At 72.3% G+C, this 111,284-nt stretch carries 105 protein-coding genes, 1 tRNA gene and 6 pseudogenes (1 of these 112 running past the window's edge); 38 read left to right on the forward strand and 74 right to left on the reverse strand.

Features of this window, described 5'->3' with window-relative positions:
* Window positions 1-204, forward strand: a pseudogene (locus tag ACIG5E_RS18330) (transposase); the annotation flags it as partial.
* On the opposite strand, the gene ACIG5E_RS18335 reads toward ACIG5E_RS18330, so the two are convergent.
* Complete coding sequence (locus ACIG5E_RS18335) at window positions 201-2,324, reverse strand: ISAzo13 family transposase (protein WP_396534458.1); 2,124 nt, start codon at window positions 2,322-2,324, stop codon at window positions 201-203. The pseudogene ACIG5E_RS18330 and the gene ACIG5E_RS18335 overlap by 4 nt on opposite strands.
* Window positions 2,325-2,371: 47 nt before the next feature.
* Between ACIG5E_RS18335 and ACIG5E_RS18340 the strand changes: the two are divergent.
* A pseudogene (locus ACIG5E_RS18340) lies at window positions 2,372-2,833 on the forward strand (transposase); the annotation flags it as partial.
* Between the two features lie 421 nt (window positions 2,834-3,254).
* On the opposite strand, the gene ACIG5E_RS18345 reads toward ACIG5E_RS18340, so the two are convergent.
* The 7 genes from ACIG5E_RS18345 to ACIG5E_RS18375 all read right to left on the reverse strand — a co-directional run bounded on the left by ACIG5E_RS18345 (window position 3,255) and on the right by ACIG5E_RS18375 (window position 7,841).
* Window positions 3,255-3,623, reverse strand: coding sequence for a peptidoglycan-binding protein (locus ACIG5E_RS18345; protein ID WP_396534459.1), 369 nt, complete (start codon window positions 3,621-3,623; stop codon window positions 3,255-3,257).
* Between the two features lie 47 nt (window positions 3,624-3,670).
* Window positions 3,671-4,042 carry a peptidoglycan-binding protein gene (locus tag ACIG5E_RS18350; protein ID WP_396534460.1) on the reverse strand — a complete coding sequence of 124 codons (372 nt, stop codon included), beginning with the start codon at window positions 4,040-4,042 and terminating at the stop codon, window positions 3,671-3,673.
* 126 nt (window positions 4,043-4,168) lie between these two features.
* A complete protein-coding gene (locus ACIG5E_RS18355) occupies window positions 4,169-5,254 on the reverse strand; it encodes a peptidoglycan-binding protein (protein ID WP_396534461.1) in 1,086 nt (361 codons plus the stop codon).
* Window positions 5,255-5,342: 88 nt separating this feature from the next.
* A complete protein-coding gene (locus tag ACIG5E_RS18360) occupies window positions 5,343-5,744 on the reverse strand; it encodes a peptidoglycan-binding protein (protein ID WP_396534462.1) in 402 nt (133 codons plus the stop codon).
* Between the two features lie 25 nt (window positions 5,745-5,769).
* The gene (locus tag ACIG5E_RS18365) at window positions 5,770-6,189 is read right to left on the reverse strand and encodes a peptidoglycan-binding protein (protein WP_396534463.1); all 420 of its coding nucleotides are present in this window, start codon (window positions 6,187-6,189) and stop codon (window positions 5,770-5,772) included.
* Window positions 6,190-6,223: 34 nt separating this feature from the next.
* Window positions 6,224-6,634: a peptidoglycan-binding protein gene (locus ACIG5E_RS18370; protein WP_396534464.1), complete on the reverse strand. Its 411-nt coding sequence runs from the start codon at window positions 6,632-6,634 to the stop codon at window positions 6,224-6,226.
* A 214-nt stretch (window positions 6,635-6,848) separates the two neighbouring features.
* A complete protein-coding gene (locus tag ACIG5E_RS18375; protein WP_396534465.1) occupies window positions 6,849-7,841 on the reverse strand; it encodes an AraC family transcriptional regulator in 993 nt (330 codons plus the stop codon).
* Window positions 7,842-9,097: 1,256 nt separating this feature from the next.
* Here ACIG5E_RS18375 and ACIG5E_RS18380 point away from each other — a divergent pair.
* A complete protein-coding gene (locus tag ACIG5E_RS18380) occupies window positions 9,098-9,526 on the forward strand; it encodes a peptidoglycan-binding protein (RefSeq protein WP_396534466.1) in 429 nt (142 codons plus the stop codon).
* A gap of 176 nt (window positions 9,527-9,702) precedes the next feature.
* Here ACIG5E_RS18380 and ACIG5E_RS18385 read toward each other — a convergent pair.
* The 4 genes and pseudogenes from ACIG5E_RS18385 to ACIG5E_RS18400 all read right to left on the reverse strand — a co-directional run.
* Window positions 9,703-10,161 (reverse strand): annotated as a pseudogene (locus ACIG5E_RS18385) (IS630 family transposase); the annotation flags it as partial.
* Window positions 10,162-10,500: 339 nt separating this feature from the next.
* A pseudogene (locus ACIG5E_RS18390) lies at window positions 10,501-10,671 on the reverse strand (pirin family protein); the annotation flags it as partial.
* A pseudogene (locus tag ACIG5E_RS18395) lies at window positions 10,671-10,879 on the reverse strand (hypothetical protein); the annotation flags it as partial. The pseudogenes ACIG5E_RS18390 and ACIG5E_RS18395, both read right to left, overlap by 1 nt.
* 89 nt (window positions 10,880-10,968) lie before the next feature.
* Entirely contained in the window at window positions 10,969-11,475 is a 507-nt protein-coding gene (locus ACIG5E_RS18400) for a DUF664 domain-containing protein (RefSeq protein WP_396534467.1), read from the reverse strand.
* A gap of 586 nt (window positions 11,476-12,061) precedes the next feature.
* Here ACIG5E_RS18400 and ACIG5E_RS18405 point away from each other — a divergent pair.
* The 4 genes and pseudogenes from ACIG5E_RS18405 (at window position 12,062) to ACIG5E_RS18420 (ending at window position 13,360) form a co-directional block, all read left to right on the forward strand.
* Complete coding sequence (locus ACIG5E_RS18405; RefSeq protein ID WP_396534468.1) at window positions 12,062-12,214, forward strand: hypothetical protein; 153 nt, start codon at window positions 12,062-12,064, stop codon at window positions 12,212-12,214.
* A 103-nt stretch (window positions 12,215-12,317) separates the two neighbouring features.
* Window positions 12,318-12,610 (forward strand): annotated as a pseudogene (locus tag ACIG5E_RS18410) (DUF72 domain-containing protein); the annotation flags it as partial.
* 10 nt (window positions 12,611-12,620) lie between these two features.
* Window positions 12,621-12,905 (forward strand): acylphosphatase, encoded by a 285-nt coding sequence (locus tag ACIG5E_RS18415; RefSeq protein WP_396534469.1) that lies wholly within the window; start codon window positions 12,621-12,623, stop codon window positions 12,903-12,905.
* Window positions 12,906-13,168: 263 nt separating this feature from the next.
* On the forward strand, window positions 13,169-13,360 hold the full coding sequence (locus ACIG5E_RS18420) for a helix-turn-helix transcriptional regulator (protein WP_396534470.1): 192 nt from the start codon (window positions 13,169-13,171) through the stop codon (window positions 13,358-13,360).
* 49 nt (window positions 13,361-13,409) lie between these two features.
* On the opposite strand, the gene ACIG5E_RS18425 is transcribed toward ACIG5E_RS18420, so the two are convergent.
* The 8 genes from ACIG5E_RS18425 to ACIG5E_RS18460 all read right to left on the reverse strand — a co-directional run bounded on the left by ACIG5E_RS18425 (window position 13,410) and on the right by ACIG5E_RS18460 (window position 21,282).
* A complete protein-coding gene (locus tag ACIG5E_RS18425) occupies window positions 13,410-14,429 on the reverse strand; it encodes a tyrosine-type recombinase/integrase (protein WP_396534471.1) in 1,020 nt (339 codons plus the stop codon).
* A gap of 130 nt (window positions 14,430-14,559) precedes the next feature.
* Complete coding sequence (locus ACIG5E_RS18430; RefSeq protein ID WP_396534472.1) at window positions 14,560-16,182, reverse strand: multicopper oxidase family protein; 1,623 nt, start codon at window positions 16,180-16,182, stop codon at window positions 14,560-14,562.
* A 448-nt stretch (window positions 16,183-16,630) separates the two neighbouring features.
* On the reverse strand, window positions 16,631-17,824 hold the full coding sequence (locus ACIG5E_RS18435; protein WP_396534473.1) for an MAB_1171c family putative transporter: 1,194 nt from the start codon (window positions 17,822-17,824) through the stop codon (window positions 16,631-16,633).
* Complete coding sequence (locus tag ACIG5E_RS18440) at window positions 17,824-18,219, reverse strand: hypothetical protein (RefSeq protein WP_396534474.1); 396 nt, start codon at window positions 18,217-18,219, stop codon at window positions 17,824-17,826. Before ACIG5E_RS18440 ends, ACIG5E_RS18435 begins: the two co-directional genes overlap by 1 nt.
* Before the next feature lie 200 nt (window positions 18,220-18,419).
* A complete protein-coding gene (locus tag ACIG5E_RS18445) occupies window positions 18,420-18,998 on the reverse strand; it encodes a hypothetical protein (RefSeq protein ID WP_396534475.1) in 579 nt (192 codons plus the stop codon).
* A gap of 134 nt (window positions 18,999-19,132) precedes the next feature.
* On the reverse strand, window positions 19,133-19,483 hold the full coding sequence (locus tag ACIG5E_RS18450; RefSeq protein WP_396534476.1) for a 5-carboxymethyl-2-hydroxymuconate Delta-isomerase: 351 nt from the start codon (window positions 19,481-19,483) through the stop codon (window positions 19,133-19,135).
* Window positions 19,484-19,640: 157 nt separating this feature from the next.
* The gene (locus tag ACIG5E_RS18455; RefSeq protein ID WP_396534477.1) at window positions 19,641-20,033 is read right to left on the reverse strand and encodes a ribonuclease domain-containing protein; all 393 of its coding nucleotides are present in this window, start codon (window positions 20,031-20,033) and stop codon (window positions 19,641-19,643) included.
* Between the two features lie 133 nt (window positions 20,034-20,166).
* Complete coding sequence (locus ACIG5E_RS18460) at window positions 20,167-21,282, reverse strand: phosphatidylinositol-specific phospholipase C domain-containing protein (RefSeq protein WP_396534478.1); 1,116 nt, start codon at window positions 21,280-21,282, stop codon at window positions 20,167-20,169.
* Between the two features lie 287 nt (window positions 21,283-21,569).
* On the opposite strand from ACIG5E_RS18460, the gene ACIG5E_RS18465 reads away from it, so the two are divergent.
* Complete coding sequence (locus ACIG5E_RS18465) at window positions 21,570-22,223, forward strand: dihydrofolate reductase family protein (protein ID WP_396534479.1); 654 nt, start codon at window positions 21,570-21,572, stop codon at window positions 22,221-22,223.
* 89 nt (window positions 22,224-22,312) lie between these two features.
* On the opposite strand, the gene ACIG5E_RS18470 is transcribed toward ACIG5E_RS18465, so the two are convergent.
* Window positions 22,313-23,191 carry a geranyl diphosphate 2-C-methyltransferase gene (locus ACIG5E_RS18470; RefSeq protein ID WP_396534480.1) on the reverse strand — a complete coding sequence of 293 codons (879 nt, stop codon included), beginning with the start codon at window positions 23,189-23,191 and terminating at the stop codon, window positions 22,313-22,315.
* A 65-nt stretch (window positions 23,192-23,256) separates the two neighbouring features.
* Complete coding sequence (locus ACIG5E_RS18475) at window positions 23,257-24,639, reverse strand: family 2 encapsulin nanocompartment cargo protein terpene cyclase (RefSeq protein WP_396534481.1); 1,383 nt, start codon at window positions 24,637-24,639, stop codon at window positions 23,257-23,259.
* 529 nt (window positions 24,640-25,168) lie between these two features.
* Between ACIG5E_RS18475 and ACIG5E_RS18480 the strand changes: the two genes are divergently transcribed.
* Window positions 25,169-26,494 (forward strand): radical SAM protein, encoded by a 1,326-nt coding sequence (locus tag ACIG5E_RS18480; protein WP_396534482.1) that lies wholly within the window; start codon window positions 25,169-25,171, stop codon window positions 26,492-26,494.
* A 66-nt stretch (window positions 26,495-26,560) separates the two neighbouring features.
* Here ACIG5E_RS18480 and ACIG5E_RS18485 read toward each other — a convergent pair whose 3' ends face one another.
* A complete protein-coding gene (locus tag ACIG5E_RS18485) occupies window positions 26,561-27,364 on the reverse strand; it encodes a thioesterase family protein (protein WP_396534483.1) in 804 nt (267 codons plus the stop codon).
* Between the two features lie 261 nt (window positions 27,365-27,625).
* Between ACIG5E_RS18485 and ACIG5E_RS18490 the strand changes: the two genes are divergently transcribed.
* Complete coding sequence (locus ACIG5E_RS18490; RefSeq protein ID WP_396534484.1) at window positions 27,626-28,339, forward strand: hypothetical protein; 714 nt, start codon at window positions 27,626-27,628, stop codon at window positions 28,337-28,339.
* Between the two features lie 54 nt (window positions 28,340-28,393).
* Here ACIG5E_RS18490 and ACIG5E_RS18495 read toward each other — a convergent pair whose 3' ends face one another.
* The gene (locus ACIG5E_RS18495; RefSeq protein WP_396534485.1) at window positions 28,394-29,278 is read right to left on the reverse strand and encodes a winged helix-turn-helix transcriptional regulator; all 885 of its coding nucleotides are present in this window, start codon (window positions 29,276-29,278) and stop codon (window positions 28,394-28,396) included.
* A gap of 71 nt (window positions 29,279-29,349) precedes the next feature.
* Here ACIG5E_RS18495 and ACIG5E_RS18500 point away from each other — a divergent pair, with 71 nt between their 5' ends.
* The gene (locus ACIG5E_RS18500; protein ID WP_396534486.1) at window positions 29,350-30,624 is read left to right on the forward strand and encodes an MFS transporter; all 1,275 of its coding nucleotides are present in this window, start codon (window positions 29,350-29,352) and stop codon (window positions 30,622-30,624) included.
* 121 nt (window positions 30,625-30,745) lie between these two features.
* Here ACIG5E_RS18500 and ACIG5E_RS18505 read toward each other — a convergent pair whose 3' ends face one another.
* The 6 genes from ACIG5E_RS18505 to ACIG5E_RS18530 all read right to left on the reverse strand — a co-directional run bounded on the left by ACIG5E_RS18505 (window position 30,746) and on the right by ACIG5E_RS18530 (window position 36,513).
* A complete protein-coding gene (locus ACIG5E_RS18505; RefSeq protein WP_396534487.1) occupies window positions 30,746-31,456 on the reverse strand; it encodes a hypothetical protein in 711 nt (236 codons plus the stop codon).
* 183 nt (window positions 31,457-31,639) lie between these two features.
* The gene (locus tag ACIG5E_RS18510) at window positions 31,640-32,398 is read right to left on the reverse strand and encodes a hypothetical protein (RefSeq protein WP_396534488.1); all 759 of its coding nucleotides are present in this window, start codon (window positions 32,396-32,398) and stop codon (window positions 31,640-31,642) included.
* 276 nt (window positions 32,399-32,674) lie between these two features.
* On the reverse strand, window positions 32,675-34,489 hold the full coding sequence (locus tag ACIG5E_RS18515; RefSeq protein WP_396534489.1) for a DUF1003 domain-containing protein: 1,815 nt from the start codon (window positions 34,487-34,489) through the stop codon (window positions 32,675-32,677).
* 77 nt (window positions 34,490-34,566) lie between these two features.
* Window positions 34,567-34,797: a hypothetical protein gene (locus ACIG5E_RS18520; protein ID WP_396534490.1), complete on the reverse strand. Its 231-nt coding sequence runs from the start codon at window positions 34,795-34,797 to the stop codon at window positions 34,567-34,569.
* 275 nt (window positions 34,798-35,072) lie between these two features.
* Entirely contained in the window at window positions 35,073-35,771 is a 699-nt protein-coding gene (locus tag ACIG5E_RS18525) for a ribonuclease H (protein WP_396534491.1), read from the reverse strand.
* 7 nt (window positions 35,772-35,778) lie between these two features.
* Entirely contained in the window at window positions 35,779-36,513 is a 735-nt protein-coding gene (locus ACIG5E_RS18530) for a nucleotide disphospho-sugar-binding domain-containing protein (RefSeq protein WP_396534492.1), read from the reverse strand.
* Window positions 36,514-36,815: 302 nt separating this feature from the next.
* Here ACIG5E_RS18530 and ACIG5E_RS18535 point away from each other — a divergent pair, with 302 nt between their 5' ends.
* Window positions 36,816-37,445 (forward strand): DUF4937 domain-containing protein, encoded by a 630-nt coding sequence (locus ACIG5E_RS18535; protein ID WP_396534493.1) that lies wholly within the window; start codon window positions 36,816-36,818, stop codon window positions 37,443-37,445.
* Window positions 37,446-37,514: 69 nt separating this feature from the next.
* On the opposite strand, the gene ACIG5E_RS18540 is transcribed toward ACIG5E_RS18535, so the two are convergent.
* On the reverse strand, window positions 37,515-38,858 hold the full coding sequence (locus tag ACIG5E_RS18540; RefSeq protein ID WP_396534494.1) for an alpha/beta fold hydrolase: 1,344 nt from the start codon (window positions 38,856-38,858) through the stop codon (window positions 37,515-37,517).
* A 67-nt stretch (window positions 38,859-38,925) separates the two neighbouring features.
* Between ACIG5E_RS18540 and ACIG5E_RS18545 the strand changes: the two genes are divergently transcribed.
* Entirely contained in the window at window positions 38,926-39,531 is a 606-nt protein-coding gene (locus ACIG5E_RS18545) for a TetR/AcrR family transcriptional regulator (RefSeq protein ID WP_396534495.1), read from the forward strand.
* Window positions 39,532-39,559: 28 nt separating this feature from the next.
* Window positions 39,560-39,679 (forward strand): hypothetical protein, encoded by a 120-nt coding sequence (locus ACIG5E_RS18550; protein ID WP_396534496.1) that lies wholly within the window; start codon window positions 39,560-39,562, stop codon window positions 39,677-39,679.
* A 56-nt stretch (window positions 39,680-39,735) separates the two neighbouring features.
* Here the strand turns inward: ACIG5E_RS18550 and ACIG5E_RS18555 are convergent, their stop codons facing one another.
* Window positions 39,736-40,785, reverse strand: a complete 1,050-nt coding sequence (locus ACIG5E_RS18555) for an NAD(P)-dependent oxidoreductase (protein ID WP_396534497.1) — start codon at window positions 40,783-40,785, stop codon at window positions 39,736-39,738.
* A gap of 9 nt (window positions 40,786-40,794) precedes the next feature.
* Window positions 40,795-41,430, reverse strand: a complete 636-nt coding sequence (locus tag ACIG5E_RS18560; protein ID WP_396534498.1) for a hypothetical protein — start codon at window positions 41,428-41,430, stop codon at window positions 40,795-40,797.
* A 461-nt stretch (window positions 41,431-41,891) separates the two neighbouring features.
* On the opposite strand from ACIG5E_RS18560, the gene ACIG5E_RS18565 reads away from it, so the two are divergent.
* The 3 genes from ACIG5E_RS18565 (at window position 41,892) to ACIG5E_RS18575 (ending at window position 44,874) form a co-directional block, all read left to right on the forward strand.
* A complete protein-coding gene (locus ACIG5E_RS18565) occupies window positions 41,892-42,599 on the forward strand; it encodes a hypothetical protein (protein ID WP_396534499.1) in 708 nt (235 codons plus the stop codon).
* Between the two features lie 16 nt (window positions 42,600-42,615).
* The gene (locus tag ACIG5E_RS18570; RefSeq protein WP_396534500.1) at window positions 42,616-43,158 is read left to right on the forward strand and encodes a GNAT family N-acetyltransferase; all 543 of its coding nucleotides are present in this window, start codon (window positions 42,616-42,618) and stop codon (window positions 43,156-43,158) included.
* A 351-nt stretch (window positions 43,159-43,509) separates the two neighbouring features.
* Window positions 43,510-44,874, forward strand: coding sequence for an amidase family protein (locus ACIG5E_RS18575; RefSeq protein WP_396534501.1), 1,365 nt, complete (start codon window positions 43,510-43,512; stop codon window positions 44,872-44,874).
* A 120-nt stretch (window positions 44,875-44,994) separates the two neighbouring features.
* Here the strand turns inward: ACIG5E_RS18575 and ACIG5E_RS18580 are convergent, their stop codons facing one another.
* Window positions 44,995-48,240, reverse strand: a complete 3,246-nt coding sequence (locus ACIG5E_RS18580) for a bifunctional cytochrome P450/NADPH--P450 reductase (protein WP_396534672.1) — start codon at window positions 48,238-48,240, stop codon at window positions 44,995-44,997.
* Between the two features lie 189 nt (window positions 48,241-48,429).
* Here ACIG5E_RS18580 and ACIG5E_RS18585 point away from each other — a divergent pair, with 189 nt between their 5' ends.
* The 3 genes from ACIG5E_RS18585 to ACIG5E_RS18595 all read left to right on the forward strand — a co-directional run bounded on the left by ACIG5E_RS18585 (window position 48,430) and on the right by ACIG5E_RS18595 (window position 50,056).
* Window positions 48,430-49,110 (forward strand): PAS domain-containing protein, encoded by a 681-nt coding sequence (locus tag ACIG5E_RS18585; RefSeq protein WP_396534502.1) that lies wholly within the window; start codon window positions 48,430-48,432, stop codon window positions 49,108-49,110.
* Between the two features lie 68 nt (window positions 49,111-49,178).
* The gene (locus ACIG5E_RS18590; RefSeq protein ID WP_396534503.1) at window positions 49,179-49,394 is read left to right on the forward strand and encodes a hypothetical protein; all 216 of its coding nucleotides are present in this window, start codon (window positions 49,179-49,181) and stop codon (window positions 49,392-49,394) included.
* A 158-nt stretch (window positions 49,395-49,552) separates the two neighbouring features.
* Window positions 49,553-50,056, forward strand: a complete 504-nt coding sequence (locus ACIG5E_RS18595; protein WP_396534504.1) for an LURP-one-related/scramblase family protein — start codon at window positions 49,553-49,555, stop codon at window positions 50,054-50,056.
* A 6-nt stretch (window positions 50,057-50,062) separates the two neighbouring features.
* Here ACIG5E_RS18595 and ACIG5E_RS18600 read toward each other — a convergent pair whose 3' ends face one another.
* Window positions 50,063-51,721: a histidine decarboxylase gene (locus tag ACIG5E_RS18600; protein WP_396534505.1), complete on the reverse strand. Its 1,659-nt coding sequence runs from the start codon at window positions 51,719-51,721 to the stop codon at window positions 50,063-50,065.
* A gap of 187 nt (window positions 51,722-51,908) precedes the next feature.
* Here ACIG5E_RS18600 and ACIG5E_RS18605 point away from each other — a divergent pair, with 187 nt between their 5' ends.
* Window positions 51,909-52,400, forward strand: a complete 492-nt coding sequence (locus ACIG5E_RS18605; RefSeq protein ID WP_360501750.1) for an Lrp/AsnC family transcriptional regulator — start codon at window positions 51,909-51,911, stop codon at window positions 52,398-52,400.
* A gap of 43 nt (window positions 52,401-52,443) precedes the next feature.
* Here the strand turns inward: ACIG5E_RS18605 and ACIG5E_RS18610 are convergent, their stop codons facing one another.
* From ACIG5E_RS18610 to ACIG5E_RS18640, 7 genes are all read right to left on the reverse strand, one after another.
* Window positions 52,444-52,875, reverse strand: a complete 432-nt coding sequence (locus tag ACIG5E_RS18610) for a hypothetical protein (RefSeq protein WP_396534506.1) — start codon at window positions 52,873-52,875, stop codon at window positions 52,444-52,446.
* 56 nt (window positions 52,876-52,931) lie between these two features.
* Window positions 52,932-53,762: a heavy metal-binding domain-containing protein gene (locus ACIG5E_RS18615; protein WP_396534507.1), complete on the reverse strand. Its 831-nt coding sequence runs from the start codon at window positions 53,760-53,762 to the stop codon at window positions 52,932-52,934.
* A gap of 69 nt (window positions 53,763-53,831) precedes the next feature.
* Entirely contained in the window at window positions 53,832-54,773 is a 942-nt protein-coding gene (locus tag ACIG5E_RS18620; RefSeq protein ID WP_396534508.1) for a heavy metal-binding domain-containing protein, read from the reverse strand.
* 148 nt (window positions 54,774-54,921) lie between these two features.
* Window positions 54,922-55,047 (reverse strand): hypothetical protein, encoded by a 126-nt coding sequence (locus tag ACIG5E_RS18625; protein ID WP_396534509.1) that lies wholly within the window; start codon window positions 55,045-55,047, stop codon window positions 54,922-54,924.
* Window positions 55,044-56,099, reverse strand: a complete 1,056-nt coding sequence (locus tag ACIG5E_RS18630; protein ID WP_396534510.1) for a family 2 encapsulin nanocompartment cargo protein terpene cyclase — start codon at window positions 56,097-56,099, stop codon at window positions 55,044-55,046. Before ACIG5E_RS18630 ends, ACIG5E_RS18625 begins: the two co-directional genes overlap by 4 nt.
* A 23-nt stretch (window positions 56,100-56,122) precedes the next feature.
* Window positions 56,123-57,535: a family 2B encapsulin nanocompartment shell protein gene (locus ACIG5E_RS18635; protein WP_396534511.1), complete on the reverse strand. Its 1,413-nt coding sequence runs from the start codon at window positions 57,533-57,535 to the stop codon at window positions 56,123-56,125.
* 308 nt (window positions 57,536-57,843) lie between these two features.
* Window positions 57,844-58,500 carry a TetR/AcrR family transcriptional regulator gene (locus ACIG5E_RS18640; protein ID WP_396534512.1) on the reverse strand — a complete coding sequence of 219 codons (657 nt, stop codon included), beginning with the start codon at window positions 58,498-58,500 and terminating at the stop codon, window positions 57,844-57,846.
* A gap of 97 nt (window positions 58,501-58,597) precedes the next feature.
* On the opposite strand from ACIG5E_RS18640, the gene ACIG5E_RS18645 reads away from it, so the two are divergent.
* The 5 genes from ACIG5E_RS18645 to ACIG5E_RS18665 all read left to right on the forward strand — a co-directional run bounded on the left by ACIG5E_RS18645 (window position 58,598) and on the right by ACIG5E_RS18665 (window position 63,518).
* Entirely contained in the window at window positions 58,598-59,233 is a 636-nt protein-coding gene (locus tag ACIG5E_RS18645) for an NAD(P)-dependent oxidoreductase (protein ID WP_396534513.1), read from the forward strand.
* Window positions 59,234-59,433: 200 nt separating this feature from the next.
* Window positions 59,434-59,601 carry an SflA family class IV lanthipeptide gene (locus ACIG5E_RS18650; RefSeq protein WP_396534514.1) on the forward strand — a complete coding sequence of 56 codons (168 nt, stop codon included), beginning with the start codon at window positions 59,434-59,436 and terminating at the stop codon, window positions 59,599-59,601.
* A gap of 2 nt (window positions 59,602-59,603) precedes the next feature.
* Window positions 59,604-62,120 (forward strand): class IV lanthionine synthetase LanL, encoded by a 2,517-nt coding sequence (lanL, locus tag ACIG5E_RS18655; protein ID WP_396534515.1) that lies wholly within the window; start codon window positions 59,604-59,606, stop codon window positions 62,118-62,120.
* Window positions 62,121-62,181: 61 nt separating this feature from the next.
* The gene (locus ACIG5E_RS18660) at window positions 62,182-62,976 is read left to right on the forward strand and encodes an HAD-IIA family hydrolase (protein WP_396534516.1); all 795 of its coding nucleotides are present in this window, start codon (window positions 62,182-62,184) and stop codon (window positions 62,974-62,976) included.
* A 77-nt stretch (window positions 62,977-63,053) separates the two neighbouring features.
* A complete protein-coding gene (locus ACIG5E_RS18665) occupies window positions 63,054-63,518 on the forward strand; it encodes a hypothetical protein (RefSeq protein WP_396534517.1) in 465 nt (154 codons plus the stop codon).
* A gap of 19 nt (window positions 63,519-63,537) precedes the next feature.
* On the opposite strand, the gene ACIG5E_RS18670 is transcribed toward ACIG5E_RS18665, so the two are convergent.
* Both ACIG5E_RS18670 and ACIG5E_RS18675 read right to left on the reverse strand, forming a co-directional pair.
* Entirely contained in the window at window positions 63,538-68,061 is a 4,524-nt protein-coding gene (locus tag ACIG5E_RS18670) for an HAD-IC family P-type ATPase (RefSeq protein WP_396534518.1), read from the reverse strand.
* Between the two features lie 3 nt (window positions 68,062-68,064).
* A complete protein-coding gene (locus ACIG5E_RS18675) occupies window positions 68,065-68,625 on the reverse strand; it encodes a hypothetical protein (RefSeq protein ID WP_396534519.1) in 561 nt (186 codons plus the stop codon).
* Window positions 68,626-69,028: 403 nt separating this feature from the next.
* Here ACIG5E_RS18675 and ACIG5E_RS18680 point away from each other — a divergent pair, with 403 nt between their 5' ends.
* The 4 genes from ACIG5E_RS18680 (at window position 69,029) to ACIG5E_RS18695 (ending at window position 72,858) form a co-directional block, all read left to right on the forward strand.
* Window positions 69,029-69,448 carry a molybdopterin-binding protein gene (locus ACIG5E_RS18680; protein WP_396534520.1) on the forward strand — a complete coding sequence of 140 codons (420 nt, stop codon included), beginning with the start codon at window positions 69,029-69,031 and terminating at the stop codon, window positions 69,446-69,448.
* A 219-nt stretch (window positions 69,449-69,667) separates the two neighbouring features.
* The gene (locus ACIG5E_RS18685; RefSeq protein WP_396534521.1) at window positions 69,668-70,099 is read left to right on the forward strand and encodes a CBS domain-containing protein; all 432 of its coding nucleotides are present in this window, start codon (window positions 69,668-69,670) and stop codon (window positions 70,097-70,099) included.
* Window positions 70,100-70,154: 55 nt separating this feature from the next.
* A complete protein-coding gene (locus tag ACIG5E_RS18690; protein ID WP_396534522.1) occupies window positions 70,155-72,128 on the forward strand; it encodes an aconitate hydratase in 1,974 nt (657 codons plus the stop codon).
* Window positions 72,129-72,192: 64 nt separating this feature from the next.
* Window positions 72,193-72,858, forward strand: coding sequence for a phosphoribosyltransferase (locus ACIG5E_RS18695; RefSeq protein ID WP_396534523.1), 666 nt, complete (start codon window positions 72,193-72,195; stop codon window positions 72,856-72,858).
* A gap of 116 nt (window positions 72,859-72,974) precedes the next feature.
* On the opposite strand, the gene ACIG5E_RS18700 is transcribed toward ACIG5E_RS18695, so the two are convergent.
* Together ACIG5E_RS18700 and ACIG5E_RS18705 are read right to left on the reverse strand one after the other, a co-directional pair.
* Complete coding sequence (locus ACIG5E_RS18700; RefSeq protein WP_396534524.1) at window positions 72,975-73,334, reverse strand: hypothetical protein; 360 nt, start codon at window positions 73,332-73,334, stop codon at window positions 72,975-72,977.
* A gap of 35 nt (window positions 73,335-73,369) precedes the next feature.
* The gene (locus tag ACIG5E_RS18705; RefSeq protein ID WP_396534525.1) at window positions 73,370-74,098 is read right to left on the reverse strand and encodes a dienelactone hydrolase family protein; all 729 of its coding nucleotides are present in this window, start codon (window positions 74,096-74,098) and stop codon (window positions 73,370-73,372) included.
* 243 nt (window positions 74,099-74,341) lie between these two features.
* Here ACIG5E_RS18705 and ACIG5E_RS18710 point away from each other — a divergent pair, with 243 nt between their 5' ends.
* Entirely contained in the window at window positions 74,342-75,280 is a 939-nt protein-coding gene (locus tag ACIG5E_RS18710; protein ID WP_396534526.1) for a hypothetical protein, read from the forward strand.
* 58 nt (window positions 75,281-75,338) lie between these two features.
* Here the strand turns inward: ACIG5E_RS18710 and ACIG5E_RS18715 are convergent, their stop codons facing one another.
* The 6 genes from ACIG5E_RS18715 to ACIG5E_RS18740 all read right to left on the reverse strand — a co-directional run bounded on the left by ACIG5E_RS18715 (window position 75,339) and on the right by ACIG5E_RS18740 (window position 81,324).
* A complete protein-coding gene (locus tag ACIG5E_RS18715) occupies window positions 75,339-76,253 on the reverse strand; it encodes an alpha/beta fold hydrolase (RefSeq protein ID WP_396534527.1) in 915 nt (304 codons plus the stop codon).
* A gap of 116 nt (window positions 76,254-76,369) precedes the next feature.
* Window positions 76,370-77,566 (reverse strand): ABC transporter ATP-binding protein, encoded by a 1,197-nt coding sequence (locus ACIG5E_RS18720; RefSeq protein WP_396534528.1) that lies wholly within the window; start codon window positions 77,564-77,566, stop codon window positions 76,370-76,372.
* A gap of 34 nt (window positions 77,567-77,600) precedes the next feature.
* On the reverse strand, window positions 77,601-78,434 hold the full coding sequence (locus ACIG5E_RS18725; RefSeq protein ID WP_396534529.1) for a carbohydrate ABC transporter permease: 834 nt from the start codon (window positions 78,432-78,434) through the stop codon (window positions 77,601-77,603).
* On the reverse strand, window positions 78,431-79,363 hold the full coding sequence (locus tag ACIG5E_RS18730) for a carbohydrate ABC transporter permease (RefSeq protein ID WP_396534530.1): 933 nt from the start codon (window positions 79,361-79,363) through the stop codon (window positions 78,431-78,433). The genes ACIG5E_RS18725 and ACIG5E_RS18730 overlap by 4 nt, the downstream gene beginning before the upstream one ends.
* Window positions 79,360-80,637 carry an ABC transporter substrate-binding protein gene (locus tag ACIG5E_RS18735; protein WP_396534531.1) on the reverse strand — a complete coding sequence of 426 codons (1,278 nt, stop codon included), beginning with the start codon at window positions 80,635-80,637 and terminating at the stop codon, window positions 79,360-79,362. Before ACIG5E_RS18735 ends, ACIG5E_RS18730 begins: the two co-directional genes overlap by 4 nt.
* A gap of 219 nt (window positions 80,638-80,856) precedes the next feature.
* A complete protein-coding gene (locus ACIG5E_RS18740; RefSeq protein WP_396534532.1) occupies window positions 80,857-81,324 on the reverse strand; it encodes an Lrp/AsnC family transcriptional regulator in 468 nt (155 codons plus the stop codon).
* A 76-nt stretch (window positions 81,325-81,400) separates the two neighbouring features.
* On the opposite strand from ACIG5E_RS18740, the gene ACIG5E_RS18745 reads away from it, so the two are divergent.
* Window positions 81,401-82,321, forward strand: a complete 921-nt coding sequence (locus tag ACIG5E_RS18745; RefSeq protein ID WP_396534534.1) for an SMP-30/gluconolactonase/LRE family protein — start codon at window positions 81,401-81,403, stop codon at window positions 82,319-82,321.
* Between the two features lie 107 nt (window positions 82,322-82,428).
* Here the strand turns inward: ACIG5E_RS18745 and ACIG5E_RS18750 are convergent, their stop codons facing one another.
* The 20 genes from ACIG5E_RS18750 to ACIG5E_RS18845 form a co-directional block, all read right to left on the reverse strand.
* Window positions 82,429-84,105, reverse strand: coding sequence for a DUF885 domain-containing protein (locus ACIG5E_RS18750; protein ID WP_396534536.1), 1,677 nt, complete (start codon window positions 84,103-84,105; stop codon window positions 82,429-82,431).
* Between the two features lie 181 nt (window positions 84,106-84,286).
* On the reverse strand, window positions 84,287-84,511 hold the full coding sequence (locus tag ACIG5E_RS18755) for a hypothetical protein (RefSeq protein WP_396534538.1): 225 nt from the start codon (window positions 84,509-84,511) through the stop codon (window positions 84,287-84,289).
* Window positions 84,512-84,703: 192 nt separating this feature from the next.
* Window positions 84,704-84,780: transfer RNA gene (locus ACIG5E_RS18760), tRNA-Met, on the reverse strand.
* An 86-nt stretch (window positions 84,781-84,866) separates the two neighbouring features.
* Window positions 84,867-85,949 (reverse strand): hydrogenase expression/formation protein HypE, encoded by a 1,083-nt coding sequence (gene hypE / locus ACIG5E_RS18765; RefSeq protein WP_396534540.1) that lies wholly within the window; start codon window positions 85,947-85,949, stop codon window positions 84,867-84,869.
* Window positions 85,942-87,066: a hydrogenase formation protein HypD gene (hypD, locus tag ACIG5E_RS18770; protein WP_396534542.1), complete on the reverse strand. Its 1,125-nt coding sequence runs from the start codon at window positions 87,064-87,066 to the stop codon at window positions 85,942-85,944. The genes hypE and hypD overlap by 8 nt, the downstream gene beginning before the upstream one ends.
* Entirely contained in the window at window positions 87,063-87,356 is a 294-nt protein-coding gene (locus ACIG5E_RS18775; protein ID WP_396534544.1) for a HypC/HybG/HupF family hydrogenase formation chaperone, read from the reverse strand. Before ACIG5E_RS18775 ends, hypD begins: the two co-directional genes overlap by 4 nt.
* 6 nt (window positions 87,357-87,362) lie before the next feature.
* Window positions 87,363-89,669 (reverse strand): carbamoyltransferase HypF, encoded by a 2,307-nt coding sequence (hypF, locus tag ACIG5E_RS18780; protein WP_396534546.1) that lies wholly within the window; start codon window positions 89,667-89,669, stop codon window positions 87,363-87,365.
* Window positions 89,666-90,445 carry a hydrogenase nickel incorporation protein HypB gene (hypB, locus tag ACIG5E_RS18785; RefSeq protein WP_396534548.1) on the reverse strand — a complete coding sequence of 260 codons (780 nt, stop codon included), beginning with the start codon at window positions 90,443-90,445 and terminating at the stop codon, window positions 89,666-89,668. The genes hypF and hypB overlap by 4 nt, the downstream gene beginning before the upstream one ends.
* Before the next feature lie 5 nt (window positions 90,446-90,450).
* The gene (gene hypA, locus ACIG5E_RS18790; RefSeq protein WP_396534550.1) at window positions 90,451-90,831 is read right to left on the reverse strand and encodes a hydrogenase maturation nickel metallochaperone HypA; all 381 of its coding nucleotides are present in this window, start codon (window positions 90,829-90,831) and stop codon (window positions 90,451-90,453) included.
* Window positions 90,832-90,947: 116 nt separating this feature from the next.
* Window positions 90,948-91,052: a DUF6893 family small protein gene (locus ACIG5E_RS18795; RefSeq protein ID WP_387933688.1), complete on the reverse strand. Its 105-nt coding sequence runs from the start codon at window positions 91,050-91,052 to the stop codon at window positions 90,948-90,950.
* Complete coding sequence (locus ACIG5E_RS18800; RefSeq protein WP_396534553.1) at window positions 91,046-91,552, reverse strand: hydrogenase maturation protease; 507 nt, start codon at window positions 91,550-91,552, stop codon at window positions 91,046-91,048. Before ACIG5E_RS18800 ends, ACIG5E_RS18795 begins: the two co-directional genes overlap by 7 nt.
* Entirely contained in the window at window positions 91,549-92,919 is a 1,371-nt protein-coding gene (locus tag ACIG5E_RS18805; RefSeq protein ID WP_396534555.1) for a hypothetical protein, read from the reverse strand. Before ACIG5E_RS18805 ends, ACIG5E_RS18800 begins: the two co-directional genes overlap by 4 nt.
* Window positions 92,916-93,560 (reverse strand): DUF6084 family protein, encoded by a 645-nt coding sequence (locus ACIG5E_RS18810; RefSeq protein ID WP_396534557.1) that lies wholly within the window; start codon window positions 93,558-93,560, stop codon window positions 92,916-92,918. Before ACIG5E_RS18810 ends, ACIG5E_RS18805 begins: the two co-directional genes overlap by 4 nt.
* A complete protein-coding gene (locus tag ACIG5E_RS18815) occupies window positions 93,557-94,204 on the reverse strand; it encodes a DUF5947 family protein (protein ID WP_396534559.1) in 648 nt (215 codons plus the stop codon). Before ACIG5E_RS18815 ends, ACIG5E_RS18810 begins: the two co-directional genes overlap by 4 nt.
* Entirely contained in the window at window positions 94,201-94,668 is a 468-nt protein-coding gene (locus ACIG5E_RS18820) for a thioredoxin (protein ID WP_396534561.1), read from the reverse strand. Before ACIG5E_RS18820 ends, ACIG5E_RS18815 begins: the two co-directional genes overlap by 4 nt.
* Window positions 94,665-96,452 (reverse strand): nickel-dependent hydrogenase large subunit, encoded by a 1,788-nt coding sequence (locus ACIG5E_RS18825; protein WP_396534563.1) that lies wholly within the window; start codon window positions 96,450-96,452, stop codon window positions 94,665-94,667. Before ACIG5E_RS18825 ends, ACIG5E_RS18820 begins: the two co-directional genes overlap by 4 nt.
* Before the next feature lie 69 nt (window positions 96,453-96,521).
* A complete protein-coding gene (locus ACIG5E_RS18830; RefSeq protein WP_396534565.1) occupies window positions 96,522-97,586 on the reverse strand; it encodes a hydrogenase expression protein HypE in 1,065 nt (354 codons plus the stop codon).
* A 132-nt stretch (window positions 97,587-97,718) separates the two neighbouring features.
* Window positions 97,719-99,410 (reverse strand): hydrogenase maturation protein, encoded by a 1,692-nt coding sequence (locus ACIG5E_RS18835; protein WP_396534567.1) that lies wholly within the window; start codon window positions 99,408-99,410, stop codon window positions 97,719-97,721.
* A gap of 117 nt (window positions 99,411-99,527) precedes the next feature.
* Window positions 99,528-99,953, reverse strand: coding sequence for a hypothetical protein (locus tag ACIG5E_RS18840; protein WP_396534569.1), 426 nt, complete (start codon window positions 99,951-99,953; stop codon window positions 99,528-99,530).
* 6 nt (window positions 99,954-99,959) lie between these two features.
* Window positions 99,960-100,373, reverse strand: coding sequence for a cupredoxin domain-containing protein (locus tag ACIG5E_RS18845; RefSeq protein ID WP_396534571.1), 414 nt, complete (start codon window positions 100,371-100,373; stop codon window positions 99,960-99,962).
* A gap of 289 nt (window positions 100,374-100,662) precedes the next feature.
* On the opposite strand from ACIG5E_RS18845, the gene ACIG5E_RS18850 reads away from it, so the two are divergent.
* Window positions 100,663-101,085, forward strand: a complete 423-nt coding sequence (locus tag ACIG5E_RS18850) for an SsgA family sporulation/cell division regulator (RefSeq protein ID WP_396534573.1) — start codon at window positions 100,663-100,665, stop codon at window positions 101,083-101,085.
* Window positions 101,086-101,162: 77 nt separating this feature from the next.
* Complete coding sequence (locus tag ACIG5E_RS18855; protein ID WP_396534575.1) at window positions 101,163-101,537, forward strand: cupin domain-containing protein; 375 nt, start codon at window positions 101,163-101,165, stop codon at window positions 101,535-101,537.
* Window positions 101,538-101,628: 91 nt separating this feature from the next.
* On the opposite strand, the gene ACIG5E_RS18860 is transcribed toward ACIG5E_RS18855, so the two are convergent.
* The gene (locus ACIG5E_RS18860) at window positions 101,629-103,839 is read right to left on the reverse strand and encodes a germacradienol/geosmin synthase (RefSeq protein WP_396534577.1); all 2,211 of its coding nucleotides are present in this window, start codon (window positions 103,837-103,839) and stop codon (window positions 101,629-101,631) included.
* Window positions 103,840-104,114: 275 nt separating this feature from the next.
* Between ACIG5E_RS18860 and ACIG5E_RS18865 the strand changes: the two genes are divergently transcribed.
* Complete coding sequence (locus tag ACIG5E_RS18865) at window positions 104,115-104,867, forward strand: maleylpyruvate isomerase family mycothiol-dependent enzyme (RefSeq protein ID WP_396534579.1); 753 nt, start codon at window positions 104,115-104,117, stop codon at window positions 104,865-104,867.
* Window positions 104,868-104,885: 18 nt separating this feature from the next.
* Here the strand turns inward: ACIG5E_RS18865 and ACIG5E_RS18870 are convergent, their stop codons facing one another.
* A complete protein-coding gene (locus ACIG5E_RS18870) occupies window positions 104,886-106,055 on the reverse strand; it encodes a TIGR03364 family FAD-dependent oxidoreductase (RefSeq protein WP_396534581.1) in 1,170 nt (389 codons plus the stop codon).
* Window positions 106,056-106,217: 162 nt separating this feature from the next.
* Between ACIG5E_RS18870 and ACIG5E_RS18875 the strand changes: the two genes are divergently transcribed.
* The 3 genes from ACIG5E_RS18875 to dnaE all read left to right on the forward strand — a co-directional run.
* The gene (locus ACIG5E_RS18875) at window positions 106,218-106,988 is read left to right on the forward strand and encodes a GntR family transcriptional regulator (RefSeq protein WP_396534583.1); all 771 of its coding nucleotides are present in this window, start codon (window positions 106,218-106,220) and stop codon (window positions 106,986-106,988) included.
* Window positions 106,985-107,674 (forward strand): phosphonatase-like hydrolase, encoded by a 690-nt coding sequence (locus ACIG5E_RS18880; protein ID WP_396534585.1) that lies wholly within the window; start codon window positions 106,985-106,987, stop codon window positions 107,672-107,674. Before ACIG5E_RS18875 ends, ACIG5E_RS18880 begins: the two co-directional genes overlap by 4 nt.
* 140 nt (window positions 107,675-107,814) lie before the next feature.
* On the forward strand, window positions 107,815-111,284 hold the 5' portion of the coding sequence (dnaE, locus tag ACIG5E_RS18885; protein ID WP_396534587.1) for a DNA polymerase III subunit alpha. 121 nt of this gene lie beyond the right edge of the window; the window shows 3,470 of its 3,591 coding nt (coding positions 1-3,470); it begins with the start codon at window positions 107,815-107,817; its stop codon lies off the right edge, out of view.

The raw sequence follows: 111,284 nt of genomic DNA on the forward strand, positions 1-111,284 counted from the left end.
ATCACCGAGGACGGCGGCCGCGAGGTGCTCGGGCTGATGGTCGGCGACAGCGAGACCGAGGTGTTCTGGGCCGAGTTCCTGCGCTCCCTGCGCGAACGCGGCCTGACCGGGGTCCGCCTGGTCATCGGCGACCACCACAGCGGCCTGGTCAAGGCGATCCGCAAGGTCATGCTCGGTGCCGCCTACCAGCGCTGTCGCGTTCACTGAACCTGTACGGAATTAAGGTGCTGGTTCTGCCGGCGTGTTGGGCCTCGTAGTGGTGCTGGCGAGGAGAGGGCTTCGGCAGTGCGGTGCGTGACAGGCGCCGGCGGGAACGTGATTCCGTCCTCTTCCAACAACGGGCGGACGTCGCGGAAGGCGTTCGTGAGGGTGCCCCTGCTGATCCGGAAGAGCTCGGTGAGGACTTCCCCAGTGCAGACCTTGCGGTCCATGAGGACGGTGGCCAGTACGCGCTCGGCGTCGGTGATCTTCTGTCGGAACACCCCGGCGCGGGTCCCAGGCTGGCGGTGTCCGCCGCGCTGTGTGAAGCGCCGGCGTTCGACCAGTGCGGCCTGCCGCTTCGAGAGCCCGTCGATCAAGGCATGGAGGTCGGTACGGCTCATGCCGGTCAGTGCTGGGTCGGAGAGCTGTTCCGGCAGCGGGGGTCGGACTTCGGTGGGTGGCGTTCCGGCGTGCAGGAACGCCACCAGGTCGTCCGGCTTGGTGAACCGGACTGCGGAGAGCCCGACAGCGGTGCCGGTGTCGTCCAGCAGTCGGCGCGTGTCGCCGATGGCCTTGCTGATGGTGCGGTCGCTGAGGGCGAGCATGTCGTACAGGACCTTCTGGGAACAGACTTGCCGCGTGTAGAGCACGGCGATCAGGACCTTGTCTGGGCCGGTCAGGAGGGGGCGGCCATGGTCGCCGGGTGCCTTGCGCCGTCGCCCGTCGCGCTGCTGGTAGCAGCGTTCTTCCCGCTGTTCGGCCTGCGCAGGAGCCAGCCGGTCGCTCAGCGCGGCCAACTCTTCCCGTGTCATCCCGGTCAGCATCGGGTCGGCCAGCATCTGCAGGAAGTGGGTGCGGGCCGTTTCCCCGGGAATGCGAACCGCCTCGTGCTCGCTGGGGCCCGGGCCGTCGGGGCGGATGGTGTAGTTCCACGTTCCGCGCTCGGGATGCTGCTCGATCGGGAGCGAGTCCAGGTACGCCTTGCTGACCGTGGTGCCCGTTGGATAGGAACCCGGGTCGAGTTCGGCCTCGATCTGTAGCCCGGTACGGGTCCGCGTCGCGGCGATGGTCTTGACGACAACTTCGTGGCTGACCAGCGGGCGGCCGCGCCAGTTCATCGCGATATGGGAGAACAAGCGGTGCTCGACCTTGTTCCATTTTGATGTACCGGGCGGAAAGTGACACACCGTGACGACCAGTCCCGTCTCGGCCGCGAAGGCAGCCAGCTCGGACTTCCAGACCCTGTAGCGGTAGCTGTTCGAGCCACCCGCGTCCGCGGTGATCAACAGACGGGTGGCGCGGGGGTAGTCATGGCGGCCGCGGGCCTGCCACCAGCGGCGGATGGAGGCGACCGCGAAGGTGGAGGTGTCGTGGTCGACGCCGACGTTGACCCAGCCGGTGTCGGCGGTCAGGTCGTAGATGCCGTAGGGGATGGCCGCGTCGCCCTTCGGTCCGGTGAAGAAGCTGTGGTCCTCTACCTGGACCGGGTCGCCCTTCGGCCGCCACTGGCGGCCCACGTTCGGCAGTTGGCCGAGCATCTCCTTCTTCTTCGTGTCCACGCTGATCACTGGTTCGCCGACGGCCTGGTGTTGCTTGACCTGCTCGTTGATGTAGCGGAACTGGGCGTCCCGGTCCGGATGCTGCTTGCCCTCCAGCGTCTTGACCTGGGCCTGCAGGCTGAACCCGTTCTCCTTCAGCAGCCGGCCCACCGTCATCGCCGAGACAGGGTGACCCTGGCGGGTCAGTTCCTGGGCCAGGCTCCGCAGCGATTTCGTCGTCCAGCGAAGCGGCGACATCGGATCGCCTCGCTCGTCCGGCTCGACCAGCGCCATCAGCGCGGGCACTACCCCGGAGTCGACCTCCTCGGCGCGTTTGCGTCCCCCGCCCGGCCTGCGTACCCGTCCTTCGGAAAGCGGCAGTTCACCGGCTTCCAGCTCGAAGACGCCTCGGCGGACCGTCGTCTCGCTCACCTCGGCGGCACGGGCGACGGCTCGGATGCCGCCATGCCCGAGCAGCCGGGCTTCCGTCGCACACATCAACCGTCGCTGCCGCTCGTTCAGATGCGGCAGCAACACCTCGAACCGCACGGCGAGTTGGCCGTGCTCCCCCTCCGGAAGCCTCATACCAGATCAACGACACTGGCAAGTGGAAGCAACATCTTGTTTCTCTACGGCTCCACTTCCTGCGCAATGCCTTCGCGGTGATCCCAAAGCAGGCGGCCGAGATGGTCGCCGCGACGATCCGCACGATCTCCGCCCAGCCGGCGGAAGCCGCGGTCCGGGCTCAGCTGGATACCGTCGCCGAGATGCTCGGCAAGCAGTTTCCCAAGGTCAGGCAGATGCTGCTGGAGGCCAAGGACGACCTGACCGCCTTCGCGGCCTTCCCGGAACGACATTGGAAGAAGATCCAATCGACCAACCCGCTCGAGCGGATCAACCGCGAGATCAAGCGCCGCACCGACGTCGTCCAGGTCTTCCCGAACGACGACGCGCTCCTGCGGCTGGTCACCGCCGTGCTCTTCGAGATGCACGACGAATGGATCGCCTTCCCCCGCCGCTACCTGCCCGAGGGCAGCATGGACCAGCTCTACCCCACCGAGCACACCCACGACGAACTCCCGCCCACCGCATGACCGTTGGCGCACGACCACTACACCAACTCAAGGGACACGACCCTGAGCTCACTGCCTGCGGTGTCGATCTCCCCCCACACACCGACAGCGCGAGCCCAGCGACCCCGGAGTCCGAGGAACCAACCGCTCTTCAGCTGTGAGTGCCACTGCCACAATCCGTTGATCTGGGACGACGGTTTGCCGATAGGCGGCGCTCCGCCCGCCGCATCCGAGATCACTCCCCATCACCCACGCCACGCAGCCCAATGCCACATCAGGTTGCCGTCAGGCGCGAAGTAACGCAGGGCGGTGAACTGAGACTCGACCCTCTTGATGTGCCCGTGCAGGCGACCTTTCGCCGCCACGCACCGATCGGAGCGTCCCCGCCAGACGAGCCACGCTCCCGGCGCTTGGGGCCGCTACGGCGGATCGGCCCGATCGACTACACGCACCAAACGGGGTACTTACCCTGGGTGGTCTGGTAGTCCAGCGCGGCCCAGGTCTTCGGGCCGACGATGCCATCGACCTGGAGGCCCTCGCAGGTCTGGAACTTCTTCACTGCGGCGAGGGTCTGGTCGCCGAACTGCCCGTCGACGGCCGGTCCGTTGTACGCGAGAGAGTTGTATAGCTCGCACTGCAACGCCTTGACCTCGTTACCGCTGTCGCCGTAGCTCAGCTCCGGCTCACTGGTGCTCCACCATCCGCAGAGGTTACTCGGAGACGTCGCGGCCGAAGCGCTGCCAGCGGTGGCCACACCGGATCCGATGGCCAGAAAGGTAGCGACCACGACGGCCGCGAGCTTGTTACGCATGCTTCTTCCTTCGGTACAGGTGGTCGGGAGTACTTGGTCGGGCCGGGTCAGCAGATGTAGTTCGCCGCGGTGTCGATGTCGCTCTGGTAGTCCAGCGCGGCCCAGGTCTTCGGCCCGACGATGCCGTCGACCTGGAGACCGGCGCACCCCTGGAACTTCTTCACGATGGAGAGGGTGTTGTTGCCGAAGATCCCGTCCACCTGCAGGCCGGCGCCGCGCACGCTGTAGTTGAGCTCGCATTGCAGCGCTTTGATCTCCGGGCCGCTGTCGTTGTAGCTCACCTCCGGCTCGTTGTCGCTGCTGAAGCCGTAGGAACTGCACACGGCGGGGGTGCTGGCGGACGCGGTGGTGGCGGTGCCGACTCCGAGACCGGTGAACACGACGGCTCCCGCGGCGATGGCAGCGAGCTTGGTACGCATGGGCGTTCTCCTTCGCAGGGACAGGTGGATGGGGCCCGGGACCGACGGCGAGGCGGCCGATGACGTGTCTGAGCGAACAGTCCTCGGGCGGATGGTGCCAGGTGTCACCCGCGCGACGCCCGGGGGTCAGGCGGAGACGTGGTACCAGTAGCCGCCGGTGCGCAGGCCGACGTAGTGGACGTTGGTGCCCGTCTCCTTCGCCTCGTACATCATGTCCGCGCCGGTGGCCGGGTCGGTGCCGGCGTAGAGCACGACGTGGGTGGTGTTGTGCGCGTCGGCGCCGAAGTACTCGACGTCGCCGGGGCGGCGCTGGGACTCGGTGATCGGGGTGAGGTGGCGGTCCAGGGTCTGCTGGTTGGTGTCGCCGCCGTTGGCGAGGTCGATGCCGGCGCCGAACCAGAAGGCCGCGCGGACCAGGCCCGAACAGTCCAGGCCGGCGGTGGTATTGGCCGGGCAAGGCTGGATCGAGCCGGTGTAGCCGTCGCAGGTGCCGAGCGAGGGGCCGGGACCCTCGCCGCGCAGGGAGTGGCCGCCGCCCCACACATACGGGACGCCCAGATAGTTCTTCGCCGCGTTCAGGACCTTGGCGGGGTCGATCGGGCCGCTGGGCAGCGGGGTGGGGGTACTGGCGTAGAGAGCGTTCTTCGTGTCCGTACCGACGACCCCGTCGATGGTCAGGGCGTGCGAGGCCTGGAAGTTGCGCACGGCGGTGTCGGTGGCCGCGCCGAACTGCCCGTCCGCGGTGAGGCGGCCCGCGTTGAAGGTGTTGAGCATCGTCTGCAGGGTGCTGACGCACGGGCCGCCGGCGCCGGTCTGCAGGTCGCCGCACTGGGTGCGCAGGTCCACGGTGCCGGAGGCGGAACCCGCCGCCGCGTCGAGCGCCGACTTGGTGGCCGGGCCGACGATGCCGTCGGCGGTCAGGCCGTGAGAGGACTGGAAGGTGCGCACGGCGGTGTCGGTGGCCTGGCCGAACTGCCCGTCCACGGTGATCTGGGCACCGGTCAGGTTCAGCTCCAGCTGGAGCTGGGTGACGCAGCCGTCGGCCTCACCCTGCTGCAGGTCGGCCGGGCAAGCCGAGGAGGTGAGCGGTATCGGCGTCGGCGCGGTCGCGGCGGATGCGGCCGAGGCGGTGTACGCGCCGACGCCGGTCAGTACGGCGGCCAGAGACAGGCCCAGCGACAACCGGCGCCGGGCGGGGAGAAGGGTACTCACAGGAGGGTCTCCAGAGCTCGTGATGCTTCGTCAGAGAGGGCGAAGTGCCACACCCCCTTTGCTGCTCGATGTGCTCGACGGGCAGGTGCTACTCGAACAGCCCCGAGTCGCTGGGCACGTAGGTGAAGCAGTAGCCGGACTTCCCGCCGTAGTACTGGTCGCCGTGGTAGAGGACGTTGTCACCGGTGAAGGGACCGACGATGCCGTCCGTCGGCAGGTGGACGAAGTTCTGGAACCACAGAACCTGGTCCTTGGTCTGCGGGCCCCAGACTCCGTCCTCGTCGACGGTCGCCCGGTTGTTCTGCCGGGCGACGTCGTTGATCAGATGCTGGACGCACCAGACGCCGTGGGTGTTGTTGGGCTGGTTGTCGCCGATGGAGGCGGCGGCCTCGGAGGCACTGGCGGCGCCCGCCGAGATACCGACGGACAGCATCGCGGTGCCGGCCATGGCCACCGCCACCATGGCGCGGCCGAAGGTCTTGGTGGTCATGTACCGCTCCTCCTGTGATGGATAATCAGGGACCATAGGTGGTGGGGATGTACTGCCAGCAGTAGGCGTCGTAGCTACCGACGTAGTACGGGTCCCCATCCCCGACGATCATGTCTCCGGTGAGCGGGCCGACGATGCCGTCGACCTGGAGCTTCTGGCCGTCGACGTAGGCGCTCGACTGCAACCACTCGACGGCCGCCTTGGTCTCCGGGCCCCAGATGCCGTCTTCCGCCAACAGGACGGGGTGGTCGGAGATGGTGGTGATGCTCAGGAAGTGATTGATGTTGTGTTGGACGCACCACACAGCGTGGGTGTTGTCGGCGTAGCCGTCACCGAGGGTCGGGGCGCTGGGGCCGGCGCTGGCGGGCTCGGCCAGAGCGAAGATGGCAGCACCGGCGACAGCAGTCGCAGTGACGGCCCTGGCGACATGCGACTTGAAGCTCACGTCGTTCTCCTCGCTTCGTGGTCGGGTCCGGGGCTCAGTCGGTGGACGGGATGTACTTCCAGCAGTACGAGTTCTGCGGGTAATAGGTGTCGTTGCCCGTGTAGTAGGGGTCGCCCAAGATCAGCACACGTTCGCCCGTCTGCGGACCGACGAGGCCGTCAGGCTGGAGCTCCTTGTATTTCTGGAACCAGACGATCGCGGCGTTGGTCTCCGGCCCCCACTGGCTGTCCTCGGCGATGTTCGGGAAGGCGTGGTTGGTCCAGTTGTTGATGAAGTAGTTGAAGTTGTGCTGGACGCACCACACGGCGGCACCGCTGGTGACGTTGCCGTAGCCGATGGTCGGCGCGTTCGGGTTGGCGCTGGCCGGGCCTGCCAAGGTGACGAGGGTGGCGCCGGCAACGGCGGTCGCGGTGGCGGCCTTGGCGATACGCGACTTGAGGCTCACGGAGGTGTCCCTTCCAGGGGTGGTCTGAACGCTCGGCCCAGACTCGTAACGCTGGCGCCGACGGGCGGTGAATTACATCCGGCCGCATTCAGGACCGAGCCTCCCCGAACCTTGATCACGCGGCTATCCACTTTCGGGTCGCCAGGGACTTCACGTTTGTGGATAGCCGAGCAGTGCCGGAGCTCCTACTCACCCCGGCCGGCCGGGCGCTCGCTCAGCAGCTTCGGCGCAGCGTGTCGGACGGCGACCGCCCGAAGGTCTGGCGGTACACCGCGCTGAAGCGGCCGAGGTGGGTGAAGCCCCAGCGGCAGGCCACGTCGGTCACGGTGCCCTCCGCTCGTCCGTCGGCGATGGCGAGGAGGTCGCGGTGGGCGTGATCGAGCCTCACCTGGCGCAGATACGCCAGGGGCGTGGTATTCAGGTGAGCGCGGAAGCCCTCCCTGAGGCTCCTTAGGCTGGTTCGCGCGGCGAGGGCGATGTCCGCCACCGAGACGGCCTCGTGCACGTGTTCCTCGCAGAACTCCTTGGCCCGGCGTACGGCGGGCAGGAGGGCGGTCGAGGCGCTGTCCGTCAGGGTGTCGCTCTGGGAGTGGCGTTGTGCGTCCAACAGGCCGTCGATCAGCAGCTTCTCGAAGTGCCGCACTCCCAGCGGAGAGCGGCGACTCAAGGGCGATGCGACGAACTCATTGAATCCCCGCGCGAGTTCGATCCACGCGCAGACCAGCGGATTCTGCTCGTCGAGCACCGGGCTGAAGCGCACCCGGGCAGTGGGGGCCTCGCCCCTCCGCACTTCCAAGGCTTGCGCGACGGCCCGGCCCGGAATAATGAGGATGCCGTTCCGTGCCTCGCCGTTCCACGTCATCGAGACTCGATGGCCCGGACCGGCGATAATCTGCGTGGACGGCAGGGGCACCCCGTCCACGGTGACGACTCCCGCGCCCGACATGGGCAGCTGAACGTTGTAGAAATCGCCAAGCTCTCCCGGGCAGACGGTGACGTCCGTGCCGTATCCGAGTTCGTAGAGCATCACCTCCCCTTCGTGCAGACAGCGAAAGCGCCCGTTCGGGCGTCGGTCGTTCAGCACGGTCAAACGATGCGGCGCGAGCCGCTCGGTGACGACATGATGCAGTCGGTCGATGTCGCCACCCTCGTACAGGAGAGCGGGATCGCCCTCAGGGCCGTTCCGGAAAAGGTCGTTGCGTGACACGGACGTACCTAGCCTCCGCGTTTCGGTTGGGGGTCGGGTTGGCTGAGTCGGGTTGTTCTCCGGACGGTGGTGCGCTACCTGTCGTGGTGGGAGCGGGCATGCCCAGCACCCGACGCGCAGTCGGGTGCTCCCTGGTCTTGGGACATGGGCGGTCATCGCCACCGAGTCAGGTCACGCTCGGAGCATCCCGGGCTGCGCGGGGCGCCTGATTGCTCGCCTTCCCGTGACGAACGCACCGGAACGCCCACCGCCGTGCACGCGGCGCCGGAGGTCGCGGGCAAGCTCGGCCACGGCGAGCGCGCCGGGTGAGCTTGATCCGCTGGACGCAACGATGTCCCACGCCCACGAGCACAGACAACCCGTCTCCATCCCACCCGGCGGACCGCTCCGTCCCACGCCGCCTACCTGCGACATGAGACGCCGGTCCAGCAAGGAGTGAGACCGCCACGGCCCTGATGGGACAACCGCAACCGCGGCTCCGCAGCGCGGCGCATACTGACACGAGCTCTTCGGGATGAGGCGTCGGCTGTTTCGCTGACGGGTGACCATCTGTGAGGCCTGGACACGGGACAGGGTGACGGCGCTGGCCTCGCGCGGGCCGCACGGGCAGCGATGCAAGCCGTCGGTACGGTGCCTGGAGAAGCTGGCCGCCTACCTCGACCAGGGGTGGGCGTGGCCCAAGGCCTTCGACGACCGGATCCACGCGCACAGCGACGAACCGGCGGCTCGGCGTGCCGCCGCGCGCCCTGCTCTTCCTCGGTGAGGTGGTCCGCGCCGGCCGCACCCGCTTCGCGGCCGCACTGTGAACCGCTGCCCTGGACCGCGTTGGCGCGCGCCTGGCGCGAGGCAGCCGCCACGGTCGTACAACCCGACGGGGGCATCTGGTCGCCCGCTGGCTCGACACGGTAGCCGCCGTGCTGGCGCTGCGCGTCACCCACCGAGTTGTCTATCCGCAAACGCGCGTCGCAGACGTCCCAAAGTGGATAGCTGCGAGACCGGCTCTCCAGGAGGCTGTATCTCGATGCAGGGCCGGACACAGCGCCGTCTGCGGGCCGCGGGCTGAATCAGCTGGTCGGCCAACTCGCAGGGTCCCGCCGGGCAGTTGTCCGGTCAACGACCACCACGGGTTACGGCGCACCGTCACTTCACTCTGCGAACCACAACAAAGATATCAACAATGAATTGCGATGGTCCTCATGGTGCATGCCACCGAACGACGGCCATCGTCTCGTTCGAACGGGGGGTACTAAGCAGTCATGACCAGCTTCACCAGGTTTTTCAAGCGAGCCGCTGTCGTACTGGCCGGCACGGCGCTGGCCGCCAGCACGGCAACCGTGAGCGCTAACGCCGCTGACGGAGTGCCGTCCATCGGCTACGGTCACAGCCTGAATGGCAACGCCGTCTGGTGCGTTCAGCACCAGTACAACTACTACGTCGGTACGCATTCCTTCGTAGTAGCCCTTTCGGATCTCCCGGCGTCGGTAGCGGAGGACAGCCAGTGGGGCCCCGAGACTCAGAACATGGTCATCAAGTGGCAGACGTTTTGGGGCCTTCAGCCTGACGGAATCGTCGGTCCCCAGACTGGACATCAGTTCCTCTGGGTCGGCGACCCGTACTACACCGGGAAGGGTAGCTCGAATCCGAGCAATGCCTACTGCTACGGGCTGATTCCGGGGACTCTCTGAGACAACGGCAAGCTAGTGAGCTGGTTCGGAGATGCGTGAGCAGTAGCGGCAGATTCGATCGATGATCTGGTCTGCGGTCTTGGTCAACTTGAACGGCTCGGCGTTCTCTTTCCAGACCTTGATCCAGTTTTCGAGGCTGGCCTAGAGGCTGTCCAGAGAACAGTGCACGCCGCGTTCGAGGCAACGCCGTTCCAGTTCGGCGAACCACCGCTCGACCTGGTTGATCCACGACGAGTACGTCGGCGTGAAGTGCAGCTGAAAACGCGGATGCGCCAGCAGCCAGCGATGCACCACGGGCGCCTTGTGAGCCGACAGGTTGTCGCAGATCACGTGGACCGCCAGACCAGGCTCGGTCTGGCGGTCGATCTCGTCCAGGAAGTCCCGGAAGTCCACCGCCCGGTGCTGCGCCGACAGTTTCCCGATCACTCTTCCGGTCGCGATGTCCAGGGCCGCGAACAGGTCGACGGTGCCGTGGCGGACGTAGTCGAAACTGCGCCGCTCGGGCACCCCTGGCAGCATCGGCAGCACCGGAGCGATCCGCTCCAGCGCCTGGATCTGCGGCTTCTCGTCGACGCGAACACCGCCGCGTTCGCCGGCGGCGCCAGATAGAGGCCCACCACGTCCCGGATCTTGTCGATCAGCAGCAGGGCCGGGAAGCCCTTGCCCCCCGCGCGCCAGGGCTGCAGTCCGAACGCGTGCCAGCGCACGCTGGAGGGCGAGATGCCGACCTGCCTGACCAGCGCCCTCGCGGGGCTCTCGCGGTGAGCAGGTTGTTGGTGAAGCGCCCGTCGGGGAGCTTGCGCAGCCAGCCCCGACCCGCGAGCTGGCTACAGATGCCCATACATGAGATTCGCGGCCGATCGCCGAAGCCGCCTTTCGCGACACGAACGTCCTTCCGGAACGGCGGATCGCAGACCGCCCGGACTACGATCCACCGCAATCCGACGCACCGCATCGCGGACGATAGGCCCAGGTCAGCGCACCCTCCCCCATGGCTTCAGGGGCAGTTGGGGCACCTCGGGAGCTGCAAGCCGGTCACCGTCGTAGCCGTGCACCTCGCCGAAGCGGGTGCCGGTCATCCAGCCCTCCCGCGCCTGCCTGATATCCTTATCAGTCCGGGCGATGAAGTTCCACCAAATGACGATCAGCCACAGCCAGCCGAGTTTCCAGCCCCACCGAACAAATGACCGACGGTTGAGCGGTGCTCGGGGTTCTCGAAGTCGAAGCGGCAGCCGGCGTCCCACTCGGAGTGCTGATTGCCGTGGGCCGGAATGCCGCGGCATCCTTGAGCATGCGGGCCAGGTGGAGCTGGTTCCAGATCATGAAGGTGGCGTTGCGGTTGGTGAAGTCGCTGCTCCGCCGGAGCAGAGCGCCGGGTTCGGGGTCTCTCCGCCTGTCGGGCGGGCCGTCACACACCCTGCCTCGCCTTGGGTCGCGGGCCGTCAGCGCCGGGCCAGCAGGCCTCGAACGTAGGCCGCCTGGCCGACGTGCTCGAGGTCGTCGGAGATCACACTGATCAGACGCACCCCCAGGGTGACCGGGGGCTGCCACGACTCGTCGACGATCTTGGCGAGGGACCGGTTGTCGAGGCCGCGCACATAGTCGACGGTCCGTGCGTGGACGGCCTCGTGGTAGCCCACGAGAAGGTCGGCGGTGGCGGTGACCTTGGCGACCTGCGCAGGTCGGTGCCCGTAGCCGGTGGCCGACGCGGCGAACGGCAGGGCGAACCGGCCCACCCAGCCGTCGGCGGTCCACACCTGTTCACGGCCGGCCGCGTCGGCGAGGTGGTCGTCCTGCACCCGGGTGAGGTGCCAGACCAGCCAGGCGATCGAGTTGGCCGAATCCTGCACCCGGAACGCCAGCTGCTCCGGGGTCAGGCCGTCGACCACGTCGGCGACCGTTTCACGGATCCTGCCGAACGCGTCCACGAGAAGATCGCTGCTGGTCACACCGGCCACAGTGGCCTCCCGGTCGAGTACCCCGCCCCACCGGCGGCGTAGCGGGTCACTCGCCGCCCCGACGATTGTGTCCCGCCCGTGGGGCCCCGGCCACCCGGGCCCGACGCGCCGTCGCCCGGCAGCCTCCGGGGCGGGCGCCGAGCTGCACGGTCAATGATCTTGCGACCAGGGCGGGCGGCCGGGATCAGGCAGGGGCGGCGACGGGACGGAAGACGATCCGGGCGCTTCCCATCTCGGCGGACGCAACCCTGGCCCGAATGGCCAGGTCCCTGGTGGAACCCGTCCGCCTGACGGCAGGGATCTGCATCGAGGCCGACCGCCACGACGACCGTTCCTTCACGTCCAGGCCCTCGGCCCGCTCATGGACGGTCTCGTCCGGCGGGGCCACCCTGACGATCACGGACGACTACGAACCAGACCGGACGAGCCCGGCGGCCGCTCGCCTCGTCGAGCTGCTCGCCCCGGCCCGTGTCGTCTCCCACCTCGCGCACGTAATGACCGTGTCGCCGGTCTCCATCGAGGCCACCGTCCGACCCTTTGCGCATTCCCGCTCAGCGCCTTGGCGCTGGACGAGACAATGACGTGCCGGTTCACCGTCGACCCCGCGACGGGCATCCTGCTACGGACCGAGGCGGTGGTGGGGGCCCGCACGGTCTTCCGCCACGTCGTCACCGAGCTGGGCCCCGAGGAACCGGCTCAGCCGGTGCCGATCGACTCCACCGAGCGGTGATCCCGGGCGACGCCGATGGCGGTGCGGCTTATCACGGGCCGCTCCCGATCCGCCATGCCACGCTCTTCCTTCGCCCGGGTCGGCCGACGTCTCGCCGACCCCACGCCAGGCCGCCGCACTGTGCTGGGCGGACCGGGGGTCACGCCTGGTCACCCCGCTTTGGCGGACTTGCGAATGGGGCTACTTGCGCTGCCACGCCGGTCGGGCCCGGCCCCGGCCCCGGTACGGGCGGCAGGCGCTGGCCGGCTGGGTGGGCCGAATCGCCGACAGCTGGGCGGACTCGCCGCGGTTTACGTGTACTTCAACAACGACCTGAGCGGCGCGGCGGTGCTCGATGCGAGCGCGTTCGCGGCCGCAGCCGCGCGGTCGGGCTGTACCATGACCCGGACACCGTAGGGAGTGGGCGATGATCCGCAGCCGAGTGATCGTCTCCGGCGAGGTGCAGGGGGTCTTCTACCGCGACACCTGCCGTCACGAAGCAACCGCGCAGGGCGTGCGGGGCTGGGTGCGGAACCTGCCTGACGGCAACGTCGAGGCCGTGTTCGAGGGGAACCCGGCCGCCGTCCAGCGACTCGTCGAGTGGACCAGGCAGGGGCCGCCACTGGCCATCGTGGATCAGGTCCTCGTCTGGGAAGAACAACCCGAGGGCCTGACCGGCTTCGAGATCCGGGCAACGCCCTGGCACGGCTAGAAGCCCCCGGAAGTCGGAGATCAGTCGCTTCGGCGGCGCGCCCGAGGCAAGCAGTCGTCGCACGGCGTTGGTGACCAGCGGCCACTCCGCCGACTGCGAATCGATGAGGCCGAAGTGCACGCCTCCTTCGGGCACGCTCGGTGATCGGGTCAGATGGCGACGCTTCTGCGTGCTCTGTATCACGCGGCCGCGGCGCGACCAAGTCACCCTGTCCACCGATATTTGGGCTCCGTCAAATCCGGTTGGCCACACAGGAGGAGCCCGTGCCTGAGCAGTTCATGAGTGTCAAGCAGACCGCCGAGTACCTGAACATGTCCACTGCGTGGGTATATCGGGAGGCGCCTCGAGTGGGGCTTTGCCCGTACCGGTTCGGCAGCGGGCGGAACGCGAAGCTTCAGTTCAAGGTGTCGGAAGTGCAGGCATGGGTGAGGCAGCAGCGACTGTCAGGTGAGTGAACCCACGTCTGTAGTGAGGGTCTGCCCGCGAGGGCAGACCCTCACTCGCTTATGCGGCCAGACCCAGGTTGAGCACCTGGGCGGCACGGCTGATGGAGCCGGGCATGAGGTGGCGGTAGGTCTTGAAGGTGATGTCGACGCTGCGGTGGCCCATCCATTCGGCGACGTCGGTGATGGGGATGTTGTGGCCGAGGCAGTTGGACGCGAAGAAGTGGCGGAAGCTGTAGATGGTCATGCCTTCCGGTATGTCGACCGCGCCGGCCTTCTTGATGCGCTGCCACTGCTTCTCCAGCAGGTAGCCCCGGTAGGGCTTGGTGATGTCGTTGGGGTTGCGGAGCAGGTAGCCGTCGATGGTTCCCCACTTGGCGGCGTACTGCTCGATGCTGGCCTTCACATGGGCCGGGAGCGGGACATCGCGGTAGTCGTCGGCCTTGCGGTGCTTCATCGGGCCGTAGGTCCTGGTGGTCTGGTTGACCTGTTCGGTGATCCGGTAGACGTCGTCGGCGACGATGTTGTTGATGTTGACCGCGTAGGCCTCGCCGTTGCGCAGGCCGCAGCCGCTCATCAGGTCGGCGATGAGGAGGAAGGTGTCGTCGCCGGCCATGCGGATGTCCTTGAGCTGCTCGCGCGAGGGGATGACGGCGCGCTTGGCGTCGTACTGCGGGGGCTTGACGCCGTCCAGCGGGTTCTCGTCGTAGAGGCCGAGCCGGTGGGCGTCGAGGAGGATCGCCTTCAGTTTGTCGAAGGCGTTGGACTGGGTGCCGAGGCCGACGCCGTTGCGCTCCATGGTCTGGATGAACGCGTCGACGACCTTGTGGTCGAAGGTGGCCATCCGGCGGCTTTCGAAGGCCGGGTAGAGGTGGTTGTCCAGCAGTGAGTCCTGGTACACCTCGACAAGCCGGGCCTTGGCCTTGTCCTGGGTGGCGAACCCTGATTCCTCGGCCTGCCGGCCGGCCGCGTTGCGATAGCGGATCGTGTACTCGTGCGGGCACCTGGGCCACCGCGACATGGGGTGTTCGCACTCCTTGAAGAACGTCCCCATGCCGCGGATGAGGTTCACAGTGGCCATGGCTGATCGGACTCCCCGGGTCTGATGCTGACTTTTTGCTGACCCCGGATGGTCGATCAGGCCCCCAGCCTTGGTGGAACCGGTGGTTCCGTGGTACGGCCTACGGGTGTTTCCGCAGGTCAGACCCCGTCTACGGCACCACGTTGATGAAGCTCATCATGCCGTGGTCCTCGTGGGCGGCGATGTGGCAGTGGAACATCCACTTGCCCGGGTAGTCGGCGAAGGCGACCCGGATGACCACGGTGCCGGGGGCGCCGTCGACCGCGTGCGGGACCGGGACGGTGTCCTGGCGGCTCGTGTAGGGCTGGGGGGTGCCGTTGACGGAGAGGACCTGGAAGGCGTTGGTGTGGAGGTGGAAGGGGTGGTCCTCGCCCGAGTGGTTGACGATGGTCCACTCCTCGACGGTGCCGAGCTTCGCCGGGGTGGCGAAGACGGAGCTGCCCGCCGCGAACTGTTGACCGTTGATGTAGAAGGTGTTGCCGTCGGTGCTCTCGGACAGGTCGACGGTGCGCCGTTGGGCGACGGGCTCCGCGGCCAGGTCGGCGGGGGCGGTCGGGATGCCGCCGGTGACGTCCGGCCGGCGGTGCACCGGGTCACCGGCGATCCTGATCGTCGCCAGCTCGGTGTCGGGATAGGCGTCGCCCTGGGGGCCGTTGCTGTACGCGAGGGTGCGCAGGCGCGCCCTGGCCGGGCGGGGGCCGGCGGTGACCAGCACGTCGTAGCGCTTGCCCGGGGGCAGCAGCAGGCTGTCGGCGGTGGTCACCCGGGCGACCGGGTTGCCGTCCTCCCCCACGACGGTGAAGTGGTAGCCGTCGAGCCGGAGTCGGTAGAAGATGTCGGCCCCGGCGTTGACCAGGCGCCACAGCTGGGTCTCGTTCGGCCGCATCGACAGCACCGGCCGCAGCCGGCCGTTGACCAGGCGCACGGTCGGGTTGTTCGAGTCGATCGACGCCGTGTCGGTGTTCTGCAGGATGTTCCCGGCCCGGTCGAGCTGGACGTCCTTGAGCACGACGGTGTGCGCGGTGACCTTGCGCAGGTCCGCCGGGAGCAGGGTGCGGTCGTCGCCGACGACCAGGGCGCCGGACAGGCCGGCGAAGACCTGGTTCTCCACGTCGCCGGTCATGCCGGTCATACCGGCCATCCCCGGCATGTCCGGGGCTCCCGGCGCGGGGCAGCTGGTGCCCATGGCGTGGCTGTGGTACCAGAAGGTGCCCTGGGCGTGGTCGGCGGGGATCGTCAGCCGGTAGGTGGTGTCGGCGCCGGGCGCGACGCACAGGAACGGGTCGTCGGACTGCCCCTCGGGTGAGACGTGCAGCCCGTGGAAGTGCAGGTTGGTGGCCACCGGGAGGTGGTTGACCAGGTGGATGGTGACGGTCGAGCCCGGGTCCACGTGGAGGGTGGGGGCGACGTACGAGCCGGTGTAGGAGGCTCCGTAGGCCTCCCGCCCGGAGACGTCGAACCGGCTGCGGGTGGCGTCCAGGGTGATCGTCACGTTCGGCTGGGCGGCGGCGTCACCGTGGCCGGTGGCGTCCGCGACGGGCGGGTCCCGGAACGGCATGCCTGCCCGCATGCCCTGTTCCTGGTCGGCCGTCGAGGGCGGCTGCGGGACGTCGGCGGGCGAGGCCGCCATCGCCTCGGCGCCCAGGGCGGCCGAGATCAGGACCGCCACCGCGGTCATCGCGTGGATGACCCGCCGGGTGCGGCGTATCTGCTGCCGATGGGGGTCGGCCGGGGCTTCGATGTCGTGGGACATCAGGTCTCCGTTATTCATGTTGTCTGTGAGGGTTGGTGGAACTGGCCACAGCCTGATCGCTTGGCCGGTCCTTGACAAGTCCTCATCAGAGTGACAGCGGGCGCTCCCGCCCACCCCCGTAGGTCGGGAGCGCCCGCAGGTCGACCCGGTTCCCCGGAGCCGCCGTACCCTTCGGGCACCTACGGCCCGCTAGCTCCAACCCGTGTCACGGGTTCGGCGCCGAAACCGGGAGTCCCCTCCGGCGTCCCCCGGTGAAGCGCCGCCGCACCGGTGTCCGCCCCGACCGCCTACCGAACCGCACATCCCCCGCTCCCAGGCTGGTAGCGGCGGGCTCCCCCGCCGAGTGACGATCATAATCGCCAAAGAGCGAAAACCGCACCTCCTGGACGGTACTGACCGGCGCATGCGGCTGTCGGGCGAAATGACGCTCCGTCAAGGGGACGAGCCGTCAGGCGCTTTCGTCCGCGTCGAGCTGCCGGTAGGCCGCGGCGACGGCGAGCATCCAGGCGATCTCCTCGCGCGGGGTGCGGCCGCCGGTGGTGGCGGCCAGGGCCGCGGGCGGTGCGGGGGCGGGGAGGTCCCGGGCCCGGTGCCGGACGGCCGTACGCAGCCAGCGGGCCTCGACCCGGGCGAGGTCCTCGTCGGCGGCGGCCGTCGACACGCCCTCGGCCGTCGGCGCGCCCCCGGCCGTCGACGCGTACTCAGGCCCCGGGGTGTCCTCGCGCAGCACCAGGGCGGCGTCCCGGATGGCGAAGGCCCGGTGGGCGAGTTCGACCGAGCGGTCGCGGACGGTCAGCAGGTCGCGAAGCCGGCCGCTCTGGGTGCCCAGCACCACCTGCGGGACGGCGGCCACCACGTCCGCCCAGAGCGGGTGCAGCCGCCACAGCGCGTACTGGTCGCGCAGATAGCCCACCACCGTCCGGGCGGGCGGGAGGGTGACGCCGAGGACGAGCAGCACCAGCATGAGCGCGGGCAGCACCTCGCTGAGCGTGTCCTGCAGCGGCACCGGCTTGCCGTCGGCGTCGAACTCGGTCGCATCGCCACTGGTGAGGATGAAGTGGTAGCGGTAGAGCGTGTACGCCAGGCCGGTGGCCCCGGAGGCCGCCAGGCAGGTCACCCCGGCCCGTAGCGTCCCGGGCGGGACGGCCTCCCGGTTCGACCAGAACAGGACCATCGCCCGTGCGCTGGCCAGCGCGAAGACGGTGTCGAACACGCACAGGTAGACCTTGACCCCGGGTTCGCCGTAGTGGGCGTCGATGCCGAAGGCGCCGTCGGCGTCGTGCGGGAGGGCGAAGACGAACAGCAGGGTCAGAGCGAGCCCCGCGGCCACGGTGAACAGCAGTCGTGCCCGAGCGGCGCCCGGCCGCTCCGGGCGCTGCCGCACCGCCTGGACGTACTCCAGCAGGAAGTACGCCGCGGCGACCCCGGCGAGGTGCTTGAGCAGTTGGGTGACGTCCCGGATGCCGGTGACGTCCCCGAGCGCTCGCTCGACGAAGGCCGGGCGGCAGCTGAGCCCGAGGGCGATCGCGGTGAAGGCCGCCCACAGCGCGCGGTTGGCCCGGGTGGTGAAGGCGGAGGGCGCCCGCCAGAGCACGACGCCCCAGATCAGCGTGGGCATCAGCCAGGTGAACAGCGGGCGCATCAGGAATTCCTCCACCGGGGCCGGCGGATCGGGTGCAGCAGGCTCTCCACCAGGCGGTCGGAGGCGGGACTCGGCTCGGTGGTGGCGTCGACCAGGTCGGCCAGCAGCAGGGCGATCATCTCGGCCTCCTGTTCCTCGGCGGTGTGGTAGCTCGTCCGGCCCGCGCCCATCAGCTGGGCGATCAGTTCGGGCGTCAGGTCGGGCAGCAGCGCGGTCAGCCGGGAGAGTTCGAGGCTGCCGGTGTGACCGCACAGGACGTGGCCGAGTTCGTGCAGCTTGATCAGGTCCTGGTGGGCCGGGCTGGTGCGCTCCTCGTAGTAGACGACGTCGACGCTGGGCAGCGCGATCCACAGGCCGCAGGGGAGATCGGGGCCGAGCGCGGGCAGCGGCTCCATGACGATGCGCCGGCCCCGCTCGCGTTCCAGTGCGGCGCGGAAGCCCTCGACGGTGAAGGGGGCGGGCAGGCTCAGGCCGGAGAGTCGCTGCTCGCAGCGTCGGCGCAGGCCACCGGGGGAAGGCCAAGGCGAGGGTGTCCCTTAGGAGCGGGGGCGGGGGCGGGCGGGAGCGGGTCCGGGGGGCGGCGCGGCGCTTCCGCTCATCTTCCGTCGGCCGGGGCGGCCTTCTGGTCGGCGATGTGCCGCTCGACGGCGTGCTGCGGCGCGGCGTCCTGCCCGGCGGCGTCCTGTTCGAGCTTCCGGAGGTTGTCGGCGAGGGAGAGCAGCACCCGCAGGCTGCCGTCGGAGAGCGCCGAGGCCCGCTTGACCAGGTTGACCACCCCGTCGTTGCCCAGCGCCTGCCTCAACTCGGCGACCCGCTCCAGCTGGTCGAGCTGCTCCTCGACCACGGCGGCCTTGGCGTCGTCCAGGAAGTAGCTCGCGCCGGCCCCGATCCCGAAGCCCCGGCCCAGCCAGTCGAGCGTGTCCACGGTGGGGTTGCAGGCCTGGCCCTTCTGGTTCAGGCCGAGGTGGAGGTTGCGGACGGTGTCGCGGGAGATGACGTCCCGGCCCGCCAAGCGGTTGATCCGGTCCGCGAGTTCGCGGTAGGCCGGGGGGCGTCCGCCGGAGCGCGCCGCCTCACGGGCCATCAGCCGGTCCAGCCGACGGGCGATGGCCGAGGCGCGCTCCCCCGGTTGCTCCGGCCCGCCGGTTCCGTCGCCCGCTGCTTCCTTCACCATCCGCTTCCCCCCTCCGCGGCCTGTCACGATACCGTCGGTGCTCGACCGGACGGTAGCCGAGGCGGGCGGGGGCGGGCCGGAGGGTGCGGGAGGTCAAGCGGCGGTCGGTGACCGTCAGCCGCCGTCAGCGGCCGTCAGCGGCCGGGGTGGTGGACGAAGCGGTAGGTGTCGCGGTCGAGTTCGGTGACCTGGACGCCGATCCCGGCCGGGACGGCGATGTGCGCGCCCAGCACATCGAGCACCCGGGCGGTCAGTTCGGCGCGCTGGGCGGTGGTCCGGCCGGCCAGGATCTTGACCTCCACCAGCACCACGGCCTCGCCGCTCGTGCCGTCGCCGACGGTGTGGTGCGGGGCCGGGCGGAACAGGGTCTTGCACTCGGCCACGGTGGTGTCGATCACCTCGGTGACCGCCTTGTGCAGCTCGGCGGCCAGTTCGTCCTGGTCGAGGGCGAGTTCGGCCGAGTGGTCGACCAGGATCTGCGGCACGGGTTCCTCCGGCTCGTACGGGCGGGCAGCGCCGACCCTACCGCGCCGGGCTGCCGGGCCACTCGGGGGCCGGGGACGGGAGCGGGCCCGGAACGGGAGCAGGCCCGAACGGAAGCGGGCCCCGGCAGCCGGGGCCCGGCAGGGGCGACGGGTGCCGTCAGCAGCCGAAGTCGATCAGGCGGAAGGTCGCGTAGTGGTCGCCGGTGTAGTAGTCCTCGTGGTAGCGCTGTCCGGTGACGATCCGGCGGGTGCCGCGGGTCGGCGCGCCGGGGGTCACCACGGTGTACTCGTGGTAGTAGCCGGACCGCTGGGAGGGCAGCACGCCCTCCTTGTTGGTGAACACCACGCCGTCCTGGCGGTACGGGAACGGCCCGCCCTTGGCGATCAGGCCGAGGGTGGTCCGGGCCTGTGAGGGCAGGGCGGACACGCACACCTTGCCGCTCACCGCGGCCTGCGCCTCGGTGGCGACGGCGACGGGCGCGAGGGTGGCCAGGGAGAGGACGGCGACGGCGACGGCACGGGACTTCCACGCGCGTGGAGTTCGGGTCATGCCAACCAGGATGGCGAGCCCCGGAGCACCCCGGAAGCCCCGTACGGAGTCTTCATCTCCGGTCAACTCGCCGTATCCGTCGATGACTTGACCTGGCCCGCTCCGACCCGACGGTCGGAGCGGGCCCAGGGCGTCAGCCGCGCGGCAGCACCAGGGACTGCACCGCCGCGAGCTTGCGCCAGTCGCTGGACACGATGCTGGCGTGCGCCCGGGCCAGCTGCTCGGTCCGGGCTCGCGCCTGGTCGACGGTCGGGTCGGTGGCGCTGATCTGCGGCGCGACCTTCTGGGCGTCCGTCATCACCAGCAGGTAGTGCGAGCGGTCGTACCAGGCGGTGTCGACGCCGTTGAGGTAGGTGGCGGCGTCGCCGTCGAAGACCACGAACCAGGGGCGGATCCCGGCGTCCGCGCCGGTGTACTTGCCGCGCGGGTCGCCGGCCGCCGCGCCGTGCACGGCCGGGAACAGCTGGGCCTGACCGATCCGGCCGGCCGCGGCCAGGTCGCGCAGGTGCCGCCCGTACTCGACGTCGGTGTGCAGGGTGTCGAAGGGGTTGTTCTCCTCGACCGTCCCCGGGATCGCGTAGAGCAGCACCCGCCCGGAGAGGGCCGAGCGGCTCGGCCAGTTGCCCGCCCGCACCGCCTCGTCGACGGTGGCGTACGAGCCGCCGTCGGGCTTGGCCAGCAGGTCGGCCGGGCGCAGCACCGCGTCGCCGAGGTGCGCGGCGATCAGCGAGTCGAGCTGGTCCGGGCCCATCCCGAGGTTGGCCGCGAAGCCGCCCTTCAGCTCCAGCTTGACCACCAGCGGTCCGGCCCCCGGGTGGGCGCCGAGCCAGACCCGGATGTCGTCGAGGCAGTGCTCCAGGTTCTTGTTGGTGCCGCCGCCGTAGAGCTGGTCCGGGGTGTCGGCGGCGGTGCAGTTGTTGGAGTTGCCGAGCGGGTTGGAGTGGCTGACCTTCCACTCCTGGGTGATGACGTCGGTCCAGAGGTCGAGCTCGATCATGCCGGTACCGGTGTCCAGGCTCTGGGCGAGGTACTGGTAGGCGGCCGGGTCGTAGGTGTTGTGCAGGCCGACGGTGGTGGCCGAGCCGAACGGCAGGTCGCCCGTGCCGGTGTCGGCGGCCGCGGGTGCCGCCGTCGGCACCAGGGCGGCCGCGGTGGCGAGCAGGCCGGCGGCCAGGAGGCCGGCCAGGCTACGGCGTGAGGTGGTACCGCGTGAGGTGGTACCGCGTGCGGTCATACGGCGTGCGGTCATCGGAATCGTTCCCCCCGGGGTCGGTCGTGGCGGCCGCCCCTGCGCGCCGCCGGAGGCAGCATCGCCCGGCGGGGCGTGCACCTCGTGAAGAAGGCACGACAATAGCGTGACGGATTCACCACGCCCGCCCCGGGGCTCTTCTCGGGGGGCGGCCGCCACGCCCCGGTGGTGACGGAACGTCAGGATGTCGGCCCCGGGCGCTAGCGTGGCCCGCGAACGGACGGCCGGAAGCCGTGGCGCACGGCCGCGAGCAGCCGCAGACAACGGAGAGCAGTGGAGGCAGCACCATGTCCCTGGTCCGGGTCCACAACTTCTCGATCTCCCTCGACGGCTACGGCACCGGCGAGGGCCAGAGCCTGGAGAGCCCCTTCGGGCACGCCACCGACCGGCTGCACAGGTGGTTCTTCGGCACCCGTACCTTCCGGCGGATGCAGGGCAAGGAGGGCGGCGACACCGGGGTGGACGACGCGATGGCCCGCACCTGGGGCGACGACATCGGCGCGGAGATCATGGGCCGCAACAAGTTCGGCCCGCAGCGCGGGCCCTGGCAGGACGAGGACTGGAAGGGCTGGTGGGGGCCGAACCCGCCGTTCCACACCCCGGTCTTCGTGCTCACCCACCACCCGCGCCCCAGCCTGGAGATGGAGGGCGGGACGGTCTTCCACTTCATCGACGCCACCCCCGAGGAGGCCCTGCGGCAGGCCCGGGAGGCGGCCGGCGGCAAGGACGTCCGGATCGGCGGCGGCCCGCGCACCGTCCGGGCCTTCCTGGAGGCCGACTTGATCGACCACCTGCACGTGGTCGTGGTGCCGGTGGTGCTCGGGCGGGGCGAGTCGCTCTGGGACGGGCTCGAAGGGCTGGAGCAGCGCTTCGACACCGAGGTGGTGGCCAGCCCGAGCGGCGTCACCCACCTCACCTTCACCCGCCCCAGCACCACGTGACGGCCGACGGACGCAAGTACGCAAGTAACGGCCAACGGGCGGCCTCCCCGCACCCACGCGGGGAGGCCGCCCGTCGGTCCGGCATCCGGTCAGACCCGGTCGGCCGCGATCAGCACGTACTGGAAGGAGCCGTCCTTGTAGGACTCGATGAACGCCTCCTCGATACCGGTGACCAGCGAGGTGGTGTTCCGCAGCTCCCAGTAGGGCAGGGTGTCCGGGGTGAGGTCGATGACGGCCTGCGGCACCAGGCGGTTGTCGGCCATCGCCCGCAGGTACTCGCGGCGGGAGTGGATGTTGCACTCGAAGTGCGCGTTGATCTGCGAGACCCACTTCGACGGCTGGCCGTACTTCGGGTTCCAGCAGCCTGTGATGGTCACGTACCGGCCGCCGACCGCCAGCACCCGGGAGTGCTCGGCGAACAGGTCGTGCAGGTCGACGTACATGCTGGACTCGTTGTTCCAGGAGCCCGCGACCGAGCCGTTCTCCAGGGGCATGTCCAGCATGTTGGCGACCCGGGAGCGGACGAACTCGCCGATGCCCAGCTCGGCGGCACGCTTGTTGCCGAAGTCGGCCTGCTGGGTGGAGAGGGTCAGGCCCTCGACCCGGCAGCCGAAGCGCTGGTGGGCCATGACCATCGAGCCACCACGGCCGCAACCCGCGTCGAGCAGAGTGGACTCGGCCCTGATGTCGCCGAGGTGGTCGAGCAGGACGTCGGTCTGGGCGGACTCCAGGCGGTGCAGCTCGGCGATGACCTTCTTCTCGCGCTCGCTGTCGGCCAGGTCGCCGATCGCCGCCTGGTCGATCTCGCCGATGCCGTAGTGGTGGTGGTACAGGCCGTCGACGTCGCCCAGGCGAAGGTTGACCGGGCGTGCCTCGTGGTCCCAGTAGCGCGCGATGTCGCCCTGGTACGGAGTCGCCGGGCCGGGGATGGCGCTGCCGGAGGTGGTGATGTCGTCGGTCAGGGACATGGGGGGTCAACTCCAGGATTCTCACGGATGGTTATCGGACAATGAGTGACTTCCGGGCCTGGCGGTTACCAGAAGTCGGGCAGGCTGTAACGGTGGGTGTTGGTCTGGTGCCAGTAGTGGTTGCCGTCGAGCCACGCGGCCACCCCGCGCAGGAACCGCACCAGGGTCGGCACCGGACAGGCGAGGGCCAGCGCGGCCGACTCGGCTTCGAAGGCGTGCATCAGGTCGTTGTGGACCTCGACCGCCTTCAGGTAGCCCTCCTTGCGCGAGACGCCCTCACGCTCGGAGATCACCACCGGCAGGTTCAGGTGGAGCCCGGGGCTGGAGAGCTCCTTGGTGTACGAGTACAGGTCGTTGACGATCGTGGTGGCGTTGCCGGCCAGGGCGATCACCCGCTGCATGGCGGGCAGCGCGTGCAGCTCGGCGGGCAGCTCGTAGCCACCCACGGTGTCGGTGATCGTCGGGCACGGACGGAAGTTGTTGAACTGGCGCATCGCCAGGTACTCCCACACCTCCGGGACGTGGTCGGTCTCGGCCCAGGCGGCCTCGGCCAGGTATCCCATGTGCAGCCGCGCCATGTCGTGCCGGAAGCGGTCCGACTGGGAGGGCGTGGAGGCGCGGACGAAGTAGTCCATCGCCGAGCGGTACGAGCGCCGGGGGGCGTCCTCGGAGAGCGAGGCCTCCCAGGCCGGGTGGTACTCCGGGGTGGTGTGCAGCGGGTCCAGCGCGGTGTGGGCGAGCAGCAGGCGGCTGCCCAGGCCGATCGGTGAGCCGCCGAGGTCCTCGCAGTAGCAGTCGTCCACCGCGTTCTCGGCGACCATCAGGCGGGCGGCGAGCATCAGGTGGTCGACGCTCGGCGCGTCGGGGTGGCAGGCCACCATGTAGCGCCCGGTGGAGAACCCGTCGAAGTCCTTCTCCCACTCCGGCGGGTAGAGCTCGATCTCGTCGATCGCCCAGGCCTTGATCTTCAGGCTGAGCGCCTCCACCCGGGCCGGGTCGGGCTCGGCGATCGGGTGGTGGTAGAGACCGGGGATCGGGTCGCCGAGCTTCGGTTTCCCGCCGCTCGGCGCCGCGGCGGCCTGCGGCACGGTCAGCGCGACGGGGAGGGCGGGCACAGGCAGGGAGGGCACGGGCAGGGACGGTGCGGGCAAGGAGGGCGCAGGCAGGGACGGTGCGGGCAGGGACGGCAGCTGGACGTCCGGGAGCGCCGCCCCGAGCGTCGCCGCCTTGGCCGCGACGGCCTCCAGTGTCACGACCTCGACCACCGTGGTCTCGGCCACCGCGGTCTCCACGGTCTCCGCAGTCGAGACCTCGGGGGCGGGGACCTCCGGCGCCTGAACCGCCGGTCCGGCAGCCTCCGGCGCCGGGACCTGCGGCCTCAACTGCAGCCCGGAGGTGCCCAGTCCGGTCGGACCGCGGAGGATCCGTTCCATCACCGGGGAGCTCATGGGCCCACCGCCGGGGCGGGTGCGGGCCCGGGTGGGGTGCCCGTTCTGGTACACAGGGGCATGGAGCCTCCTCTGAGAGGGATCGCATGATGTGACGGATCGCCATTCCGCCCGCCGCGATGGGGAACTCCACGCCGCGGGCCCCGTCTCGCTCGCTTCCCAACCGTAGGCGCGAAGGCGCGTTCCGGATCGCAACGGACGATCATCTACACCCGATAGGGTGAACGTTCGTACTGACGGCGTTTGGCCGTGCCCCCGTCATGCATCGGTCGACCCCGCCGTTCGGCGCTAACGACCCCGAACCTGTCGACCTGCCGTGCCCCGGCGCCGCGTCAACCCGGTCACCTCACCGCGTCCCGGTTCGCCCGACGGCGTTCCACCGCCCATGGCAGGGGCCGTTCGATTGCGGATGACCGGATCGACGCCCGACCACGGCCGCCGGGCGGGCCTGTCCGCTCCGCCTGCGTAAGGGGGAGAAGAATGGGCGCAGCGCCGTGAGAGGAACGGGGCCAGGAAGGAAGAGCAGCGCATGGAGAGCCAGGCCCGCAGCCGGACCGCAGTCGTCGAGGACCTCATGGAGCGCTTCCCCGACGTGCCCCGGGAGGCGGTGATCAAGGAGGACCTACTGCGCGGCGGCATGGCCTTCGACGAGTCCGCCCTCAGCGGCAGCACCGGCGCCGACGGGGGCGGCGAGGTCAAGCCGAAGTCGTACTTCATCTTCTCCTTCGACCACCGCACCCTGCCCGAGCTCGGCGCGGCCGCGCTGAACCGGCCGCCGGAGGAGGTCGTGCTGACCGGCGGGCCGTACGGGCTGCGCCGCACGGTGGTGTCGGTGCGGGTCAACCCGGACTCGCCGTACCGGGTCCGCGCGGGCGAGGACGGCTCGCTCGGCCTCTACCTGGACGGCGCGCGGATCGCCGACGTCGGACTGCCGCCGATGCCCGACTACTACCGGCACACCCTGGCCAACGGGAAGTCGGTGATGGAGGTCGCCCCGACCATCCAGTGGGGTTACCTGATCTACCTCACGGTGTTCCGGGTCTGCCAGTACTTCGGCGCCAAGGAGGAGTGCCAGTACTGCGACATCAACCACAACTGGCGCCAGCACAAGGCCGCCGGCCGCCCGTACACCGGCGTCAAGCCGGTCGAGGAGGTACTGGAGGCGCTGGAGATCATCGACCGGCACGACACCGCCCGGGCCTCCCGGGCGTACACCCTCACCGGCGGCGCGATCACCTCGCAGGTCGGCGGGCGGGACGAGGCGGACTTCTACGGCCAGTACGCCAAGGCCATCGAGGAGCGCTTCCCCGGCCGCTGGATCGGCAAGGTGGTCGCCCAGGCGCTGCCGCGCGACGACGTCCAGCGCTTCCACGACTACGGCGTGAAGATCTACCACCCCAACTTCGAGGTGTGGGACAAGCGGCTGTTCGAGCTCTACTGCCCCGGCAAGGAGCGCTACGTCGGCCGGGACGAGTGGCACCGCCGGATCCTCGACTCCACCGAGGTGTTCGGCGCGGAGAACGTGATCCCCAACTTCGTGGCGGGCGTGGAGATGGCCGAGCCCTTCGGGTTCACCACGGTCGACGAGGCGATCGCCTCCACCCGGGAGGGGCTGCGCTTCTTCATGTCCCACGGCGTGGTGCCGCGCTTCACCACCTGGTGCCCCGAGCCCACCACCCCGCTGGGCAAGGCCAACCCCCAGGGCGCGCCGCTGGAGTACCACATCCGGCTGCTGCAGACCTACCGGGCCACCCTGGAGGAGTTCGGCCTCTCCTCCCCGCCCGGCTACGGTCCGGCCGGGCCGGGCAAGGCGGTGTTCTCGGTGAGCTCCTTCATGGACTCGCTGCCGGGCTGAGCCGGTATCGCCGAACGCACTCCGCGACGGCGCCGCCCCTTGCTCGGGGTGGCGCCGCCTGATCCGTCAACTGCCGTTCAGCTGGCGGACGGTGAGGATCTGCTCGGCCCGGCCGACCGGCCCGTGGACGTCGTGCAGCACGGTGCTGGTGACCCCGTGGCCGGACGGGCCGAAGCTCACACTGGTGTTCAGACCGGTCCAGCGGCCGTCGGGGCGGCGGTGGAAGTGGATGGTCAGGTCGGTGTTGGGGAACATCCACGCGGTGGGCTGCTCCCGGACGGCGATGCCGTTGGCGGTGTCGACCAGGGCGATGAAGGCCGCGTGCGGACTGCTCGGCTCCCCCGCGACGATCTCCAGCGGGGTGGACAGCCAGGCGGCGGCGCGGCCGGGGGCGGTGGAGCGGCGACGGACCTCGACCGAGGCGATGTAGCCGCCACCCCACTGCTCGCCCATCGCCCACGGCTCGAACTCCTGCGGCGCGGGCAGCCGTTCGTCGTGGGTGCCGGCCACGGCGGTGGTGTCCTGCTCGGCCAGGAACCAGGCCCGGGCCCGGACCACGGCGCGGCCGCCGACCGAGGCCACCGCCTCCACCAGCTCGATGGTGCGGCCGGGGCGGAGGGTCTCCACCGCGATCTCCAGCTCGTCCAGGGCGATCAGGCCGAGTATGTCGTAGCTGATCCGGGCCAGGGCGAGGCCGTCGGCGGGGCGGTCGGCCCGGTGGTGGTCGATCGCGTGGGCGATCAGGCCGCCCACCGGGCTGAAGTGCTGCTCGTCGGGGTGCCAGGCGCCCTGCGCGTGGGCGGTCGGCTTGTAGCTGTGCTCGCCGGTGCGCTGGTAGTAGCTGTCGGGCGCGGCGGTGGGGGTGGTCAAGGTGCGCTTCTCCTCGGGCCGGATCGCGGTGGTACGGGCGGGCGCCGGGCTCGTGGCGGACGTCCGCGATCACGATCGTAGGAGCCCGAACGGGCCCGGGAGCTGTGATGCGCCCCACACCGCCCCGCCCCGTTCGGCGGTGTGGGACTCGGCGGGCGGCGGCCGGGCGCCGCAGATCGGGGGCACCCCCGGGGTTCCCCGGGGCGGGGGCTGCCGCCACACTGTCGCGAGCACGAACAGCACCACCGAACCGGGGGCAGCATGGCCAAGCGGCCGAACAAGAAGCAGAAGCGACCGCTCGCCGCGGGCGTCCGCCGGCCGTCGAAGCCGGTCCGCCGGCGCTCCGGCAAGGACATCCAGCTCGCGCCGCGCACGGTGCGCCGCACGGCGCTTCTGGTCGGGCTGCTCGCGCCGCTGCTGATCATCGGACTGCTCGCGCTCGCCACCAATCCGGACTACCAGGCCCCCTGCACCATCCTCGCCGTGCTGGTGCTGATGGCGGCCGTCGTCGGACTGATGATGATCCGCAGTACCGGGTGGGTGATCTGGCCGGCCGTCTTCCTGGGCGTGCTGCTCCTGGCGATCCCCACGACCGCCCTGCGCGCCCAGCTGATCGCCCACCGCGGGGTGGACACCCGGGTCGTGATCACCTCGGCCCACAGCGGCAAGGACAAGACGGGCAAGGTGAGCTGGACCTGCGGCATCCGGAGCGAGGACGGCCACCCGCTGCCGCACGGCACCATCGGGGGCATCGGCTGCTCGGGCAGCTCCGTCGGCCGGAGCACGACGGTGCTGGCCGACCCGGACGGCTGGGCACCGCCGGCCACCCTGGACGAGAACCTCTCCTTCCGCAGCGCCGGCGTCTATGTCACGGGCGCGGTGGCCGTCCTCTGGGCCGCGCTCACCTTCGGCGCGGCGCGCCGCTCCCTGCGCGGGCGGGGCGGCCGTAAAGGCGGCCGTAAAGAACGCTCATGAGTCACTGGCCCTGGGCGGGTCGTGGGGCCCCCGGAGGGGCCGGCGCACCCGTCGTCATTCGCCCCGCAGCCCGTCGAGCAGGGCGAGGGCGTCCTCGACCGAGCCCGCCGGGTCGGTGACCGGGTAGAGCACGCCGCGGACGGTGCGCCCGGCGTCGAGGACCAGGGTGAGCCGCTTGAGGCGCTCGACGCCGGCGGCGCGGAAGGTGGGCAGCCGTAGGGCGGCGGCGAGTTCGAGTCCGGCGTCGGAGAGCAGCGGGAACGGGATCCGCGCGTGTTCGGCGAACGCCCTGAGCTGGTCCGGGCGTTGGGTGCTGACGCCGTAGACGGCGGTGTCGCGGGCGGCGAACTCGCCCATCCGGTCACGGTAGGTGCAGGACTCCAAGGTGCAGCCGGGCGCGCCCGGGACCTCCCCCCAGCCGGGCGGGTAGTCCAGGCCGCCCGGGGCGTAGGCGCCCGGGTAGCAGTAGAGCACCGTCCAGGCGCGGTCCACGGCGACCGGGTCGGCGCGTCCGCCGGAGGCGGCGTCGAGTTCCAGGGCGGGCAGCCGGTGGCCGGTGAGCGCCAGCACCCGGCGGGTCTCGGCGGAGCCGGGGGTGCTGGTGCCGGTGAGCGTGCCGTCACCCAGGACGTAGCGCCCGCCCCAGTCCTGCAGGGCGACCAGTACGGGCAGCAGGCCGCGGCCCCGGTCCGTCAGGTGGTACTCGTAGCGCGGCGGGTGGGGGTGGTAGAGCCGCTTCTCCAGCACGCCGTCGGCGACCAGCGCCTTGAGGCGTTCGGTGAGCACCTTGCGGCTGATGCCGAGTCCGCTCTGCAGGGCGTCGAACTGGTGGGTGCCGCCTGCGACGTCCCTGATCAGGAGCAGGGTCCAGGTGTCCCCGACCACCGCCAGGGCCTGGGAGATCGCGCAGTCGGGGTCAGCCGCTTCCGTGTGCCGCATGAGCACCCATTATAGTGAGTTCCCAAAAGGAACTCACTCGGTCCGCGGGGACCGGTGACGAAGGGGTGGACGTGACGACGGAAACGGTGGACACGGCGGCAACGACGGACGCGGTACGGCCCGGCCGTCGCCGGGGCGGCGGGGCCGCGGCGTTCTGGCGCTACTGGACGGCCTCGACGGTCAGCCGGCTCGGCGACCAGGTGACCACGGTGGCGCTGCCGCTGATCGCGGTGGTCACCCTGCACGCCTCGGCCTTCGAGGTCGGCCTGATCACCGGCGCCGCCTACGTCGCCTGGCTGCTGATCGGACTGCCGGCCGGCGTCCTGGTCCAGCGCCTCCCGCTGCGCGGCACCCAGGTCGCGATGGACCTGATCCGCGCGGCCGCCGTCGCCTCCATCCCGCTGGCGGCCGCCCTCGGCGTGCTCGGCCTGCCGCAGCTCGTCGTGGTGGCGCTGCTGGTCGGCTTCGCCAGCGTGCTCTTCGACGTCGGCAACTCCACCTTCCTGCCCACCGTCGTCCCCAAGGAGCAGCTGACCGCCCGCAACAGCCTGGTCTCCGGCAGCATCGCGGCCACCGACCTGGCCGGGCCCTCGCTGGGCGGCGTACTGGTGCAGCTCGTCGGCGGCGCGGCCTCCATGCTGCTGGACTCGGTCAGCTACCTGGCCTCGGCGGCGCTGCTCGGCAGCCTCCCGCAGGCCGCACAGCCGCCCGCCCGGCCGACCGGCGGTGTCGGGATGCGCGAGCAGATCCGCGAGGGCTGGCGGTTCGTCGCCCGGCACCCGGTGATCCGGCCCTGTGTCGCCGACGCCACCGCCGTGAACTTCGTCTGCGGCGGCCTGATGACGCTCACCCCGGTCTTCCTGGTCCGCACCCTCGACGCCCCGGCCGCCGCCGTGGGCGCCCTGATGGCCACCGGTGGCCTCGGCAGCCTGCTCGGCGCGGCCGCCACGCCCCGCCTGGTGCGGCGGGTTGGTGGCGGCCCCGCGCTGCGCTGGGCGGCCGCTGTGTCCACCGTCTTCGCCCTGCTGCTGCCGCTGGCCGGATCCGGCTGGGGGACGCTGGTCTTCGCCCTCGGCAACGCCGGGTTCTCGGCCGGGGTCGTGGTCACCAGCATCGTGACCCGCACTCACCGGCAGACCCAGACCCCGCCGGAACTGCTCTCCCGGGTGATGGCCACGGTCCGCTTCGTCTCCTGGGGTGCCATCCCGGTCGGCGCCCTCGCCGCCGGCGCCGCCGCCGCGGCCTGGGGACCGCGCACGGCACTGCTGCTGGTCGCGATCGTCAGCGTGGCGAGCCCGGTGATCCTGCTGGCCAGCCCGATCCGCCGGATGCGCGAACTGGCCTGAGCCGGCGGCGGGCCGAGGAGCAGGACCGCGCGCGCGGCTGCCGCTCGGCCCTGCTCTACACGATCAGCTTCCAGGGCCCCGGCTGCTACCGGAAGCACGGGTGGACGACGCTCGGCGCGGACTAGAGTCCGGCCGGCCAGTTGTAGCTGCTCGGTACCGTCACGGTGGCGTTCTCGGCCGCCGTGCCGTAGACCAGGGCGATCTCGTCGTGGGCGTTGAGCCGGATCGCCGCCGGGTCGCCGGTCACCGCCTTGCCGTCGACGTACGCGGTCAGGCTGTGGGTGGCGTCGGTGTGCAGCCCGCCGAGGTGGTCGGCCGAGGTGGAGACCTGCCATTCGGTCAGGAACTGGCCCAGGGTGAAGTCGGCACTCACCGGCGACTCGACGTGGATGACGCCGGTGGTGTCGTGGGTGTGCAGCGGGCTGATCCGCTGGGCGCTCTCGTCGATGCCGACCAGCGCGGGCACCGTCACGGCCTGTCCGTCGGCGTAGACGTCGAGGTGGGCGTGGATGTGCAGGGCCGTGCCCTCGGCGCCGAGCATCGGCAGGCCGGCGGCCTTGACCGCCGCGGCGACGTCGGCGGGTGCGTCCCAGGGCGGTGGGGTGGTCCGGCCCTCGGCGGTGGTCCTCGGGTTCGCGGGGACGCCGCTGGGCGTGGTGGAGCCCTGATTGGTGGCGATCACGACGGCGATCCCGCCGACCACGACGAGCACGAGCAGGCCGATCATGCCGCCCACCAGCCACCGCCGGGCCCGCGCGTGACGGGCCTCCGCGGCCCGGAGCGCGGCAACGCGGGCCCGCCGTCCGGACGGCCCGGGTTTCTGCGCTGACATGGGTGCGGGCCTCCTCGGTCGAGGTAGCTTCCCTCTCAGCCTGGCAGAGTCCGCCGCTCCCAGCGCGCCGAGCCCGGTGGCGGGCTCGGCACGTGACCATCCGGCCACTTCGGGTGATCGGACGCCGGCCCGGAAAGGCGTCGGCCCCGGCTCCCCTGGTGGGGAGCCGGGGCCGAACCGCGGTCAGCGCTGGCCCGGGTAGCCCTGCTGGCCCTGCTGGCCCGGGTAGGGCACGTTCGGGACCTGCGGCGGGTACGGCTGGGCCTGCGGCGGCACCTGGGCGCCCGGCTGCGCCGGGTACGGCTGGGCCGGCGGGTAGGCCTGCGGCGCCGGGTACGGCTGGCCCTGCGGGGCCGCGTGCGGGGCCGGGTACGGCTGCTGCGGCGGGTACGGCTGGCCCTGCGGCGCGCCGAAGCCCTGCTGCTGCGGGATACCCGGCTGGCCCGGCATCGGCTGGCCCGGCATCGGGTAGCCCTGGCCCTGCGGGGTGTCGAACGGCTGCGAGCTCGGGTCGATCGACCCGGGCGGGAAGGCGGCGCTCAGCTGGTCCATCTCGGCGCGCCAGATGCGGTGGATGTTCAGGCGCGTCGGGCTGCTGTTGCCCGGCATCTGGACGTACATCGAGCTCCAGATGCTGGCCCGCTTGACCCGGTTGACCGGGAAGGCGTGCCGCGGGAAGGCCGCGACGACGTCGCCGGGGCGGTTGTTCCAGCGGTTGGCCGAGTTGATCACCACGTGGCTGTTGGTGAGCGTCAGGAAGTAGTACCTGCGGGTCAGCACGATGATCAGGCCGACAAGCGGAATCTCACCGAGCGCCGCGGCGAGCCACGGGCTGGGCCCGCTCTCCGCGTGCACGCAGGCGATGAAGGTCTCACCGGGAGGTGCCACCTGCGAGAGCTTCTCGATGACCTGGGCCTTCTGCTTGGCCCGGAGAAATGCCATGTCTTCTGTACCTCTTACCCCGTCTTGTCCGCCGACTCGGTGTGGCGGGAAATCGGCTGAGGTTAGCAGGTGGTGATGACACTTCGAACACCCCCGTCCCCCTGGATTCGGGCGCCCCGCCGGGCCGCAGCCCGACGGGGCGAAGTCGGCACACGGAGCGTCCAAGGGCGGCTAGCCGGAGGCGGTGCCGTCGGTCGACCTGACGGCGATCCCCTCCTGACGCACCGACCGGCCGGTCGCGTCCGTTCGACTCCTGTCCGTTCTACTCCTGCCCGTTCAACTCCTCTTGCGCAGGCTGACCTCGGCCCGCGCGGGCATCGGCGCCTCCGGGTCGCTCGCCGCCCGGACCGCCTCCATCGCCACGAGCTCGTTGGACACCCTGGTGCGGGCGCCCAGGCCGAGGAAGCCGCCCTCCTCGTTGGCGTCGGCGACCACGGTGGCGATCTCCACCAGGAAGCCGCGGAACTCGGCGAGTTCGTCCGGCGCCTGCTCGGCGACGATCCGGGCGGCGGCCCTGATCGTCTCCAACGCGGGCCCACGGTACTCGGCGTAGCGGGTGTCGGGGCGCAGCCCGGTGTCGAAGGTCGAGGCGGCCGCGAGCTCCCGGACGAAGCGCCGCGGGTGGGTGGTGCCGGCCTCGCGCAGCAGCTTGACGATCGCGATGACCTCCTCGGGGTCGGCGACGCCCTCGGCCAGGGCGACCAGCACGCCGGAGGCCATCAGCGCCCGGCCGAGCACCGCCCAGTCCTCGGCGGCGAAGTCCAACTCCCCCACGCCGTCGGTGACCCGGCCGATCCGCACCACCTGGAAGCCCACGTCGGCGAGCACGGCGGGGATCCGGCGCACCGACTCCACCGTCCGGGCGCGGGCCCGGTCGGACAGCTCCTCCCAGGGTAGGAACTCCGCCCGGCCGTCCCGCTGGCCGGGGACGGGCACCTCCGGTTCGGCGCCCGTCCCGTAGCGGTGCTCGTGCTCGTGCTCCAGCCGGGCCAGCACCTCGGCCTCCTCCTCGGTGAAGTCCTCGAAGCCGCCGACGGCCTCCGGGGCCACCTGCTCGGAGGTGGGCACCATCAGGCAGCCGACCGCGGCGAGGCGTTCGCCGAGCTGCCGGGCCTGGCGCCGGTTGGCCGCCCTCAGTTCCTCAGGCAGTTCCTCCCACGGCAGCAGGGCCGGCCGGCTGCCCGGCTCCGCACCGTCCTCCACCGCCGCCGTCACCCGGCTCTGGTGGATGGCCCGGGCCAGGTGCCGGGTGACCTGGGCGCTGGTGTAGTCGGCCAGGCTCTCGATGACCCGGCTCTGAGCCTCCAGCCGGGCCTTCATCCGGCCGCACTCGTGCAGCACCGCCTCGGCGTCCAGCAGGGTCTGCTCGGCGCGGCGGTCGCCGGCCTTGCCCAGCACGTCCTGGCCGACCATGATCACGATCATGAAGATCAGCTGGGCCAGAGTCGAGAGGAAGCTCACGAAGGCGAACGGGTACGGGTCGAAGGTCTGCAGCCCCAGCCGGGACAGGCCGATCCACACCACCTGCGTCCCGGCCGCCAGGTAGAACGCCCACATGCTGCCCAGCCGCCCGGTCAGCCAGGCGGCGATCCGCCCGTTGACCCCGGTGGCCTGGTCCAGCGCCTGCGGCGGCGGCTGCACCCGGTGCCGCTCGATCCACGGGTGGCCGCTGGTCTCCAGCAGGCTGACGCCGCGGCCGAGCGCCCGGTCGTGCCGGTCCAGGTGTGCCTGGAGGTCGGCGACCTTGGCGAAGATCGCCTCGGCGTTCTCGTACGTCTGCACCGACCGGCGGTCGGCGGCCTGGCCCAGCACCCGCTGGCCGACCAGGATCGCCAGGCAGAGCACCAGTTGGACCACGTTGTCGAGGAACAGCAGGAACCCGAAGGGGTACGGGTCGACCGCACGCAGCGGCCCCCAGGTCGCCAGCGCCATCCAGCCTCCGACCAGGGCCAGGGCGACATACAGGGCGGGCATCGACCCCACCGCCCGGGTCAGCGCGGCCGCGATCGCGCCGTTCAACCCGACCTGTTCGTCCGCCATCGCCACCGGCTGCTGCCTCGGCTGGTCGATCCCCGTACCGGCTTCCCGCACGCCCGCTCCTCACGCCCGCTTCCGGCGCCACCGCCGGAGTCGTGTTCATGATGGCAGCGGGCGCGCCGGCAGGCGGGTCACGGAACCCTTTCCTGACGTGATGTCAACACTGCTTCCGTGCCCCGCAGGTGCAGTTCGACCCGGCCGTGGCGCAGGTGGCTGCGGTGGCCGTCGGTGAACTCCAGCCGGAGGCTGCCGTCCGCCGGGGCGTCCAGGACGACGGCGCTCTCGACCGCGCCAAAGGAGGCGTCGCGGTAGACCCACACCTGGTCGCCGACGTGGAACTCCGAGGTCTCGGACACGATCACCGCGCTCACCTCCGCTCCGGCACGCTCACCCTTCTGTACGGGCGGGAGCGGCACCGGACTCAGCCGTTCGGCCCGTTCAGTGGGTGCGCAGCTGGGTCGGGGCGGTGATGCCGAGCACCATCGCCCGCGGCGGCCGCCGTGAGCATGCCGATCCGCACGGCCTTCCGGCGGCTCTGCCCGTTCTTCGTCATGATCGGTATCGTCCACCGCAGCGCGGAGCCGCCACCTGAGTACGGGTACTCAGGCGGCGGCGTGCTCGGGCTCAGGCGTGGGGTTCAGGCGTGGGCGGCGGCGCACTCCGGGTGACCCCAGCTGCTGCCCACCTTGGTGATCTTGTCGCCCTTGCCGTACGGGCGGCTGCACGGGCACGTGCCGGGGAAGCGGGCGTTCAGGGTGCGCGAGCCGCCGCTGCGCTTGGCGGTGCTCGTAGTGGCGGACCCGGCGCTGCGCGCCTTCGGGGCCTTGGGGGCCTTCGCGGCCGCGGCCGGGTCGGGCACGGGCAGGTCGGCGGCCGTCCCGGCGGCGGCCTGCTGGGTGCGGGCGGCGTCGCTGGCGGCCTTGTCGGCGATGGCGTTCAGCGGGTCACCGTCGACCTGGTGGGCGGGGACGTACACGAAGGTGACGTCCCGGCCCTCCAGGAGTTCGTCGATCCGCTGGATCAGTTCGCGGTTGGCCACCGGCTTGCCCGCGGCCGTCTTCCAGCCGTTGCGCTTCCAGCCCTTGAGCCACTTGGTGACCGAGTCGCGGGTGTAGGTGCTGTCGAGCCGCACCTCCAGCGGGACGGCCGGGTCGGTGGCGGACAGCAGCTGCTGAAGCGCCGTCAGCTCGCCGATGTTGTTGGTGCTGTGCCCGAGCGGCCCGGCCTCCCAGCGCTGGGGCACCCCGGCGCCGTCCGCCACCACGTAGGCCCAGGCCGCCGGACCCGGGTTGCCCTTGGCTGCTCCGTCACACGCTGCAATGACTCGTTCGACCATGCCCCGATCATGCCTGGTCAGGCGGCCGGTCGCCAAAGTGGTCAGAGGCGCAGCAGCGGCAGCAGCGGCAGCGGCGCGGCGGACCCGGATCCGAGGCGACCCGGTCGATCGCCGCCCGTAGCGCTCCGGCGCTCTCCGTTGCCGCGTCCAGGCGCTCGCCCAGCCCGAGCTCCACCAGACGCCCGGCGTTGGCGGCCTGCTCGGGCGTCCGGGGGACGGCCACGATGCCGACCCCGTAAGTCAGCGCCTCCATCACCGAGTTCATCCCGGCATGCGACACGAACGCACTGGCCCGGCGGAGCACCGCGAGCTGCGGGAACCGCGACCGCACCTCCATCCGGCCCGGGACGGCACCCAACGCGGCGCGTGCGGCCCCGCCCACGCTCAGCGCCACCTGCCACGGCCGGTCGGCGACGGCGGCCACGCAGGCGCGGTAGAAACCCGGGGGCCCGTCGACCACGGTGCCCAGTGAGACGTACAGCAGTGGTGCGTCCGGGTCGCGCGGCGACCACGACTCGGTCTGCTCGCGCGACCCCATCGACGGGCCGACGAAGTGGAAGCGTTCGTCGAAGCTGTCGGCCGCGGGCCGGAACTCCCGCGGAACGAACACCAGGTTGAGCCCGTCCGCCACCGTCATGGTGTCGGCGAGGCCGAACGGGACGCCGTACTCGCTGGAGAAGGCCGCGCAGTCGGCGGCGAGCGAGGCGAATGCCGGACCGTCCGCGTCGATTCCCGCGGTCAACTGCCGGTCCAGCGAATACGTGTCGTTCGAGGCGAGGTGGGGGAAGCACTGCACCCCGGGTACACCACCTGGTGCCCGCGCCGCACGAGTTCCTCGACCAACGGCAGCATCGGGTTGATGTGCCCGTGTCCGGTCAGGGTCATGAAGAGCAGATTCTTCCTGAGCACGGCGAACACCCGGCCAGGAGCGGGGGCACCATGCCATCGATTTTCTCCGCTGCCGGCCTACATCCGTGGTCCGACCCCGCTCGCGACCTCCGCCCGATTGACCCTCCACCGGCCCGGCGCAGCATGATGGCCCGCATGTGGGGCAAGTGGATCGACTGCCGGGTACGGCCCAGCGCACGCGGGGCGTTCGCCGCCGGACAGCGCCGCTGGTCGGCGATCGCGGACCAGCCGGGGCTGGTCGGGCAGCTGGGCGGCTGGTCGCGCTCGGGCGACCGGGCGCTGCTGCTCGCCCTCTGGGCGGACGAGGACGCGTACACCCGTTTCATGCGCGAACGCCACGACGCGGTCGCCACCGAGGCCGCCCAGCAGGGCAGTTGGGATTCGATCCAGGTCACCTCCGGCCCGGTCGTCCAGACCGCCGGCGCGCTCCCGGACGCGCTGCGACACGCCACCCTGCTCCGCGCCGCCGACTGCCTGCTGCACCCCGGCCGCGCCGAGCACTTCCTGACCGTCCAACGCGAACTCTGGTTCCCCGGCATGGCGGCGGCCGGCGGCCTGCTCGCGGGCACCGTCACCCGTCTCGCCACCGACCGCTACCTGGTCACCACCCTCTGGGCCTCCCCCGAGGCCCACGCGGCCTACACCACCGACGCGCTCCCCGCGCTGCGCGCCCGCGCGGACCTCCCGGCCGACGTCGCCACGCTCACCGGGCACGCCGTACCGCTGGAACCCACCTGGCGGGTCAGGTGGACGGAGTCGCGGTAGGTGCATCGACTCCGCACGCGGCGGGCACGGCCATGACCAGGTCGAAGGCGCTCGGGCACTGCGGAGTCCTCACTTGTGATCGTGAAGGAAGGCAGAGATGTCGTCGCGGGTCGGGTAGTTGGGCACGGGTGCCGGCTCGGCCTGGAGGAACGCGGTGATGACGGCGGCGGCTCGGTCGTTGTTGTCGTCCAGACCGTTCCACATGTGGTGCCCGACTCCGGGCATGTACTGGGTGCGCTGGATGGCGGGGTCATCGGCAAGGATGGTGGTCGCCCATTGACGGACCTGGGAGGAGCACTCGGCCATCATCAACATCGTGGGGGTCTGGGAGAGCCGCAGTTGCGGGGCGATGGAGGGTGAGTCCTTCACCGTCTGCTGGATCCGGAGGCTGGCGGCGGGGCTGAAGGAGAAGTTCTGCGCGGTGTCCTCAGTCGGGATGCGGTGCGCGTCGCGCGCACAGTAGGCGGACGCGGTGTCGCTGCCGAGGTCGGCGGCGGTGAAGACGTTGTCACCTTCGGCCTGTCCGACGAGCCCGGTGTCCGGGCTGAGGAGTCCGAGTCGCATGAGACCGAATGCGGCGGCGTACCGGGGGACGTTGGTCGACCGCGGTCCGGTCAGGCTCGGCGCGAGCCCGCGTGCGGACGGGCGCCCCTTTTGCCCGGCGATAGCCGCGGTGGGGCCGTCCATCGGGCCGGGTTCGGCGATGACCGCCCGGTTCAGGCGTGCGGCGACACCCGGATCGGCCAGGGCTCGGGTGAGCACGACCGCTCCTGAGGAGAAACCGAGGATGTCGACCTTGCCCTTGTCCAGGTGGTCGATGAAGGCGGCGAGGTCACTGACCGACCTGGAGATCGTGTACTGGTCCATGGGAAGCATGTCGCTCCGCCCGCCGCCCGCCTGTTCGTAGGCGTATACGTCGTAGCCCTGACGTGCCAGGAGCTGCAGGAACCGGTGGTCGACCAACGAAATGCCGCGGACCGGTCCGCCGTTGAGGTACACGAACGGAACGGGCTGCCGGCCGCCGGGGTTCGTGGGCGGGTAGTGATACACCGCGACCCGGCTGCCGGTGGCCAGGCTCCAGTGCTGCGTGGCCACGAAGGGCAGGTCGGCCGGCAGCCGCCGGGCCGTGGGCCCGGTGGGGATGCAGACCAATGCCGTCAACGCCGCCGCGACGAGCACCGGCAGGAACGGCATGAGCCGCGCCGCCCGGATACGACGCCGACCCCGCCACAGAGCGGCGGCGGTCCCCACTCCGAGGGACGTCAACCACGCACCGCTCCCCGAGCCTGCCCCGTCCGTCAGGACGAGCACACCGAGAAAGACGACGACCAGCGCCGCCACGGCGGCCAGGGCCAGCAGTAGGCGTCGGGCGAAGCGGGCAGGGCGGGCGAGGCGTATGGCGAACCCGGGCACGGACGGACCTCCAAAGTTTCAAAACACTGTTCTGAAACGACGTTATCAGAGCAGGTAGGCTTCTCCCATGGGCAGGCCGAGAACAAACGACGAGACCGTCAAAGAGCGACTCGTGCAGTGCGCGACCGAGCTGCTCGCCACCCGTCCGCTGGAGTCGGTCACCGTCCGGGCCGTGGCCACCGCCGCCGGGACGTCAACGGCGGCCGTGTACTCCCTGCTCGACGGCAAGGACGGACTGATCGGAGCGGTACGCGACAGAGCCGTCGCCGGCCTGTTCCAGGCGCTGACGGCGGTGCCGACCTCCGTGGATCCCCTCGCCGACATCTACGCGCTGGCCGCCGCATACCGACGATGGGGACGCGAACACAGCCACCTGTACTCCGTGCTGTTCGGTGGCGTGCAATCCTTCAAACCGTCGAACGCGGTCGGGTCCAGTGACCCCGTTCGGCCGCTCGTCACGGCCATCGACCGCGCCGTGACGGAGTCCGTGCTCGACGGCGAAACGACGTCGATCGCCGTCTCACTCTGGGTGACCTTGCACGGCCTTGTCACACTCGAACTCGCCGGGGCCCTCGACGCCCCCACGGCAGAGGCCGCATTCCGATCGACGATCCACGCCACCCTGCGTGGCTGGACGACCCCCGCGGTGTTCCGCAGCCTCCGCCTGGAATGACGGTGATGGCGCTGATCGGCTGGAGGCCGTGCTGACCGGACACGAGCCGAACCCGGCGCTCGCCGTCAACGTCCGTTGGGAGATGCTGGCCGCCAACCGGGCGATGGGCCTGTTCCTCCCGGGGCTATTTTCTTCCTCCCGGGGCTAGTTTCCGGCGGACCAGGCCACGACGGCACTGATGCGGGCGGCCACCTCGTAGCGTCGTCAGGCCACCACCGGGATGCCGTCCGGGCGTCCGGCGAGCAGGGCCGCGATGTGGTCGGCGCAGCGCAGTGCCGCCTCGGCCATGGCCGTCCTGGTCATCCCGGCGACGTGCGGGGTGAGCAGGGCGTTGGGCAGGCCGAACAGTGGTGAGGCGAAGGCGGCGTGCTCGTGGGCGAAGGTGTCGAAGGCGGCGGCGGCCGGTGGCCGGGCCGGGTCGCGCAGGGCGTCGGCGAGGGCCTGTTCGTCGACGAGGCCGCCCCGGGAGGTGTTCAGCAGGATCGAGCCGGGTCGCATCCGCGCGAGTTCCGCCCGGCCGATCAGGCCTGTGGTCTCCGGGGTGAGCGGGAGGTGCAGTGACACCACGTCGCTGGTGGCGAGCAGGGTGTCGAGGGATGCGACCCGGGGCACCGGCGCGTACGTGGGGCGCCGCGCGTAGCCCTGGACGGTCATGCCCAGCGCCGTGGCCCGTTCCGCCAGCGCCAGGCCGATGCGCCCCAGCCCGACGATCCCCAGGGTGAGTTCGGACAGCTCGATCGCGGGTGCCCTCGGCGTGCTCCAACGGCCCTGGTGCGCGGCCTCGTTGTACGGGGCGAGGTTGCGGGTCAGGGCGAGCAGCTGGGCGAGGGCGAACTCCGCGACGGCGTTCGCGTTGGAGCCGGGCGTATGGGTGACGGCGACCCCGTGCCGGGCGGCGGCGGCCAGGTCGACGTGGTCGGTGCCCGCCCCGGCCCGTCCGATCACCCGCAGCCGGTGGGCCAGCGCGCGGTCCGTCCCCGCCGCGAGGAGCGCGGCGCGCAGCGGCGCGCCCGCACGGGACTTGAGCGCGTGATACCCCCGCCCGCCCCGCACCACCTCCTCGATCAGCGCCGCCTCGTCGAACAGGTCGACATCGGTGAACTCGACCCGGCCCGCCCATCGGTCCGCCACCCCCACCCGGTCCTCCACCCGCCGCAGGTTCAGCGTGACGGCCAGCCCGTGCCCGACAAGGCGCTCCAGCTCACGGTCGAGCAGTTCCCCCGGAGCCGCGTCCAAGAGCAAAACCTGGTCCATGGTCGCTCCTCAGTACCAATAGGTGTGCCCGGCCACGCCCTGGCCGGTGCGGGCGGCGTGGCGGAGCACGCGCAGTGGGCCGTCGAGGAGGGCGTCGGCGTCATGGTCCGGGTCGTCGCCGAGGCCGGTCATCCAGGCGCGGATGCGCTCGACCGCCTCCCGTCGGCGGGCCCCGGTCAGGGTCAGTGCCTCCTCGGCGTCGGGGAGGCATGCGCGGACCTGCCGGGAGTCGAGCAGGAAGTCGCCGAACCAGCCGGGCAGTTGCAGGGTCGCGTCGGGCCCGAGTGCGTAGGCCAGGGCCCAGAACGGGTTGGCCTTGCGCGCCGCGGCCGCGAACAGGCCCTCCTTGTCCTCGGGCCGGAAGTGACCCATCACGGCCTCGCGGAAGTCCTCCACCGCGTCGGACCCGTCCCGGCAGCTGTCGAAGAACGCGCACAGGCGCCGGGCGTCCTCCCCCGCGCTGCCGTCGCCGGCGGCCCGCTCCCCGAACAGGGACGCGCCCGCCACACCCCGCCACCAGGCCAGCTCCGCGGCCACCCCGGGCACGACCGGCGCCGGAGGCCCGGCCTCGGCCGCCGCACGCAGCAGCTGCCGCAGCTCCTCGTCGGACACCGTACCGATGACCCACAACCCCGTGGCGCTCAACCCGACCCCCGTTCCTCGACCTGCCCCTGATCATGCCCGGCGGCTCTGACAGGCCGCCGACCGGGCCCTCACCGCAAGCCGACGTCGACGCCAGGCCCCCCGGCGAACGCCCGGTAGTCCGCCTACGGTGGATCAGCCCGGACGGCCCAGGCGTCGGGCGGCTCATCGTGGTCGTCGCCGGATGACCGCAGCGCCCCGGGCCTGCCGGTGCGGCGGTCTCCCACCGGGGTAGCCCCGCACGCGGGAGCCGGGCCCGGCGGGATTCTGCTGGGGCGGACGCCGTACGCGTCCGGCGCCGGCTCCCGAGGTTGTGCCGTGATCCAGCTGTTCGAGCACCAGCTCGCCGCCCTCGCCCATCCTTCCACTACTCCTACCGCTGACCTCCATAAGTCACCCGGCCCGGCAAAAGGTCCTCCCCCGCCGCCGCCCGTCCCCGCTCCGGCCTGGCAGGATCTCCCGCCATGACGCACTACGAGACGTCCCGACCGGGGCAGCACCGCCGCCGGGGCGGCGGGGCCGGGAAGGCCGGGAAGGCCGGAAAGAACGACACGCCGTGGCCACGGCGGCCGCTGCTGACGGCGCTGTGGATCCCGGCCGCCGCCGTGATGCTCCCGGTCGGAGGGGCGCTCGGCGCGTTCGGCGCGTGGTTCTTCCTCCCGTCGCTGGCCCTGGTCCTCACCGCGGCGATCGGCCTGATCTACGCCGTGGTGTGCCTGTGCCAGTCCGGGGCGCTGCGGGGCGTGGCGCTGGCGCTGCTGCTCGCCCCGCTGATCGCCGTCCCGCTGATGAGCATGAACACCGCTCAGGCCACCGTGCTGTCCATGCGCGGCACGCCCCACCCGGGCACCGTCACCGATGTCACGGTGACCCACGGCAAGGGCACCAGCTACACCTGCGTGGTGCGATACGACGACGCCCCGGGGCACACCCGGTCCGTCTCCTGCCGCTCCGGTGACGCGGCGGGCGAGCGGGTCAGCGTCACCGAGGATCCGGACGGCCTGGTGGACCCGGAGTTCACCGCGGATGCCGAGAACCCCCGGTTCGACCTCGCGATGGTCGGCTTCGCCGACGTCTCCCTGCTCGTCATCTCCGGCGCCGCGGCCGCCCTCGGCGCCCTGCTCCACCTGCTGCGGAAGCGCCGTCATCCCGTTGCGCAGGAAGCGGGGTAACGGGGATCCTCCCTGGATGGAGCTAGCAGAGCAGGAAATCGCCCTGGGTGAGGTGACGCTGCGCCGTTTCCGCGGCGAAGCGGACTTTCCCGAGTTCTTCCGGGTCATCGAGGAGTCGCTGGAGCACCTGCGGCCCTGGATGCCGTGGGTCGCCGAGCACAGCGAGGCCAAGACCACCGCGTTCCTGGCGGAGCGGCCGGAGCTGTGGGAGAGCGGGAAGGACTTCACCTACGCGATCGTGCTGGACGGCGCGATCGTCGGCGCCTGCGGGCTGTTCCGGCGCGAGGACACCGAGGAGAACGGCCGGGAGATCGGCTACTGGCTGCACCCCGCCGCCACCGGCCGCGGCATCGCCACCCGGACGGCCCGGGCGCTGGCCGAACAGGCATTCCGCCTCCCCGGCGTGGACTTCGTCGAGATCGTGCACGACCCGGCCAACCTCGCCAGCGCCGCCGTCCCGGCCCGGCTCGGCTTCTCCGAGTACCGGCGCCGCCCCGCCGAGGCGCTCGCCCCGGCGGGGACCGGCGAGGAGCAGATCTGGCGGCTCCGGCGCGGCTGACGAACAGCACCCGACGGTCCGCCGCTGTGGGGGATGCGTGCGGACCGCCGGGCGACGCCGGACGGACGGGACGGTCCGGCCGGGCGCCGTGGGTACGAACGCGGCCGGAGACTCCCGTCTCCGCGCGGAGCGCCCCATCTCGAACCCCGCGTGCCGGCCGCATACCCTCTGCCGCGGCCTTGCGCGTTCGTTCCCACGCCCAGGAGACCGCCCGGCGGGCGGGCGGATAACACTTTTTCCTCCGCTGCCTCCCTGCGGACGGCCCGCCCGGCCCGGGTAGGGTGTGACCACCCGTCACCAGTGCGTCCCCGCAGCCGGATGGAACACGACCAGCACGAAGGAGCCGCCCCCATGGCCGAGCCGGAGACCACGGGCCGGGGCCTCGCCCACGAGGTCGTGTCGGCGGCACTGGAGCGGGCCGCGGCCGCCGGGCACCTCAACGCGTTCATCACACTCGACGCCGAGGGGGCGCTCGCGGAGGCGGCCCGCCGTGACGCCCAGGGCGGCGGCGCGGCGCCGTGGTGTCTCGTCGTCAAGGACAACATCCATGTCGCGGGCCTGCCCAACACCGCGGGCACTCCCGCCCTGACCGGGTTCGTCCCCGACGCCGACGCGCCCGTCGTCGCGGCGCTGCGTTCGGCGGGGGCGGTCGTCCTGGGCAAGGCGAACATGCACGAGCTCTCCATGGGCGCGACCTCGTGCAACCACACCTTCGGCGCCGTCGGCAACGCCGCCGACCCGGCCCTGTTCGCGGGCGGCAGCAGCGGCGGTACGGCCGCCGCGGTGGCGGCGGGGGTCGTGGAGGCCGGGCTCGGCACCGACACCGGCGGTTCCGTCACCATCCCGGCGGCGCTCAACGGGATCTACGGCCTGCGCCCCAGCTCCGGGCGCTACTCCTCGGCGGGGGTCACCCCGCTGTCCGCCACCCGGGACACCCCCGGGCTGATGGCCCGCACCCTGGGCCGGCTCACGGCACTGGACACCCTCGTCACCGGGGAGGCCGCACACCCCGGGGGCCCGGGCCGCCCGCTGCGGCTCGGCCTGCCGCGGCACGTGTTCACCGAGGACCTGGAGGGCCCGGTCCGCACCGCCTGGGAGGCGGCCGTCGACCGCCTCACCGCGGCCGGGGCCCAGTGGGTCGCGGTGGACACGGAACAGCTGGTGGAGTACGACGCCCGGATCGGATTCCCGCTCGTCTTCGGCGAGTTCGCCGCCGCCCTCGGCCGCTACCTGGACGAGCACCGCACCGGGCTCACCCCCGCCGAGGTCCTCGACGCGGCGGGCGACCCGACCATCGGGGAGATCCTCAAGGCCACCGCGCTGCCCACCGGGCCCGGGTACCCGGGGCCGGCCGCCCTGCAGCGGGCCCTCGCTGAGCGCCGCGCCCTGCAGGCCGCCTACGCCGGGCTGTTCACGGCGAACGGCCTGGACGCGATCCTGAGCCCCAGCGTCCCGGTGTGCGCCCGGCCGCTCCACCGCTACGAGGACTTCCTCCCCCTCAACGGCCGGGACGTGCCGACCTTCCACACCCTGATCCGCAACACCTCCCCCGCGGCCACCGCGGGCCTGCCCTCGCTGACGCTGCCCCTCCCGGTCACCGCCTCCGCGCCCGTCGGCCTCCAGCTGACCGGGCCCCGGATGGCCGACCGGGAGCTGCTGGCCGTGGCCGCGCGGGTCGACGCGCTGGTGCACCCCGAGGGGACGGATCAGGGCTGACACCAGCTCAGGAAGCCGGCCCTCGCCAAGTACGACGTCAGCGTCCACTGACGCACCGGCCGCCCGCCCGCCGCTCCGGTCGAGCAGCGGGCGGGCGGCCGTTCCCCAGCGGACGGGCCCTCAGCCCGCGTACACGTCCTCGACGTAGCGGCCGGCCTCGATCAGGCCCTGCAGCCAGTCCTGGGCCCGCTGCTCGTCGGCCCCCGGCGTGCGCTCCCGGTAGAGCGCCCGGAAGGCCTCCCGCACGCCGGGCGCCATCCGGGCACCGTCGCCGCACACGTACACCTCGGCGCCGGCCTCCAGCAGCGCCCAGACCTCCGAGGCCTCGGCGGCGATGCGGTCCTGGACGAAGCGCCGGCCCTCCTGGGGCCGCTCGCTGAAGGCGGGCCGCATCGAGACCGCACCGGCCCGCTCGGCCTCCTCCAGCTCGGCCCGGTGCAGGTAGTCAGCCTCCGGGGCGTCGCAGCCGAAGTAGAGCAGCGCCGGGGCGAGCTCCGCACCCTCCGCACCCTCCGCGCCCTCGGCGCCCTCGCCGAGCGAGCCGAGCGAGGCGAGCAGCGCCCGGCGGTCGGCGACGGCGCCGCGGAACGGCGCCAGGCCGGTGCCGGCCGCGATCATGATCACCGGGGTCCGGTGGCCGATCCGGAACGCCTCCCGGCAGGGCTGGACCCGGGCCAGCACGGTGTCGCCGACGCCCACCCGGTCGAGATAGCCGGAGCCGGTGCCCCGGAAGGTGCCCCGGCCCGAGCGCGCCGGGGCGCTGAGCACCGAGACCATCAGGTCGACCTCCCGTACGCCCCCGGCCGGAACCGCGGCGCCGGCCGGCGAGGAGGAGATCGAGTAGTGCCGGGGCCGGATCGGCGGCAGCAGCTCCAGCAGCACCGGCCAGCTCAGCGCCTCGCGCAGGGCCGGGTGGTCCTCGACCAGGTCGAGCAGGGTGCGCGGGTCGTCCGCGGGCAGCGCCCGCAGCGCGGCCCGCTCGGGCGGGCAGGGGTTGAGCGCGGCCAGCGCGGCGCGCTGCTCCGCGGTGGGGCGGTCCTGCAACTCGACGTGGTGGGTGAGCAGTTCCCGTACGGTCAGCGGGCGGTCGACTGCGAGGCCGGTGCGGCGGTGGGCGACGATGCCGAGCACCGTGTCGAGGTCGGCGCCGAGCAGCTTGGCGGCGCGCTCGACCAGGGCCGGGTCGTTGGCCGGGAGCACCGTCAGGTGGTCGGCGGTCCGGTAGTCGGCGCCCGCCGGCAGGGCCAGGCGGACGAGGCGCTTCACCCGGTGGTAGTCGGGGTCGGTCAGGCTGGCGACAGCGGTGACGGTCAGCTCGCTCATGCCGTGCCGGGCGGCGAGCGCGTGCAGCGGGCCGCCGGTCAGCTCGGTCACGGTGTACGCGGCCTCCTCCCGCGGGGTGGCCGCGGCCTCGGCGTCGCCGTAGCGCGTCAGCAGGAGGTCGGCCAGCGCCTCGGTGAACTCCCGTACCGTACCGGCCAGATCGCCGGAGGCGTCGGCCTCGGCGCGGGCGAGCAGCCGGGTGCCGCCGAGGGCGGCGAGCCGGTCGTCGACCAGGGTGGGGATGCGCTGGTAGGTGGCGGCGTAGGTGCGGTCGCCGATGCCGAGCACCGCGTACTCGACCCCGTCGGCCGCGCCGTCCGGGGCTTCGGCCAGGCGGCGGACGAACTCCGCCGCGTCGTCGGTCGGTTGGCCGTTGTACGAGGCGGCGGTGATCACCACCGGACGGTCGGTGGGCAGGCCTTCGGCGTACGCGTCCAGCGGGGCGGTCTCGGTGTCGCAGCCGAGTTCGGTGGCGGTGTCGGCGAGTTGGCGGCTGAACTCGCGGCAGGCGCCGTAGTTGGAGCCGTGCAGGAGCAGCAGGCCGGTGCCCTGGCGGACCCGGCCGGGGCGCTCGGAGCGCTCGGCGGCGCCCGCGGCCTGAACCGGCCGGACCGGCCGAACCGGCTGGACGTGCCGGACCGGCGGCGCGGGGGTGCGCGGGGCGAGGGCGAGGGTGAACCCGTCGGGCTTGATGGTGAGCGTCTGCTTGAGGGTCAGCCGGTAGTCGGCGTGGTCGATCAGCCGGTAGCGGTGGACCAGCATGCCCAGCAGCATGGTCGCCTCGTGCAGCGCGAACTGCCGTCCGATGCAGGCGCGTTCGCCGGTGCCGAAGGGCTTGAAGGCGTGCGGCGAGCGGGCCGCCTCGCGCTCGGGGTCGAACCGGGAGGAGTCGAACAGCTCCGGGTTGTCGCCCCAGGCCGGGTCGCGGTGCAGCATCGGGGTCAGCACGAAGATCGGCATCCCCGGACGGACCGGGATCCGCCCGCCGAGCAGGGTCTCCGCGCGCGCCTCCCGGCTGAACTGGGGCGCCGTCGGCCACAGTCGCAGCGCCTCGTTGAGCACCTGGCGGGTGTGGCGCAGCCGGCCGACGTCCTCGTACGAGGGCTCCGGGTCGGCCTGGTCGCCCCAGAGCGCGTCCACCTCCTCCTGGACCCGGCGGAGTTCGGAGGGGTTCTTGGCCAGGTAGTGCAGCGCGAAGGACAGCGCGCCCGAGGTGGTCTCGTGACCGGCGATCAGGAAGGTGATCACCTGGTTGCGGATGTTCTCGATGTCCAGCCGGGTGCCGTCGACGGGGTGCACCGCGCCGAGCATCAGGCCGAGCAGGTCCTCGGCCGGGCCGGCCTCGGCTCCGCTCTCCGCCCGGGCGGCGATCACCTCGTCCACCACGCCGGCCAGGTAGGCCGAGTCCCGGCGGAAGGCGGCGTCGCGCTCGCCGTGGTCGAGCTCCGGGTTGCGGGTCAGCCTGGTCATCGCCCAGTCCAGGCAGCGCACCATCGCCTCGACGAACGGGTGCGGCTCGTCCCGCTCGAAGGAGCCGAAGTCGAAGCCGAACCCGGCCAGTCCGATGGTGTCCAGGGTCATCCGGGTCATGTCGCCGGGCACGTCCACCGTCAGCCCGGCCGCCGAGCGGCGGTCCCAGGCCTCGATCACCCGGCGGGCCACCTTCAGCATCACCGGGTGGTAGGTGCGCATCGAGCCGAGCGCGAAGGCGGGCATCAGGATGTCGTGCGCCCTGGCCCAGTTCGGCTCGTCGTTGTAGGCGGTGAACAGGCCGTCCCCGGTGAACTCGCGGACGTTCTCCAGCGCCGGGCCGATCGACTTGGTGAAGCGCTCCTCGTCGGCCAGGTCCTCGACCAGCTCCAGGCTGCTGACCAGCAGGATCTCCCGGCCGTGCAGGCGCTGGACGAAGGCGGGGCCGTGCTCTCTGGCCAGTTCCATGGTCCGCAGCACGGGGACGCTGACCGGCGGCAGCGCGGAGATGTCCACCAGGGGGACGGTCGGGCCCTCGGTGGTGGTCCCGGTGGTGGTCCCGGCCCTGGTCATGGCTTCGGTCGTGGTGTCGGTCATCGGTGGGTCCCTCCCACGGCGGAAAACTTCTCGGTTCCTCCACTCTGGGCCCCCGGGACCGCCGCCCGACAGTGATCACTACATGATTGTGTAGTGCTCGCACCGTCCGCAGACTTGCCTACGCCCCATCAGTTCCGGCCCGGTGCGACAGGAGGAGAACTACGCATGCGACCGATCGAGGACCGTCGCCCCGCACCGGTGACCAGGCAGGACCCGGCGGTGATCTGGCGCAACCGCGCCCTGCGGCTCATGGACCACGTGCCGCTGCCCATCGCCGTGTGCGAGTACGGCGGCCGGATCCTGATCGTCAACCGCGCGATGGCCGCCGAATTCGGCCTGCTGCCGGGGCAGTTGCGCCATCAGCGGATCCTGGAGTTCTTCACCCTCCAGGACCGCGCCAGCCTGCAGGCGCTCACCGAGGCCGTCCGCCTCCACCGCCGCTCGCAGTACCCGGCCCGGGTCTCCTGGACGCCCGCCGACGGCCGCGAGCGGCAGGGCGAGATGACCGTCGAGCTGATCAGCGACTCCCCGGAGGAGACCCCGAACCTGCTGATCTCGCTGCGCACCCTCGCCGAGCCCGCCGCCCCGCCCGTCCGCCCGTCACCGGGCCCTGGCGCCGAGGTCAGCCCGATCGAGGCCCGCATCCTCGCCGCGGCCGCCCGGGGCGCCACCACCGCCCGGATCGCCAAGGAGGTCGGCCTCACCGCGGACGGCGTCAACTACCACCTCACCCGGCTCTCCCGCCGCTGGCACCTGCCCAACCGCACCGCCCTGGTCGCCCGCGCCTACGCCCTCGGCGTCCTCGCCGCCGACACCTGGCCCCCGGAGGCGGCCCGCCCGCGCTGACGGACCGTGGCCTGCGAACGGACGTGTCCGGCTCGCCGCCGTCCCGGGCGCGTGCTGTCGTAAGGCACATGATCACTTCATCGCTGGCCCGCCTTGCCGTCCCGTTCGCCACCACCGCCGTCCTCGTCCTCGCCGGCTCCGCCCCGGCCTGGGCGCTCCCGAGCGACGTCACCGCCGAGCAGTGCCAGGAGAACGGCGGCACCGTCCAGGGCGGCGGGTACTGCGTGGGCGCCACCGGCGAGGACGAGTGGGGGGCGGACATCGACGGGCAGGGCATCGCCTAGGGCGAACGAGGACGGCCCGGTGTCACCGTCGGGTCGGTGGAATGTCGCGGACCGGTAAAAAGCACCACCCCCTGCCCCTCCCCCTCGCTGACCAGCCGCTACGCTCTGGGCCGCGCCGCGCCACGGGGGCCCGGCGGATCCATCACGGGGGAACCACTGTGCGTTACCTGGTCCGCGACCGCATGTTCGCCTTCCACGAGGAGGCCTGGATCGAGACCGAGCAGCGGGAGAAGCTCTACCGCGTGAACCGGAAGTTCTTCCGGCTGCGCCGCACCTTCGCCCTGGTCGACACCCGCGGCGAGCACGTCGCGAGCATCGTCCGCAAGGCCTTCACGTTCCACCACACCCTGCTGATCAAGCAGGAGGGCCAGCCGACCGCGAAGGTCAGCAAGAAGCTGTTCAAGCTCTTCGGCGACCGCTTCAAGGTCCGCCTCGGCGACGGCCGCAAGCTGAAGATCAACGGCAACCTCTGGGACCGCGAGTTCGACATACGCCACGAGGGCACCACCCTGGCGCACGTCTCCCGCCGCTGGTTCACCATCCGCGACGCCTACGCCGTCGACGTGATGAGCCAGCAGGACGCCCTGCTCCTGATCATCCTCGCGGTCTGCGTCGACCACGTGCTCCAGGACGCCAAGGGCGACCAGCTGACCAACCTCTGACGAGGCCTACGCCCCCAGGATCGCCGGGTCCTCGGCCAGTTCGGCCAGCAGGGCGTCCAGCTTGGCCCGGTCGACCGAGGGCATCACGAAGACGTGCACGTAGCTGCGCCGGGTGGCCTCGTCGCCCGGGACCATCAGCACGTCCTGGGAGGACAGCGACCACTTGGCCACCAGCTCCGGGCTCGGCTTGCGGAACCGTACGGTGACGGCGCCCGGGGTGCGGGCCGGCCAGAGCTCGACGCCGAGTTCCTGCTCCATGGCGGTCAGCCGCCGTTCCAGGTAGGCGGCGAGCTCCTGGGCCTCGCGGATCCGGTCCACCTGGTCCCGGTAGGAGTACCGGGACAGGTGGTCCCAGAGGATCAGCGGGGAGAAGCCGTTGCGGGAGCCGGCGAAGGTGGTGTCCGGGGCGCCGATGTAGTCCGGCTGGGACGGCGGCGAGATCTGGTACTTCACCTTGGTCATGTAGATGCCGCACGGCCACGGCGCGCCGGCCCACTTGTGGCCGCTCATCGCGATCGAGGAGACCATGTCGACCTCGCCGTGCCCGGCGGTGGGCAGCCGCAGGCCGAAGTCGAACTCGGGCAGCTCCGCCTCCGGCGTCCAGCCGTACGCCGCCGGGTCCTGGGCGGCCAGCCGCAGGAACGGCGCGTAGCCGGCGCCGAGCGCGCCGTCCACGTGGATCCAGAAACCGCGGCGCACGTCCACCAGCGGCCGGCCGGTCTGCGGGCAGCTGCCGTAGACCACCTCGCGCTGCACCAGCCCGTACCGCTCGAAGATCGGCAGCAGGCGCTCGCAGACCGCGCGGACGTCGTCGTGGGCGCCCTTGAAGGTGCTGCCGAGGTTGAGGTTGACGAAGACCGGGTGGCCCTTGGCGGCGAAGAACTCGACGAGCACGGCGAGGGCGTCGACGTCTATCTCGCCGGGGCCGTCCCAGGACAGCCCGGACGGGCCCGGGCGGGACGGCACCTCGGTGGGCCAGGTGCGCAGGCCGGTCACCGGGTCGACCAGCGGGCACTCGTCGGCGTACTTCTCCAGGCCGACGGCGTGGAAGGTCTCCACGCCGAGGACGGCGACGGCCTTGGCGAAGGAGTAGTGGGTGTCCTCGGAGTAGAAGGCCACCGGGTGGTGGGCGTTCGGGTTCCGCCGGTCGGGGTCGGCCTTGACGTAGCGCACCGCGTCGAAGGGGGCGGTCGGCGGCTGGATCAGCGCCTTGCCGCTCAGGTAGTCCCGGGCGTTCCAGAGGGCGTACATGTTGCCCTCGGTCGAGCCCATGGACAGCATGTAGCCCCAGTAGGACTCCGGGTCGGCCGGGTCGTGCGGGCGCTCGGCGTGCCAGAGCCTGGCGTAGTAGTCGAGCACGGCCCGCTCGACGACCTTGGTGTTGGGCTTGTAGCCGCCGCTCTGGAACGGGTCGCCGAGGTTGTTGATGTTGTTCGGCATGAACCGGGCGAGGTCCAGCGCGGTGCCCTGCATGTCCTGGGTGGCCTGGTAGCCGACCAGGTACTTGCGCTTGCGGGTCAGGTACTCGTCCACGGCGTCGAGCGCGCGCAGCCGCCGGTCGTCGTCCAGGCCGCCCTCGGGGAGGGTGAAGTCACCGCCGTCCAGCTCCGGACCGGGATCGACGGCGGTCGCGGTCTCGGTGAGGGTGAAGGCGGTCGGGCTCATGGGCGGGGCGCTCCGGGGGTGCGGTGGGGAGGCGACGGGCGTTCGTCAACGTCGACGAGGATCGTCGGTAAGGACCGTCGGTAAGGATGGAACTTTCGAGCACCGCAGGGAAGGCTCTCCGAAGAACATTCGGTCCGGCCCCGATCAGGTTTGCGAATCTGCTGAGCGGACTGGAATCCTGGCAGGCATGCCGAACAATCCGCAGGCCCGCCGGGCGCCGGTGGACGACGTGGACCGGGCGATCATCCGCGCCCTGGCCGACAACGCCCGCCTCCCGAACAACGCCCTCGCGGCCGCCGTCGGCATCGCCCCCTCCACCTGCCTGGCCCGCGTCCGGGCACTCCAGGAGCGCGGCATCATCCGCGGCTTCCGCGCCGAACTCGACCCCGCCGCGATCGGGCTGCCGCTCCAGGCGATGATCTCGGTACGGCTGCGCGCCCACACCCGCGAGCAGAACGAGAGCTTCCGCAGCACCGCCCCCGACCTGCCCGGCGTGCTGGCCGTCTTCCACATGGCCGGCTCGGACGACTACCTGCTGCACGTCGGCGTCGCCGGCCCCGAGGCGCTGCGCGACTTCGTCGTGGACCACCTCACCACCCACCCGGCGGTGGCCCAGACCCGCACCAACCTGATCTTCGAACAGATACCGGGCCGCCGCTACCTCGCCCCGGGGCGCTGACGGCCGGGCCCCTTTGAGTAACCTCAGCCGACCTCAGCCGACCTCAGCCGCCGAGCAGCAGCCGCTCCAGCGCCGCCCGGGCGCGGGCGTCGGAGCGGGCCCGGGCCGTGACGGCCGCGGCCAGCTCCCGCGTCCACTCGTCGAGCGGCACCGGCCGTCGCGACAGGACCACGCCGCGCACCACCCGGCACACCTCGCCCTCCGCGCGCCCCTGGGTCACGGTCAGGCTCAGTCGCTGGTCCTCCATCGAGACGTCCAGCCGCTCGATCCGGCCGGGCCGGCCGGCCATCCGGTCGGCCATGCTGCGCTTGCGCTCGACCACCACCGCGTCCGCGGGCAGCGCGTCCGCGAGCGCACCGGTCAGGACCTGGGTGTACACCTCCAGGTCGGCGGCGTCCCGGCGGAGGGCGGCCGCCAGCAGGTCTATCGAGCCCGGGTCCTGCGCGGCCGGTTCGAGCTCGCCGTGGTCGGTCATGTCTCTCCTTGGTGCGGTCGGTCGACGGTCGCGCCCGTCCCGTCGGTGTGCGCAGCCTAGCCGTCCAGGCTCAGCACCATGGTGGGCCGTTCGATCTCGTGATCGGCGCGCAGCGGGCGGACCGCAGTGCCGATGGCGAAGAACTCGGTGGTGTGGCCGCCCCAGCGGTGGTTGTGCGCGTTGAGCTGTACGCCGACGATGCCCTCGGCCTGCAGTTCCTCGGCCTCGGCCTGCATCCGGGCCATCGCCAGCTCGCGGGCGTCGTAGAGGGCCTGGGTGTACTGCTCGATCTCCACGTTCTTGCCGATGTTGGAGAAGACCGAGCCCATCTTCTGGTGCGCGATGTGGTAGACGCAGGTGCCCATGGTCATGCCGAGCGGCGCGTAGCCGGCCCGGATGAGGGTCCAGAAGTCCTGGCCGGAGAGGTCGGAGGTGAACGGCTGACCCTTGTTGTTGCGCCAACTGGTGCCGCCGGGCGCGGGCTGGTCGGCCTTGACGGCGGTGCCGATGGCGATGAACTCGGCGATGTCCGAACCGAATTCCCGCGCCTCCACGCTCAGCCGGACGCCGACGATGCCGTCCGCGCCCAGGGTCGCGGCCTCGGCCTCCATCCGGGTCATGGCGAGTTCGCGCGCGTGGTACATGGCCTGGCTGAGCGTCTCCAGCTCCTGGTTCTTGCCCCAGCGGCCGAGCTGTATGCCGACGTGGTAGATCGAGCTGCCCAGGACCAGGCCGATCGGTTGGAACCCGGCCTCGCGGACCAGCAGGAACTCGTTGACCGACAGGTCACTGGTGAAGATCGAGCCGGGCTTGCCGGGCTGCAGCTCGGCGAGGCGCCGCATCGCGTCGGCCGGCACTCCCTGTGCGGCGGGATCGAAGGTGCTCATCTGGTCAATCTCCCCTGACTGTGCTGATGACGTCCGGTCTGGTCACGGCGCGCTGCTACCGGCGCGCCGCTATCGGCGGGCCGCCTGCGCGAGGCGGCGGCGCAGCCGGTCACCGCCGCCGCCGTTCAGCGGCATGACCGTGAGGGTGCGCGGCTCTGCGGGCGCGGTGGCGAAGCGGGCGACGGCGGTGCCGATCAGGGTGCTCTCGGCGATGTGGTCGGTCTGCTTGTCGTTGGCGGTGCAGGGCTCCTCCCAGACCCGCAGGTCGCTGTCGGCGAGGATCACGCCGTCGCCGCCGTGTTCCGCTCCCTGCCGGTACAGCTGGGTCCGGGCGTCGGCCCGGACCTGCTTGACCAGGGCCGTCCAGCCCTCCATCTCCTGGTTGGACCAGGAGAACTGCTGCCGGGCGGTCCGGTAGTCGTCGTGGCGCACCCCGATCGACATCCCGACCAGCAGGTCCACCGGCACCCAGCCGGCCGTGACCAGCTTGGCGAAGCCCTGGCCGTCCAGGTGCGAGGTGAACGGGCGGCGCGGCCGTACCTGACCCGAGGCGCGTACCGCGGTGCCGATCACCTTGAACTCCAGACAGTGCGGCGCGGCCGGGAACGCCGCCATCGTCAGCTGCGCCGCCACCACACCATCACCACCGAGAGCGGTGCACTCGGCGGTCATCCGGCCCAGGGCGGCACGCCGTGCGTCGTCCAGCACCTGCACCAGGGCGGCGGAGGGCGCGCCGTTGCCCGACAGGGCGACGTCGGCAACCCGGTTCCCGCCGGCCGACCAGCCCCATCCCTGGTAGCCACAGGCGTGGTAGCCCCAGTACCGGCCGCTGCGGCCGACGCGGTACACCGCCGACCCCATCACCTGGCCGACCGGCTCGAAGCCGACCGACCTGATCGCGGCGAACTCGCCCGTCGACAGCGCCGACGACCAGGTGCCGCCGGCCCGCCCTTCGGCGACCCGCGCCGCCGCGATGGGCGGCAGCCCTGCACTGCTCCAGGACTCCGTCATGGCGTCCACCCCCGTTTCCGTCCGGCCGGTCCGGCGCTGAGGTCCGACCAGGCACCCTATGCGCAGTTACGGACGCGGCGACAGGAGGGTCGGGTTCCGCCGCCTGACGCGACGGCCGGCCCGGCCCCGGACCGACGGCCGAGCCGGATCACGCCTTGTCGGCCGCGATCATCAGGTAGTGGAAGCCGCCCTCCTCGTACGCGGTCAGGAAGGCGAGGATCCGGTCCGCCGGGCCGCGGTGGCGTCGGTCACGGTGGTCATGATGGTTCCTCAACTCTGGTTGTAGCGGGGGCTGCTGGCGTGCCACTCCTGGTTGCCGCCGAGCCAGGCCCACAGGCCGCCGAGGTAGCGGGTGAGCAGCGGGTCGCCGGTGAGGCTGAGCGCGGCCGCCGCCGCCTCGAAGGAGTGCACGAGTTCGTTGTGCATGTCGGCGGCCTGCTGGGTGGCCTGGTCGAGCGAGCAGCCGTCCTCCGCCGCGATCACGAGCGGCAGGTTGTACTCCAGGCCGTCCGCGCCGTGCTCCTTGTGCATCGAGTAGATGTCGTTGAGCAGCACGGACGCGAGCGCGGCCTGCAGGGTCGCGCGGCGCACGTCGGGCCGGCCGTAGACGGCGGCGGGGAGTTCGTAGCCGCCGACCGCGTCGATCAGGGTCATGCACGGCAGGAAGCTGTTCATCTGACGGTTCGCCAGGTACTCCCACGCCGGGGGCATGGTGCCGCCGATCCGCCAGCCGGCCTCGGCGTCCATCCCGAGGAACAGCGCGGCGATCTCCTGCCGGAGCCGGCCGAGCTGGGCGCCGCTCGCGTATGGTGCGAGCTCCTCCACCGAGCGGCGGAGCGCGTACCAGACGGGCTCGGTGCGCATCGCGCGCTGGTAGCGCTCGCGGCTGCGGGCGGGCAGCTGGGCGGGGTCGATCGCGGACTGGGCGAGCATCAGCCGGGGGCCGAGGCGTTCGGGGTGCTTGCTGGTGAGGGCGTCCTCGCAGAAGTAGTCGTCGACGGCGAACTCCGCCGCCATGCAGCGGGCCGCGGCGAGCAGTCGGTCCGGGTCGTCGGTGTCGGGGTGGGTGAGCATCAGCAGGCGTCCGAAGTCGACCGCCCGGAACTGCTCCAGCTTTCCTGCGTAGATGCCTACTTGTTCGGCCCAGCGGACCAGGCGGTCGTTCACCTCCGCGCCGAGCGCCCGGTCGTCACGGACGGCTGGCGGGCAGTAGAGCTCGGGGAGGTCGCGTCGGCCGGCGGATTTCGGCCGGAACAGCTCGCCGATCCGGGCTGCGGACGTGCCGAGTCCGGTCGGACCGGTCGGGAAGGGCTTGGCTGCTGCCATCGGGTCTCCTGGGGGAAGGACGGTCAGGAGCGCGGGGCGGCGATGTCGACGTTCTCCAGGACACCGACCGCGTCCTGGACGAGGATCGCCGTCGAGTAGTACGCGGTCACCAGGTACCGCATGACGGCCGTGTCGTCGATGCCCATGAACCGGACGTTCAGGCTGGGCTCGTACTCGTCGGGGATGCCGGCCTGGTGCAGGCCGATGACGCCCTGGTCGTCCTCCCCGGTGCGCATGGCCAGGATGGACGAGGTGTGCCCGTCGGCGATCGGGATCTTGCCGCAGGGGAAGATCGGCACGCCGCGCCAGGCGGGGATCCGGTGGCCGTCGACCTCGGTCGCGTCCGGGTAGATGCCGCGCTTGGTGCACTCACGGAAGAACGCCGCGATCGCCTTCGGGTGGGCGAGGAAGAGGTCGGTGCCGCGGCGCATGGAGAGCAGGTCGTCCATGTCGTCCGGAGTCGGCGGCCCGGAGTGGGTGTTGATCCGCTGGTCGTAGTCGGCGTTGGAGAGCAGGCCGAACTCGCGGTTGTTCAGCAGCTCCGACTCCTGCCGTTCGCGGATCTCCTCGACGGTCAGGCGGAGTTGCTGCTCCAGCTGGTTCATCGGGTCGTTGTAGAGGTCGGCGACCCGGGAGTGCACGCGCAGGACGGTCTGGGTGAGCGAGAGCTCGTACTCGCGCGGTGCGAGTTCGTAGTCCACGAAGGTGCCGGGGATCTCGTGCTCGCCCTCGTGGCCCGCGGCGACCTCGACCTCCACCTCGCCCTTGGAATTCACCTTCCGGGAGGAGTTGGCGAGAAAGCGGTCGATGTGGGTGCGCAGCCGGTCCGACCGTTCGACCAGGCTGACGAAGGCCGACCACGGCAGGGCCATGATGGTGCCGGCGGTGGTGGCCCGGACGGTGGCCGTCCAGAGCGGGTCGCTCTGCAGCAGTGCCTCGTCCCCGAGGTGGTCGCCGTCGGCCAGTACGCCGACAGTATTCCGGCCGCCGTATTTTCCGGTGGCCGTCCGCTCGACCCGGCCGTGCGCCAGAATATAGACCTCCCGGATCGGCCGGCCTTCTTCCACAATGATGTCGCCATGGCGGAAGTCGCGCGGGGTGAACCGTCCGGCCAGTTCGGCCAGCAGCTCGTCGTCGTCGAATCCGCGCAGCGGTGGAAGTTCGCGCAGCGTCTCGGGGATGATCCGAACGTCGTCCGCCCCTGCCTGCACGAAGCCGACCCGGCCGCGGCCGACGGCGAGCGAAAGCCGCCTGTTCACGCGATACGTGCCGCCGGACACCTGCACCCACGGCAGGCGGCGCAGCAGCCAGCGGGAGCTGATCCCGCGCATCTGGGGCGCGGACTTCGTGGTGGTCGCGAGCTGCCGGGCACCTGCGGTGCTCAGACTGAGTCGCTGGCGTTCTCGGGGGGATTCGGGTTCCGCCTCTATCGTCATTTCTGCGCTCCTGGAACAGGGCAGGGCAATAGCGTCCCGCCATGGGAGAAACGGAAGATGTGATGGGGGTGGCAGCCGTTCGCGATTCGGCCCGACTGGCGTGATCACGCTAGCGCATGTCGAACGGGGAGTGCACTCGAAAAGCAGAACTCTTTTCTGCTTCCGGGCCGGTTTTCCGGATTCAGAGGTGGCCAAAGGCTAATATTCGGCCATTTCCGAACGGACGCACGAACCGATCACGTCAAAATCGTGAATGTGACGCAGAAAACGCGACTGACGGGTTTGAGGAATCCACCGAAGGGTTCCGTTCAGGCCTCCACGGCCTGGATGCCGCCGAGCAGGGCCCGGACCGTCGCGCGGGCGAACTCCTCCAGGGCGGCGGGGCGCAGGGCCTCGGCCGGGCCCTCGCCGGCATAGAAGACCTCCAGGAAGGCGCGGTGGAAGCAGCCGCCGATCAGCAGCATCGCGGCGGCGTCCGGGTCGACGTCGGCGGCGACCCGGCCGAGCCGCTGTTCGGCGCGCAGGTAGTCGGCCAGGTGCGAACTGACGTGGTGCGGGCCGGCGTTGTCGAGCTTGCGGCGGTGGGCGGCGAGCAGCTCGGGGCTCGCGAGCAACCCGCCGGCCATCGGGAACGACTGCCGGTAGAACGGCACGGCGACCACGACCACCGCCTCCAAGTGCTCGCGCACCGTGCCCTGCCCGGCCCGGTCGGGGAGTTCGGCGACGGCGGCGGCCAGCCGCGGGGCGCGTTCGCACAGGACCCGGACGAAGATCTCCTCCTTGTCCCGGAAGTGCTTGTACAACGCCGCCTCCGAGCAGCCGGCCTCCCTGGCGATCTCCTTGGTGGTGGCCCGGACCAGCCCCACCGTCCCGATCAGCCGGGCGGCGGCGTCCAGCACTCGGGCCCTGGTCAGCGCCGCTCCGGTGAGCGGCCGGTCTTCCTCGCGTGCCCCGTGGTCGGTCATGGGCACCAGCCTACCTTGACAGGTGGGTGAGCACTCACTCACCCTGGAGGGGAAAAGGAAGTGAGCACTCACCCACCCTCACCCCTACGGAGGGGTCATGAAACTCGCCGTTCTGGGCGCCACCGGCGGCATCGGCCGCCACCTGGTCACCCTCGCCCTCGCTGACGGACACCAGGTCACGGCCGCCGTCCGCGACCCGGCCCGGCTGCCCGTCCACCACGACCGACTGACCGTGGTCCGGGCCGACGCCCTCGACCCCGCCTCGCTGAAGCCCGTGATCGAGGGCGCCGACGCCGTCCTGTCCGGCATCGGCCAGGCCGGCCGGACCGACCCGCTCAAACCCGCCTCGAACTCCGCCCGCGCGGCGGCCGCCGCCATGGCGGCCGCCGGGGTGCGCCGCATCCTGGTGGTCAGCGCCGCACCGCTCAACCGCTCCGGGGCCGGGCAGTCCTTCCTCGCCTCGAAGGCCTTCGGCCCGCTGCTCTGGGCGGTGCTCCGGGACGTGTACACCGACCTGGAGGCGATGGAACGGGTGCTGCGCGAGAGCGACCTGGACTGGACGGCCGTCCGCCCGCCGCGGCTGACCGACCGGCCGGGCCGGGGCCGCTACCGGCACGCCGTCGAATCCGGACCGGCCGGGTCCACCGTCCCGCGCGCCGACGTCGCCCGGGCCATGCTGGACCTGGTCACCGACCCGACGAGCTTCCGGCACGCGGTCGGCGTCAGCTCCTGAGCCGGGCGGCCGCCGCGACCACGGGCATGTTTACGCTTTCTCCACGGATGTGCTCAGGAAGTGGAGCTGGTGCGTCCTGACCCCTTGTCAGGCGGAACGTTCCTCCCTACCTTCGTCGTTCGGGATCCGGCCCACTGAGTCAGCTGCCGGGGCCGCGACCCGCACCATCACCGGAGCACGACGAGATCTGGAGGTTTCCCATGCCCGGAACCATGATCGAGGAGATCCGCGACGCGGGTCCGCTGCTGGTCGATGACGAGACCATCGCGTTCGAGGACGACGACCGCGCCGACCGCGAGGCCACGGCGTGTCTGGCCGACCCGTGGGTGACGGCGACCACCCGCTTCGCCTGCGACTCCAACTCCTGACGGTGACCGGTTCCACCGCCGGCCGCAGCGGATGGTCCGACGGCACCTGGTCGTACCTGAACGATCCGCGGATGCCGGCGGTGGAACACGGCTGGAAGCTGCACGTCTCGGCGCGGCCCGGCGAGCTGGCGGCCGTGACGGGGCTCGTCCGGCCGGTGCTGCTGCGGTACGTCTGCCACGCCAAGTGGGCGAGCGGTCCGGAGGTTCTGCGGGAGCTCAACTCCGGGGTGCGCGGCGCTGGTTCGGTAGGGAAGGCGATCACGGTGTATCCGGCGCCGGGCACGGTGGTCGCGCTCGCGGAGGAGCTGGTCGCGGTGCTACGCGGGCGCGAGGGGCCGCCGGTGGTGAGCGATCGGCGGGTCGATCCGGACGCGCCGGTCTACTACCGCTACGGGCCCTTCACCGGCGACTACCGGACTGGCCGGAGCGGACGGCTGGAGTCGGTCATGGTCGGCCCGGACGGCCGGGTCTTCGACGGGCTGGCGGCCGGTTCCTACCGTTGTCCGCCGTGGGCCGAGGACCCGTTCGAGCGGCGGGCGGCCCGGGCGCAGGCCTCCCCCGGGCTCGGCGGCGGCCGCTACCGGGTCACCGCCGGCATCGCCCGCAAGCCGCAGGGCAACGTCTACCGGGCGGTCGACCTGAGCACCGGGCTGCCAGTGGTGGTCAAGCAGGCGCGGGCCTTCGTGGCCGAGGACGAGTCCGGGGCGGACGCCCGGGACCGGCTGCGCAACGAGCGGGCGGTCCTCGCCGCACTCGACGGCCTCCCCGGGGTGCCCCGGGCGCTCGACTCCTTCCGGCACCGCTCGGACGAGTACCTGGTGATGAGCAGTTGCGGCGACCGGGACCTGCGGCGGGACGTCCAGGAGCACGGCCCGTACGACGCCGACCGGCTCGCCGAGCTGGCCGCCCGGCTCCTGCGGCTGCTGGACGGCATCCACCGCCGGGGCGTGGTCGTCCGCGATCTGAAGCCGGACAACGTCGCGCTCGACGCCGACGGCCGGTGCCGGCTGGTCGACTTCGGGATCAGCGCACTGAACGGCGCCGCCCCGGACGGTGCGACGCCCGGCTACAGCGAGCCGGTACGGCGCCCGGTCGGGCAGCCGGCCGAGCCCGCCGACGACTACCACGCGCTGGGCGCGACCCTCGGCTTCGCCGCCACCGGCCTGGACCCGGTCATCGTCGACGGCGACGCCGCCGTCAACCGCGACCGCACCCTGGCCGGGCTGGCCTGGGCGCTGCCCGGCGACGATCACCGTCAAGTCCGGGAGCTGATCGCCGAGTTGACGAGCCCCGATCCGGCCGTCCGGACCGCCGGCGCGAGCCGGCTGCGCACCGGGAAGGCCCGGGCGGCCTCCCGGGAGCCCGGGCGGCTGCGGGTCGACGCCGACCTGCTCCAGGAGATCATCGAGCACACCACCGCGTACTGCGTCGCCGAGGCCCGGCGGATCGCCGACCCGGTGCTCGCCGCACGCGCGGCGGTCCCGACCCCGGTCGACGTCTACGGCGGGAGCGCCGGCCTCGGCCTGGAGCTCCTCCGCCACCGCCACCGGCCCGGGGTGTCCGAGGCCGTCGACGCGCTGGCGCGGTGGACGGCGGACCAGTCCCGCAGCCTGTCGCCCGGCTTCTACTCGGGCCGTACCGGCGTCGAGCTGTTCCTCGCCGAGGCCGGGATCAGCACGGGCGAGAAGGCCATGCGCGGGATCGAGGGACTGCCGACGCGGGGGCCGGACGGCGGACCGCCGGAGGCGGACCTGATCGAGGGCGTCGCCGGGATCGGCATCGGCCGCCTGCTGCTCGCCCGGCACTCCCCGGCGGACCGTGACCGGCACCTCGCCGTCGCCGCCGAGTGCGCCCGGACGCTGGCGTCCGGCCGGGCCCGGCTGTCACCTGCGGGCACCGACACGCCCGGCAGCGCCGCCCTGCGCGAGGGGCTGGCGCACGGCGCCGCGGGCGTCGCCTACTTCCTGCTGGAGTACGGGAGTTCGAGCGGCGATCCGGCCGACCTGCGCCGGGCCGAGCAGGCCTGCGCACGGCTCGCCGCCGTCACCCCGGGCCTCCTCGCCCGGGCCACCGCCCCGGGGGCGACCCGCCGCTACGGGTCCTGGTGCCGGGGCCTGGCCGGGGTCGGGGCGGTGCTCGTCCGGGCCGCCGACCGGCTGGGCGAGCCCGGGTACCTGGCCCTCGCCGGCCAGGCTGCCCGTACCTGCGCCGCACTAGCGCCGCGGATGCCGCTGGTCACCCAGTGCTGCGGGCTCGCCGGCGTCGGCGACTTCCTGGTGGACACCGCCGTCGCGTCCGGCTCCTCCGGCTCCTCCGGCTCCGAGGAGTTCTGGGGCGCCGCGGACACCGTCGCGGCCGTCATCCTCAGCCGCAGCGGCGGCACCGCAGCCCGCCCGGTGTTCCCGGACCCGGGCCTCGCCAGGCCCAGCGCCACCTGGGCCGGCGGCTCCGCCGGCGTGCTCGGCTTCCTGCGGCGGCTGCACGACCGGGGCGGGCCGCGCCTCGGCCTCATCGACTGAGGGGCGAGGGTCGGTCCTTCCTCTGGCGGCGGCCCTCGGGCGGCGGCGCTATGTTCGGGTCATGGGACGACCCGAAGGCGTGCTGCTCGACATCGACGGCGTGCTCATGGTGGACTGGCAGCCGCTCCCCGGCGCGGTGGCGGCGCTCCGCCGGCTGCACGCCGACGGCCTGCCGTACGTGCTGCTGACCAACACCACCTCCCGCACCCGGCAGTCCGTCGCCGAGACCCTCGCCGCGGCCGGGTTCCCGGTCACCGTCGAGTCCGTGCTCACCGCGCCCGCCGCCACCGCCGCCCGGCTGGCGGGCTCCCGCTGTCTGCTGCTCAACAGCGGCGACATCCGGGCGGACCTGAGCGCCGTCGAGCTGGTCGACGACCCGGCCGAGGCCGAGGTGGTCCTGATCGGCGGCGCGGGGCCCGAGTTCGACTACCCGGCGCTCAACCGGGCCTTCACCGCGCTCCAGGGCGGGGCCCGGCTGGTCGCGATGCACCGCAACGCCTACTGGCGGACGGCGGACGGGCTGCGGCTGGACGGCGGTGCATTCGTCGCCGGGCTGGAGTACGCGGCCGGTGCGCGGGCCGAGGTGCTCGGCAAACCGGCCGAGGCTTTCTTCACCGGCGCCCTCGACCGGCTCGGCCTCGCGGCGGACGAGGTGGTGATGGTCGGCGACGACATCGAGTCCGACGTGCTCGCCGCCCAGCGCTACGGGATCACCGGCGTCCTGGTGCGCACCGGCAAGGCGGCCCCGGGCGCCCCGCGCCGGGGCGACGGCGACCCGGACCACACCCTCGACTCGGTGGCGGACCTGCCGGAGCTGCTGTCCCGGCTCCGGCGGGAATCGTCGGACACGCCTTAGCGCGCTGGAGGTGCGACGACCCGCCCGGCGTGCGTCCCTGGTCTTCGGACGCGATGGGCGGAGGAAGCGAGGGAGCGATGGGCCTGCCCCTGGCCGCCGGCCATGTGCTGGTGCGCCTCACGGACGGCGCGCCGGAGGTCGCGGAGGCGATCCTCGACGCCCTGGAGGCGGCCTTCCCGACACACACCGGACGTGGCCGGACCCGGATCGGCAATGTGTGGGACGTGCCGCCCACCCTGACCTCGGAGGGCACCTGGACGGTGGCCGAGGCGGGGCCCGAGGGCACCTCGGCGATCCCCGTACCGGGCCCGGCGGTGAGCAGCTCGCAGGCCTTCGACGTCCAGAGCCCCGCCCCGCCGCGGCAACGGCCGGCCCTGACGGGCGAGGCCATGGCGGAACTGCTCGGCGCACCCGAGCACGTCGAGACGATGCTGCGGGTGCTCGCCGCGCTCTGCCGGGTGGACGAGGAGGACCGCGAGGAGCAGGGCCCGCAGCTGGCGGTCCGCCTGCGGCTCGGGGGTGCCGCCGCCGGGGCCGGGTAGACGGCCCCGTCCGCGCCGTTCACGGCCTCTTCCCCCGTACGGCCGCCACCGCCCGGGCCAGCGCCACCAGCAGCAGGCGCTCGACCTGCGGGATCAGCGGCGGCGCGGCCAGCGCCACGACGATCGAGGCCGCCACGCCCGCCCAGGCCACCGGGCCGAGCGGGGTGCAGCCGAAGAACCTGCTGATGCCCGGCGTCTGCACGATCGCCGCCAGCGCGGCCGCGGAGCCCAGTACCGTCGCCAGCACCAGCGGGCTGCGGGCCCGCCCGGTCAGGGTCTGGGCCAGCTGGGCGCCGACGACGCCGCACAGGGCCATCGTGCTGGTGCGCCGGGCCGAGCCGGGGGTGGCGGTGCCGATCAGCCAGGCGGTGGTCGCGCCGAGGGCGGTGACCAGGCCGCGGTGCCGGATCTGCCGGGCCAGCGGGGCGTCCAGGGCGGCGGTGCCCGCGCGCGGGGCGGTCTCCCCGTCCGGCGGATCGTCCCGCGGGGTGACCGCGACGGCCATCGCCGGGAACATGTCGGTGAGCAGGTTGACCAGCAGGATCTGCCGGGTGGACATCGGGGCGCGCCCGGACAGCAGGGTGCCCAGCAGGGAGAAGCCGATCTCACCGGCGTTGCCGCCGATCAGGATGGTGATCGCGTCCGCGACGCTGCGCCACAGCGCCCGGCCCTCGTCCACCGCGTCGGTCAGCACGGTCAGTTCGTCGTCGGTGATCACCAGGTCGGCCGCGTTGCGGGCGGCCGCCGAGCCGCGGGCGGCGATCCCGATCCCGATGTCGGCCGAGCGGATGGCGGCGGCGTCGTTGGCGCCGTCCCCGACCATCGCCACCACCCGCCCGGATTCCCGTAGCGCCTCGACCACCAGCACCTTCTGCTCGGGGGCGACCCGGGCGACGACGTCGCAGTCGCCGAGCACCCGGGCGCGGCCGGTCCGGTCGAGGTCGGCCAGCTCGTCGCCGGTGGCCAGGGTGAGGTCCTCGGGCCAGCCGAGGGCGAGGGCGACCGCGCGGGCCGTGGCCGGGTGGTCGCCGGTGAGCATGACGGGCCGTACCCCGGTCCGGCGCAGACCCTCGACCAGCGCCGCGGACCCGGGGCGCGGGGTGTCGGCCAGGGCGACGAAGCCGACCAGTTCCAGCCCCTCCAACGGCCCGTCCAGCGCCTCCTCGTCACTCTCGTCGAGCGCCTCCTCGTCACCGGCGGGGAGCGGTCGCAGCGCGACGGCGAGGACCCGCAGGCCGTCCGCGCCAAGGGCCGCCACGGTCGCGTCCTCGCCCTCTCCGGCGCCCGAGCAGGCCGGCAGCACGGCTTCGGGGGCTCCCTTCACCACCAGCAGTGCCCGGCCGTCGTCCGCCGTCCCGGTGGCGGCGGCGTAGCCGCGGCTGGCCTCGAAGGGCAGCGTCTGGGCGGGGGTCCAGCCGAGTTCGTCCGGCGCGGCGGCGAGCACCGCCTCGTCGGTGGAGTGGGCGTGCACGACCTCGCCGGAGTCCGCCGGCGGGCAGGCGCGGGCCGCCATCCGCAGGACCGCGACGGCTGCGGGGTCGTCGGCCGGGTACCGGGTGCCGTCGGCCGTGACGACGCGGGTCACCTGCAGCCGGTTCTCGGTCAGGGTGCCGGTCTTGTCGAAGCAGACGGTGTCCATCCGGCCGAGCGCCTCCAGCGCGCGCGGGGTGCGCACCAGCACGCCCTGGCGGCTGAGCCGGCGGGCCGCGGCCAGCTGGGCGACCGTGGCCACCAGCGGCAGGCCCTCCGGTACGGCGGCCACCGCGACGGCCAGTCCGCCCCGGACGGCCTCGCGCACCGGGCGCCCGCGCAGCACCGCCAGGCCCGCGACGGCGGCCCCGCCGAACAGGGTGAACGGCAGGCTGTGGTCGGTCAGTTCGCGCAGCCGGGCCTGGACGCCTCCGGCGGGCGGGGTACGGGCGGCGAGGTGGGCGGCCCGTCCGGCCTCGGTGTCCTCGCCGGTACCGACGACGGCGGCCCGGGCGTGCCCGGCCACCACGGTGGTGCCTTCGAAGACCATGCAGCGGCGGTCGGCGACCGTCGCCTCGGGGGTGGCGGCCAGCTGTTTCGCGACCGGGAGGGACTCGCCGGTCAGCGCGGACTCGTCGACCTCCAGCTCGTCCAGTTCGATCAGCCGGGCGTCGGCCGGCACCACCTCGCCGGTGCTCAGCTCGATCACCTGACCAGGCCTCAACGCGGTCGCGCTGATCCTCCGGGTCCGTTCGCCGTCGACCACGGTGACGCGCTGATGCTGCGTCACTTCCAGGGCGGAGAGCGCCCGTTCGGAGCGCAGCCGCTGAAAGGCGCCGATCAGCGCGTTTATCGCCAGCGCGCCGGCCACCAGCGCCGCGTCCACGGTCGAGCCCAGCAGGGCGGAGGCGGTCGCCCCGACGAGCAGGACCGGCGTCAGCGGATCGTCGAGCTCGTCGCGCACCGCGCCGATCACCCGGGCCACCCGGCGCAGCGGCGGGTAGGCGGTGAGCCGCCGGGCCCACGGCGCGCCGCGGCGCGCCGGGCGGCGGACGGCCTTGAGCCGGGCCAGCGCCTCCTTGGGCGCGAGCGCGTGCCAGGGGATGCGCGGCGGCGGGTGGGGCGCGCTGCGGATGCCGACCCGCAGCGCGGCCCGCCAGCCCGAGACCAGGGCCGCGGCGGTCGCGACGTTCACGGGCGAGAGCCGGGCGGCGACCGGGAGGGTGCCGTGCGGCCGCCGGCCCCGGGTGACGACCAGGAGCCCGGACAGCGCGGCGCTCGCCTCGGCCAGGGTCTTGGAGTGGCGGGCGACGGTGCGGGCGGCGGGGATCGCGGCCAGCAGCCGCCAGACGGAGTCGAGGCCGTTCAGCAGGAGGAGGTCCGCGCCCCACACCACCGCGCTGTCCGCGTCGGTGATCGCGACCGCGAGGTCGCCGCGCAGCAGTCCGGCGAGCAGTTCGCGGGCACCGTCCGTCAACTCGGCCGCGCCGTCCGACGGAACGCGGGCGACGGTGAGCACCACCCGGCCCTCGCGCTGGAGTTCGCGCACCGCATCGGCCAACGACCGCTCGGCGCCCAGCAGTTGGTCGACCAGGGCACCGAAGTCGCCGAGCGTTCCGTCGTCGGCCACCACGACGTGCAGCCCGGCACGGCGGGCGGCGTCCAGCGCGGCCTCGGCGACCGGGGCGATCTCCCGGCCGACCAGGACCGTGCCGACGTCCACGCCCTCGGCGGCCGCGACCAGCAGGCCCGTCCCGGCGTCCGGCTGGTCCGACTGGTCCGGCACCGGCCGTAGTCCGAGTTCCGCCTCGGGCTGGTCCAGGGCGGCGACGGCCGCCTGCCAGAGCCGGTCGTGGTCCCAGTCGGGCGCGGTGGGATGGACCTCCAGGACCGTTCTGCCCGTGCCGCGCAGCGAGTCGGGGTGCAGCACCACGGTGTCCACCAGCTCCAGTCGGCGCAGCCGCTCCAGGTTACGGACCAGGACGCCCTCGCGGGCGAGTGCGGTGCCCAGCGCGGTGGTGAACGCGGCCGGGCCGTAGCGCGCGGCCTTCGGGTTGCCCGCCACCAGTCCCTCGGCGGCCTCCGCCACGTTGCGGGTGAACAGCAGCGCCGCCGCCGCGCCGAGCAGGGTGCTGCCGACCGCCTGGTCCGCGAACTCCTCGCACGGCAGCGGGCGCAGCGCAGGCCGGGCTGTTCCCGTACCGGCGATGCTCAGCCGCCCGGGGGCGCAGACCGTGTCGTGCGCGGCGTCGAAGGCGGCGGCCCCGGCGATCGTCTCCATCAGCCGGCCCGTCCGCAGCACCGCGTCCAGGGCCAGCGCGGTGGGGGACTGCCCGACGCCGTACGCCGCGGCGCCGGCCGCCGCCAGCACCAGATCGGAGCCGGCGTCGCCGAACCGGCGGCGCAGCAGTGCGCGGACGTCCGGGTCCTCACGGACCAGGGAGACCAGGGCGGTGGCCAGCCGGGGCACGGTGCGCAGCGGAACCACCCGGGCTCCCACGGCCGTTGCGACGCCGACGGCGTCGCAGGCCAGGGCGGCCGCCTGGGCGCGGACACCGCCGGTCCGTCCGGGGTGGGCGGTTTCCAGGACGTCCTCGTCCACCCGTTCCAGGCGCTGTCCGGCGGCGAGTTCGGTGGCCCGCTCCACCACGCGGTCGGTGGCCGCGTCCTGGGTCAGCTGCACCACCAGCCGGGCGAGGCCGCCGTCCCAGTAGGCGGCGATCACGTCCGGCCGCCGGGCCAGTCCCAGCGCCACCCGCCGGGCCGCCGCCTCGACGTTCCGCGCCGTATCGGCGGCCCGGGGGCGCAGCGGCAGCTGGATCCGCGATCCGGCGTGCCAGTAGCCCGTGCCCGTCTCGGCGGCGGTCCGGGCGACCCGGCCCACCCGGGCCGCCGTCCCGGCGGCCGACGTGGCGGTGCGGACGGTGGTGCGGGCCCCGACACGCCCGGCCTCGGCGGCCACCCGGACGGCGGCGCGGGCCGTGGGCACGGCGGAGCGCGCGAGGACCACCGGCACGGCCAGGCTCAGCCCGAGGCCCATCGCCGGAAGTCGGGCCAGTCGGCGCAGCACCACGGCTCAGCCCCGATCCGCCGCTGCGGCGGTCTTCCGCCGGGCGGACCCGGCGGACGCGGCGGCGGTCGTCCGGCGTCGGCTCGGCGCCTTGCTGCCCGGCGGGGAGGCCTTCGACGCCCGCGACGTGCGCGCCGTCCCGCCCGTGGACTCGGCCTTCGGCTTGCTCGGCTTCGCCGCCTTGACCGCCTTGGCCGCCTTGGCCGGTTTCGCCGGTTTGGAAAGTCTGGTCTTCGCTCCGGGCTTGCCCGCCCGCGTGGGTGAGGGGGTGGCCCCGGCGGGGCTCTTCGGCCGCGCCTGGGTCAGCCAGACGGCGGCCGCGCCGACCGCGGCCACCGGCCACTCGACCGCGCCCAGCGCTCCGAGCAGCCCGGCGCCGGTGTAGGCGGCGATCCGGCGGGCCCGCGGCGACACCAGTCCGACGGTGTCGAGCACTCCGTCGACCATCCCGCCGACGGTCCCGGCGCCCGGCACGCGCCGCACGGCGGAGGCGGCGGCCTCCACCGGGCGCAGCAGCAGGGCCGTGCCCGTCGACGGGGCTGATGAAGTGGATTCCTGGTCGTTCATGGCCGCTTCCGATCGCCGCTCTCCGGCCCGCAGGCCTGCCGTGTGTACGCGCGCATCGACCCGCGGTCCGCGTGTCCCACCCGTGCGTATGCCCAGCGACGCCCGGTCAAACAAGGGCGACGGAATCACCCGGTCCGCGATGTGGCGCGGGGCTCAGTCGACCTGCTCGGCCGTGCGGCCGGCGTCGCCGCAGACGTGGAAATGGGAGCCGTCCTGGAGCCAGGACCCCCGGACCGGCCGCCGCAGCTGCGAGGGAAAGGCGGGAATTTCCCACGGAAATGCAACGGAACATGCGGCAATTCACCCCGAATTCGCATTTCCCGCCCACCTTCTGGCAATACCGGTAGAGTAATTGAAGACGTTCCTGAACCGCTCTCCCGATTTCTTGTGAGGTCGTCCGAAAATGAGCCTCAGCATTCGCAACCAGCTCCCCGGCACCGTCACCTCGGTCACCACGGGCGAGGCCATGGCCACCGTCAAGGCCCGACTGCGGGGCGGCCAGGTCATCACCGCCGCCGTCACCGCGGACGCCGTGAAGGATCTCGGCCTGGCCGAGGGCAGCGCCGTGCACGCGGTGGTCAAGTCCACCGAGGTCGCCCTCGCCACCGGCCCGGTGTCCGGGCTGAGCATCCGCAACCAACTCCCCGGCACGGTCACCGACATCGCGGCCGGAGGCGCCATGGCGACGGTCAAGGTCTCCGTGCAGGGCGGCGAGCTGACCGCAGCCATCACCAAGGACGCCGTCGCCGACCTCGGCCTCGCGGCGGGCACCGAGGTGGTGGCCCTGATCAAGTCGACCGAGGTGGCGCTCGCCACGGCCTGACACCTCGACGTTCCGCGGCGGCCGGGAGATTCCTCCCGGCCGCCGCGCCTTTTCGTGCCGCACTCCTCCGGACGCCCCGCTGCCCGGCTCGCCGCCAGGCATATCCGCCCGGTGACGGCCCGTTCCCGGGAAAGCCGTTTCCCGGCTCCGCCGCCGGGCAGACGCGCCTTCGCGGGGGTCCGTAGCGGGCCCGCGCACCCGATCGCCCTGGAGGACGCGATGACCCGGAAGATCAAGGAGATCATGACAGCCGCCCCGGTCACCGTCCCGCGGCTGGCCTCGGTGCGCGACGCGGCCCGCTGGATGCGCGACACCGCCATCGGGGACGTCCTGGTCTCGGACGACGTCTCGGGCGAAGGCCGGCTGTGCGGTCTGGTGACCGACCGGGACCTGGTGGTCCGGGTGCTCGCCGCCGGCAAGGACCCGGACAGTACGAACGTCGGCGACATCTGCACCTCCGAACTGGTCTCCGTCGCCCCGGACGACGACGTGGGGCACGCCGTCGACCTGATGCGCCGGCACGCCCTGCGCCGCCTGCCGGTGGTGGACGACGGCCGGGCGGTGGGCGTGGTCTCGATCGGCGACCTCGCGATGGAGCGGGACCCGGACTCCGCGCTCGCCGACATCAGCGCCGCCGACCCCAACGGCTGACCCCGACACCCGAACGGCCGAAACCACAGCAGACTCCGCCCGGAGGCCGAGGACCATGACCGAACCACTCGGCGTCGCCATGCAGCTGATCACCGACCACCTGCTGGAGGGCCGGCCCGTGCCCGGCGAGGAGATCGCGCTGCGGGTGGACCAGACCCTGTGCCAGGACGCCACCGGCACCCTGGTGATGCAGGAGCTCGACGCCCTCGGGCTCGACCGGGTCCGCACCGAGCTGAGCGTGCAGTACGTCGACCACAACATCCTCCAGTCCGACGAGCGCAACGCCGAGGACCACCTCTTCCTGCGCTCGGCCGCCCACCGCTTCGGGCTCTGGTACTCCAAGCCCGGCAACGGCGTCTCCCACCCCGTCCACATGCAGCGCTTCGGCGTGCCCGGGAAGACCCTGCTCGGCTCCGACTCCCACACCTGCGCCGGCGGGGCGCTCGGCATGCTCGCCATCGGCACCGGCGGACTCGACGTCGCGCTCGCCATGGCCGGCGAGCCGTACCGCCTGACCATGCCGCAGATCTGGGGCATCCGGCTGGTCGGACGGCTGCCGGACTGGGTCAGCGCCAAGGACGTGATCCTGGAGCTGCTGCGCCGCCACGGCGTCAAGGGCGCGCTGCACCGCGTCCTGGAGTACCACGGCCCGGGCCTGGCGCAGCTGACCGCGATGGACCGGCACGTCATCGCCAACATGGGCGCGGAGCTCGGCGCCACCGCGAGCGTCTTCCCCGCCGACGACGCCGTCCGGGCCTTCCTCGCCGCCGAGGGCCGCGAGGAGGACTTCCGCCGGATCGCGGCCGAACCGGGCTGCCACTACGACCTCACCGACCGGGTCGACCTCTCCGACCTGGAGCCGCTGGTCGCCAGACCCAGCTCGCCCGGCAACGTGGTCCCGGTCCGCGAGGCCGACGACACCCCGGTCGGCCAGGTGGTGATCGGCTCCTCCGCCAATCCCGGCCTGCGCGACTACGCCGTCGCCGCGGCCATGGTGCACGGACGGCAGACCTCCGCCGAGCTCAGCTTCGACGTCAACCCCAGCTCCCGCGAGGTGCTGCAGGACCTGCTGCGCAGCGGCGCCGCCTTCGACCTGATCGCCGCCGGCGCGCGCATCCACCAGGCCGGCTGCCTGGGCTGCATCGGCATGGGCCAGGCCCCCGCGCCCGGGCGGAACTCGCTGCGGACCTTCCCGCGGAACTTCCCCGGCCGCTCCGGCACCCTGGACGACTCGGTGTGGCTCTGCTCTCCCGAGACCGCCGCCGCCTCCGCGCTGACCGGCCGGATCACCGACCCGCGCGCCTGGGCGCTGCGCGAGGGCGTCGAGCCGCCCGAGCTCGACCCGCCGGAGCGGGCCTGCGTCAACCGGCTGATGCTGGAGGCGCCGCTGCCGCCCGAACGCGCCGAGACGGTCGAGCTGGTCCGCGGGCCCAACATCTCGGCACTGCCCGAGCTGGACCCGCTCCCGGACGAGCTGACCGCGCCCGTGCTGCTGAAGACCGGCGACAACGTGTCGACGGACGAGATCTCCCCGGCCGGCGCCAAGGCCCTCCCGTACCGCTCCAACCTGCCGAAGCTCGCCGACTTCACCTTCACCCGGATCGACCCCGACTACCCGGCGCGGGCCCGGGAGACCGGGGCCCACCTGGTGGTGGCCGGGGACAACTACGGCCAGGGCTCCTCGCGCGAGCACGCGGCGATCACCCCGCGGCTGCTCGGCCTGCGCGCCGTCCTGGCGAAGTCGTACGCCCGGATCCACTGGCAGAACCTCGCCAACTTCGGCGTCCTCGCCCTGGAGTTCGCCGACCCCGCCGACTACGACCGGATCGAGCCCGGCGACCGGCTCACCCTCGCCGGGCTGCACCGGGCCCTCGCCGACGACGCGAACGGGCACCTCACCGCCCGCAACACCACCCGGGGCGAGGAGTACCGGCTCACCCACCGCCTGTCGCCGCACCAGCGCCGGGCCGTGCTGGCGGGCGGGACCATCCCCGCCCTCGCCGCCCGGACGGCGCGGAACGCGGCGTGAGGGCCGCGCGCGGCCGGGCGAGCAAGGGTCGGCCCAGCAGATTCGGCCGAGCAAGGAGAAGGACATGCCCGTGAGATTCCTCGACCGAAGCACCGCCGGACACCAACTCGCCCAGGCGGTCCTGCCGTTCGTCGGTGACCGGAGCGACGGCCGGGTGGTCGTGCTCGGCCTGGCCCCCGGCGGGCTGCCGGTGGCCGCGGAGATCGCCGAGAGCCTGGACGCCCCGCTCGACGCCACCGTGGTCCGGCAGCTGAACGTGCCCGGCTACGACCGCCCGGTCGGGGCGATCGCCAACGGTGACCCACCGCTGTTCGACCGGGAATCGCTCAAGGTCCTCGGCGTCACCCCGGTCGAGGTCGGGGAGAGCGTCAAGCGCGAACGCGCCGAGGTGCACCGCCGAGAGGCGCTCTACCGCGACGGCCGGGCTCCACTGTGCCTCCAGGGGCGCACCGTCGTCCTGGTCTCGGACGGCCTCACCGACGCCCTGACCGCGCACACCGCCGTCCGCGCCCTGCTCGGCGGCCGCCCGGGCCGGCTGGTCCTCGCGGCGCCGCTGTGCGACGCCCGGCTCGCCGACGAGCTGCGCCGGGACGTCGACGCCCTGGTCTGCCTCCACCTGCCGCTCTACGCCCACGCCGCCGGGCCCTGGTACGGCGAGTTCCACGAGGTCACCGACCGGGAGGCGGCCGTCCTGCTGCGCCGGCGGGGCCCGCGCGCCACCGCCGGCTGACCGGCCCGCCGTGCCCGGCCCCTGCTCCGGCGGGGTCGGACTCACCACCGCCCAGGCCGGCTGCCTGCTGGTGCTGGACGGCAACGGCACGGTCCGCGAGACCGTGCCGGGACGCCCTATTGGCCCAACAGGCGTCGCCAGCGCGGCAGTTCGGTTCCGCAGCAGGCCAGCGCGAGAAGCGTGACCAGCACCGTCGCCCAAGCCGGGAAGAGCAGCCGGGCGGCGGTGACGGCACCGGCGAGTTCGGCGAGCACCATCAGGATCGTGACCCAGCCGGGCACCGCGACGACCGTCCCCGGCTTGTCCCCCGGCGTCTGCAGGAGCGCCGGTACGCCGATCAGCAGCACGTCCACGCCGATCGCCAGCAGCACCGAGTGCGGCCACAGCGCGATCGGCAGGCCGATCCAGCCCACCAGTTCCAGCCCGGCCCTCAGCGCGGTGGCGTACCAGGGCTCGGCGTACTGCTGTCTGTCCATCGCTCTCCCCCGTCGAACAGCTGGAAAAGGGCGGGCTACAGCCGCTCGGCCAGCGCCTCGTGGACGCGCCGCCAGGCGTCGGCGGTCGCGGCGGCGTCGTGGTCCTCCGGGCGGTCGGCCGCGAAGCCGTGCCGGGCGCCCGGGTAGGTGACCAGCTCGTGCCCGACCTTGGCGTCGGTCAGCCGCCGCTCGGCCTCCTGCCACTCCGCCTGCGGGAGGATGTGGTCCAGCTCGCCGCAGAAGCCCAGCAGGTACACGCCGTTGGCGGCGATCCGCTCGGCCGTCTCCAGCGGCGGCACCGGACCGACCAGCGGGAAGCCGGAGTTGAGCAGCCAGCCCGGGTAGAACACCGCGGCCAGGTCGAAGCGCAGCTCGGTGGCCGCGCGCACGGCGATGTGCCCGCCCATGCTCGTCCCGACGAAGGCCACGCCGTGGCCTTCGGCCAGGGACCGGGCGGCGGCCAGCGCCTCGGCGGCGTCGGCGACCAGCTCGTCGCGGTCCAGCGCGCGCATCAGCACCAGGCCCGCCTCGCGCTCCTCGGCGCTGTAACCGAGCTCGGTGCGGCGGGCATCGCGCCAGTAGAAGTCCGGCGCCACCGCCACGTACCCGAGGCCCGCCAGCTCGGCGCAGATGCCCCGTAGGTACGCGTTGACCCCGTACAGCTCCGAGCAGACCACCACCGCGCCGCGCACCCCGCCCGCCGGGCGGTGCACGTACGCCTCGATCCCGCCGGGCGTGCCCAGCTCCTGCCACTGACCCGTCATCGGATCCCCCGTCGATCAGCCGGAAAACGTCGCTCCGCATCGTAGTACCACCCGCCGCGGGCCTCGACTCCGATGTGCCGAGGTTTCACCGACGGTTCACCGACAAGAACTTGGTATGACCACGGCAAAGGATTCGCGCTGTCGCGTCTCCCATCTGGACGGCGCCGCCGCCGAGTTGATGTGGTGTCCGGGCTCGACGAGCACGGACAAACCTCCCACACCCTCACACTCGGGAGCAGACGCATGCGCACACCGCTCAAGGCCGCCGCGCACACCCTCACCGCGCTGGCCCTGGCCGCCCTCGGCACCACCGCACTGGCCACCGGAGCCGAGGCGCAACCCGCCCCGGCGGCCGCCCACTTCGGGGCCAAGCCGCTCCACCCCGGCGCCGCCCAGCGCCCGACCGCGACCACCAACAACACCCTCTCGGTCCGCTCCGCCGGGACGCAGGGCGTGGTGTCCCCCACGCCGAAGGTGTACCTGGTCTTCTGGGGCAGCCAGTGGTCGTCCGACCCGGCCGGGGTGGCGACCGACATGCAGAAAATGTTCAAGGGCCTCTACGGCAGCCAGGACACCTGGGGCACCATCCTCGACCAGTACTGCGAGGGCGTCGCCAAGGGCACCACCACCTGCGGCACCAAGGGCGTCCACGTCCAGCACCCGGCCGCCTCCCCACTGGCCGGCGTCTGGTTCGACAACTCCGCCGCCGCGCCCGGCAGCGCGACCGCCACCCAGCTCGGCGCCGAGGCCGGCAAGGCCGCCGCCCACTTCGGCAACACCACCCAGGCGCCCAACCTCAACGCCCAGTACGTGGTGCTCTCCCCCACCGGCACCCACCCGGACGGCTTCCCCAACACCGGGTTCTGCGCCTGGCACGACAAGACCAGCAGCGCCTACGGCACCCTGGCCTACACCAACCTGCCGTACATCCCGGACAACGGGGCGGGCGCCTGCACCACCTTCACGGACGGCCGGCTGCTCTCCGGCATCGAGTCCACCGAGACCCACGAGTACGCCGAGACCGTCACCGACTTCTGGCCCAGCATCGGCTGGAACGGCGGCGGCGGGGAGATCGGCGACGAGTGCGAGAACCTCGACGCCTACGTCACCCTGAGCACCGGCACCTTCGATCTCCAGGGCCTGTGGTCCAACAGCGCCAACAAGTGCGTCACCCACGGTTAGTGACGGCCGGATGAGCGCGGGGGCCACCGGCGGGCGGCCCCCGCGCCTCAGGCCGGACTCAGCACACGCTCAGGACCGCCTCGACGAAGGCCTCCGGTGCCTCCTGCGGGACGTTGTGGCCCACCCCGGGGAGAGTCCTCAACTCGCACGGCCCGGTGAACCGCTCGGTGCCGGTCTGATCCGCGGCGGGGATCACCCCGTTCTCCTCGCCCACCAGCACCACCGTCGGAGCCACGATGGGCGGCCGACCGGCCAGCGACACTTCCAACTCCTGGTAGCGCGGATCGCCTTCGACCAGACCGAAGCGGTGGCGGTAGGAGTGGATCGCGACGTCCACGAAGTCCGGATTGTGCAGGCTGGCAGCCGAGGCGGCGAAGGCCTCCTCGGCCTGCGGCCAGGTCGGAGACCAGAGCCGCCAGAGCAGCCCGCACAGCTCCTCACGGTTCTGCTCCAGCCCCTGGCGGCCCCGCTCGGAATGGAAGTAGTACTGATACCAAAGGTTGCGCTCAGCCTCCGGTACAGCGGGCTCCATCGCGCGGGCGATGTCCTGGACGGTGTAGCCGCCCGCCGCGACCAGGCCTTGGATCCGCTCCGGCCACAGCGCCGCCGTCGCGCAGGCCGCCCGCCCGCCCCAGTCGTAACCGGCAACCACCGCCCGCTCAATCCCCAGCGCTTCCATGAACTCAACCAGGTCCTGCGCGAGCGCAGCCTGCTGGCCGCTGCGCATTGTCCCCTCGTCCAGGAACCGGGTCGGCCCGTAGCCGCGCAGGTACGGCGTCAGCACTTCCCGGCCGGCCTCCGCGAGCAACCGCGCCACCTCGTCGTAGGCCCGCACGTCGTAGGGGAAGCCATGCAACAGGATCACCGGAGCGTCGGACTCCCGGCGGCGCTCGCCGGCCCGGTGGTAGGCGATCTCCAGCACCGGTGTCATCACCCGGTGCAGCTCGTACAGTTCGTGGGAACTCGCAGTCATCCGGTCATGCTCGCACGCCCGGCTCGGAAGCGACTGACTCTGTTCGTCGAACGCGAAGCACGCTGAGTCACCACCGGGCGGCCGCCGTCGGCTCCGCGGCGGCGCCATGGGCCGCGCTACCCCGCGGAGCGTTCCGGGTGCGTCAGGTTGGCCCCGTTCCGGGGGTCGAAGACGTGGATCCGGGCCGTGTCGACCCGCAGCTCCAACGGGCCGCCCTCGGTGGCACGGGTGGCGGTGTCGAGCCGCGCCACGACGCGCTGTTCCCGCACGCCCGTGTCGGCCCGGCCCGAGTCAGCGGCGAGTTCGGCGAGTTCGGCGAGACCCGCCGTCGGCGCCGGTCCGCCCTCCGGCGTGAAGTGGACGTAGACGTCCGAGCCCACGGATTCCCTGACCTCGACGGTGACGGTGCAGGTGACCCCGCCGCCGTGCTGCTCGGCCAGGGAGGCGTCCTCGAAGTTCTCGGGGCGGATGCCGACGATCAGCTCGCGCGGGGCGTCCGCGCGTTCCAGGGCGCGCCGGGTGCGGTCGTCCAGCGGCAGCGTGCCCAGCGGGGTGCGCAGTGTGTTCTGCTCCAGCGCGGCGCCGAGGAAGTTCATGCCGGGCGAGCCGATGAACCCGGCGACGAAGAGGTTCACCGGCTCGTCGTACAGGTGCTGCGGCGAGCCGACCTGCTGGACGACGCCCGCCCGCATGACGACCACCCGGTCGCCGAGCGTCATGGCCTCGACCTGGTCGTGGGTGACGTAGACGGTGGTGGTGCCCAGGCGGCGCTGGAGTGCGGCGATCTGGGTGCGCATCTGTACCCGGAGCTTGGCGTCGAGGTTGGAGAGCGGCTCGTCCATCAGGAAGGCCTTGGGCTCGCGGACGATCGCGCGCCCCATCGCGACCCGCTGGCGCTGCCCGCCGGAGAGGTTGGCGGGTTTGCGGTCGAGGTGCTGGGTCAGGTCCAGGATGCGTGCGGCCTCCTCGACCTTGGCGGCGATGGTCGCCTTGTCCGTCTTGGCCAGGCGCAGCGCGAAGCCCATGTTCTCGCGCACGCTCATGTGCGGGTAGAGGGCGTAGCTCTGGAAGACCATCGCGATGTCGCGGTCCTTGGGCGCGCGGTCGTTGACGACCTGCCCGGCGATGCGCAGGGTTCCCTCGGTGATGTCCTCCAGGCCGGCGATCATGTTGAGCGTGGTGGACTTGCCGCAGCCGGACGGGCCCACCAGGATCACGAACTCGCCGTCGGCGATGGTGAGGTCGACGTCGCGGACGGCGAGGGCGCCGTCGGGATAGCGCTTGGTGATGCCGTCGAGGACGATCTCGGCCACGGTCCGCCTTCCTGGTCCGCCGGGTGGGGCGGTCTCATCCTTTGACTGCGCCGGCGGTGAGGCCGGCGACGATGCGGCGCTGGAACAGCAGTACGAAGATCACGATCGGGATCGTGATGATCACGGCGGCGGCCGCGATCGAGCCGGTCGGCTGCTCGAACTGGGAGCTGCCGGTGAAGAAGGCGATGGCGGCCGGTACGGTCCGGGCGGCGGTGGTGGAGGTCAGCGAGATGGCGAACAGGAAGTCGTTCCAGCAGAAGATGAAGACCAGGATGGCGGTGGTGAGCACGCCTGGTGCCGCCAGCGGAGCGATGACCAGCCGGAACGCCTGCCACGGCGTGGCGCCGTCGACCTTGGCCGCCTTCTCCAGGTCCCAGGGGATCTCGCGGAAGAACGCCGAGAGCGTGTAGATCGCCAGCGGGAGCGAGAAGGTCATGTACGGGATGACCAGCCCGGCCCAGGTATCGAAGAGGCCGAGCACCCGCTCGATGTCGAACAGCGGTGAGACCAGCGAGATCGGCGGGAACATCGCGATCAGCAGGGAGATCCCGATCAGCAGCCGTTTGCCGGGGAAGCGCAGCCGGGCGACCGCGTAGGCCGCCATGGTGCCCAGCACGACGGCGACGGTGGTGGCGATCACCGCGATCCCGATCGAGTTCACCAGCGCCCGGGTGAACTCCGAGGTCTCGAAGATGCCGCGGTAGTTGGCCCAGGTCCACCTGCGCGGCACGAAGTCGCCGTCGGTGAGGGTGGCGGGGTCCTTGAAGGACAGCGCCACGATCCACCACACCGGGAAGAGCGCGTAGAGGACGACCGCCAGGTCAACGATTCCCCAGGCTGCCAGGGTCCGGGTGCGGCGGCTGCTCATCGGTGCTCCGGTTCGGTGCCCGGCGCGGCCGTGCCGAACAGCTTGACGAAGACCAGGGCGATGAGCGCCACGCAGACGAAGATCAGCACGGAGATCGCCGAGCCGATGCCGAGGTTGAGCGCGGTGAAGAGGTTGTCGTAGCCGAGGATCGAGACCGAGCCGGTGCCGTTGGAGCCGCCGGTCAGCACGTAGATGTTGTCGAAGATCCGGAAGGCGTCCAGGGTACGGAAGAGCAGAGCGACCAGAATCGCCGGCTTCATCAGCGGCAGGATCACCAGGCGCAGCCGCTGTCCGAAGGTCGCGCCGTCCACCATCGCCGCCCGGACGGTCTCGTCGGGCACCAGGGCGAGGCCGGCGAGCAGGAGCAGGGCCATGAACGGGGTGGTCTTCCACACCTCCGCGAGGATGACCAGACCGATGGCGGGCCACTGCTCGGTCAGCGGGGCGCTGCCCCCGGGCAGCAGGGCGGCCAGGTAGCCGGTGCCCGGTGTCCAGGCGTACTGCCAGGAGTAGGCCGCGACCACGGTCACGATCCCGTACGGCACCAGGACCGCGGTGCGGACGGTGCCGCGGCCGACGAGGGCGCGCTGCATCACCAGGGCGAGGGCGAGTCCGAGGGCCAGCTCGACGGCCACCGACACGACGGTGATCAGCACGGTGACGCCGAGCGCCCGCCACCAGACGGGGGAGCTCAGCACCGCGCCGTAGTTGGCGAGTCCGACCCAGTGCGCCTGGTCGGGGAATCGCAGGTCGTAGCGCTGCAACGAGAGGTAGACGGCGTAGCCGATCGGGTAGGCGGTGACCGCCAGCATGACGACGACCGCAGGCGCGCAGAGCAGCAGGCCGAGCCTGCGTTCCTCGCGGGCGCCCCGGGAGGGCCCGGCCGGTCTCCGGACGGCGTCGTCGCGGGTTCGGATGGGTGGTGTCACGGGATCAGCCCCTTCGAGCCGAGGGCGTCCTGGATCTGCCCGTGGAGGTCGGCCACGTCCTTCTCCGGGCGGATGCCGGCGGGCGGGGAGAGAGTGTGGGAGACGGCGATGGACACGTTCTGGTAGGCGGGGGTCTGCGGCCGGACGCTCGCGGTGTCGAGGGCGGCGAGCACGTCGGCGGCGAAGGGGTAGCTCCGGGTGAGTTCCTCGTCCTGGTACAGGCTGCGCAGCGACGGCGGGAGGCCGCCCTTCAGCGCGTTGGTGAGCTGGTTGTCCCGGCTGCGCAGGCACAGGGTGGCCTCGAAGGCGAGGTCGGCGTGCCGGCTGTAGGCGCCCACCGCGAGGTCGATCCCGCCGATGGTCACGCCGGCGGGGCGGTCGGGCGTCACGGCGGGGTAGGGCGCCCAGTGGAAGTGCTGGAAGAGTTCGGGCTGGTTGGCTTTCATCGACGGGTAGACGAACGGGTAGTTGAGTTCGAAGGCGGCCGTACCGGACTCCATGGCGAGCCGGTTCTGGTCCTCCATCTGGTTCGGCAGCGAGGGGTCGGCGGCCGCGGAGGTCGCCAGGTCGTGCATGACCGTGGCGGCCGCGACGGCGGGAGGCCCGAGCGAGGGCGCCTGTGCGTCGGGGGTGAGGATGGAACCTCCGGCGCTGGTGACCAGGGTGTTGAACCAGACCGTCAGTCCCTCGTACTGGGCGCCTTGGACCTCCACGTAGTGCGGTTTGCCCGCACGGGCCAGGTCCTCCGCCATGGCCAGCATCTCGGCCCAGGTCCGGGGCGGGGTTCGGACCAGGTCGTCGCGGTACCAGAGCAGTTGGGTGTTGGAGTTGTACGGCGTCGCGTACAGCCGGCCCCGCCAGGTCGCGGTGCGCACCGCCGCGTCGAGCGTGTCGGCGGTGCCCCGGTCGCGCAGCTGCCCGGTCCACTCCCGGATCCATCCGGCCTCGGCGAACTCGGCGGGCCAGGTGACGTCCAGGCCGAGGATGTCCACGTCGGCGTCGTGGGCGGCCATCCGGCGCACCAGTTGCTGGCGTTGGCCGTCCGCGCCGCGGGGCAGCTTGTCGTAGCGGATGGTGTAGCGCCCGCCGGACTGCTGCCCGCAGTGGTCGGCGGCTTGCTGGAGCGCACCCGAATCGTCCGGGAAGTTGTACCAGTTCAGCGTGACCGGGCCGTTCTGCCCGCCGCTCCCACAGCCGGCCAGGGTGGACGCGACCACGGCCAGCCCGGCGGCGGCACTCGCCCACCGTGATCGGAGGCTGGGGACCCTCGGCATCGTTCTCCCGTGGTGCGGCGGACCGGCCCCGCCGACCCTAGCCCGCTGCCCCGGCCGCATCCCGGCGTGCCGCGCCGTCGACCAGCCGGACGGCCCAGCCTCCGGAGACCGACGGAGTCGGGGGCATGGGGGAGCCGCACGACGTCAGGGACGGTTCTGGGGCCGCGGTGCGGCAGCGGTCGGCCAGGTGGGGGCGAGGGAGGCGGCGAGGGCCGCGCCCTACCTGTGTGCCGGTCCGGGGGCCGACGACGGGCGTTCGAAGAAGGTCTCCAGGGAGACCGTCGCCTGGGTGCCGCTCACCCCCTCGATCGCGTACAGGCGCCGCAGCACGTCCTGGAGTTGCTCGGTGGTGGAGGTTCGCACCTTCACCAGGACCGAGGCGCTGCCCGCGATGATGTGGGCCTCCTCGATCTCCGGGATGGCGGCGAACGCCTCGGCCGAATCCCCCATCCAGGCCGAGGACTCGACCATCACGAAGGCGAGCACTCCGAGCCCGAGCGCCCTCGGATCGACCTCGATGGTCGTACGCCGGACGACCCCGCGCTCACGCAGCTTGCGGACCCGCTCGTGGGTCGCGCCCGCGGACAGCCCGATCGCCTTGCCCAGGGCCGCGTACGCCTGCCCGGCGTCCTGCTGCAACAGCGCGACCAGCGCGCGGTCGATCTCGTCGAGGTTCTCTGATGTCACGCTGCAACCATATCGTCTTCTGTCATACTCATGCAGCGCCGAATGAAATTCAGCACGAGGCATCAAGAGGTGAACTGTGTCTGGCGAGATCAAGCACGGCCTGTACCAGATCCTGGACGAGCGCTTCCGCACCGGGAAGTGCGCCAGCGGCGACCACCGGTTGGAGAAGCTCCACGGGGACTGCCGGTGGGCGGAGGGTCCGGTCTACCTGCCGGCCTGGCGTCAGCTGATCTGGAGCGACATCCCCAACGACCGGATGCTGCGCTGGGACGAGACCACCGGCACGGTCGGCGTCTTCCGCTCCCCCGCCGGCCACAGCAACGGCAACACGCTGGACCGCGAGGGCCGCCTCATCAGCTGCGAGCAGGGCAACCGCCAGGTGACCCGCACCGAGCACGACGGTTCGATCACCGTGCTGGCCGACCGCTACCGGGGCAAGCGGCTCAACTCCCCCAACGACGCGGTGGTGCACTCCGACGGTTCGGTCTGGTTCTCCGACCCGGACTTCGGCATCACCAGCGACTACGAGGGCCACCGCGCCGAGAGCGAGATCGGCGCGTGCCACGTGTACCGCATCGACCCGGGCAGCGGCGAGGTACGGCTCGTCGCGGACGGCTTCACCGGCCCCAACGGGCTCGTCTTCTCGCCCGACGAGCGGCAGCTGTTCGTCTCGGACAGCCGCGCGCGGCACATCCGCGTCTTCGACGCGCGCGAGGACGGCACCCTCTCGGACGGCAAGGTCTTCGCGGAGGCGCCGAACGGCAGCTTCGACAACATCCGCTTCGACGACGGAGGGCGCCTGTGGGCGGCCGCCTTCGACGACGGCGTGCACTGCTACGACCCGGACGGCTCGCTGATCGGGCGACTGCTCATACCCGAGCCCGTCTCCAACCTCACCTTCGGCGGGCCGAAGAACAATCGGCTCTTCATCACCGCGTCGACCTCGGTGTACTCCATGGTCATGGCGGTGACGGGGGTGGCGCTCGCGCGACGCTGAGGAAAGCGAGGCGGCCATCGTCTCCCTACTGGACCGCACCCTGGCCTGCGTCAATCCGCTGTCCTTCCAGGGTCTCCTCCAGCCGGAGGAGACCCTGCTGAGCGCGGCTACGCCTCGGCGAGGCGGGTGGCCAGGTCGTCGAGGCCGAGGGAGCCCTGGGCGAGTACGGCGGTGTGCCAGGTGCGGAGGTCGAAGTCGACGCCCTGGCGGCGGCGGGCGGCCTCGCGGCCCTGGAGCCAGGCCTGTTCGCCCAGCTTGTAGCCGATGGCCTGGCCGGGCCAGCCGAGGTAGCGGTCGATCTCGCTGGAGCGGCGCGGGAGTTCGCTGCCGTGGTGGGTGGCCATGAAGTCGAGGGCGAGGGCCGGGGTCCAGCGTTCGCCCGGGTGGAAGCCTGAGTCGGCGGGGATGGCGAGTTCGAGGTGCATGCCGATGTCGACGATCACCCGGATGATCCGCAGCATCTGCTTGTCCAGGTAGCCGAGGCGCCGGGCGGGGTCGGTGAGGAAGCCCAGTTCGTCCATCAGGCGCTCGGCGTACAGCGCCCAGCCCTCCTTGTTGGCGCTGACCGCGCCGAGGGTGATCTGGTAGGTGCTGAGCCGGTCGGCGCAGGCGGTCCAGCGGGCGGTCTGCAGGTGATGGCCGGGGACGCCCTCGTGGTACCAGGTGCTGACGAGCTGCCAGGTGGGGAAGGAGAGTCGGCCGAGGGCGGGTAGGTAGGTGCGGCCGGGGCGGCTGAAGTCGAGGCTGGGGCCGTTGTAGTAGGGCGCGCCCGAGCTTCCCGGCGGCGCGATCCTGGACTCGACCCGGCGCATCGGGCCGGCGATGTCGAAGTGGGTGCCGTCGAGGGCGTCGATCGCCTCGTCCATGATCTGCTGGAGCCAGGCGCGGACGTTCTCCTCGCCCTCGACGGCGTGGCCGTGGGTGTTGAGGTGGTCCATGGCGGCCCGCACGCCCGCGCCGGGGAGGATGCGCTCCGCCTCGGCCCGCATCTCGGCGACCGTCCGGTGGAACTCCTCCCAGGCCCAGGCGTACGCCTCCGCCGGGTCGATCTCGGCGCCGTTGGCCCAGCGGGCGGAGCGCAGGTAACGCTCGCGCCCGACGGCGTCCGGGGTGCCGTCGGCGGCGGGCAGGTAGGTGTCGGCCAGCCAGTCGCGGAAGGCGGCAGTGGCGGCGGTCGCCTGCTCGGCGGCGGCGTCGAGTTCGGGGCGCAGCGGGGCGGGGCCGTCCGCGACGAACCCGGTGAACCAGCTGGTGCCGCCGCCCGATTGCCCCGTCCAGGCGTCGAGTTGGGCGATGGCCGCGTGGGCCTGCCGGGGTGCGCTGAGCAGTCCGCGGCCGATGCCCTCGGCCAGGGTCGCCCGGTAGCCGTCCAGTGCGCCGGGGACGTTGCGCAGCCGTCCGGCGACGGCGGCCCACTGCTCGGCGGTGTCGGTGGGCATCATGGTGAAGACGCCACGCACCTTGTGCAGGGGCGAGTTGACGTTGCGCAGTTCGCGGAGGTGGTCCCCGGCCTCGTGCACGGCGAGTTCGGCGGTGAGCCGCTCGCGCAGGAGGCGGGCGCAGTCCAGGTCGGCGGGGTCGTCCGCGGGCGCCGCGGTGACGAGGGCGGTCAGTGTCTGCCGGGCGAGTTCGGCGAGCGCGTCGAACCCCTCCGGTGACAGGTCCGGTTGCCGGTCGTCCTCGGGGTGGAGGCCGAGTCTGGTCGAGGTCGCCGGGTCGAGTGCCGCGACCCGGGCGACGTGGTCGTCGGCGATCCTGCGGGGGGACTTCGGCGTCTCGGGCATGTGCTCCATGCTGGCGCAGCTGCCGACCCGCCGTCCAGGGTGCCGGACGGCGGATCAGCGACTGCTCAGGCGGGCTCAGCGCCCCGCGTTCACCGCGTCGACGTACCCGGCCTGGTCGAGCTCGGTCAGCAGGTCGCGGTGCCGTCGGACGTCGTCGCCCCCTGTTCCTGCCAACTCGTCGTCAGCCCTGGCAGAGGCCCCGGCTGTTCGACGGCAGCGCGGTGATGTTGTACAGCGGCGCGGCCCCGGCCAGGATCCGCACGTGCGGCGCGTTCCCGGCGGCGACCGACGCCTTGAGGCCGTCCACGATGGCGTCCTGGAACGCACCGTCCGGGAACGGCGCCAGAGTCGAGATGTCGACGGTCCGGGTCGCCCGCGAGATGTTCTCCCGCATCTTGTCCAGCAACCGCGTTAAATTACCCTAAAGCAACCTGATGCCATGTCAGAGTCCCGTCAAAAGCTTCTGTCACTGGGGAACTGACGCCCCCTCGGCTCACGACGGCCGTCAACGAGTTCGATCACCGCGGACATCGACAACCCGCCCGGAACGCAAAGAAGCCGGGGTCGACACGATCATCGTGTCGACCCCGGCTCCTGCTGGTAGCGGGGACAGGATTTGAACCTGCGACCTCTGGGTTATGAGCCCAGCGAGCTACCGAGCTGCTCCACCCCGCGTCGGTGAGATCACCTTATGCCACAACCCCGCCGAAACAGAAATCGGTTTCCCCGGGCGGTGGCCCGCCCCGCCCGGGGAGCCGTGGTCAGCAGATTCGGGGCAGCTGTTCGCCCATCGGCAGGTCGACCACCCGGGTGCCGCCGAAGCCGGTGCGGGCGACGACCATCCCGGGGTGGTCCTCGACGCACTCCCCGATCGCCACCGCCTCCGCGCCGAGCGGGTGGGCGCGCATGGCGGCGAGCACGGCGTCGGCCTCGGCGCGCGGGACGAAGGCGACCAGCTTGCCCTCGTTGGCGATGTACATCGGGTCCAGTCCCAGTACGGCGCACGCGTTGGCCACCGGGTCCGGGACGGGCACGGCGCGTTCGCTCAGCATCACGCCCACCCCGGCCGCCGCCGCGATCTCGTTGAGCGCCGCCGCCAGCCCGCCCCGGGTGGGGTCGCGCAGCACGTGCAGGTCGCGGGTGGCGCCGAGCATCGCCTCGACCAGCCCGCCGAGCGCCGCGCAGTCGCTGCGCACCTCGACCCCGAACTCCAGGCCCTCCCGGACGCTCAGGATCGCCACCCCGTGCAGCCCGATCGGCCCGCTGACGATCACCACGTCGCCCGGGCGGGCCCGCTGCGGCCGGATGTCGACCCCGGACGGGACGAGCCCGATGCCGGCGGTGTTCAGGTAGACGCCGTCCCCGTGCCCGGCCTCGACCACCTTGGTGTCCCCGGTGGCCACCTCCACCCCGGCGGTGCGGGCGGCGGCGCCGAGCGCCCGGGCGACCCGGTCCACGACGGCCAGCTCCACCCCCTCCTCCAGGATGAAGCCGCAGGACAGGTACGCCGCCCGGGCCCCGCTCATGGCGAGGTCGTTGACCGTGCCGTTGACGGCGAGGTCGCCGATGCAGCCGCCGGGGAAGAACAGCGGCCGCACCACGTAGGAGTCGGTGGAGAAGGCCAGCCGGGCACCGCCCAGTTCCAGGACGGCCGAGTCGCCGAGCCCCGCCAGCGCCGGGCCGCCGAACGCGGGCGCGAAGAGGTTCTCCACCAGTTCGGCGGACATCGCCCCGCCGCCGCCGTGGCCCATCACCACCCGGGGGTGGTCGCGCAGCGGCAGCGGGCAGCTCCAGCCGGAGAAGTCCGGCGCGGCCGGGTCGGTGAGCAGTTCGGTGTCAGCCAACGGGGCTCGCCTCCTGGGCCGGGCTCGGCGTGCTCAGCCGCCGGTAGAGGTAGTACGCGGCGCAGGCGCCCTCGCTGGAGACCATGGTGGCGCCGAGCGGCGTGCGCGGCGTGCAGACCGTGCCGAAGGCCTCGCACTGGTGGGGCTTCAACAGCCCCTGCAGCACCTCGCCGGCCCGGCACTGGGCGGGTTCGCGGGTGCGGATGCCCGCGACGTCGAAGCGGTGCTCGGCGTCGTGGTCCCGGTAGCGCGGGGAGAGCCGCCAACCGCTCCGCGGGATCACGCCGATGCCCCGCCAGGAGCTGTCGGTCACCTCGAAGACGTCCGCCAGCATGGCGCGGGCCGCCGGGTTGCCCTCGGGCCGGACGGCCCGGGCGTAGGCGTTGTCTACGGTGTGCTCGCCGCGCTCCAGCTGCCGTACGGTCCGCCGGATGCCCTCCAGGATGTCCAGCGGCTCGAAGCCGGTGACCACGATCGGCACCCGGTGGCGCTCCGCGAGCGCCGGGTACTCGGTGGTGCCCATCACGCTGCACACGTGCCCGGCGGCCAGGAAGCCCTGGACCCGGCAGTCCGGTGAGTCCATGATCGCCTCGATGGCCGGGGGCACCCGGACGTGCGAGACCAGCATGCTGAAGTTGCGAAGGCCCTGCTTCCGGGCGAGGTGGACGGCCATGGCGTTCGGCGGGGCGGTCGTCTCGAAGCCGATGCCGAAAAAGACCACCTCCCGGTCCGGGTTCTCCCGGGCGATCCTCAGCGCGTCGAGCGGCGAGTACACCACCCGGACGTCGCCGCCCTCGCCCCGTACCCGGAACAGGTCGCGGTCGGTGCCGGGCACCCGCAGCATGTCCCCGAAGGAGCAGAAGATCACCTCCGGCCGGGCGGCGATGGCGAGCGCCCGGTCGATCACCTCCAGCGGGGTGACGCACACCGGGCAGCCCGGCCCGTGGATCAACTCGACCTCCTCCGGTAGGAGTTGGTCGATGGCGTGCCGGATGATGCTGTGCGTCTGGCCGCCGCACACCTCCATCAGCGCCCAGGGCCGGGTGACCGTCGCCCTGATGTCGGCGAGCAGGCCCTCGGCCAGCTCGGGGTTGCGGAACTCCTCCAGGTACTTCACCGCTCGACCTCCTCAGCCACGCCTGCCGTCTCGGCGGCCTCCCACGGGTCGCCGAACTCCTCCTGCAGCAGCCCGAGTTCCTCGAACAGCCGCAGGGTCCGCCGGGCCGACTCCTCGTCCAGACGCTGCAGCGCGAAGCCCACGTGGACGATCGCGTACTCCCCCACCGCCAGGTCGGGCAGGTACTCCAGGCAGACGTCCTTGACCACCCCGCCGAAGTCCATCACCGCCATCCTGGTCCCGTCGCGCTCCCCGATCTCCGTCACCCTGCCGGGCACCGCCAGGCACATCCGCTCTCACTCCTCCCGGGCGGCCGACGACCGGCCGGCCACCATCAGCTGGCCGAGCGCCAGCCCTCCGTCGTTGGGCGGCACCCGGCGGTGCCGCAGCACGGTGAAGCCGTCCTCCCCGAGGCCGCTCGCGCAGGCCGAGGAGAGCAGCGCGTTGGCGAAGACGCCGCCGCTGAGCGCGACCGTGGTGGTGCCGTGCCGATCCCGGGCGGCCGCGCAGACCTGCCGGACGGCCTCGGCCACCGCGGCGTGGAAACGCGCGGCGATCAGTCCCGTCGGCGCGCCCGCGGCCAGGTCCGCGACCACCCCGGCCAGCACCGGCCCGGGTTCGACGGTCCAGCCGTCCGCCCGTTCCGCGAGCCCGAAGCCGTAGCCCGCCGCGGGGCCGAACTCCACTGCGGCCGCCTCCAGTTCGATCGCCGCCTGGGCCTCGTACCCGGCCCGGTGACAGATCCCGGCGAGCGAGGACACCGCGTCGAACAGCCGGCCCATGCTGGAGGTCGGCACGCAGTTCAGCCCGCGCTCCAACTGCCGCTCCAGCAGCCGCAGTTCGTCGGCCGGGCAGGCCTCGATCGGCGGCAGCCCGGCGGCCCGGGGCAGCCCGGCCGCGCGCAGGTGCGCCAGCGCCGTGCGGTACGGGCGCTCGACGGCCGCGTCCCCGCCCGGCAGCGGCACATACGCGAGGTGGGCGAGGCGACGGAATCCGTCGTAGTCGGCGAGCAGCACCTCGCCGCCCCAGACCGCGCCGTCCTCGCCGTAGCCGGTGCCGTCGAAGGCCACTCCGAGGACGGGGCGGCCGCCGTCCAGGCCGTGTTCCGCCATCAGCGCGGCGATGTGGGCGTGGTGGTGCTGCACCCGGCGCACCGGTCGGCCGGCGGCGGTGCGCTCGGCGTGGTGGAGCGAACGGTAGCCGGGGTGCCGGTCGGCGACCAGCAGTTCCGGCCGCACCCCGCTGACCGTGCCGAGCTGGTCGACCGCGCGGTCGAAGGCGCGCAGCGTGGCCAGGTCGTCCATGTCGCCGATGTGGCCGGACAGCCAGGCGTAGCCGTCCCGGGCCAGCGCGAAGGTGTTCTTCAGGTCCCCGCCGACGGCCAGCACCGGTCGGACGGGCACCGGCAGCGGGAGCGGCAGCGGGGCGTAGCCGCGCGAGCGGCGCAGCGGCAGCTGTTCGCCGTCCACCACCCGCACCACGGAGTCCTCGCAGGGCACCTGGATCGGCCGGTCGTGGCTGAGCCAGCCGTCGACCAGCGGCGCGAGCCCGCTGAGCGCCTCCCGGTCGTCGGTGACGATCGGCTCCCCGGAGAGGTTGGCGCTGGTCATCACCAGCAGGTCCGGCCCGGGGGCGGCGAGCAGCAGGTGGTGCAGCGGGGTGTACGGGAGCATCACCCCGAGGTCGGGGCTGCCCGGGGCGACGGCCGGGAGTTCCGCGGCGAACCCGCCGGGGCGGCGCAGCAGGACGATCGGCCGCACCGGTCCGGTGAGCAGTTCCCGTTCGACGGGCCCGAGCGGCAGCATTCCCTCGACGGTGGCGAGGTCACGGGCCATCAGGGCGAAGGGCTTGTCACCACGCCGCTTGCGCCGGCGCAGCAGGGCGACGGCGGTGCGGTCGCGGGCGTCGCAGGCGAGGTGGTAGCCGCCGATGCCCTTGACGGCGAGGATCGCCCCGTCGGCCAGCAGCCGCCGGGCCCCGCCGAGGGCGTCCTCGTCGCGGCGGTCGGGGTGCCCGGGGACGGTCAGGGTGAGCCGTGGTCCGCAGCCGTGGCAGGCGACGGGCTGGGCGTGGAAGCGGCGGTCGGCGGGGTCGGTGTACTCCCGGGCGCAGTCCGCGCACATCGGGAAGCCGGCCATGGTGGTGTTGGCCCGGTCGTAGGGCAGGCCGGTGACGATGGTGTGCCGGGGGCCGCAGTTGGTGCAGCTGATGAACGGATGCCGGTGGCGCCGGTCGGCGGGGTCGGTGAGTTCGGCCAGGCAGTCGGCGCAGACGGCGACGTCGGGCGGGATCAGGGTGGCGCGCGGGCCGTCGGTGCGGGAGGCGGTGATGGTGAAGCCGGTGGCGCCGGTGGCGGCGAGCGGCTCCTGCTCGACCGAGGCGACCCGGGCGAGCGGCGGCGCGTCGCCGGCCACCCGTCGGCAGAAGGCGTCGAGGGCCTCCCGGCTGCCCTCGACTTCGGCGAGCACGCCCTCGCCGGTGTTGGTGACGCTGCCGGCCAGTCCGAGTTCCCCGGCCAGCGCGAAGACGAACGGCCGGAAGCCGACGCCCTGCACCAGGCCGCGCACGGCGACCCGGCGCCGCTGGAGGTCGAACGCCGTCACGACGGCTCCGGCACGGCGTGGTGGTGCCCCTCAGGCGCGTGCCCGGAAACCACGTGCCCGGAAACCACGTGCCCGGCGGCCATCACCGGCCGGTGCGGCGCGGCGCCGTCCAGCACGGCGAGCGCCCGCTCCAGCAGCGCGCCGACGCCGTCGCCGGTGCGGGCCGAGGTGGGCACCACCTCCACGCCGGGGTTGACCCGCTGGACGTTGGCGAGGAACGCCGCCTCGTCGAACTCGGCCGCCGCGGCGAGGTCCGCCTTGGTGACCAGGACGAGGTTGGCCAGCCCGAACGCGGTGGGGTACTTGAGCGGCTTGTCCTCGCCCTCGGTCACCGAGGCCAGGACCACCCGCAGCGATTCGCCGAGGTCGTAGGAGGCCGGGCAGACCAGGTTGCCGACGTTCTCCACGAACAGCAGCCGGCAGTCCCCGGGCAGCCAGCCGTCCAGGTGCCCGGCGAGCATCCGGGCCTCCAGGTGGCAGAGCCCGTCGGTGAGCACCTGCTTCACCGGCGCCCCCGAACGGGCCAGCCGCAGCGCGTCGTTCTCGGTGGCGAGGTCGGCGGTGAGCGCGGCGACGGACACCCCGCGCCGGCGGGCGAGCCCCAACTCGGCTTCCAGCAGGGCGGTCTTGCCGCTGCCGGGGCTGGAGAGCAGGTTCACCGCGACCGTCCCGCGGGCGGTCAGCGCGGCCCGCAGTTCGCGGGCGCCGTCGTCGTTGCGGGCGAGCACCGCCCGGCGCAGGTCGACCGTTTGCCCCGGGTGTCCGGTCTGGCACATCGGCTTCAGCCTTTCTGTTCGGCCCGGACGCCGGGGCGCCCGGCCCACTCGACGTCGAGGATCTGGAGCTCGCGACCTGACAGCAGCTCGACGCCGCCGCCGGAGCGGCAGCCCGGGCAGCCGAGGTCCGGCGGCATGCCGACGGCCCACTCGACGCCGCAGGGCGCGCAGCGGGCCCGTGCCGTGACGGATTCGGTGTCCAGCGCCGCGCCCTCCACCAGCGTTCCGGCGCAGGCGAGTTCGAAGCAGAAGTCGAGGGCTTCGGGCACGACGCCCGCCAACTCGCCGACCCGCAGCCGCACTCGGGCCACTCCGGGGGCCCCGTGTTCGCGCGCGGCCGTGTCCACCTGCTCGACGACGGCGGCGGCGATCGACATCTCGTGCATCGGTCCCTTTCCACGGCGGCCGGCAACGCGCCCCATTACAGGGGGCGGTGGCGGCGACGGCTCGAAGCCGCGCCGCCACCGCGTCCGGGGCTGCACCGTTCGCAGCAATCCGCGGCTCACATCCGCGAGATCTTCAGGTACCGCTTGAGGTCGGGCAGGCTCTGCCAGACCAGCGCGCCGATCCCCGCCAGCAGGGCCGCGCAGAAGAGTTTCCTCAGCATGGTGTCGTCCTCCTCTCCGACGACAGGGCCTCCTCCACGGCCCGCAGGACCACGTGGACGGCCTCCTCGACGGCGGCGGCGACGGGTTCGCTCAGCCCGATGCCCTCCTCCAGGGACGCCGGTTCGCAGCCGACCACCAGCACCCGCCCGGGCGGCTCGCCCCCGGTGCCGGCGGCGAGCGTGGCGAGCAGCCCGAGCACGGCGTCCGGCCCCATCCGGTGCCCGTCCAGGACGGGCACCTCCAGGGGCTCGGCGGCCGCCTCGATGAGGTACACCGTGCCGGGCGCGCCGCCGCGGCAGGTGGCGTCGACCAGGACGGCGGTGCGGTAGCCGTCGAGCAGCCGGTACGCCAGGTCGACGCCGCGCACGCCGACGTCGACCACCTCGACGCCGTCCGGCAGCGGCTGGGCGGCGAGGCGCCGGACGGTCTCCACCCCGAACCCGTCGTCGCCGAGGAAGATGTTGCCCACCCCGGCGACCAGTACCGTCGGCCCGGTCACGCCTCCTCCAGCGGGGTGACCTCGTCGGGCTGGAAGTACCGGAAGCGCCCCTGGGCCCGCCACAGATCCGCGCCCGGGTCGTCCTCCACCGTGACGGCCAGGTGCACCGAGCCGTCGAGGTCGTGCAGCACCGCCTCCACCACGGCGGTGCGCCCGTCCAGGAAGAGGTCCTGGGCGTCGGTGCGCCGCCGTCCGGGCCGCAGCAGCACCCGGCTGCCCGCGCCGACCTGCCGGCCGTCGACCAGCACCCGGTCCCGTTCGGGGTCGACCTCCGGGTCGTTGCCCGGGTCCCACCAGGGCTGCTCCGGGTCCGGGCCGCCGCCGGTGATCTCGCGCAGCCCGCGGATCGCGCCGTGCAGCCGTTCCAGCACCTCGGGCGGCATGGACTCGGCCAGGTCGATCACGGCGCCGGCCCGGTCGTCGGTGCCCCTGGCCTCCCGCTTCTCCCGGTCGGTCAGGGCCGCCGTCCGCAGGGCCAGGATCTCGTCGATCTCGGTGGCGTCGTACAGGGCGCCGAGGCTCTCCGGGGCGATCCGCGGGTGGTCCTCCAGGATGATCGGCGAGGACAGCACCACCTGGTTCCCGCCTTCCGGTCCGGCCGGCACCGGCCAGGTGCGTTCGTTGCGGCACCGCTCGACGGCCGGCCGGGCCCATTCGGGCGGGTCGGCGACCGACAGGAAGCGGCCGTGCTCCAGCCCGAGCAGCAGGTGGGTGGAGACCAGGGAGCGCGGCAGCGCCTCCTCGCGGCCGGCCCCCAGGCCTGGCGTCCAGTCGGAGACGTTCTCCACCTCCGCGGTCAGGCGCTGCGCCCGGTACGGGCCGGGCAGTTCCTCGACCCTCAACCGCAGGAGCCCGTCGACCTGTTCGCGCCGGCGCACCAGGCGGCCGACGGCGCTGCCGTGCTCGTGCAGCAGCTCCGTCCCGCCGACGCCCGGCAGCCGGAACCCGTGCTGCACTCCCTCACCGGTCAACTCCTCGACGGGAAGGAGGAGTTCGATCCGCTCCTCGACGCCCTCGTCCCACTCGGCGAGGACCCGGTCGGCGAGCTCCAGCTGCTCCACCGGCTCGAACCCGCCGCCTTCGGTGGCCTGTTCGACGGTGCGCCGCTGGACCCGCAGGAAGCGCAGCTCGACCGCCAGCCGGTCATCGCGCTGCGACTCCATGACGCACTCGGTGCGCTGGTGGGAGTGTTCGCCGCCCTGCGCGGTGTACTCGGGCGGCACCAGCACGCCGAACTGCCAGCGCAGCCGGTTCTTGGCCGCGGAGGCGCGGTACGGGTAGAGCACGTAGCCCTCCAGCAGCACCGCGTCGGCGATCTGCCGGGCGGCCGCGAAGCCGCGCTCGATCCCCTCGGGGAAGCCGTTCACCTGGCCCCCTCCCCGACCGCGGCCGTGGCGAGCAGCTCGCGCACGGTCGCCTCCCAGGAGGGCAGGGCCCGCCGGGAGCGGTAGGCCAGCAGCTCGTCCATCAGGTCCTCGGGCAGCCGCAGCCAGCCGCAGCCGGGGAAGTGGCGGTCGACCGCCTCCCGCCAGACCCGCACCGGCATCCGCACCCGGGCCTCCTTGTCCCACGGCACGGGGGTGACCTGGAAGCCGCCGGGGCCGGCGAAGGCGGTGCCGGAGAAGAGCAGCAGCAGCGGCACCTCGCCGCCCTCCAGCGCCCGGAAGTACCGGCCGCAGGCCACTTCCAGGTCGTAGCTGCACGGCACCGCGAGGTCGGCCTCGGTCTCCCCGGTGAATCCGGGCACCAGCAGCGGCACGGTCGCGAACTGGATCGGGTTGAGCGTGCCGGCCCAGCGCTCCCGCTCGCCGAAGAGGTCGCTCAGCCGCTCGCCCTCGGCGTCGCCGTACGACCGGCGGCCGGGTTCGATCCGCAGCTGGCACTGCAGGGCGAGGGCGTGCACCCGGGTTTCGGCGGGAGCCGTGATCCGCAGCCGGAACACCAGGGTCGGCACGGCCGCGTACGGGTCGGAGCGCACGCCGGTGCAGGCGAAGCCGAGCGTCGTCACGCCCTCACCTCCGCTGCCAGCGGGCGGGCCCGTACGGCCAACTGCCCGAAGAAGTCGTCGAGTTCGGCCCGGGCCTCGGCGCCGCCGTCGAAGCCGTGCCAGCACCGCCGCAGCCGGCCCACCAGCTCGTAGCAGACGTCGATCGGCACCAGGAAGCACTCGACCCGCCCTTCGGCGCGGCGCAGCAGCAGCGCCTCCACGTCGGGCTCCAGGGCGGCGGCCAGCCGGCTGGCGCCGAGGGCGCGTTCCCAGGCCTCCTGGTCCAGCTCGCTCTCGGTGGCGCCGGCCGGCCCGGGGTAGAACGCGAGCAGCCGGTCCAGCACGGCGTTGCGGAACAGGAACACGGTGCCGACCGGGATGCCCAGTTCCGACCAGGCCCGTTCGGCCGATTCGCCGTCCGGGTCGCTCAGGTAGCGGTCCGGGACGGCGCGGTAGCGGCCGCCGGCCGCGCCCGGCTGCCGGAAGAGAAGGCCGCAGGCGGTGCAGGTGCAGGCCAGGGCGCGTTCCTCGACGTCCACCAGGTGGCGGTGGCCGGCCGGCAGGTCGTGGCCGCAGAGGCCGCACTGCTCGGGTCGCGGCGGTGCCGGCTCGCGCAGCCGGCGCAGCAGGGCGGTCCCGTCCCGGGAGACCCGTCGGGTGTTCATCGCGCCTCCGCGGGCTGCGGCGGACGGGTGCCGATCTGGAGCAGTTGCGGGGCGCGCTCCAGCTCCAGGGCCGTCACCTCGGGCGCGTGGCAGGCGAGGGCGGCCTCCACCTCCTGCTCCCCGCAGCCGCAGCCGGTGGCCGTCCGGCGCAGCCGCAGGGTGCCGGTCTCCGGCGCGAAGCCGAGCACCTCGACCCGCTCGGGCAGGGCGGCGAGCGCCCGGTCGATCCGGGCGGTCACGTCCTCGGGGTGCAGGTCGTGCAGGAGCAGCAGCCCGGCCACCACCGGGTCGTCCAGCATCCGCTCCAGGGCGGGCGGGGGCAGCGCGGGGACGAGCCTGGCCAGGCCCTCGCCGTAGAACTCCATGAGGTCGCGGACGAGTTGTTCGCCCGTCTGCTCGGCGCCGCTGCCGGCCAGCGCGTCCAGGGCCTGCTGGATCCGCAGCCCGGTCTGTTCGGCCGTCATGCGGTGAGCCCGCTCAGGCCGGTGGGCACGTGCATGGTCTTCAGGGTGCGTCCGTTGCCCACGTACATGTGGACGCCGCAGGGCAGGCAGGGGTCGAAGCTGCGCACGGTGCGCATGATGTCGATGCCCTTGAAGTTCTCCGGGGAGTTCTCCTCGAAGATCGGCGTGTTCTGCACCGCGTCCTCGTACGGGCCGGGCGTGCCGTAGCTGTCGCGGACGCTGGCGTTCCACGGGGTGGGCGGGTACGGGTGGTAGTTGGCGATCTTGCCGTCGCGGATCACCATGTGGTGCGAGAGCACGCCGCGCACGGCCTCGGTGAAGCCGCAGCCGATCGACTCGTCCGGCACCTCGAAGCGCTCCCAGGTCTGGCTGCGCCCGGCGCGGACCTCGTCGAGCGCCTTCTCGGCGAAGTGCAGGGCGGCGGCCGCCGCGTAGGCCTGGAAGTAGGTGCGGGCGCGGTTGCGCTCGATCGCGTTGCTCCACTGCGGGATCTTCCACTCGAAGGTGACCTCGGGCTTGGTCATCGAGCGGGGCAGGTTGATCTGCACGCTGTGGCCGGTGGCCTTGACGTAGCCGATGTCGACCAGCCCGGACAGGGCGGTGGACCACAGGCGGGCGATCGGGCCGCCGCCGGTGTCGAGGGCGAGGTGCTCCTTGCCGTCGAACCAGCGCGGGGACATCACCCAGCTGTACTTGTCGTCGAAGTTCCGCTTCTGCGGCTGCGGGATGGTGTGCTGGTTCCACGGGTGCCGGGGGTCGACGGGGTTGCCCAGCGGGTCGTGGGTGACGAAGAGTTCCTTGCCCTGCCAGTCCTCGTAGTAGGAGCTGCCGAGCAGGATGCGGATGCCGAGGTTGATCTGCGTCAGGTCATTGGTGACGAGCTTGCCGTCGACCACGATGCCGGGCGTGACGAACATCCGCCGGCCCCAGTCCGTCATGTTGCGGTATGTGAAGTCGCAGTGGTCCGGGTCGTTGAGACTGCCCCAGCAGCCGAGCAGGACGCGGCGCCGGCCGACCTCCTCGTAGCCGGGCAGCGCCTGGTAGAAGAAGTCGAAGAGGTCGTCGTGCAGCGGCACGACCTTCTTCATGAACTCGACGTAGCGCATCAGCCGGGTCAGGTAGTCGGTGAACAGCTGCACGGTGGCGACCGTGCCGACGCCGCCCGGGTAGAGCGTGGAGGGGTGCACGTGGCGGCCCTCCATCAGGCAGAACATCTCCCGCGTGTACCGGCTGACCTGGAGCGCCTCACGGTAGAACTCGCCCTCGATCGGGTTGAGCGAACGCATGATGTCGGCGATGGTCTTGTACCCGTGGTCGCCGGCGTGCGGGGCCTCGGTGCGCTCGGCGAGCTCCAGGACGCCCGGGTTGGTCTCCTTGACCATCTTCTCGCAGTAGTCGACCCCGACCAGGTTCTCCTGGAAGATGTTGTGGTCGAACATGTACTCGGCGGCCTCGCCGAGGTTGATGATCCACTCCCCCAGGTGCGGGGGCTTCACGCCGTACGCCATGTTCTGGGTGTAGACCGAGCAGGTGGCGTGGTTGTCGCCGCAGATCCCGCAGATCCGGCTGGTGATGAAGTGGGCGTCGCGCGGGTCCTTGCCGCGCATGAAGACGCTGTAGCCGCGGAAGACCGAGGAGGTGCTGTAGCACTCCGCGACCCTCTTCTGCTTGAAGTCGATCTTCGTGTGGATGCCCAGGCTGCCCACGATCCGGGTGATCGGGTCCCAGGACATCTCGGTCAGGCCGCTGCCGTCGCCGGTCGACCTGGTGGTCGGTGTTGCCATCGTGTCTGCGTGTCCTTGTCTGCGAGAACGACGGGGCCGCACACCGGGGCGGTGTGCGGCCCTCCCCTGTCACCAGGGCGGGCGGTAGCCCGTGGTCAGGTGGCGGCCGGTGCGGCGCCACTTCGGTTCCTTGTCGACGGTGTTCAGCGTGATCGCGCGCAGCCGGCGGATCAGCGAGCCGTACGCGCTGCTGGCGCCGGTGGACACGCGCGAGCCGGGCGGCGGGTCCATGAAGGGCATGAACTTGTCCGGGAAGCCCGGCATGGTGCAGGCGATGCAGATGCCGCCCACGTTCGGGCAACCGCCGACGCCGTTGATCCAGCCGCGCTTGGTGACGTTGCACTTGACGACCGGGCCCCAGCAGCCGAGCCGCACCAGGCACTCGGGGGTGCCGTAGTCGGTGGCGAACTGGCCCTGTTCGTAGTAGCCGCCGCGGTCGCAGCCCTCGTGCACGGTGGCGCCGAACAGCCAGGTCGGCCGCAGCTTGTCGTCCAGCGGGATCATCGGCGCGGAGCCGGCCAGCTGGTACAGCAGGTAGGTGAGCGTCTCGGCGAAGTTGTCGGGCTGGATCGGACAGCCGGGCACGCAGACGATCGGCAGCCCGGCCTTGGACTTCCAGTCCCAGCCGAGGTGGTCCGGCACGCCCATCGCGCCGGTCGGGTTGCCGGCCATCGCGTGGATGCCGCCGTAGGTGGCGCAGGTGCCGATCGCCACCACCGCGGTCGCCTTGGGGGCGAGCCGGTCCAGCCACTCACTGGTGGTGATGGGCTGGCCGGTGGCGGGGTCGTCGCCGAAGCCGCACCAGTAGCCCTCCTTCTTGATCTTCTCGTTGGGGATGGACCCCTCGACGACCAGCACGAACGGTTCGAGTTCGCCGCGGTCGGCCTTGAAGAACCACTCGACGAAGTTGTCCGCGCCCTGGACCGGGCCGCACTCGAAGTCGATCAGCGGCCAGTGCACCGCGACCTTCGGCAGGCCGGGCAGCGCTCCGGTGACGATCTCCTCGATGCTCGGCTGCATCGCGGCGGTCAGCGAGACGGAGTCGCCGTCACAGCTGAGGCCGGCGTTGATCCAGAGAATGTGCACCACGTCGGTGTCGGTTGTTGCAGCGGTTGCAGCGGTTGCAGCACCCATGAGGATGCCTCCTCGGGGATGGGAGCCGGACGGGATGGCTCGGACCCAGTCATAGCAACGGTCCGGCTCGGCCGCCGGTCCGCGAACCCGGCGGACCGCCCGGGGCGCGCAAGCCGGCCGCCGCCGTTCGGGTCACGTCCGGGCGAGGAGCCCGGCGGGCACCGGGCCCTTGCGGACGAACGCGGACCGCAGCGCGTGGTACGGCGATTCGGGTGTGAAGAACTGCCGCCGCATCACCGCCAGCTCCTCCTCCCGGTACGCGGCGAGCGGCTTCGCCCGCTCGCCGGCCTCGCGCGCGGCCTTCTTCGCCGCGATCCGGTGCTGGGTGCCGGGCGAGGCGGCGAGCAGCCCGGCCAGGTGGGCCGCGTTCGCCCCGAACTCGCCCGGCCCGCAGTCCAGCACCCGGTCGACCAGGCCGATCCGCTCGGCCGCCGCCGCCGACACCGGGAGGGCCTGGCCGGTCAGCCGTCCGGCCTCCGCCGCGCCCACCCGGCGCGGCAGGGTGTACGTCCAGTACTCCGATCCGTGCAGGCCCATCAGCCGGTAGTGCGGGTTGAGCACGGAGCCGTCGCGGCACCACACCTCGTCGGCGGCCAGCGCCAGCATCATCCCGCCGGCGGCGGCGTTCCCGCCGAGGGCGGAGACCACGAGCCGGTCGGTGGTGGTGAGCACCTCGGCGACCAGGTCGTCCATCGCGGTGATGTTGGCCCAGGACTCGGCGGCCGGGTCCGGCGCGGCCTCGATGACGTTGAGGTGGATGCCGTTCGAGAAGAAGTCCCGGCCGCCGCCGAGCACCAGCACCGAGGTCGGGCGGCCGAGCGCGAAGCGGTAGGCCGCCAGCAGCCGGCGGCAGTGCTCGGTGGACATCGCCCCGCCCGGAAAGGCGAAGCACAGCAGGCCCACCGGGCCGTCCTCGCGGTAGCGGATGTCCGACCACCCGGGCTGCTCGCCCTCACCCGGCATCAGCGGCGCGGGCACCTCGGGCAGGGGCGGCAGCAGGGCGCCGAGCGCCGTCACCGCCGGGAGCTTGAAGGTCGCGGGCCCGCCCGGGGTACGGCGGCGGCGCAGTTCGGGGATCCACACCGCGCCGTCCGAGGTGGCCCGGCAGACGGCGCCGGCCCGGGTGGCGAGCAGTTCGCCCGCACGGCCGCGCAGCCCCGGCTCGCGGTGGCCGCCGTGCAGGTACCACTCGCCGCCGCACAGCTCGTCCAGCACCCCGGGCTGGGAGTCCGCCGCGCGGAGCCTGCGCAGCACCGCCTCGGTGGAGTCGCCCGCCCAGTCGATCCGGCGGCCCTCCTGGCGCAGGAAGGGCCGGGTGTGGACGGTCTCGCGCCAGCCGGGGCCGTGCTGCGGCTGCGGGGCGTACGTACCGGAGGCGACGCGCTCCACGGCGAGCAGGGTGGCGGCCACGGCCGCGTCGGAGACCTCGTTGCGGTAGAGGTCGCTCTTGCCGTGCTCGGACAGCCGACACGGCTCCGAGGCCCAGACCGGTCCGGCGTCGAGCTCCGCCTCGGCCTGGAGCACCGTGACGCCCCACTCGGTGCGGCCCTCCTGGATCGCCCGGTCGAGCGAGGACGGGCCGCGGTCGCCCGGCGGGCCGGGGTGGACGATCAGGCAGGTGAACTCCGCCCAGACCTCCCGGGGGATCGCGGTGCGCAGCATCGGCGCGAGCACCAGCTCCGGCCGGAAGCGGCCCACCGTGGCCGACAACTCCTCGTCGTCACCGGCGAGTTGGAACTCCACCTGATGGCGTCGGTCGCGCAGTTCGGCGTGCAGCCGCTGGCTGAGGCTGTTGAACGCGCTGGCGAGGAGCAGGATCCGCATGTCCGCCTCCGACGGTGAGGGCCTCCGGGAACCCGGCGATCATCGCCTCCGGCCCTCCCGGCACCCGGCCCGCCCGGCCCGCCGCGCCGCCCGTTCACCTGGGCGGCGGGGCCGCGGTCAGATCCGGCGCCGGCGGTAGCCGAGCAGCAGGACGGTGAGCGCCGCGGTGGCGACGCCCTCGGCCCAGGCCGCGAGCGTCTTGTCGGCGAACCAGATCGGCTCGTACATGTTCGGCAGCGGGCCGAGGGTGCCGACGTCGACATAGCGGTAGAGCAGCAGCGCGCCGAGGCCGGAGGCGGCGACGAGCCAGGCGTAGAGGTCTCCGGTGCGGTGGCGCCACAGGAGCACCACCAGCACGGCGAGGCTCGCGGCGGCGGATTCGGCGCGGAACAGGGTGCCCTGGCTGATGCTGTCGCCGACGGTGTCGTAGCGGTCGGCGAGCCGGGCGTGGACGGCCGCGTCCACGGCGAGGCCGGTGGCTGCCACCAGGCGCAGCAGGAGGCGGGTGAGGCCGTGGCGGCGGGCGGGTGCGGGGGTGATCACGGAGGCTCAGCCCACGGTGAGGGTGCCGTGCATGAACGGGTGGATGGTGCAGATGTACGGGTGGTCGCCGCTCTGCTGGGGCGCGGTGAAGGTCGCGGTGGCGCCGGGCGCGATCGTCCCGGTGTCGAAGGACTTGTCGGCGGCGGTGAGGGTGTGGGCGTCTGAGTCCTGGTTCGTCACGGTGACGGTCTGGCCGGGGCCCACCTTCAGGGTCGCGGGCGCGAACGCGAAGTTCTTGATCGTGATCTGGAGGGCGTCGGCGCTGCTCTGCGCGGGGCTCGTCGCGACCGTGCCGCTCTGTACGGGGCTCGTCGCGCTGTTCGACGGCGTGCCGGAGCCGGAGCCGGAGCTGGAGCAGGCCGCGAGGACGGCGGACAGCAGCAGCCCGGCGGCTGCCTGGAGGGGCCGGTGGCTGGTCACGTACGGGCTCCGTTCGGGAGGGGGCGGCGGAAGCGGCCCGCTCCCCAGCTTCCTCCGGCAGGAGGCCGCCGCGACCCGCTCCAGGGCTCCGGACAGCCCGCCATTTCATTCGTGGGAGTGAAAGCGCTGGCCTGGAGTTGACGCCTGCCGACGGGCGGTGCAACTCGGCGATGCAAGGGAATTGTGGAGATCCGTCCGCCCCTGGCTGCCCGTCGACGCACCGGGTAGGCGCCCCGGGTACGCCGGGCCGTCCCGGGCCGGCGCGTCGCGATCACAGGAGGCCGATTCGATGCAGTTGTCCACCGTCCGCCCGGTGCCCGTGACCTTCCCCGAGAGCGCGGCGCCAGACGTCCCGGTCGAAGCGGAACTCCGCTTCGACGCGAGCCTCCCGTACGCGGCCTGCCTGGCCTTCCCGCTGACCCCGTGCCAGTGCACCGGCGACGCCGCCCGGGTGTGCTGGTACTTCAGCCGCGAACTGCTGAACGAGGGCCGACTCGGCCCGGTCGGCAGCGGTGACGTGAACGTCCGCCCGGGGTCGGCGGGCGAGGTCCTGATCACCCTGCGGGGGCCCGGCGGTGGTTCCCTGGTCAGCGCGCCGGAGGAGCTCGTCACGGCGTTCCTCTCGGACTCCTTCGCCCTGGTGCCCGCCGGATCCGAGTCCGACCACCTCGATGTCGACGCGGCCCTGGCCCGGCTCCTCGCCGCCGACTGAGCCCGCCGCCCGCCCTGGTCGCGTGCGGTCCTCCGTAGAATCCACGGGCCGATCCCACTCGCCCGCAGGAGGCCGCGTTGACGTCCGATCCCGGACCCGGTGTGCTCACCCACCTGGAGTCCCTGCTCCGCCAGGCTCCCGCCGACCACGGCGGGGCGCTGTGGCGCCTCCAGGAGGAGGGGCGCCAGCTGGACGCGAACATCATCCGCCTGCCGGCGAACGCCGAGGTCGCCGGGCACGTGGAGCCGGACCTCGACGTCCTCGTCCAGGTGCTCGACGGGAGCGGCCGGCTGGAGACGGACAACGGCCGGCAGGACCTCACCCCGGGGTGCACGGCCTGGCTGCCGCACGGCGCGCGACGGTCGGTCTCGGCGGGCGAGGACGGCCTGGTCTACCTCACCGTCCACCGCCGCCGGCCCGGTCTCTCCATCCGCTCCGCGCCCGTCGGGTAGCGGTCGCCCCGGGAGCGGGCGGGCGGCCCCCGCCGCCGAGAGACCGCCCGTCCCCGGGCTCAGCCCGCTTCCGGCTCAGCCCGCTTCCGGCTCAGCCCGTCGGCAGCGGGAGCCGCGTGGCCGCGGTACCGAGACCGGTGGGGCCCGGGAGTTCCCGGCCGTGGTGGCGGCGCAGCTCGGCCTCCTCGAAGCGGCCGGTGCGGCCGTGCCAGTGCAGGTTGCCGGCCATGAAGGCCCGCAGGTGGTGGACATGGTCGGCGATCGCCTGCCGGGCGCCCTCACCGAGCCGCAAGTCCTCGCACAGGACGGGCAGTTCGGCTTCCACCAGGTGCTCGAACTCGTCCAGCCGCGCCTCGGCGAGGTCCGCGACGATGCGCACCGCCTCCGGGTAGGCGCAGTCGAAGAAACTCTCCACCACGAGGGGCGAGTTGTGGAAGTCGCCCTCGAACTCGATCTCCCGCTGGTACGAGAACAGGTCGTTGACCAGGGCGGTGTGATCGGTCGCCGCGCCCTCCAGGGCCCGCACGGTGCCGCTCTCCCGGACCCCGGGCGGCAGCTGCGGACGCGCGTCGCCGCCCAGCAGGCCGGGGAGCGCGATGAAGAACTCTCCTCCGACGGTCTGGCGGCGCAGGTCGAGGAAGTCGACCGGGTCGGGGATGCGGTGGTGGGCGAGGTTGGCGATCTCCGTCACCCAGCCTTCCAGCAGGTCCGCCAGGACGGCCCGGACGGTGTCGCGGGCGGCGGGCGCGAGGTGATCCGCGAACCGGGACCAGAGGTCGGCGAGCCCGCGTTCCAGCGCGTCCGCGGGCACCACCGGTGCGGCCCGGTCCGGCGCGGTGAGCTCCAGCAGCCGGGTGACGGCCAGCTTGGCCCCGGCCAGGTCGCGTTGCCGACCGTAGGCGGCGTCGAAGTAGTCGTCGCCGTAGCAGCCCCAGGTGATGAAGGTGACGGCCACGGCCAGCTGTTCGGCGGTGAGGTCCGGGAAGATGCAGGCCGCCAGCTCACCGAAGTCGGAGCGGGTGAGGGTCCGTTCGCTCCACACCGGCCGGTCCCCGGCGCGGGGTTGCGGGGCGAGCATGCCCATCCGGTCCGCCCACTCCAGCGACGCCCGCCGCGCCTCGTCCAGGTGCGGACTGACCCGTACCGCGCCAGGGAGCCGGAGTTCGGGCACCAGGGACGGCCCGGTGCGCCGGTGCGGGACGAAGCCGAAGTTCCGCAGGCGCCGGGCGCCGGTGGCGGCCAGCAGCCGCTTGACGTCCATCGCCGAGGTGCCGAGGCTGCCCAGCGGGAGAACCGAACTGCCCTGGGGGCCGCCGCCGTTCATATAGCGGCTGGACCGCATGTGCCACTCGTGGCCGCCCGACTGCCAGTCCTGCAGCCCCCTGGCGTACGCCAGCACCCGGGCCGTCTCCTCCGCGCCGAGGCCGTGCTCGGCGATCAGTGGGCCCAGTTCGGTGAGCGCGGTGTCCTCGAACTGCTGCATCCGGGAGGTCAGCAGGTCGTTGACCCGGTCCGCCGCCTCCTGGGTGCCGATGCCGAGGAAGGTCTCCAGCACGAGCACGCCGTTGCTCAGCTCGCCCTCCTCCTCCGTCTCACGCTGGTAGGAGAACAGATCGTTGCGCAGGTGCACCGCGTCCGAGAAGGTCTCCTTGAGCACCCGCAGGGGCCGCGAGTGCGCGACCCCCGCCGGGACCTCGGCACCCGCCGCGTGCTCGACCAGTCCGGCCGACCAGGGCGCGCCGCCCACCTTGCGGCGCATCTCGATGTACTCGACCGGGTTGGGGATCCGGCCGATGTCGATGTTCGACAGCTCCCAGATCGACTCGTTGAGCAGGTGCTCGGTGCTCAGCGCGAAGCGCTCGCGCCAGTCCTGGGAAGTGCCCGGGGCGGTGCGCAGCCAGAGGTCGGCGAGGCCCGCCTCCACCGGGTTCCGCGGCTCGGGCATCGTGGCGGAGGGGTCCAGCGGCATGAAGGCGGGCAGCCGGTCGAGGTAGGCCTTGCCGCCGGCGCGGTCCTGGGTGCGCTTGAAGGTCTCCAGGAAGTGGTCGTCGAAGAAGAACACCCAGACGTACCAGTCGGTGACCAGCGAGAGCTCCGGCCCGTCGCAGTCCGGGTGGGTGTACGCGCACAGCAGCGGGTAGTCGTGGGCGTCGAGGTCCTGCTGCTCCCAGATGCCCGAGCCCTCCAGCATGCCCATCCCCCGGGCCCACCGGCGGGAGTGCTCGCGCGCCTCCTCCAGGTGGGGATTGAGTCGGGCGGGATGCGGCAGGTAGAAGGCGGGGAGTGCGAAGGGCTGTGGCACGTGGATGCACGCTCTCTCGTGGGGTCGTCGGGCCTGCTGCTCAACGACCCCCGCCGGGCCGGGTCACCTCGCCCGCGCTCCGCCCGGGGCGGCGATCGCCCGGGCCGGTACACATTCGGAGAGTTACTTGACAGCCTCAACCTTTCAGGCCTAGCGTCGTCGCGATTGCTTCAGCTGATGAAGAATTGAGAGCGCAGGCCATCGGGTGCGAGGCACCCGGCGGCGCCGCAAGAGTCGTAGTAGCCGTAGTGGCCGTAGCACTGGAGACAGCCCTCATGACCCCGCTGGACCACGGCACCGCCGTCGCCGCCGAGACCGCCCGCTTCGTCGCCGCCGTACGGCAGGCCGACCCCGCCCTCCCGGTGCCCGGCTGCCCGGGGTGGACGCTCGCCGACCTCGTCCGCCACACCGGCAGCGTGCAGCGCTGGTTCACCGTGCTGCTCCGCCAGCGGATCCAGGAGCCGCCGCGCAGCCGGGACGTCGACCTGCGGCTGCCCGAGCGGCCGGAGGAGTACCCGGCCTGGCTGGCCGAGGCCGCCGAGCAGGCCGCGGCGGCCTTCGCCGAGAGCGACCTCGACGCACCGATGTGGGCCTGGGGCGCCGACCAGCACGCCCGGTTCTGGGTGCGCCGGATGCTGTTCGAGACCCTCGTCCACCGGGTCGACGCCGAACTCGCGCTCGGCCTGAAGGCCGACGTCGATCCGGCCCTCGCGGCCGACGGGGTGGACGAGTTCCTGACCAATCTGCCCTTCGCCGCCTTCTTCGCCCCCGGGACGGCCGAACTGCGCGGCGAGAACCGGACCATCCGCTTCACCCGCACCGACGGCGAGGGCGACTGGCTGGTCCGGCTGCGTCCCGACGGCTTCGGCCTCGACAGCACCAGCGCGGATGCGGACGCCACCGTCCGGGCCACCGCCGCCGAGCTGCTGCTCCTGCTGTACCGCCGCCTCGACCGCACCGCGCCCGGTGTCGAGGTCTCCGGGGACGAGGAGCTGCTGGCGCACTGGTTCGCCCACTCCTCCTTCTGAGCACCGACGAGTAGCGGCTCAGGCCGTCGCGGCGAGGGTGCCGTCGAAGGTGGCGGCCGCGAGACCGAAGGAGAGGGTCATCCCGATGCCCGAGGTGACCGAGATGGCCCGTACGCCCGGGGCCAGGTCGCGCACCAGCAGCGGTCCGCGGGGGCTGCTGGCGTAGACGCCCTGCCAGCGCTCCAGGATCCGCAGGCGCGGCACGCCCAGCACCCGGGCGACGGCGTCGATCAGCAGCTCGTAGGTGCGCTCGTCGATGAACGGCGGGGTGGTGGCGTCGTAGTGGTGCGAGTCGCCGATCAGCAGGGTGCCGTCCGGCTGGCGGGTGAACATCACGTTCGCGCCGATCTCCAGCAGCTCCGCGCTGTGGCCCAGCACCTCCTCCCGCAGCCGGGCGGCCGACGGCCGGGCGGTGAAGGCGTCGTAGCGGAGCATCGAGGTGGCGGTCAGCACCGCGGAGTCGGTGCGAAAGCCGTCCGGGGCGGCGGCCCGCGCCATGGTCAGCCGGCAGCGCTGGATCCCGTGGTCCTCGGCGACGTCGGGGAACAGGTAGTCCAGGTCGTGGCCGACGCAGATCAGGATCCGGTCGCCGTGGACCGGGCCGCGGGTGGTGTGCACCGTGCCGGGCTCGACGCCGGTGACGGCGGTGCCCCACAGGATGCGGCCCTGCGGCTGCTCGGCCACCCAGCGGGCCAGGCCGGGCGCCGCCTCCCGCGGGTCCACCCGCAGGTCGGCGGGCAGCACCGCGCCGCCCACCAGGTCGCCGTCCTGGCCGGCCGCCCGGCCGAGCGCCTCGGCCGTCTGCGCGGCGCTGCGCAACTGCACGGCGTCGCCGCCGCGTTCGGCGTGCAGCTCCTCCAGGACGGCCGCCTCGGTCGCCGACCGGGCCACCACCAGGGTGCCGGCCTCGGCGGCCCAGATTCCGGCCGCTTCGGCGGCGCGCAGCCAGCCCGGCCGGGAACGCTGGGCGAGGGCGAGCAGTTCGCCGTCCTGGGCGCTGATGCAGCAGTGGCCGAAGTTGCGGACCGAGGCGCCGACCGGCCGGCGGTCGCGGTCGACGACGGTGACGGAGAGTCCGTTGCTCAGCGCCTCGAAGGCGTGGGCGAGGCCGATGATGCCGGCGCCGACGATCACCACGTCGCTGCGGGGGGTGGTGGGGGAGGTCACGGGTGGGGTGCTGCTGCTCATGGGTCCAGCTTCCGGGCTTCCGAGCTCCGGAGTCAAGACATGTATGTACAAGTTACCGGCTGTTCATCCGCTCGACGATCACCGGGATCAGCTGGGTGAACAGAAGAAACCGCAGGTGGACCGGCCTTGAGAAGTTCCGCCCCCAGGTGCCATAGTCGACTTGTGAAGACAAGTGAGGACCTCCCTCTCCACCAACGGCTCGGCGCCGAGTTCCAGCGCCGCATCGAGTCCGGCGAGTGGCCCGAGGGCAAGCCGGTGCCCAGCGAGTCGCAGCTCTGCGCCGAGTTCGGCACCTCCCGCGGCCCGGTCCGCCAGGCCCTGGCCATGCTGCGCAGCGCGGGCAGTCTGGTCGGCGGGCGCGGGAAGCCGCCCGTGGCCCGTCGCACCGCGCCCTCCCAGCCCTTCGACACCTTCCTGTCCTTCACCCAGTGGGCCCGCAGCATCGGCCGCGAGCCCGGGCAGAACACCGTCGAGGTGGCCCGCCGGCGGGCGTCCCCGGAGGCGGCGGCCCGGCTGGGCCTGGCGGAAGGCGAGCCAGTCGTCGAACTCGTCCGGCTGCGGCTGCTGGACGGCGTCCCGGCCATGCTGGAACGCTCCACCTTCGTCCACGAGGTCGGCCGCATCCTGTTCGACTTCGACCCGGACACCGGCTCCGTCTACCAGGAGCTGCTGCGCCGGGAGGTCGACCTGCACCACGCCCGGCACACCATCGACGCCGTCGCCGCCGGGCCGCGCGACGCCGAACTGCTGCGGGTCGACGCCGGGGCCCCGCTGCTGCGGGTGCGCCGGCTCACCACCTCCGGGCAGGGCGTGCCGCTGGAGGACGCCGACGACCGCTACCTGCCCGCCATGGCCACCTTCACCATCGAGAACACCATCGAAGGCCGTACCGTCATCGGCCGCTACCGCACCGAAGAGGACTTGACACCGTGATCGAGCTCGCCGCCCTGGACATGGCCGGGACCACCATCAACGAGTCCGGCGCCGTCTACCGCGCGCTGCGCACCGCCGTCGAGCGCAACGGGGTGGCCGTCGCCGAGGCCGACCTCCAGACCTGGATGGGCACCGACAAGCGCGAGGCCATCGCCGCCCTGGTCCGCCTCGGCGGCGGCACCCCGACCCCGGAGCTGGTCGAGGAGAGCTACGCGGCCTTCGCGGAGTACCTGCGCGAGGCCTACCGGACCACTCCCCCGCAGGCCATCCCCGGTGTCGAGGAGGCACTCGCCGAGCTGCGCCGGCGCGGGATCAAGGTCGCTCTCACCACCGGCTTCAGCGACGACGTCGCCTACCCGCTGCTGGAGTCGCTCGGCTGGTCCACCGGCGAGGGCGGCAACCTGGACGCGGTCGTCACCTCGGACGAGGTCCCGCGCGGCCGCCCGGCCCCGTACATGATCCACCGGGCGATGCAGAAGACCGGGGTCATCGACACCCGCCGGGTGCTGACCGCCGGCGACACGGTGGTCGACGTCGAGGCCGGCCGCAACGCCGGGGCCGGCGTGGTCGTCGGGGTCCTGACCGGGGAGCTCACCCGTGCCGACTTCGACGGGCACCCCCAGACCCACGTGCTGGCCAGCGCCGCCGAGATCCCCGGCCTCACCGAGGCCCGGCCGACCGCCTGAGGGCTCCGCCGTACGGGCGTCCGGGCCGTCGCGGGACGGCCCGGCAGCCCGTACGGACGCCCCGCCCGGCGCGTCGTCCGCGCCGACCGACTAGCCTGGGGCGCTTCGCCTACTCAGACCCGTTCGAGGAGCAAAGCGCCGTGTCCGACAGCTTCGCGCACCTGCACGTCCACACCGAGTACTCGATGCTGGACGGGGCCGCGAAGAACGGCAAGCTGTTCGCCGAGGCGGAGAGACAGGGCATGCCCGCCATCGCGATGAGCGACCACGGCAACATGTTCGGGGCGTACGAGTTCTTCCACGCCGCCGCCAAGACCGGGGTGAAGCCGATCATCGGCATCGAGGCGTACGTCGCCCCGGCCTCGCGCTTCCTGAAGAAGCAGGTGTTCTGGTCGCCGGGCGGCCAGCGCCCGACCGGTGCCGACGGCGAGGGCGGCAAGGACGTCTCCGGCGGCGGCCGCTACACCCACATGACGATGTGGGCGCAGAACGCGACCGGCCTGCGGAACCTCTTCAAGCTCTCCTCGCTCGCGTCGATGGAGGGCTACTACATGAAGCCCCGGATGGACCGCGAGCTCATCGCCGCGAACGCCGGCGGCATCATCGCGACCACCGGCTGCCCCTCCGGCGAGGTCCAGACCCGGCTGCGGCTGGGCCAGTACGAGGAGGCGGTCAAGGCCGCCGGCGCGTACCAGGACATCTTCGGCAAGGAGAACTACTTCCTGGAGCTGATGGACCACGGCCTGGACATCGAGAGGGACGTCCGCGAGGACCTCCTGCGGCTGGCCAAGCAGCTGAACATCCCGCTGCTGGCCACCAACGACTCCCACTACGTCACCGCCGACCAGGCCGACGCCCACGACAGCCTGCTCTGCGTCGGCGTGGGCAAGAACAAGGACGACCCGAACCGGTTCAAGTTCCAGGGCACCGGCTACTACGTGAAGACCGCCGAGGAGATGCGCGAGCTCTTCCGCGAGCTGCCGGAGGCCTGCGACAACACCCTGGCGATCGCCGAGCGGGTCGAGTCGTACGAGGAGGTCTTCACCTACGTCGACCGGATGCCCCAGTTCGACGTGCCCGAGGGCGAGACCCAGGCCTCGTACCTGCGCAAGAAGATCGAGGTCGGGCTGAAGCACCGCTACGGCGACAGCCCGAGCCAGGAGGTGCTGGACCGGATCGAGCTGGAGATGGGCGTGATCACCCCGATGGGGTTCGACGCCTACTTCCTCGTGGTCGCCGACATCTGCCAGTACGGCCGGGACAACGGCATCCCGGTCGGCCCGGGCCGCGGCTCGGCCGCGGGTTCGATGGTCGCCTACCTGACCGGGATCACCCAGCTGGACCCGCTGGAGCACGACCTGCTGTTCGAGCGCTTCCTCAACCCCGAGCGCATCAACCCCCCGGACGTCGACATCGACTTCGACGACCGCCAGCGCGACCAGATGGTCCGCTACGTGACCGAGAAGTACGGCGCCGCCTACACGGCCCAGGTGAACACCTTCGGCACGATCAAGGCCAAGGCCGCCGTCAAGGACGCCAACCGCATCCTCGGCTACCCGTTCTCGATGGGCGACCGGATCACCAAGGCGATGCCGCCGGACGTCATGGGCAAGGGCGTGCCGCTGGCCGACCTGTTCGACGAGAAGCACGCCCGGTACAACGAGGGCACCGAGATCCGGGCGCTGTACCAGAACGAACCGGACGTCAAGAAGATCATCGACACCGGTCGGGGCATCGAGGGTCTGATCCGCGGCACCGGTGTGCACGCGGCCGCCGTCATCCTCTCCTCCACCCCGCTGCTCGACCTGATCCCGCTGCACATGCGGGACAAGGACGGCGTGATCATCACCGGCTTCGACTACCCGTCCTGCGAAGCCATGGGCCTGATCAAGATGGACTTCCTGGGTCTGCGGAACCTGGGCATCATCGATCACTGCATCAAGATCGTGAAGGCCAACCGGGGCATCGACGTCGACATCGAGAAGATCCCGATCGACGACCCCACCACCTACCAGCTGCTGGCCCGCGGCGACACCCTGGGCGTGTTCCAGCTCGACGGCGGCCCCATGCGCGCCCTGCTCAAGCTGATGAAGCCCACCGAGTTCGCCGACATCTCCGCCGTCTCCGCGCTGTACCGGCCCGGCCCGATGGGCATGAACTCGCACACCAACTACGCGCTGCGCAAGAACGCCCAGCAGGAGATCATCCCGATCCACCCCGAGCTGGAGGAACCGCTCAAGGACGTCCTCGGCCCCACCTACGGCCTGATCGTCTACCAGGAGCAGGTCCAGCGCGCCGCCCAGGTGCTGGCCGGCTACTCGCTCGGCCAGGCCGACCTGCTGCGCCGCGCGATGGGCAAGAAGAAGAAGGAGGTGCTGGAGAAGGAGTTCGTGCCCTTCCACGCGGGCTGCAAGGAGCGCGGCTACTCCGACGAGGCCATCCAGGCGGTGTGGGACGTCCTGGTCCCGTTCGCCGGCTACGCCTTCAACAAGTCGCACTCCGCCGCGTACGGCCTGGTCTCGTACCAGACCGCCTACCTGAAGGCCAACTACCCGGCCGAGTACATGGCCGCGCTGCTCACCTCCGTCGCCGACGACAAGGACAAGATGGCCGTCTACCTGGCCGAGTGCCGGCAGATGGGCATCAAGATCCTCTCCCCCGACGTCAACGAGTCGGTGGTCGACTTCACCGCCGTCGGCAGCGACGTCCGCTTCGGCCTCAAGGCGGTGCGCAACGTCGGCGTGCCCGTGATCGAGTCGCTGGTCGCCACCCGGGACGAGAAGGGCAAGTACACCTCCTTCGCCGACTTCCTGGACAAGGTCGAGCTGGTGGTCTGCAACAAGCGCACCGTCGACTCCCTGATCAAGGCGGGCGCCTTCGACTCGCTCGGCCACACCCGGCTCTCGCTCAGCTCCGTACACGAGAGCGCGATCGACGCCGTCACCGGACTCAAGAAGCAGCAGGCCATCGGCCAGGACGACCTGTTCGGCGCCCTCGACGCCGACGACGGCGGCGGGCCCGGCATCGGCCTGGACTTCCAGCTCACCGACAACGAGTGGCCCCGGCGCCAACTCCTCGCACTGGAGCGCGAGATGCTCGGACTCTACGTCTCCAGCCACCCGCTGGACGGCGCCGAGCACATCCTCTCCCAGAACCGCGACACCTCGATCGCCGAACTCCTCGGCTCCGGCCGCTCCGAGGGCGAGGTCCGGCTGTCCGGCCTGATCACCGCCGTCGACCGGCGGATCAACAAGGCCGGCAACGCCTGGGCGATCATCACCCTCGCCGACCGTGACGGCTCGGTCGAGGTGCTGTTCTTCCCCGCGACCTACAACCTGATGGCCGATCAGATGATCGAGGACAACGTGATCTCGGTCCGCGGCCGGCTCAACGAGCGCGACGGCTCACTGAGCATCTTCGGCCAGGAGATCACCACTCTCGACGTCTCCTCCGCCGAACTCGGCACCAAACCGCCGGTCCAGATCACCGTGCCGGTCCACCGGATCACCCCCCAGATGGTCGCCGAGCTCAAACTCGCCCTCCAGGCCCACCCCGGCGACGTCCCCATCCGGCTACTCACCACCAACTGGGACAAGAACACCCTCTACGA

Source organism: Kitasatospora sp. NPDC053057 (assembly GCF_044546945.1).
Lineage (GTDB): Bacteria > Actinomycetota > Actinomycetes > Streptomycetales > Streptomycetaceae > Kitasatospora.

What these genes read in the sequence shown, in the direction of transcription:
- ACIG5E_RS18570 (WP_396534500.1), top strand. Translation starts at nt 42,616, where the DNA reads ATGGAGCTAGCAGAGCAGGAAATCGCCCTGGGTGAGGTGACGCTGCGC.
- ACIG5E_RS18505 (WP_396534487.1), bottom strand. Translation starts at nt 31,456, where the DNA reads ATGTCAGCGCAGAAACCCGGGCCGTCCGGACGGCGGGCCCGCGTTGCC.
- ACIG5E_RS18360 (WP_396534462.1), bottom strand. Translation starts at nt 5,744, where the DNA reads ATGACCACCAAGACCTTCGGCCGCGCCATGGTGGCGGTGGCCATGGCC.
- ACIG5E_RS18690 (WP_396534522.1), top strand. Translation starts at nt 70,155, where the DNA reads ATGACCGAACCACTCGGCGTCGCCATGCAGCTGATCACCGACCACCTG.
- ACIG5E_RS18590 (WP_396534503.1), top strand. Translation starts at nt 49,179, where the DNA reads ATGATCACTTCATCGCTGGCCCGCCTTGCCGTCCCGTTCGCCACCACC.
- ACIG5E_RS18545 (WP_396534495.1), top strand. Translation starts at nt 38,926, where the DNA reads ATGGGCAGGCCGAGAACAAACGACGAGACCGTCAAAGAGCGACTCGTG.
- ACIG5E_RS18480 (WP_396534482.1), top strand. Translation starts at nt 25,169, where the DNA reads ATGGAGAGCCAGGCCCGCAGCCGGACCGCAGTCGTCGAGGACCTCATG.
- ACIG5E_RS18645 (WP_396534513.1), top strand. Translation starts at nt 58,598, where the DNA reads ATGAAACTCGCCGTTCTGGGCGCCACCGGCGGCATCGGCCGCCACCTG.
- ACIG5E_RS18715 (WP_396534527.1), bottom strand. Translation starts at nt 76,253, where the DNA reads ATGACTGCGAGTTCCCACGAACTGTACGAGCTGCACCGGGTGATGACA.
- ACIG5E_RS18695 (WP_396534523.1), top strand. Translation starts at nt 72,193, where the DNA reads ATGCCCGTGAGATTCCTCGACCGAAGCACCGCCGGACACCAACTCGCC.
- ACIG5E_RS18430 (WP_396534472.1), bottom strand. Translation starts at nt 16,182, where the DNA reads ATGTCCCACGACATCGAAGCCCCGGCCGACCCCCATCGGCAGCAGATA.
- ACIG5E_RS18830 (WP_396534565.1), bottom strand. Translation starts at nt 97,586, where the DNA reads ATGGGTGCTGCAACCGCTGCAACCGCTGCAACAACCGACACCGACGTG.
- ACIG5E_RS18850 (WP_396534573.1), top strand. Translation starts at nt 100,663, where the DNA reads ATGCAGTTGTCCACCGTCCGCCCGGTGCCCGTGACCTTCCCCGAGAGC.
- ACIG5E_RS18575 (WP_396534501.1), top strand. Translation starts at nt 43,510, where the DNA reads ATGGCCGAGCCGGAGACCACGGGCCGGGGCCTCGCCCACGAGGTCGTG.
- ACIG5E_RS18700 (WP_396534524.1), bottom strand. Translation starts at nt 73,334, where the DNA reads ATGGACAGACAGCAGTACGCCGAGCCCTGGTACGCCACCGCGCTGAGG.
- ACIG5E_RS18795 (WP_387933688.1), bottom strand. Translation starts at nt 91,052, where the DNA reads ATGCTGAGGAAACTCTTCTGCGCGGCCCTGCTGGCGGGGATCGGCGCG.
- ACIG5E_RS18825 (WP_396534563.1), bottom strand. Translation starts at nt 96,452, where the DNA reads ATGGCAACACCGACCACCAGGTCGACCGGCGACGGCAGCGGCCTGACC.
- ACIG5E_RS18465 (WP_396534479.1), top strand. Translation starts at nt 21,570, where the DNA reads ATGTCCCTGGTCCGGGTCCACAACTTCTCGATCTCCCTCGACGGCTAC.
- ACIG5E_RS18865 (WP_396534579.1), top strand. Translation starts at nt 104,115, where the DNA reads ATGACCCCGCTGGACCACGGCACCGCCGTCGCCGCCGAGACCGCCCGC.
- ACIG5E_RS18580 (WP_396534672.1), bottom strand. Translation starts at nt 48,240, where the DNA reads ATGACCAGGGCCGGGACCACCACCGGGACCACCACCGAGGGCCCGACC.
- ACIG5E_RS18835 (WP_396534567.1), bottom strand. Translation starts at nt 99,410, where the DNA reads ATGCGGATCCTGCTCCTCGCCAGCGCGTTCAACAGCCTCAGCCAGCGG.
- ACIG5E_RS18555 (WP_396534497.1), bottom strand. Translation starts at nt 40,785, where the DNA reads ATGGACCAGGTTTTGCTCTTGGACGCGGCTCCGGGGGAACTGCTCGAC.
- ACIG5E_RS18405 (WP_396534468.1), top strand. Translation starts at nt 12,062, where the DNA reads ATGACGTGCCGGTTCACCGTCGACCCCGCGACGGGCATCCTGCTACGG.
- ACIG5E_RS18680 (WP_396534520.1), top strand. Translation starts at nt 69,029, where the DNA reads ATGAGCCTCAGCATTCGCAACCAGCTCCCCGGCACCGTCACCTCGGTC.
- ACIG5E_RS18535 (WP_396534493.1), top strand. Translation starts at nt 36,816, where the DNA reads ATGTGGGGCAAGTGGATCGACTGCCGGGTACGGCCCAGCGCACGCGGG.
- ACIG5E_RS18650 (WP_396534514.1), top strand. Translation starts at nt 59,434, where the DNA reads ATGCCCGGAACCATGATCGAGGAGATCCGCGACGCGGGTCCGCTGCTG.
- ACIG5E_RS18435 (WP_396534473.1), bottom strand. Translation starts at nt 17,824, where the DNA reads ATGCGCCCGCTGTTCACCTGGCTGATGCCCACGCTGATCTGGGGCGTC.
- ACIG5E_RS18610 (WP_396534506.1), bottom strand. Translation starts at nt 52,875, where the DNA reads ATGACCGACCACGGCGAGCTCGAACCGGCCGCGCAGGACCCGGGCTCG.
- ACIG5E_RS18870 (WP_396534581.1), bottom strand. Translation starts at nt 106,055, where the DNA reads ATGAGCAGCAGCACCCCACCCGTGACCTCCCCCACCACCCCCCGCAGC.
- ACIG5E_RS18425 (WP_396534471.1), bottom strand. Translation starts at nt 14,429, where the DNA reads ATGGCCACTGTGAACCTCATCCGCGGCATGGGGACGTTCTTCAAGGAG.
- ACIG5E_RS18490 (WP_396534484.1), top strand. Translation starts at nt 27,626, where the DNA reads ATGGCCAAGCGGCCGAACAAGAAGCAGAAGCGACCGCTCGCCGCGGGC.
- ACIG5E_RS18335 (WP_396534458.1), bottom strand. Translation starts at nt 2,324, where the DNA reads ATGAGGCTTCCGGAGGGGGAGCACGGCCAACTCGCCGTGCGGTTCGAG.
- ACIG5E_RS18775 (WP_396534544.1), bottom strand. Translation starts at nt 87,356, where the DNA reads ATGTGCCTGGCGGTGCCCGGCAGGGTGACGGAGATCGGGGAGCGCGAC.
- ACIG5E_RS18525 (WP_396534491.1), bottom strand. Translation starts at nt 35,771, where the DNA reads ATGGTCGAACGAGTCATTGCAGCGTGTGACGGAGCAGCCAAGGGCAAC.
- ACIG5E_RS18630 (WP_396534510.1), bottom strand. Translation starts at nt 56,099, where the DNA reads ATGGCAGCAGCCAAGCCCTTCCCGACCGGTCCGACCGGACTCGGCACG.
- ACIG5E_RS18705 (WP_396534525.1), bottom strand. Translation starts at nt 74,098, where the DNA reads ATGACGGGTCAGTGGCAGGAGCTGGGCACGCCCGGCGGGATCGAGGCG.
- ACIG5E_RS18725 (WP_396534529.1), bottom strand. Translation starts at nt 78,434, where the DNA reads ATGAGCAGCCGCCGCACCCGGACCCTGGCAGCCTGGGGAATCGTTGAC.
- ACIG5E_RS18660 (WP_396534516.1), top strand. Translation starts at nt 62,182, where the DNA reads ATGGGACGACCCGAAGGCGTGCTGCTCGACATCGACGGCGTGCTCATG.
- ACIG5E_RS18605 (WP_360501750.1), top strand. Translation starts at nt 51,909, where the DNA reads ATGCCGAACAATCCGCAGGCCCGCCGGGCGCCGGTGGACGACGTGGAC.
- ACIG5E_RS18350 (WP_396534460.1), bottom strand. Translation starts at nt 4,042, where the DNA reads ATGCGTACCAAGCTCGCTGCCATCGCCGCGGGAGCCGTCGTGTTCACC.
- ACIG5E_RS18640 (WP_396534512.1), bottom strand. Translation starts at nt 58,500, where the DNA reads ATGACCGACCACGGGGCACGCGAGGAAGACCGGCCGCTCACCGGAGCG.
- ACIG5E_RS18675 (WP_396534519.1), bottom strand. Translation starts at nt 68,625, where the DNA reads ATGAACGACCAGGAATCCACTTCATCAGCCCCGTCGACGGGCACGGCC.
- ACIG5E_RS18415 (WP_396534469.1), top strand. Translation starts at nt 12,621, where the DNA reads ATGATCCGCAGCCGAGTGATCGTCTCCGGCGAGGTGCAGGGGGTCTTC.
- ACIG5E_RS18475 (WP_396534481.1), bottom strand. Translation starts at nt 24,639, where the DNA reads ATGAGCTCCCCGGTGATGGAACGGATCCTCCGCGGTCCGACCGGACTG.
- ACIG5E_RS18510 (WP_396534488.1), bottom strand. Translation starts at nt 32,398, where the DNA reads ATGGCATTTCTCCGGGCCAAGCAGAAGGCCCAGGTCATCGAGAAGCTC.
- hypB (WP_396534548.1), bottom strand. Translation starts at nt 90,445, where the DNA reads ATGTGCCAGACCGGACACCCGGGGCAAACGGTCGACCTGCGCCGGGCG.
- ACIG5E_RS18600 (WP_396534505.1), bottom strand. Translation starts at nt 51,721, where the DNA reads ATGAGCCCGACCGCCTTCACCCTCACCGAGACCGCGACCGCCGTCGAT.
- ACIG5E_RS18495 (WP_396534485.1), bottom strand. Translation starts at nt 29,278, where the DNA reads ATGCGGCACACGGAAGCGGCTGACCCCGACTGCGCGATCTCCCAGGCC.
- ACIG5E_RS18445 (WP_396534475.1), bottom strand. Translation starts at nt 18,998, where the DNA reads ATGGTGAAGGAAGCAGCGGGCGACGGAACCGGCGGGCCGGAGCAACCG.
- ACIG5E_RS18345 (WP_396534459.1), bottom strand. Translation starts at nt 3,623, where the DNA reads ATGCGTAACAAGCTCGCGGCCGTCGTGGTCGCTACCTTTCTGGCCATC.
- ACIG5E_RS18455 (WP_396534477.1), bottom strand. Translation starts at nt 20,033, where the DNA reads ATGACCCGAACTCCACGCGCGTGGAAGTCCCGTGCCGTCGCCGTCGCC.
- ACIG5E_RS18460 (WP_396534478.1), bottom strand. Translation starts at nt 21,282, where the DNA reads ATGACCGCACGCCGTATGACCGCACGCGGTACCACCTCACGCGGTACC.
- hypA (WP_396534550.1), bottom strand. Translation starts at nt 90,831, where the DNA reads ATGCACGAGATGTCGATCGCCGCCGCCGTCGTCGAGCAGGTGGACACG.
- ACIG5E_RS18820 (WP_396534561.1), bottom strand. Translation starts at nt 94,668, where the DNA reads ATGACGGCCGAACAGACCGGGCTGCGGATCCAGCAGGCCCTGGACGCG.
- ACIG5E_RS18620 (WP_396534508.1), bottom strand. Translation starts at nt 54,773, where the DNA reads ATGACGGAGTCCTGGAGCAGTGCAGGGCTGCCGCCCATCGCGGCGGCG.
- ACIG5E_RS18665 (WP_396534517.1), top strand. Translation starts at nt 63,054, where the DNA reads ATGGGCCTGCCCCTGGCCGCCGGCCATGTGCTGGTGCGCCTCACGGAC.
- ACIG5E_RS18815 (WP_396534559.1), bottom strand. Translation starts at nt 94,204, where the DNA reads ATGAACACCCGACGGGTCTCCCGGGACGGGACCGCCCTGCTGCGCCGG.
- ACIG5E_RS18380 (WP_396534466.1), top strand. Translation starts at nt 9,098, where the DNA reads ATGACCAGCTTCACCAGGTTTTTCAAGCGAGCCGCTGTCGTACTGGCC.
- ACIG5E_RS18615 (WP_396534507.1), bottom strand. Translation starts at nt 53,762, where the DNA reads ATGAGCACCTTCGATCCCGCCGCACAGGGAGTGCCGGCCGACGCGATG.
- ACIG5E_RS18470 (WP_396534480.1), bottom strand. Translation starts at nt 23,191, where the DNA reads ATGTCCCTGACCGACGACATCACCACCTCCGGCAGCGCCATCCCCGGC.
- ACIG5E_RS18750 (WP_396534536.1), bottom strand. Translation starts at nt 84,105, where the DNA reads ATGCCCGAGACGCCGAAGTCCCCCCGCAGGATCGCCGACGACCACGTC.
- ACIG5E_RS18635 (WP_396534511.1), bottom strand. Translation starts at nt 57,535, where the DNA reads ATGACGATAGAGGCGGAACCCGAATCCCCCCGAGAACGCCAGCGACTC.
- ACIG5E_RS18735 (WP_396534531.1), bottom strand. Translation starts at nt 80,637, where the DNA reads ATGCCGAGGGTCCCCAGCCTCCGATCACGGTGGGCGAGTGCCGCCGCC.
- ACIG5E_RS18685 (WP_396534521.1), top strand. Translation starts at nt 69,668, where the DNA reads ATGACCCGGAAGATCAAGGAGATCATGACAGCCGCCCCGGTCACCGTC.
- ACIG5E_RS18565 (WP_396534499.1), top strand. Translation starts at nt 41,892, where the DNA reads ATGACGCACTACGAGACGTCCCGACCGGGGCAGCACCGCCGCCGGGGC.
- ACIG5E_RS18710 (WP_396534526.1), top strand. Translation starts at nt 74,342, where the DNA reads ATGCGCACACCGCTCAAGGCCGCCGCGCACACCCTCACCGCGCTGGCC.
- ACIG5E_RS18585 (WP_396534502.1), top strand. Translation starts at nt 48,430, where the DNA reads ATGCGACCGATCGAGGACCGTCGCCCCGCACCGGTGACCAGGCAGGAC.
- ACIG5E_RS18440 (WP_396534474.1), bottom strand. Translation starts at nt 18,219, where the DNA reads ATGGAGCCGCTGCCCGCGCTCGGCCCCGATCTCCCCTGCGGCCTGTGG.